This is a genomic window from Methanomassiliicoccales archaeon LGM-DZ1 (genome assembly GCA_030168595.1).
Classification (GTDB): Archaea; Thermoplasmatota; Thermoplasmata; order Methanomassiliicoccales; family Methanomethylophilaceae; genus Methanomethylophilus.
Window position 1 is genome coordinate 346,029 of sequence record CP115556.1, and the last position, 115,343, is coordinate 461,371.

121 protein-coding genes and 3 tRNA genes (2 of these 124 cut by a window edge) are annotated in these 115,343 nt (G+C 57.5%); 73 read left to right on the top strand and 51 right to left on the bottom strand.

Translation table 11 applies throughout. The features are described 5' to 3' along the window. The 4 genes from O8W32_01550 to O8W32_01565 form a co-directional block, all read left to right on the top strand. A protein-coding gene (locus O8W32_01550) for a hypothetical protein (GenBank protein ID WII09529.1) crosses the window boundary here: on the top strand, positions 1-350 show its final stretch. The gene continues 466 nt to the left of window position 1, outside the view; only the last 350 of its 816 coding nucleotides appear in the window; its start codon lies off the left edge, out of view; it ends in the stop codon at positions 348-350. Between the two features lie 240 nt (positions 351-590). Further along, entirely contained in the window at positions 591-815 is a 225-nt protein-coding gene (locus O8W32_01555; protein WII09530.1) for a hypothetical protein, read from the top strand. An 85-nt stretch (positions 816-900) separates the two neighbouring features. Then, positions 901-2,175, top strand: a complete 1,275-nt coding sequence (locus tag O8W32_01560) for a hypothetical protein (protein ID WII09531.1) — start codon at positions 901-903, stop codon at positions 2,173-2,175. Between the two features lie 385 nt (positions 2,176-2,560). Then, positions 2,561-2,917, top strand: coding sequence for a hypothetical protein (locus O8W32_01565; GenBank protein WII09532.1), 357 nt, complete (start codon positions 2,561-2,563; stop codon positions 2,915-2,917). A 15-nt stretch (positions 2,918-2,932) separates the two neighbouring features. Here the strand turns inward: O8W32_01565 and O8W32_01570 are convergent, their stop codons facing one another. Beyond that, positions 2,933-4,816, bottom strand: coding sequence for a DUF262 domain-containing HNH endonuclease family protein (locus tag O8W32_01570; protein WII09533.1), 1,884 nt, complete (start codon positions 4,814-4,816; stop codon positions 2,933-2,935). Between the two features lie 155 nt (positions 4,817-4,971). On the opposite strand from O8W32_01570, the gene O8W32_01575 reads away from it, so the two are divergent. The 29 genes from O8W32_01575 (at position 4,972) to O8W32_01715 (ending at position 28,589) form a co-directional block, all read left to right on the top strand. Next, positions 4,972-6,678, top strand: a complete 1,707-nt coding sequence (locus O8W32_01575; GenBank protein WII09534.1) for an IS1634 family transposase — start codon at positions 4,972-4,974, stop codon at positions 6,676-6,678. 334 nt (positions 6,679-7,012) lie between these two features. After that, on the top strand, positions 7,013-7,759 hold the full coding sequence (locus tag O8W32_01580; GenBank protein WII09535.1) for a transglutaminase-like domain-containing protein: 747 nt from the start codon (positions 7,013-7,015) through the stop codon (positions 7,757-7,759). 20 nt (positions 7,760-7,779) lie between these two features. After that, on the top strand, positions 7,780-9,105 hold the full coding sequence (locus tag O8W32_01585) for a putative Ig domain-containing protein (protein WII09536.1): 1,326 nt from the start codon (positions 7,780-7,782) through the stop codon (positions 9,103-9,105). A 9-nt stretch (positions 9,106-9,114) separates the two neighbouring features. Beyond that, positions 9,115-10,170, top strand: coding sequence for an InlB B-repeat-containing protein (locus O8W32_01590; GenBank protein ID WII09537.1), 1,056 nt, complete (start codon positions 9,115-9,117; stop codon positions 10,168-10,170). Between the two features lie 10 nt (positions 10,171-10,180). Continuing rightward, positions 10,181-11,770, top strand: coding sequence for an InlB B-repeat-containing protein (locus tag O8W32_01595; protein ID WII09538.1), 1,590 nt, complete (start codon positions 10,181-10,183; stop codon positions 11,768-11,770). Positions 11,771-11,772: 2 nt separating this feature from the next. Then, a complete protein-coding gene (locus O8W32_01600) occupies positions 11,773-12,954 on the top strand; it encodes an InlB B-repeat-containing protein (protein ID WII09539.1) in 1,182 nt (393 codons plus the stop codon). A 2-nt stretch (positions 12,955-12,956) separates the two neighbouring features. After that, positions 12,957-15,539 carry an InlB B-repeat-containing protein gene (locus O8W32_01605; GenBank protein WII09540.1) on the top strand — a complete coding sequence of 861 codons (2,583 nt, stop codon included), beginning with the start codon at positions 12,957-12,959 and terminating at the stop codon, positions 15,537-15,539. Next, positions 15,536-17,425 (top strand): hypothetical protein, encoded by a 1,890-nt coding sequence (locus tag O8W32_01610; protein WII09541.1) that lies wholly within the window; start codon positions 15,536-15,538, stop codon positions 17,423-17,425. The genes O8W32_01605 and O8W32_01610 overlap by 4 nt, the downstream gene beginning before the upstream one ends. Then, a complete protein-coding gene (locus O8W32_01615) occupies positions 17,422-17,664 on the top strand; it encodes a hypothetical protein (protein ID WII09542.1) in 243 nt (80 codons plus the stop codon). The genes O8W32_01610 and O8W32_01615 overlap by 4 nt, the downstream gene beginning before the upstream one ends. Continuing rightward, positions 17,661-17,879 (top strand): hypothetical protein, encoded by a 219-nt coding sequence (locus tag O8W32_01620; protein ID WII09543.1) that lies wholly within the window; start codon positions 17,661-17,663, stop codon positions 17,877-17,879. The genes O8W32_01615 and O8W32_01620 overlap by 4 nt, the downstream gene beginning before the upstream one ends. Beyond that, a complete protein-coding gene (locus tag O8W32_01625; protein WII09544.1) occupies positions 17,876-18,100 on the top strand; it encodes a hypothetical protein in 225 nt (74 codons plus the stop codon). Before O8W32_01620 ends, O8W32_01625 begins: the two co-directional genes overlap by 4 nt. Before the next feature lie 43 nt (positions 18,101-18,143). Then, positions 18,144-18,482, top strand: coding sequence for a hypothetical protein (locus O8W32_01630; GenBank protein ID WII09545.1), 339 nt, complete (start codon positions 18,144-18,146; stop codon positions 18,480-18,482). A gap of 9 nt (positions 18,483-18,491) precedes the next feature. Further along, positions 18,492-19,217, top strand: coding sequence for a hypothetical protein (locus O8W32_01635; protein ID WII09546.1), 726 nt, complete (start codon positions 18,492-18,494; stop codon positions 19,215-19,217). Further along, on the top strand, positions 19,214-19,597 hold the full coding sequence (locus O8W32_01640) for a hypothetical protein (protein WII09547.1): 384 nt from the start codon (positions 19,214-19,216) through the stop codon (positions 19,595-19,597). Before O8W32_01635 ends, O8W32_01640 begins: the two co-directional genes overlap by 4 nt. Before the next feature lies 1 nt (position 19,598). Continuing rightward, the gene (locus O8W32_01645) at positions 19,599-19,787 is read left to right on the top strand and encodes a hypothetical protein (protein WII09548.1); all 189 of its coding nucleotides are present in this window, start codon (positions 19,599-19,601) and stop codon (positions 19,785-19,787) included. Continuing rightward, positions 19,787-20,059, top strand: a complete 273-nt coding sequence (locus O8W32_01650) for a YgiT-type zinc finger protein (protein WII09549.1) — start codon at positions 19,787-19,789, stop codon at positions 20,057-20,059. The genes O8W32_01645 and O8W32_01650 overlap by 1 nt, the downstream gene beginning before the upstream one ends. Position 20,060: 1 nt before the next feature. Next, positions 20,061-21,374: a hypothetical protein gene (locus tag O8W32_01655; GenBank protein ID WII09550.1), complete on the top strand. Its 1,314-nt coding sequence runs from the start codon at positions 20,061-20,063 to the stop codon at positions 21,372-21,374. A gap of 26 nt (positions 21,375-21,400) precedes the next feature. Beyond that, a complete protein-coding gene (locus tag O8W32_01660; GenBank protein WII09551.1) occupies positions 21,401-21,712 on the top strand; it encodes a hypothetical protein in 312 nt (103 codons plus the stop codon). Continuing rightward, positions 21,703-22,074 (top strand): DUF2958 domain-containing protein, encoded by a 372-nt coding sequence (locus O8W32_01665; GenBank protein ID WII09552.1) that lies wholly within the window; start codon positions 21,703-21,705, stop codon positions 22,072-22,074. Before O8W32_01660 ends, O8W32_01665 begins: the two co-directional genes overlap by 10 nt. Next, positions 22,075-22,308, top strand: a complete 234-nt coding sequence (locus tag O8W32_01670) for a hypothetical protein (GenBank protein ID WII09553.1) — start codon at positions 22,075-22,077, stop codon at positions 22,306-22,308. After that, positions 22,305-22,898 carry a hypothetical protein gene (locus tag O8W32_01675; protein ID WII09554.1) on the top strand — a complete coding sequence of 198 codons (594 nt, stop codon included), beginning with the start codon at positions 22,305-22,307 and terminating at the stop codon, positions 22,896-22,898. Before O8W32_01670 ends, O8W32_01675 begins: the two co-directional genes overlap by 4 nt. Positions 22,899-23,203: 305 nt before the next feature. After that, the gene (locus tag O8W32_01680) at positions 23,204-23,383 is read left to right on the top strand and encodes a hypothetical protein (GenBank protein ID WII09555.1); all 180 of its coding nucleotides are present in this window, start codon (positions 23,204-23,206) and stop codon (positions 23,381-23,383) included. Between the two features lie 151 nt (positions 23,384-23,534). Further along, positions 23,535-24,014, top strand: coding sequence for a DUF4313 domain-containing protein (locus O8W32_01685; GenBank protein ID WII09556.1), 480 nt, complete (start codon positions 23,535-23,537; stop codon positions 24,012-24,014). Continuing rightward, a complete protein-coding gene (locus tag O8W32_01690; GenBank protein ID WII09557.1) occupies positions 24,014-24,505 on the top strand; it encodes a hypothetical protein in 492 nt (163 codons plus the stop codon). The genes O8W32_01685 and O8W32_01690 overlap by 1 nt, the downstream gene beginning before the upstream one ends. A gap of 275 nt (positions 24,506-24,780) precedes the next feature. After that, positions 24,781-25,461, top strand: a complete 681-nt coding sequence (locus O8W32_01695; GenBank protein ID WII09558.1) for a hypothetical protein — start codon at positions 24,781-24,783, stop codon at positions 25,459-25,461. Continuing rightward, positions 25,458-26,369, top strand: a complete 912-nt coding sequence (locus tag O8W32_01700; GenBank protein WII09559.1) for a hypothetical protein — start codon at positions 25,458-25,460, stop codon at positions 26,367-26,369. Before O8W32_01695 ends, O8W32_01700 begins: the two co-directional genes overlap by 4 nt. Next, positions 26,366-27,211 (top strand): hypothetical protein, encoded by an 846-nt coding sequence (locus O8W32_01705; GenBank protein WII09560.1) that lies wholly within the window; start codon positions 26,366-26,368, stop codon positions 27,209-27,211. The genes O8W32_01700 and O8W32_01705 overlap by 4 nt, the downstream gene beginning before the upstream one ends. Then, on the top strand, positions 27,211-27,561 hold the full coding sequence (locus O8W32_01710) for a hypothetical protein (GenBank protein WII09561.1): 351 nt from the start codon (positions 27,211-27,213) through the stop codon (positions 27,559-27,561). The genes O8W32_01705 and O8W32_01710 overlap by 1 nt, the downstream gene beginning before the upstream one ends. Next, positions 27,558-28,589 (top strand): helix-turn-helix domain containing protein, encoded by a 1,032-nt coding sequence (locus O8W32_01715; GenBank protein WII09562.1) that lies wholly within the window; start codon positions 27,558-27,560, stop codon positions 28,587-28,589. The genes O8W32_01710 and O8W32_01715 overlap by 4 nt, the downstream gene beginning before the upstream one ends. 244 nt (positions 28,590-28,833) lie before the next feature. Here the strand turns inward: O8W32_01715 and O8W32_01720 are convergent, their stop codons facing one another. Continuing rightward, positions 28,834-29,505, bottom strand: coding sequence for a tetratricopeptide repeat protein (locus O8W32_01720; protein ID WII09563.1), 672 nt, complete (start codon positions 29,503-29,505; stop codon positions 28,834-28,836). Between the two features lie 78 nt (positions 29,506-29,583). Between O8W32_01720 and O8W32_01725 the strand changes: the two genes are divergently transcribed. After that, on the top strand, positions 29,584-30,429 hold the full coding sequence (locus O8W32_01725) for a transglutaminase-like domain-containing protein (GenBank protein WII09564.1): 846 nt from the start codon (positions 29,584-29,586) through the stop codon (positions 30,427-30,429). A 24-nt stretch (positions 30,430-30,453) separates the two neighbouring features. Here the strand turns inward: O8W32_01725 and O8W32_01730 are convergent, their stop codons facing one another. The 5 genes from O8W32_01730 to O8W32_01750 all read right to left on the bottom strand — a co-directional run bounded on the left by O8W32_01730 (position 30,454) and on the right by O8W32_01750 (position 38,923). Beyond that, positions 30,454-32,139, bottom strand: coding sequence for a hypothetical protein (locus O8W32_01730; protein WII09565.1), 1,686 nt, complete (start codon positions 32,137-32,139; stop codon positions 30,454-30,456). Next, positions 32,139-34,244 (bottom strand): protein phosphatase 2C domain-containing protein, encoded by a 2,106-nt coding sequence (locus O8W32_01735; GenBank protein WII09566.1) that lies wholly within the window; start codon positions 34,242-34,244, stop codon positions 32,139-32,141. The genes O8W32_01730 and O8W32_01735 overlap by 1 nt, the downstream gene beginning before the upstream one ends. 51 nt (positions 34,245-34,295) lie before the next feature. Beyond that, a complete protein-coding gene (locus O8W32_01740; GenBank protein ID WII09567.1) occupies positions 34,296-35,012 on the bottom strand; it encodes a VWA domain-containing protein in 717 nt (238 codons plus the stop codon). Positions 35,013-35,056: 44 nt separating this feature from the next. Then, positions 35,057-37,159 (bottom strand): hypothetical protein, encoded by a 2,103-nt coding sequence (locus tag O8W32_01745; protein ID WII09568.1) that lies wholly within the window; start codon positions 37,157-37,159, stop codon positions 35,057-35,059. A gap of 192 nt (positions 37,160-37,351) precedes the next feature. Beyond that, positions 37,352-38,923, bottom strand: coding sequence for a transposase (locus tag O8W32_01750; GenBank protein WII09569.1), 1,572 nt, complete (start codon positions 38,921-38,923; stop codon positions 37,352-37,354). Positions 38,924-39,208: 285 nt separating this feature from the next. On the opposite strand from O8W32_01750, the gene O8W32_01755 reads away from it, so the two are divergent. Genes O8W32_01755 through O8W32_01775 form a run of 5 tightly spaced genes read left to right on the top strand, consistent with a single transcriptional unit; the run spans position 39,209 to position 42,945 of the window. Beyond that, entirely contained in the window at positions 39,209-39,937 is a 729-nt protein-coding gene (locus O8W32_01755; GenBank protein WII09570.1) for a hypothetical protein, read from the top strand. Positions 39,938-39,941: 4 nt separating this feature from the next. Further along, on the top strand, positions 39,942-40,802 hold the full coding sequence (locus O8W32_01760) for a hypothetical protein (GenBank protein ID WII09571.1): 861 nt from the start codon (positions 39,942-39,944) through the stop codon (positions 40,800-40,802). Beyond that, on the top strand, positions 40,799-41,083 hold the full coding sequence (locus O8W32_01765) for a hypothetical protein (protein WII09572.1): 285 nt from the start codon (positions 40,799-40,801) through the stop codon (positions 41,081-41,083). The genes O8W32_01760 and O8W32_01765 overlap by 4 nt, the downstream gene beginning before the upstream one ends. 1 nt (position 41,084) lies before the next feature. Beyond that, the gene (locus O8W32_01770; protein ID WII09573.1) at positions 41,085-41,699 is read left to right on the top strand and encodes a hypothetical protein; all 615 of its coding nucleotides are present in this window, start codon (positions 41,085-41,087) and stop codon (positions 41,697-41,699) included. 4 nt (positions 41,700-41,703) lie between these two features. Continuing rightward, complete coding sequence (locus O8W32_01775; protein WII09574.1) at positions 41,704-42,945, top strand: hypothetical protein; 1,242 nt, start codon at positions 41,704-41,706, stop codon at positions 42,943-42,945. Positions 42,946-43,141: 196 nt separating this feature from the next. Here O8W32_01775 and O8W32_01780 read toward each other — a convergent pair whose 3' ends face one another. After that, entirely contained in the window at positions 43,142-43,492 is a 351-nt protein-coding gene (locus O8W32_01780) for a hypothetical protein (protein WII09575.1), read from the bottom strand. Between the two features lie 98 nt (positions 43,493-43,590). Here O8W32_01780 and O8W32_01785 point away from each other — a divergent pair, with 98 nt between their 5' ends. Beyond that, positions 43,591-44,823, top strand: coding sequence for an ISL3 family transposase (locus O8W32_01785; protein ID WII09576.1), 1,233 nt, complete (start codon positions 43,591-43,593; stop codon positions 44,821-44,823). A 56-nt stretch (positions 44,824-44,879) separates the two neighbouring features. On the opposite strand, the gene O8W32_01790 is transcribed toward O8W32_01785, so the two are convergent. Then, entirely contained in the window at positions 44,880-45,437 is a 558-nt protein-coding gene (locus tag O8W32_01790; protein ID WII09577.1) for a hypothetical protein, read from the bottom strand. A 221-nt stretch (positions 45,438-45,658) separates the two neighbouring features. Here O8W32_01790 and O8W32_01795 point away from each other — a divergent pair, with 221 nt between their 5' ends. Next, positions 45,659-45,892, top strand: a complete 234-nt coding sequence (locus O8W32_01795) for a hypothetical protein (GenBank protein ID WII09578.1) — start codon at positions 45,659-45,661, stop codon at positions 45,890-45,892. A gap of 226 nt (positions 45,893-46,118) precedes the next feature. Next, positions 46,119-47,528, top strand: a complete 1,410-nt coding sequence (locus O8W32_01800) for a site-specific integrase (GenBank protein ID WII09579.1) — start codon at positions 46,119-46,121, stop codon at positions 47,526-47,528. 129 nt (positions 47,529-47,657) lie between these two features. On the opposite strand, the gene O8W32_01805 is transcribed toward O8W32_01800, so the two are convergent. Beyond that, entirely contained in the window at positions 47,658-48,254 is a 597-nt protein-coding gene (locus O8W32_01805; protein WII09580.1) for a hypothetical protein, read from the bottom strand. An 80-nt stretch (positions 48,255-48,334) separates the two neighbouring features. Further along, entirely contained in the window at positions 48,335-48,898 is a 564-nt protein-coding gene (locus O8W32_01810) for a hypothetical protein (GenBank protein ID WII09581.1), read from the bottom strand. A gap of 94 nt (positions 48,899-48,992) precedes the next feature. Here O8W32_01810 and O8W32_01815 point away from each other — a divergent pair, with 94 nt between their 5' ends. From O8W32_01815 to O8W32_01830, 4 genes are read left to right on the top strand one after another with little or no spacing between them, the layout of a single operon-like run. Then, the gene (locus O8W32_01815; GenBank protein WII09582.1) at positions 48,993-50,891 is read left to right on the top strand and encodes a U32 family peptidase; all 1,899 of its coding nucleotides are present in this window, start codon (positions 48,993-48,995) and stop codon (positions 50,889-50,891) included. A 56-nt stretch (positions 50,892-50,947) separates the two neighbouring features. Next, positions 50,948-51,328, top strand: a complete 381-nt coding sequence (locus O8W32_01820) for a hypothetical protein (protein ID WII09583.1) — start codon at positions 50,948-50,950, stop codon at positions 51,326-51,328. Continuing rightward, positions 51,319-51,762 carry a hypothetical protein gene (locus O8W32_01825; protein WII09584.1) on the top strand — a complete coding sequence of 148 codons (444 nt, stop codon included), beginning with the start codon at positions 51,319-51,321 and terminating at the stop codon, positions 51,760-51,762. The genes O8W32_01820 and O8W32_01825 overlap by 10 nt, the downstream gene beginning before the upstream one ends. Before the next feature lie 49 nt (positions 51,763-51,811). Beyond that, the gene (locus tag O8W32_01830; protein WII09585.1) at positions 51,812-52,594 is read left to right on the top strand and encodes an alpha/beta fold hydrolase; all 783 of its coding nucleotides are present in this window, start codon (positions 51,812-51,814) and stop codon (positions 52,592-52,594) included. On the opposite strand, the gene O8W32_01835 is transcribed toward O8W32_01830, so the two are convergent. The 3 genes from O8W32_01835 to O8W32_01845 are packed head-to-tail and all read right to left on the bottom strand — an operon-like array spanning position 52,549 to position 54,061. Next, entirely contained in the window at positions 52,549-53,124 is a 576-nt protein-coding gene (locus tag O8W32_01835) for a YkgJ family cysteine cluster protein (protein ID WII09586.1), read from the bottom strand. The two genes, O8W32_01830 and O8W32_01835, sit on opposite strands and share 46 nt — an antisense overlap. A gap of 6 nt (positions 53,125-53,130) precedes the next feature. Further along, positions 53,131-53,421 carry a hypothetical protein gene (locus O8W32_01840; GenBank protein ID WII09587.1) on the bottom strand — a complete coding sequence of 97 codons (291 nt, stop codon included), beginning with the start codon at positions 53,419-53,421 and terminating at the stop codon, positions 53,131-53,133. 37 nt (positions 53,422-53,458) lie between these two features. Further along, a complete protein-coding gene (locus O8W32_01845; GenBank protein ID WII09588.1) occupies positions 53,459-54,061 on the bottom strand; it encodes a class I SAM-dependent methyltransferase in 603 nt (200 codons plus the stop codon). A 57-nt stretch (positions 54,062-54,118) separates the two neighbouring features. On the opposite strand from O8W32_01845, the gene O8W32_01850 reads away from it, so the two are divergent. The 3 genes from O8W32_01850 to O8W32_01860 are packed head-to-tail and all read left to right on the top strand — an operon-like array spanning position 54,119 to position 56,794. Beyond that, entirely contained in the window at positions 54,119-55,417 is a 1,299-nt protein-coding gene (locus tag O8W32_01850) for a phenylacetate--CoA ligase (GenBank protein WII09589.1), read from the top strand. A gap of 1 nt (position 55,418) precedes the next feature. Further along, entirely contained in the window at positions 55,419-55,844 is a 426-nt protein-coding gene (locus O8W32_01855) for an amino acid-binding protein (GenBank protein ID WII09590.1), read from the top strand. Beyond that, positions 55,844-56,794: a translation elongation factor 1 alpha-related protein gene (locus O8W32_01860; protein ID WII09591.1), complete on the top strand. Its 951-nt coding sequence runs from the start codon at positions 55,844-55,846 to the stop codon at positions 56,792-56,794. The genes O8W32_01855 and O8W32_01860 overlap by 1 nt, the downstream gene beginning before the upstream one ends. 167 nt (positions 56,795-56,961) lie before the next feature. On the opposite strand, the gene O8W32_01865 is transcribed toward O8W32_01860, so the two are convergent. After that, entirely contained in the window at positions 56,962-60,324 is a 3,363-nt protein-coding gene (locus tag O8W32_01865) for a hypothetical protein (protein WII09592.1), read from the bottom strand. A gap of 227 nt (positions 60,325-60,551) precedes the next feature. Between O8W32_01865 and O8W32_01870 the strand changes: the two genes are divergently transcribed. Then, positions 60,552-61,853, top strand: a complete 1,302-nt coding sequence (locus O8W32_01870) for a phenylacetate--CoA ligase (GenBank protein ID WII09593.1) — start codon at positions 60,552-60,554, stop codon at positions 61,851-61,853. 121 nt (positions 61,854-61,974) lie between these two features. Here O8W32_01870 and O8W32_01875 read toward each other — a convergent pair whose 3' ends face one another. Beyond that, positions 61,975-62,391, bottom strand: coding sequence for an S-adenosylmethionine decarboxylase (locus tag O8W32_01875; GenBank protein ID WII09594.1), 417 nt, complete (start codon positions 62,389-62,391; stop codon positions 61,975-61,977). A 226-nt stretch (positions 62,392-62,617) separates the two neighbouring features. Between O8W32_01875 and O8W32_01880 the strand changes: the two genes are divergently transcribed. The 4 genes from O8W32_01880 to thpR all read left to right on the top strand — a co-directional run bounded on the left by O8W32_01880 (position 62,618) and on the right by thpR (position 66,116). Further along, the gene (locus O8W32_01880; GenBank protein ID WII09595.1) at positions 62,618-62,932 is read left to right on the top strand and encodes a hypothetical protein; all 315 of its coding nucleotides are present in this window, start codon (positions 62,618-62,620) and stop codon (positions 62,930-62,932) included. Positions 62,933-63,006: 74 nt separating this feature from the next. Further along, positions 63,007-63,477 (top strand): YbhB/YbcL family Raf kinase inhibitor-like protein, encoded by a 471-nt coding sequence (locus tag O8W32_01885; GenBank protein ID WII09596.1) that lies wholly within the window; start codon positions 63,007-63,009, stop codon positions 63,475-63,477. 73 nt (positions 63,478-63,550) lie between these two features. After that, complete coding sequence (locus O8W32_01890; GenBank protein WII09597.1) at positions 63,551-65,320, top strand: tetratricopeptide repeat protein; 1,770 nt, start codon at positions 63,551-63,553, stop codon at positions 65,318-65,320. A gap of 250 nt (positions 65,321-65,570) precedes the next feature. After that, positions 65,571-66,116 carry an RNA 2',3'-cyclic phosphodiesterase gene (gene thpR / locus O8W32_01895; GenBank protein WII09598.1) on the top strand — a complete coding sequence of 182 codons (546 nt, stop codon included), beginning with the start codon at positions 65,571-65,573 and terminating at the stop codon, positions 66,114-66,116. 4 nt (positions 66,117-66,120) lie between these two features. On the opposite strand, the gene O8W32_01900 is transcribed toward thpR, so the two are convergent. Then, positions 66,121-67,083, bottom strand: coding sequence for an NAD(P)-dependent oxidoreductase (locus O8W32_01900; protein ID WII09599.1), 963 nt, complete (start codon positions 67,081-67,083; stop codon positions 66,121-66,123). 117 nt (positions 67,084-67,200) lie between these two features. Between O8W32_01900 and O8W32_01905 the strand changes: the two genes are divergently transcribed. Next, complete coding sequence (locus O8W32_01905) at positions 67,201-67,683, top strand: hypothetical protein (protein WII09600.1); 483 nt, start codon at positions 67,201-67,203, stop codon at positions 67,681-67,683. Between the two features lie 27 nt (positions 67,684-67,710). After that, positions 67,711-68,136, top strand: a complete 426-nt coding sequence (locus O8W32_01910) for a hypothetical protein (protein WII09601.1) — start codon at positions 67,711-67,713, stop codon at positions 68,134-68,136. A gap of 339 nt (positions 68,137-68,475) precedes the next feature. On the opposite strand, the gene O8W32_01915 is transcribed toward O8W32_01910, so the two are convergent. Then, a complete protein-coding gene (locus O8W32_01915; GenBank protein WII09602.1) occupies positions 68,476-69,702 on the bottom strand; it encodes a cysteine desulfurase in 1,227 nt (408 codons plus the stop codon). 82 nt (positions 69,703-69,784) lie between these two features. On the opposite strand from O8W32_01915, the gene O8W32_01920 reads away from it, so the two are divergent. The 3 genes from O8W32_01920 (at position 69,785) to O8W32_01930 (ending at position 71,877) form a co-directional block, all read left to right on the top strand. Further along, on the top strand, positions 69,785-70,690 hold the full coding sequence (locus O8W32_01920) for a dihydroorotate dehydrogenase (GenBank protein WII09603.1): 906 nt from the start codon (positions 69,785-69,787) through the stop codon (positions 70,688-70,690). Further along, positions 70,683-71,447, top strand: coding sequence for a dihydroorotate dehydrogenase electron transfer subunit (locus tag O8W32_01925; GenBank protein ID WII09604.1), 765 nt, complete (start codon positions 70,683-70,685; stop codon positions 71,445-71,447). The genes O8W32_01920 and O8W32_01925 overlap by 8 nt, the downstream gene beginning before the upstream one ends. A gap of 175 nt (positions 71,448-71,622) precedes the next feature. Continuing rightward, a complete protein-coding gene (locus O8W32_01930; protein WII09605.1) occupies positions 71,623-71,877 on the top strand; it encodes a tetratricopeptide repeat protein in 255 nt (84 codons plus the stop codon). Here the strand turns inward: O8W32_01930 and O8W32_01935 are convergent. The 3 genes from O8W32_01935 to O8W32_01945 form a co-directional block, all read right to left on the bottom strand. Continuing rightward, positions 71,840-72,691, bottom strand: coding sequence for a hypothetical protein (locus O8W32_01935; protein WII09606.1), 852 nt, complete (start codon positions 72,689-72,691; stop codon positions 71,840-71,842). The genes O8W32_01930 and O8W32_01935 overlap by 38 nt on opposite strands. Before the next feature lie 329 nt (positions 72,692-73,020). Further along, the gene (locus tag O8W32_01940; GenBank protein ID WII09607.1) at positions 73,021-73,626 is read right to left on the bottom strand and encodes a transposase; all 606 of its coding nucleotides are present in this window, start codon (positions 73,624-73,626) and stop codon (positions 73,021-73,023) included. 24 nt (positions 73,627-73,650) lie between these two features. Further along, a complete protein-coding gene (locus O8W32_01945) occupies positions 73,651-74,223 on the bottom strand; it encodes a hypothetical protein (GenBank protein WII09608.1) in 573 nt (190 codons plus the stop codon). 318 nt (positions 74,224-74,541) lie between these two features. On the opposite strand from O8W32_01945, the gene O8W32_01950 reads away from it, so the two are divergent. The 3 genes from O8W32_01950 to O8W32_01960 all read left to right on the top strand — a co-directional run bounded on the left by O8W32_01950 (position 74,542) and on the right by O8W32_01960 (position 77,284). Beyond that, positions 74,542-74,616: transfer RNA gene (locus tag O8W32_01950), tRNA-Cys, on the top strand. A gap of 187 nt (positions 74,617-74,803) precedes the next feature. Further along, positions 74,804-75,343: a TATA-box-binding protein gene (locus tag O8W32_01955; protein WII09609.1), complete on the top strand. Its 540-nt coding sequence runs from the start codon at positions 74,804-74,806 to the stop codon at positions 75,341-75,343. Between the two features lie 285 nt (positions 75,344-75,628). Further along, a complete protein-coding gene (locus tag O8W32_01960) occupies positions 75,629-77,284 on the top strand; it encodes an Ig-like domain-containing protein (protein WII09610.1) in 1,656 nt (551 codons plus the stop codon). 73 nt (positions 77,285-77,357) lie between these two features. On the opposite strand, the gene O8W32_01965 is transcribed toward O8W32_01960, so the two are convergent. Then, complete coding sequence (locus O8W32_01965; protein WII09611.1) at positions 77,358-77,804, bottom strand: DUF4143 domain-containing protein; 447 nt, start codon at positions 77,802-77,804, stop codon at positions 77,358-77,360. 100 nt (positions 77,805-77,904) lie between these two features. On the opposite strand from O8W32_01965, the gene O8W32_01970 reads away from it, so the two are divergent. Continuing rightward, complete coding sequence (locus O8W32_01970; protein ID WII09612.1) at positions 77,905-78,942, top strand: Fic family protein; 1,038 nt, start codon at positions 77,905-77,907, stop codon at positions 78,940-78,942. Between the two features lie 92 nt (positions 78,943-79,034). On the opposite strand, the gene O8W32_01975 is transcribed toward O8W32_01970, so the two are convergent. The 5 genes from O8W32_01975 to O8W32_01995 form a co-directional block, all read right to left on the bottom strand. Continuing rightward, positions 79,035-80,318: a DUF4143 domain-containing protein gene (locus O8W32_01975; GenBank protein ID WII09613.1), complete on the bottom strand. Its 1,284-nt coding sequence runs from the start codon at positions 80,316-80,318 to the stop codon at positions 79,035-79,037. 359 nt (positions 80,319-80,677) lie between these two features. Next, positions 80,678-82,027: an AAA family ATPase gene (locus tag O8W32_01980; GenBank protein ID WII09614.1), complete on the bottom strand. Its 1,350-nt coding sequence runs from the start codon at positions 82,025-82,027 to the stop codon at positions 80,678-80,680. Between the two features lie 315 nt (positions 82,028-82,342). Next, positions 82,343-82,999, bottom strand: coding sequence for a PHP domain-containing protein (locus O8W32_01985; protein ID WII09615.1), 657 nt, complete (start codon positions 82,997-82,999; stop codon positions 82,343-82,345). Beyond that, positions 82,996-85,323, bottom strand: coding sequence for a methionine--tRNA ligase (gene metG / locus O8W32_01990; GenBank protein WII09616.1), 2,328 nt, complete (start codon positions 85,321-85,323; stop codon positions 82,996-82,998). Before metG ends, O8W32_01985 begins: the two co-directional genes overlap by 4 nt. A gap of 110 nt (positions 85,324-85,433) precedes the next feature. Then, positions 85,434-86,801, bottom strand: a complete 1,368-nt coding sequence (locus O8W32_01995; protein ID WII09617.1) for an MATE family efflux transporter — start codon at positions 86,799-86,801, stop codon at positions 85,434-85,436. Positions 86,802-86,957: 156 nt separating this feature from the next. Between O8W32_01995 and O8W32_02000 the strand changes: the two genes are divergently transcribed. Continuing rightward, complete coding sequence (locus O8W32_02000; protein WII09618.1) at positions 86,958-88,736, top strand: ribosome biogenesis/translation initiation ATPase RLI; 1,779 nt, start codon at positions 86,958-86,960, stop codon at positions 88,734-88,736. 8 nt (positions 88,737-88,744) lie between these two features. On the opposite strand, the gene O8W32_02005 is transcribed toward O8W32_02000, so the two are convergent. Genes O8W32_02005 through O8W32_02015 form a run of 3 tightly spaced genes read right to left on the bottom strand, consistent with a single transcriptional unit; the run spans position 88,745 to position 90,518 of the window. After that, positions 88,745-89,074, bottom strand: coding sequence for a dienelactone hydrolase family protein (locus O8W32_02005; protein ID WII09619.1), 330 nt, complete (start codon positions 89,072-89,074; stop codon positions 88,745-88,747). Continuing rightward, entirely contained in the window at positions 89,041-89,634 is a 594-nt protein-coding gene (locus tag O8W32_02010; protein WII09620.1) for a hypothetical protein, read from the bottom strand. The genes O8W32_02005 and O8W32_02010 overlap by 34 nt, the downstream gene beginning before the upstream one ends. Then, positions 89,631-90,518 carry an aldo/keto reductase gene (locus O8W32_02015; GenBank protein ID WII09621.1) on the bottom strand — a complete coding sequence of 296 codons (888 nt, stop codon included), beginning with the start codon at positions 90,516-90,518 and terminating at the stop codon, positions 89,631-89,633. The genes O8W32_02010 and O8W32_02015 overlap by 4 nt, the downstream gene beginning before the upstream one ends. 245 nt (positions 90,519-90,763) lie before the next feature. Between O8W32_02015 and O8W32_02020 the strand changes: the two genes are divergently transcribed. Genes O8W32_02020 through O8W32_02030 form a run of 3 tightly spaced genes read left to right on the top strand, consistent with a single transcriptional unit; the run spans position 90,764 to position 92,078 of the window. After that, a complete protein-coding gene (locus O8W32_02020) occupies positions 90,764-91,228 on the top strand; it encodes a PHP domain-containing protein (GenBank protein ID WII09622.1) in 465 nt (154 codons plus the stop codon). A gap of 12 nt (positions 91,229-91,240) precedes the next feature. After that, positions 91,241-91,735, top strand: a complete 495-nt coding sequence (locus tag O8W32_02025; GenBank protein WII09623.1) for a hypothetical protein — start codon at positions 91,241-91,243, stop codon at positions 91,733-91,735. After that, positions 91,698-92,078, top strand: coding sequence for a hypothetical protein (locus tag O8W32_02030; GenBank protein WII09624.1), 381 nt, complete (start codon positions 91,698-91,700; stop codon positions 92,076-92,078). The genes O8W32_02025 and O8W32_02030 overlap by 38 nt, the downstream gene beginning before the upstream one ends. On the opposite strand, the gene O8W32_02035 is transcribed toward O8W32_02030, so the two are convergent. From O8W32_02035 to O8W32_02045, 3 genes are all read right to left on the bottom strand, one after another. Further along, a complete protein-coding gene (locus O8W32_02035; GenBank protein WII09625.1) occupies positions 92,053-92,661 on the bottom strand; it encodes a hypothetical protein in 609 nt (202 codons plus the stop codon). The two genes, O8W32_02030 and O8W32_02035, sit on opposite strands and share 26 nt — an antisense overlap. 62 nt (positions 92,662-92,723) lie before the next feature. Continuing rightward, entirely contained in the window at positions 92,724-93,785 is a 1,062-nt protein-coding gene (locus O8W32_02040) for a cation diffusion facilitator family transporter (protein WII09626.1), read from the bottom strand. 63 nt (positions 93,786-93,848) lie between these two features. Beyond that, positions 93,849-95,261, bottom strand: a complete 1,413-nt coding sequence (locus O8W32_02045) for an MFS transporter (GenBank protein ID WII09627.1) — start codon at positions 95,259-95,261, stop codon at positions 93,849-93,851. Positions 95,262-95,422: 161 nt separating this feature from the next. Between O8W32_02045 and cysK the strand changes: the two genes are divergently transcribed. Genes cysK through O8W32_02060 form a run of 3 tightly spaced genes read left to right on the top strand, consistent with a single transcriptional unit; the run spans position 95,423 to position 97,674 of the window. Beyond that, a complete protein-coding gene (cysK, locus tag O8W32_02050; GenBank protein ID WII09628.1) occupies positions 95,423-96,331 on the top strand; it encodes a cysteine synthase A in 909 nt (302 codons plus the stop codon). Between the two features lie 33 nt (positions 96,332-96,364). After that, entirely contained in the window at positions 96,365-97,294 is a 930-nt protein-coding gene (metA, locus tag O8W32_02055) for a homoserine O-succinyltransferase (GenBank protein ID WII09629.1), read from the top strand. Then, complete coding sequence (locus O8W32_02060; protein ID WII09630.1) at positions 97,291-97,674, top strand: Rid family detoxifying hydrolase; 384 nt, start codon at positions 97,291-97,293, stop codon at positions 97,672-97,674. The genes metA and O8W32_02060 overlap by 4 nt, the downstream gene beginning before the upstream one ends. Here O8W32_02060 and O8W32_02065 read toward each other — a convergent pair. After that, positions 97,661-98,818: a radical SAM protein gene (locus O8W32_02065; GenBank protein ID WII09631.1), complete on the bottom strand. Its 1,158-nt coding sequence runs from the start codon at positions 98,816-98,818 to the stop codon at positions 97,661-97,663. The two genes, O8W32_02060 and O8W32_02065, sit on opposite strands and share 14 nt — an antisense overlap. Before the next feature lie 16 nt (positions 98,819-98,834). Beyond that, positions 98,835-99,128 (bottom strand): hypothetical protein, encoded by a 294-nt coding sequence (locus tag O8W32_02070; GenBank protein ID WII09632.1) that lies wholly within the window; start codon positions 99,126-99,128, stop codon positions 98,835-98,837. A gap of 334 nt (positions 99,129-99,462) precedes the next feature. Here O8W32_02070 and O8W32_02075 point away from each other — a divergent pair, with 334 nt between their 5' ends. Further along, a complete protein-coding gene (locus tag O8W32_02075) occupies positions 99,463-100,377 on the top strand; it encodes a DUF5685 family protein (protein WII09633.1) in 915 nt (304 codons plus the stop codon). Here O8W32_02075 and O8W32_02080 read toward each other — a convergent pair. The 6 genes from O8W32_02080 to O8W32_02105 all read right to left on the bottom strand — a co-directional run bounded on the left by O8W32_02080 (position 100,371) and on the right by O8W32_02105 (position 104,236). Next, positions 100,371-100,634: a hypothetical protein gene (locus O8W32_02080; protein WII09634.1), complete on the bottom strand. Its 264-nt coding sequence runs from the start codon at positions 100,632-100,634 to the stop codon at positions 100,371-100,373. The genes O8W32_02075 and O8W32_02080 overlap by 7 nt on opposite strands. Before the next feature lie 61 nt (positions 100,635-100,695). Further along, a complete protein-coding gene (locus O8W32_02085) occupies positions 100,696-102,033 on the bottom strand; it encodes an MFS transporter (GenBank protein ID WII09635.1) in 1,338 nt (445 codons plus the stop codon). A 108-nt stretch (positions 102,034-102,141) separates the two neighbouring features. Beyond that, the gene (locus tag O8W32_02090) at positions 102,142-102,666 is read right to left on the bottom strand and encodes a cysteine hydrolase (protein WII09636.1); all 525 of its coding nucleotides are present in this window, start codon (positions 102,664-102,666) and stop codon (positions 102,142-102,144) included. Positions 102,667-102,698: 32 nt separating this feature from the next. Beyond that, positions 102,699-103,121, bottom strand: coding sequence for a hypothetical protein (locus tag O8W32_02095; protein WII09637.1), 423 nt, complete (start codon positions 103,119-103,121; stop codon positions 102,699-102,701). 243 nt (positions 103,122-103,364) lie between these two features. Continuing rightward, positions 103,365-103,442: transfer RNA gene (locus O8W32_02100), tRNA-Arg, on the bottom strand. A 65-nt stretch (positions 103,443-103,507) separates the two neighbouring features. Then, positions 103,508-104,236, bottom strand: a complete 729-nt coding sequence (locus tag O8W32_02105; GenBank protein ID WII09638.1) for an FKBP-type peptidyl-prolyl cis-trans isomerase — start codon at positions 104,234-104,236, stop codon at positions 103,508-103,510. A 333-nt stretch (positions 104,237-104,569) separates the two neighbouring features. On the opposite strand from O8W32_02105, the gene gdhA reads away from it, so the two are divergent. Together gdhA and O8W32_02115 are read left to right on the top strand one after the other, a co-directional pair. Continuing rightward, positions 104,570-105,940 (top strand): NADP-specific glutamate dehydrogenase, encoded by a 1,371-nt coding sequence (gene gdhA, locus O8W32_02110; protein ID WII09639.1) that lies wholly within the window; start codon positions 104,570-104,572, stop codon positions 105,938-105,940. A 138-nt stretch (positions 105,941-106,078) separates the two neighbouring features. Continuing rightward, positions 106,079-106,151: transfer RNA gene (locus tag O8W32_02115), tRNA-Thr, on the top strand. A gap of 113 nt (positions 106,152-106,264) precedes the next feature. Here O8W32_02115 and O8W32_02120 read toward each other — a convergent pair. The 10 genes from O8W32_02120 to argJ all read right to left on the bottom strand — a co-directional run. Further along, a complete protein-coding gene (locus O8W32_02120) occupies positions 106,265-106,405 on the bottom strand; it encodes a hypothetical protein (protein WII09640.1) in 141 nt (46 codons plus the stop codon). Between the two features lie 36 nt (positions 106,406-106,441). Next, the gene (locus O8W32_02125) at positions 106,442-107,479 is read right to left on the bottom strand and encodes an AAA domain-containing protein (protein ID WII09641.1); all 1,038 of its coding nucleotides are present in this window, start codon (positions 107,477-107,479) and stop codon (positions 106,442-106,444) included. Between the two features lie 18 nt (positions 107,480-107,497). Further along, entirely contained in the window at positions 107,498-108,547 is a 1,050-nt protein-coding gene (locus tag O8W32_02130; GenBank protein ID WII09642.1) for an AAA family ATPase, read from the bottom strand. After that, entirely contained in the window at positions 108,544-109,437 is an 894-nt protein-coding gene (locus tag O8W32_02135) for a hypothetical protein (GenBank protein WII09643.1), read from the bottom strand. The genes O8W32_02130 and O8W32_02135 overlap by 4 nt, the downstream gene beginning before the upstream one ends. Positions 109,438-109,480: 43 nt before the next feature. Continuing rightward, complete coding sequence (locus O8W32_02140) at positions 109,481-110,323, bottom strand: hypothetical protein (GenBank protein WII09644.1); 843 nt, start codon at positions 110,321-110,323, stop codon at positions 109,481-109,483. 175 nt (positions 110,324-110,498) lie between these two features. Next, positions 110,499-112,154: a DEAD/DEAH box helicase gene (locus O8W32_02145; GenBank protein WII09645.1), complete on the bottom strand. Its 1,656-nt coding sequence runs from the start codon at positions 112,152-112,154 to the stop codon at positions 110,499-110,501. Between the two features lie 52 nt (positions 112,155-112,206). After that, on the bottom strand, positions 112,207-112,896 hold the full coding sequence (locus O8W32_02150; protein ID WII09646.1) for an ACT domain-containing protein: 690 nt from the start codon (positions 112,894-112,896) through the stop codon (positions 112,207-112,209). A gap of 129 nt (positions 112,897-113,025) precedes the next feature. Then, a complete protein-coding gene (locus O8W32_02155) occupies positions 113,026-114,219 on the bottom strand; it encodes an aspartate aminotransferase family protein (GenBank protein ID WII09647.1) in 1,194 nt (397 codons plus the stop codon). A 2-nt stretch (positions 114,220-114,221) separates the two neighbouring features. Beyond that, positions 114,222-115,082 (bottom strand): acetylglutamate kinase, encoded by an 861-nt coding sequence (argB, locus tag O8W32_02160; protein ID WII09648.1) that lies wholly within the window; start codon positions 115,080-115,082, stop codon positions 114,222-114,224. A gap of 9 nt (positions 115,083-115,091) precedes the next feature. Further along, positions 115,092-115,343 carry the final stretch of a bifunctional ornithine acetyltransferase/N-acetylglutamate synthase gene (gene argJ, locus O8W32_02165; GenBank protein WII09649.1) on the bottom strand. It continues 975 nt past the right edge of the window, so only the last 252 of its 1,227 coding nucleotides appear in the window; its start codon lies beyond the right edge, outside the window — the gene reads right to left on this strand; the stop codon is at positions 115,092-115,094.

The following is a 115,343-nucleotide window of genomic DNA, read 5'->3' on the forward strand; positions in this document are numbered from 1 at the left end:
CCAGGAAGACGTATCCCCCCAAGGAGATCGCCGGCATCCGTCTGGAACTGCCGGACGAGAGGCGGCTCCGTGCACTCAGATTATACCATTCGATGATGGAGAGCGGTACGGAACCCTATCTCAGCAGGATGGTGCCCGCCCTGAAGGAACAGGGGCTGTGGGAGTACGAACCCGCGAAAGAGGACCTCGGTTCCGATCTTGCCCTGAGGGAGAAGATGTACTACTTCCGCCACTACCGCCAGTACTGGAAGGAGATGGGCTGGATCGAAGAGGAGAAGAGAAGATGCCCCAGGCTGACGGCTTCGGGTATCGCGGCCATCGAGATGTTCTTCACCGAGCCGGACGAGTGATTCTGTTCTGATGGTTTTGGTAAAGGTCGTTTTTGTATGATTCGTAAAAGGTTTTTACGAATTATAATGAAACCTTTTTAAGCCAGAATGTGCATCGGATTATCAAGAGGAAATCAATCTTTCCTTTATGTCCCATAGCAGGACGCTTCCGCAAGTGCATCCCATTCTTTCCCTGGAAGCGTCCTGCGAATCTTTATTTAAGTCAAAAGACTATTTACCAATCGCAGAAGCGGAGGGTCCATGGACAGATTTTCATTCAGGGTCACAGAGGAGAACAGGCGCCGCCTTGAGATTCTGAAGGCCTTTGCCGTTTTGGGAGGGAAGGACCCGACCTACCGCGATCTCGTGAATGAGAGCATCGAGAGGTTCTTCGTGGAAGCATACGACATCTACTGCAAACAGATGCCCGAATCTGATTATCTGAAGGAGATCATGGAGAAAGTGCTGCCGGGGAAGGTCGCGTAATCGCGTTCTCGGTAGTCGAAATAATACTGTGACCGATACATCCATTTCCGTAATTTTGAAATGGCTCTGTGACATTCTTACATTAATGACAATTGTTTCTTTGACCTGTCCCAAGTGTGGAGGTTCCCTGAAATTTGATGATTCTCGTGAATTCGGATTCTGCGAATATTGTGGAAATAAAATAATGATACAACAGGAAATAAATCACATTCACGTCAATCAGAATTTCGACAAACAAGTAGATCGTTTGCTTGTCCAAGCATCTGAGCATATTAAGCTGAAAAAAGCCGATGAAGCGTTAAAACTTTTGAATGATATTAAAAAGATTGACTCTACAAGACCTGAACAATATCTTTTGATGGCCCAAGCCACTGTACTTAAAAAGATTAAAAATGGAAAACTAAGTGGTAAGGTCGAAGATGAAGTCCAAAAATATCTTTCAGACTATGCTGCATATTCGGGAGTCACAATTACCGTCAATGAATTAATGTCTGGACTCGGATTCAGTACAACCTCTTTCAAAAGCAGCTTCAATGCAGCTTTGGAGAAACATGACTACTCTGAATGCGTTCGTCTTCTCAACCAAGAGTCCGGCTCTAAGTTCGATATGAAAGATAGAAATCATTATGCCCCTTATATCTGGGACTTGATGAAGGCTTGTTTGGCGAACAATCATCATTTGGATAAATCTCTTACCGAATTACAGTTTTTCAAAAACCCTTTCAATGAATCTGAGGTTGAGGACCAATTAGAGAACCTTTGCACAGAGGAGTTTTATGAATTCGTAAAAACCCTGAACATTCCTAAAGAGGAAATAGTTTCTATGATTCGTAAATCACTTGATTATGTCTGTACTCATCCAGACATGTTGATTCCCGGTAAGAGTATGCCCAATCTTTCGGATCGTGATTTATGTTTCGGTTTAATTCTCGACCTTTGCCTTGATGTTACGGATTATAAAAACGATAAAACCGTTGTTTATGCAGAACTATATCCCGCGTTTGACAATGTCCACTTCCCTGATTCTTATAACAAAAACCAGGAGGATATGGATTTATTCAAGATTAATCGGGCTCGTACGGCATTCTTCATCAAGCAAGCATTGGATGAAGGAACGAAAGCCGATAAAAATTCGCTAATGCAGGCAGTTAAGAAGAAAATAAAAGAGAATTATGAAAAAACTCATCCCCCTGTTGCAAAAAAGGGTCTTTTCGGTACAAAAATGGTATCACAGCCTGTTCCGCCAGAACAATATTCTGATCTGGAGTTCCATCTAGATGGGTATTTGTCAGAAGAATACGAAATCAGAGATTTCAAACTGAAGGATAATACAAACGTTCTCATGTATCTATTCTATTGAGAGCAAGGGCGGGGTCTCCCCCGCCCCTAAACCTCAATCCTTCACAACCGTGAGCCTCCTCCCCAGGGTATCGACCATGTCGTTCAGGGTCGCCAGCACCTCGTTGATGTACCCCTGTGTGTCAGGCATCATCTACAGGAACAGCATCGCCTGATCCCTCATGTTGTAAAGCTGCTCGTATTCAAGCTCTAGTTTTTCCATGTCGTTTTCGGACATGGTTCACATAAGCGTTTCAGATTCAATATAAAACCTCGCTGAAGAGTAAATCCCTGGGTAACGATAATGACTGTTTCTTTTAAGCTGGATACGTTTTGATATAACACTCCCCGCGACGTGTTAAAAACACCCCGCAACTGATTAAATACGACCAGAAGGAGTATTCCCCATGGATCCGTCCAAACCCAGGAAACACCGTTTCAATCTGCCCCTCAGCGGGTTCTCGGACGAGCAGTTACGCCGTCTCCAGACCATCATCGTATTCGCCGGGTTCGACACAACCCTAATCACCGCAGACGGCAGCAGACTGATGTTCAGCGACGAGTATGCCAGGGACGGTTATCTCAGGAAGGCCGAGGTCAGGTTCCGCGGAGGAAAGCACACCCTCCGCTACGAGATCCCCTACGTCGTCAGGGATCCCAGAGGCGGCGTATACGTCGTGGGGAGGATACACGGACTTGAAGTATTCAGGATCGGGGTAGTGACGCTCTTCTCATCGAGGGTCAGCACCGAATTCCCCAACTGATCTGCCCGATATAGTTCAATTCGCATCCGATGAATCTATACCGTTAATCCTGTGTATTATGGATTTCAAATCCTCGTCAGTAAGAGAAAACTCTTCACTGGCGAATTTGAATTGACTTATCGCTTCTTTTACCAATTTGACGGTTCTGTTTTCGATTGATTCTATAGTCCATTCGTCAACAGAAACTAGATCATCGTTTAACCACAGTCCGTTGTTGTACCCCATTTTTGCTCCATCGACTACATAGTCTCTTTTTTGGACGAATGGGCGGGTTCCGAGACTGCTGTTGTTACCAGACAATGTCAGATTACCGAGTAAATGAAGATGAGTGTCCTGGTATGACTGTGCCAGCTCCGAATCTCCACCGGCAATCATCTTTGTCCATTCGCGGGATATTTTTGGTGTCTGCGGGAAAATATGTTCGATGGTCCAAACCAGTTTTCCATTCACCTTTTCCCAAGGCCCTTTGGTTTCATTCTTGTTTAGATGCTGCGAACAGAGGTAGGATAGGATGAATCTCGTAGCATCGGTATTGTTTTCATATATCTGGCCGCATAGACATTCTATAAGAGGATCCAGTGAAGTCGTTGTCTTCATCAGGGTTTCCTTTATCTTTTCCGTTACCGCACGAGATTTCAAGCCATTGATTTTTGAAATCAAATCGATGAATATGCGTATGAGATCGCGGGTCGGGGGTTCATCTGTTATGTTCCTCCTAAGGAAGAATTTGGTGAGGAACATAACAATCTCAGTAAGATCCTCATCCTTCAATTCATAATCCTCTTTGTGTTTGAACAAATTGAGTAACAAGATATGGGATGGAGCACCGCCCACTTTCCAAAGATTGAAGATTGATTCGTTCAGTTTCTTATCTTCGAATGTTGAATTGGTAATCAATTTGGAATAATCCTTCCCAGAGGCATATAGCTCGCTTAGGAATACATCGGTTTTCCCGGATTTGGTAAGCATCCATTCATAATTGTGATACACATTCGAGGATGTGACAATCGGATCGAACTGATGGTTGAACCGCTGCTTGTATTCGAGTTTGAAAGCGTTCATGTATTGTCTGAAGAATCTGTCAGTAACCTTGTCATCCTCTACACGAATATTGTCGATAAGAGCACTCCATTTCGAGTATGCGTCATCAATGGTGTCCTGTTTTTCTTTCAGCACAATCATTTTGATAAGATCCACCGCAGTCAACGGAACACCGGTATTGTTCAGGGTTCCGAAGATCTCCAGGGCATCGCTCATATTGGATACGGTAACATCGATCAAACACAGGGAACAGATTTTATCATAAAGCTCCAGCAGAGCTTTATTGGCATCTTTATCCGTGTCTGGGTATGTGAGATATTCCTCCAATCTTTTCTGATAGTGTCTGAAGCAACTATAAATCAGGCAGTTACCCGCATTTTTGTATTTTGATTCATTTTCGAATCCGATATCATTGAGCAATTGCTGGTAAATCAGAATATTTTTGCCTTGGGTCTGTAAGACCATGCGGGGTACGAACGGTTCTTTGCTCAATACCACCGCTTTCTTCAACTGGAGATACAGTTGCATCAGTCTTTCATTATCGATGGTAATTGATTTGCTGTCTATCTTTGAATATATGGCACAAAACAGAAGCGATATTGTTACAAGTCTCTGTTGACCGTCAATTACATCGAATTTTTTAGTGGTCGACCCCTTATCGTTGTTCTCTTCATGGGCCATTGTGATTATGGATCCAATAAAGTGTTCATTGGATTCTATAACATCATCGAATAGTGCATCCCAATCTTTTCTGGACCAGGAGTATTCTCTCTGATATTGAGGTATGAAATATTGGTTATCCCCCCTCGCATCGAAAACATTTCCAATTGAACTTTTAGGGCTGCTGATAATTCCCATTATTTCGCCTCAGTGATTGAGAGATTGTAACTGAAATTCTCGGATCTTTGTAGGTACACCTGTAAGGGTACATTTTTCTTTATAAACTGATTTTGTTTCTTTAAATACGCTTTATATATCGATGAGTTTTTATAATATACCTACAATATAGGTATATGCCCGAAATATATTACGTTCAGAGGGGTAACAGGAAATATGCTTACAGAAGCACCTCTGTGTACGAGCCAGGAAGCAAGTATCCGAAGACCGTGAATGAATATATCGGGATTCTTGACGAAGAGAGCGGAAAAATAATTCCCAAGAAAAATCGTGCTCGGACGGATTCTTTCCTGTCGGATGAGGACATAACCGGGAAGAGATTCGGGGGTTCGCATATGCTCAAGAGCATATCTGAACGCATCGGGCTGAGGGAGGATCTCTTCTATTGTTTCGGTCCTGAAGGGGACCGGATACTCGCCTGTGCCGTGGCACAGGCATTATCCGGAGGACCGTTCTCGTCCGTGGAGGATACCGTCGACGGCTGCCTGATCGGGGAGATGCTGGGGCTGGAAGGGAGATTCTCCTCTCCCAGATTGTCGGAATTCACAAAGTTCCTGGGAGAGAGCCTGGGCAGCCTCGAGAACCTGTTCGAAAGGAGACTGGCAAGGGCCGAAGGCACTCTGACATTCGATCTAACATCGGTTTCCAGCCACAGCAGGATGAGGGAATGGGCGGAATGGGGATACAACCGCGATAAAGAGAAGATGAAACAGCTGAACTTCGGACTTGTCACCGACAAGTCCGGCATACCGGTGATGTTCGAACTGTATCCGGGGTCGATTCCCGATCTAAGGACACTGGAAAGGACGGTGGAACGTGTGGGGGAACTGAAGGAAGGCGATTGTTCTCTCATCATGGACAGGGGATTCGGTTCCGCATCCAATCTGAAGTATCTGCTGGAGAAGGAGGTATCCTTCGTGATCCCCGGGAAGAAGGCAACCAGGTGTGTTAAGGCCCTCCTTTCCAGACTCGTGAAGGAGAAGCACCATGCCGATTCGCTGAGGCTGCATGATGAACATACATATTCCGTGCTGGAATCGGAAGTGGCCATAGTCCCCAGAGCGGAACCCGAAACGGAGGATGAGGACTCCAATGATACTGCGGAATACGAACTCATCCTGCCGGAGGATCCGCGTTTCGCGGATGCTCCGGAGAACATGAGGATGAAGGCGTATGCCTGCTACGACAGGCAGAAGGCGGCAGAGGATGCGGATACGGTGTACAAAGCGATCCTGGACATAGAGAAGAGATTGTCCGAGACCAATCCGTACACGGCGGTGAAGGAAGCGAAGAGACTCGCGGGACCGTATGCGAAATACTTCGACCTGAGCGTGGATGGGGAAGGGAAACTCAGGATAGAGCGCAGGAAGAATGCCATGTCGTTCTCCATGAACCGCAACGGCATGTTCGTGATGTTCTGCAAAGGGATAGAGGATTGGGAGGACATGATGTCCTGCTACGACTGCAGGACATATGTGGAACAAGCATTCGATGTGATGAAGAACGAATTGGACGGGAACAGGTTCAGGACTAAGGATCCGCAGACGGCCAAGGGCCGTCTGCTGATCAAGTTCGTTGCTCTGATATTATGGTGCACCATGGCGAAAGAGCTTCGGGACAGCAGGCACGGGGAACCCGTGCGGACCGTCCTCCAGTCCATGGACAACATACTGGCAATCGGAAAGAAGGGGGAATGGAGGGTATTGGAGATCACCAAACGGAACCGCAGGTTCATGGATGATCTCAAGGTGCCGCATCCGCCAAAGACCCTGGTCCTGAAACCGTACACTTACATTCCGGAATCAGCTTTGGCGGATTCCTGATGTACCTACAAATCCGAGAATTTCAGATTGTAAAGAATAGGAGCAATAAATAGTCTTGATTTGGGATTTACACAAAACTCCTTAATCTAGACTGCTGAGTACAAAAAATGAGGTACCCTTCGGTACCCTATGATACCCCCGTGTACGCACGTACCCCCGCGTACCTGAATGCACATTTTCGGAGCTTCATATTCTGACTTTCGATAACATACAGCATGGAACGTCACTGCCGCCACTCCGATTCCGATCTTCGTTACGGTATCCGTTCCAAGGCGGTCCGCCCCTGGATTCCTTCGTTTCTGCACTCGGAGGTAATACCCTGAGAACATTGGGCGTGACCGCCGCGATCTCCCTCCTGGCCCTGGCGAGCTTCGGTGCCGTCCTGGTCATGGAGGTACCCTATACGGCCCACGACGCTTCCTCCGTAGCCTTTGAGAAGGGCACCAGTGACATTTACGCCTGGAAGTGTCCCGACGGGAAAGGCGGGTTCACCGACGAGATCCTTGTCATGAACATCCCGGTCGACTCTTTCCAGCGGTCGATGGAAAGGGACGTCATCAGATCCTCCAACGTGTTCGAGTCCTGCCCCGTTTCGTTCATAGAATCCGACTACTACGTTCAGAAGGTGGCGGAACACATCCTGTCCAAGACGGGGGACTGTTCCGATCTCCTGAAAGCGGAGGCGGTTCTCACATTCGTCCAGAGTTCGATACGTTATTCCTATGACGATCGGACCTACGGGACCAGCGACTTCTGGGCATACCCCATAGAGACGCTGTTCCTTCACAGGGGTGACTGCGAGGACACTTCCGTTCTCTTCTGTTCGATAGCTTCGGAGATGGGTCTGGATTGCGTGCTTCTCGACTACGACGGCCATGTCGCCGCCGGAATTCGGGAGGGGGATTGTTACCTGTTCTGCGAGACCACCTATGATTCTCCGCATCCGATCGGAGGGAATCACCTTGATATTGGCGGGGAGGAACCCGCCGTCTATCACATGGGCGACACCTCCGCACTAATGTTTCTGGATCACGGGGTCGCAGGCTACAGGAATCTCATACAAAGGTTGGCGGGAGCCTGAAACCCCGCAGGAAAGATACCATGAACGCTATCAAAAGCAAGCACATCGGAGTCCTCTCCGTGTTTGCCGTGGCCATGCTGATGGCCGTCTGCGTTTCGCCCATGCTCTTCAACGACGAGAGCGATGCGGCGACAGGGGACGGAACCATCTACCTCAGGCCCGGTGACACGTACACCTGGACACCGACGTTCAACATCGATTCCGGCAGGGTTTCCCTGACCGTGAATGCCAGCACTTCGACCACCGCAGGAACGTTCTCTTCCACTTCTACCGCAGGAGGGGTCACTGCATCCGTTTCCAACAAGGTCGTCTCGATCTCTGTTGCGGATGACACCGCAGCTTCCACCGTCTACGTGAAGGTCAAGGCCACCACCACTTCCGGAGTGAGCCAGACCGCCACCGCCACCATTACCGTGAAGGTCATCGTTCCCACCATCTCACAGGGAACCGTGAACACCTATCAGGGCGGTACCGTGAGCATCCAGCCCACCATAGCCGGTCAGAGCATCGACGGTAAGACCGTCACCTACACCATGACAGGAGCACCTTCCGGACTGAGCATCAACGCCACCAACGGTAAGATCACCGGTACCGTAGCATCCAGCGCACAGGCCAAGACCTACACCGTCAAGGTCACCGGAACCATCGGAACCACCCCTACCCAGACATTCTCCACCACATTCTCTATGGTCGTGGCTGCATCAATGAGCCTCGCCGCCCCCGGAGCGCAGTACACCGCACAGGGAACCGCTAAAGAAATTACTCTCAGCGGAACCAACACCACATCGACCACCACCTGGGCAATCACCTCCCAGGCAGTGAGCGGAATCTCCATGTCCACCGCCACCGGAACCAGCGGTAAGATTACCGTTGCTTCCTCCGTTGCGGCAGGAACCTACGTCATCGATTACAAGGCGACCAACCCCACTTCCGGACAGGTTGTTACCCAGTCCGTGACCGTCACCGTCGGTAACGTCGCCATCAACAGCGTCACCGCCGCCGGCGGAGTCGGAGGCAACGTCTCCGGCGGCAAGATCACCCTGTACGCAGTTCAGGGAACCGCCGCGGAGTTCACCGTTTCCGCAGCTTCCAATCCCAGCGCGGCCAACCTTGCTCTTACCATGACCAAGACCGGAACCAACGCCGACAAGGTCTCCCTGAGCGGACAGAAGGTCACCGTGGCCAACACCGTTGAAGCGGGAACATACAACTTCACCCTGACCGAGACCCAGGCATCCACCGGTGCCACCGCATCCGTCCAGGTCACTCTGATCGTCGACCCCGTCTTCGACTTCAGCAACAGCGTCACTTCCGGATCCCTTTCAGTAAAGGGAGCGGGCAACTGAGGCGGTAACATGAACAGCAACATAACAAAGGGGGTGAGCATCATGACGGCCGTCATCCTGGCGGCCTGCCTTACCCCCATCCTGTTCATGGATTCCTTGGATGCCAATCCAGGAGACACAGAATCCGACCCCCTTGTCTGGTGGAACAACACCATCATCCTCCTGCCCGAAGTCGTGGCAGGCGAGATCACCGACCCCGATTCCGAAGTCCTCGAACCCCCGGAGTCCCTTGTCATCGACTGGGGCGACGGACAGTCCGAGGTGAAGGAAGTGGACGGTTACGTCACGAAGGGAAGCGTGGAGATCGTTCATACCTACGAGAACACCGGTTCCTACCACATCACCTGCACTCCTCAGAAGTCGGGATTCACCTACGAGACCTACGAGCTCTTCATGGAGATCAGCGGAGCCCCCACCGTCTACTTCTATGACGGAGAGGACGAGATCTCCCATGTTGTCGCCGAGAACGGCTACGGAGTCGGAGCATACGAGGACAACTACTTCTCGAAAATCTCCGCACCCGCAGTACCCACCAAAGAGGGAAAGACCTTCGCTGGATGGTTCTACAACGGCGCCGAGTTCGATTTCGACACCGTAATCACATCTCCTACCGTGCTCCAGGCACACTGGACCGATGCGACCTCACCCGACCAGCCTGATACACCTGTCAATCCCGATACTCCCGACACTCCTTCTGAGACCGTCACCGTGACTATTAATGGTAAAGAAGTGACCGTAGCTGCCGGACAGAAGCTCTCCGACATCAAGGTCGAGCCCGGAGAGGGCCAGGAGTTCGTCGGATGGTACGCGGACAAGGATTGCACCGTCGCTCTGGATTCCGATACCGTCCTGACCTCGGGTATGCACGCATACGCCAAGTACGCGCCCGCACAGGAGGACAAGGACGACGGTTCCGATATTCCCGTCGTGGCGATAATCGTCACCGCTTTGGGAGCTGTCATTGCAGTAGTCGGTCTCAGGTACCACCCCGCGATCCTCATCATCGGAGTTCTCGTAGCAGCAGTCGGAGGCCTCGACATCGGGGGCATAATCAGCCTGTTCTGAGGTGATTCCAGTGAATCTTACCAAGAACAGGACGGTCGCCATCGGTGCCGTTCTCGCCATGTGCATGACCGCTTTCGCGGGGATGTGCCTCGTAACGGACGAATCGGATGCGGCGAATGCCACACCAGGTTCCACCGTATCGTTCACATGGTACAATTTCGAGGGCGATGATGTGATTACCGCCACCGAATCGCTGCGTGTGAACACCATATTCGGATGGGAAGTACATCTCAATCCCGTCCACAGCGGTTCTACGACATACTTCACCATTCCGAACTACGTAGCGAACGGTACGTACACCTACGTCCAGAGCCTCTTCAACGAAGAAGCGGGGGAGGAGATGGATTACAAGGCCCAGACCTTAACCGTAACAGGACAGAAGGGAACCTCGGCTTCGAACTACTACCAGGGAAACATCGTTACTTCATCCAGTGTCGGAGCATATCAGAACAAGACCATAGAAGTCTGGGTCAAAGCCGATTGCCACGTCGATTTCGATGTGCTCCAGTGGAATCGCGAGAACAGGGATATCCTCACCGTCACCCCGTACGCCGGTCTCGAGATCAGTACCGTGAACAGCTACACAAAGCAGGTCTCGGGAACCCTGATTGGTGACTGTACGGTCACCGCAATGACGTGGGACAACGGGTCGTACGACACCCTCAAGTACGTTTTCCATGTCGTAGGCGCACACCCCAATGGTACCGCCGAACAGCCCCTCACCTCTCTGAGCAGGGATGCTGACGACATCATCGACAAGACGTACTACGTCGCGGTCGGAAGCTATGTCGAGCTGAGAACGGTTGCCGACGCAGGAGGATTCGACGAATTCTGGTATCAGATTACCGGCGTTACCCCCGGGTTCGGACTGACTTACGATTCAAGTGCCAACCCCAACGGAGGATTCGTCGGGGGAGTGGTGTCGGGAACCATATCCAAGCCCGGAACCATCACGATCAGCGGAGATTATCTGAACGGATCCCTCGAAGGGGACCTGAATTGCAGAATCATCGCGGTCGGCGATCCCGTGACCGTGGACCACACCGTCACCTATGCCGCAAACGGAGGAACAGGCACCACGGCTTCCACCGTTGTCACGGATGAGAACGACGGCAATTCCAACGTCACCCTTGCACAGTGCGGATTCACCAAGACCGGATATTCATTCGTCGGATGGAAGATCGGCAACACCGTCTACCAGCCCGGACAAAAGGTATCGGTCGGAGCTAACGCCACCGTCACCGCGACCGCACAGTGGAGTCAGAACACCCTGTCAGTTTCCGCGAACAACATCTCGGGCGTATCCGGACAAGCTTACAGCAACCAGATCGGAGCCTCCGCCAACAACGGGGGAACCGTCTCGTATGCGGTCAAGTCCTGCACTGGGGGAACCGCCACAGTCAATTCCAACGGATTGGTGACCTACACCGCTCCACACGTGAGTTCGACCACATCGTTCACAGTTACCGTGACTGTAACGGGAACGTTCGCCCAGGGAGGCAATCTGACCCGTGATGTGTCCTTCACCGTGACCGTGGATCCCGTCCTGTCGTTCACCAATGCGGCGACCAGCGGAACGCTTTCCGTCAAGGGGGCCTGAGGATGAGATCCAAATCCTTCGCCCTGGGAGCCGTCCTGCTCATGTGCATGACCGCCCTGGGAGGCCTCACCATAGTCGGTTCGGACCAATCGGATGCGGCAGACGTGAGCTATACCGTCAGGACCGGGGATTGGATGATGACCGAGATGGACGAGTCGGCATTCGACGCGTCCACATCGGCCAGTATCTATCTTTCCGGCCTGTCGTCCCAGTACTACTATGCGGAACTGGATCCCCCGGGAATAAACGCATACTTCTATGCCGACTGCCCCACGGGAACATACTCCGGATCCTGGTTCGCCGTAAACGACGAATCAGGGGAAGAGACGTTCTACGAGAGGATTACGGTAACAGTCGTCGCTGGCGGACCGTACAGGACGGGCATTACGCATCTGGTAATGGGGGCCAGCAACGTTCCCGAAAGCCAGGTCGTACAGAACTACGACACAAGCCCCCAGACGTTCACAATCTCGTCGGCCATCCCCACCAAATCGGGCATGGCTTTCCTGGGGTATTCGACCTCATACAGTTCGAAAGAGGTGGTCTATCAGCCTGGTGACAGCGTAACCGTACGTGCAGGCACAACGGTTTACCTGGTCCCGGTCTTCGGAACCTTGTACAGCCATACCGTCGCGTACGATGCCAATGGAGGGGCAGGATCCACGGAGAGTACCGTCGTTTCCGACTCGAACAACGGGAACACTTCCGTGACTCTCGCATCCTGCGGATTCACCAAGACAGGATACACCTTCGCCGGATGGAAGATCGGCAACACGACCTACCAGCCCGGACAGACGGTTTCCGTGGGAGCGAACGCCACCGTCACGGCTACCGCACAGTGGAGTCAGAACACCCTCAGTGTTTCTGCCAACAACATCTCCGGGGTCTCCAAACTGACCTACTCGAACCAGATCGGAGCCTCTGCGAACAACGGAGCGGACCTGTCCTTTGCGGTTAAGTCCTGCACCGGCGGAACTGCAACGGTCAACTCCAGCGGTCTCGTCACCTACAAGGCACCCACCGTCAGCTCGACCACCTCGTACACCGTGACCGTCACGGCCACCGCTACCTACGGCGACGGCCAGACCATGTCAAGGGACGTCTCGTTCACGGTCTCCGTGGATCCCGTACTGTCCTTCACCAATGCGGCGACCAGCGGAACGCTGTCCGTCAAGGGGGCCTGAGGATGAGGGGAGCGATCCTGTCCGTCGGCCTGCTGGCTGTTCTTTCCGTAATGTTCGGCTTCGCCGTCCTTTCCGAGGATTCGGATGCCTCATACGCATCCACCTTCGGTTCGGATTCCGTCGGGGCGGACAGGATCGTGTTCGATGCCAACGGCGGTTCGGGAGGCTATGCGCAGTATGTCATCAACGGCAACAGCGTGTACTTCCCCACCGAATACAAGGCAACGGGAACATCGAACAGCACCTACCAGCAGATCTCCAGGAACGGCTACGTACTGATGGGATGGAGCGAGAACAGCGGAGCCTCTTCGCCCTCTTACCATCCCGGTCAGGCGTACACCGTCACGGGGAACAAGACGTTCTACGCAGTGTGGAAATCCACCGCTTACGACTTCTCGTACGCTGACGGGCCGTTATCCACCAAGAACGTCTCGGGCAATTCGGTACGCGATCTCGCAGCAATAGGACAATCCTACAGATACAGTTCCGACGGGGACAAGTGCGAACCGCTGACATATCTGGGACTGGACACTCTGAACCACGACGATTACGATGTTGTTCTTACCGGACCCAACGGGTACACGGCATCGTTCAACACCTCCAGCGGATCCTCCTGGCCCTTGGGGTGGCTGACCGTCTCGATGGAAAACTACTGCATGGTACTCTCGGGAACCCCGACCACAGCGGGAACGTACGAGATCCACTTCGAACCCAGAACGTATCCCAACGGAGGTATCAGGCAGGCACACAGTAATGCCGAGGGATTGTTCTTCATCCAGGTCTATGACCCGAACAACGATCCTTCCAACATCATGCACGCGACCTACAACGGGAACGATGTGGGTTACGGGCCTTACCACACCGCCGTGAAGTTACCTGATTCTGTAACCACCAAGCAGAAGGGATGGAACGTCACCGTTGATGGTTCCCCTGCAATCTTCCCCGTCGGAGGCTCCTACACCCTGGTGAAGAAGGAAACCGTCCTCACCGTGAACGAGTACACCTACGACGAGATTGCCGCCACCGGCATTGTCGGAGTGATTGCATACAACGCCAACGGAGGGACCTACAACGGCACCTTCGCCGAGCTTGTTCCCTCGGAGGGCTACACCGGCTTGAAGGACGGTTCCATCGTCACGAAAGCGGGTTACGTGTTCCTCGGATGGAATCCTACGGGGAATCCCTCCGACGTAATCTATCCCGCAGGCCATCTGTACGGCCTTGCTTCGCAGTATACGGAACTCAAGGCGGTATGGGGTACATCGGGTAGCACCGCGAGGATTTACTTCGTCAATCCCGCCGACGGCTCTCAGAACGTATCCTTCAACGGAGCGGTAGGATTCAGGTACGCGGTACCCGAGAACGGCTTCGCCCTTTCGGGTTACGACTTCCTAGGTTGGAGCGAAACGAGATACGATGTAGGCATGGGTGCTCCCGATGTCGGATCTTCAATTACCGTTTCATCAACCAAAACGTACTACGCCGTGTTCAAGCCCAAGGTGTACGAATGCACCATCCGTTACGACGGCAACGGCGGAACGGGAACGATGGGCGTTCAGACGGAAACAGCATCTTCCGTACCCCATTACATGACCGTGGCGGGGTGCGCTTACGCATATCCCGGCTACACATTCGCGGGATGGTCCGAGAACAGATACTCCGAATCCCCGTCCTATGCGGCGGGAAGCTCCTACTGCTTCACCGATTCGGGGGATGTCACCCTGTATGCAATATGGACCGAGAAGGTCGAATCACCGTACAACAGGTTCTACCTAGTATTCAACGGGAACGGGGACTCCGTGACCAATGTACCGCCTCAGGTATATCGGATTACCTCCGAGACCTCCGTAGCATTCTACGTGCCTTCTACGGCCCCTGCGAGGGAAGGATATTCCTTCAGGGGATGGTCCGACACCGCATACGGTTCGGTTCAGTACGATCCCGGGCAGAAGATCGTCCTCTCCCTTGACGAAGGGCAGAAGTCGAAGATACTGACACTGTTCGCCGTTTGGGAACAGAAGGTCATCGGCGGCGACGGTACTTCCGTGACCGTTACCTTCGTGGGCGATTCGGGAACTCTTCGTTCCGTTTCCGTTCCCTCGGGTAATGCGGTGACGCAGATCTCCGCACCGTCCGTCGAGGGAAGGGCGTTCCTCGGCTGGTTTACGACCGACGGGAAATGGGATTTCTCATCCCCCGTAATCTCGGACATGACCCTGACCGCGAAGTATCTGCCCGTGTTCCATCTGGATATCGAGAGTGTTTCCGTGAAGGTGATGCTGGACTGCACCAGCTCGTCCACGAAGGTCTCCTTCTCGGACGGATTCTCAGCAACCTATGATTCCTCCTCGATCCCGGCACATACCGTGGCTAACAGCACCAGCGGTTCTGTCACCGTCACCGTGACAACGGAGGACGGCACTTACACTGCGGTCTGCCATTACACCGTGTCCTATCCCGGAAACGGTAACGGCGAAGACGAGGAAAAGAAGAGGACGTTGCAAATCGACAGCACCGTATTCTACGTCGCCGGAGGCATCGTCGGAATACTGGCCCTGTTCGTCGTGGGGAGGATGTTCCTATGAACGGCAAGACCTTTGCGATTGCCGCAGTTCTGACGATCCTCTGTGCTTCCTGTGCCGGATTCGCCTGCACCGAGAAGCAGGAGGAAGAGGACGGATTCCCTCCGCTCGTTATCGCTCTGATGGTGGCGGGATCCGCTGGAGCCGGAGGCGTGGCGGGATGGTTCCTGAACGACTACTTCGATTCCCCCGAAGCGGATGTACAGTCCCATCTGAGATTAGCGGCTGCGAACAACGTCACCGACGTGATGTCCGTGGCCTCCGTGTTCACCGCCAATGCCAACACCAACTACGCCCAGCTGTGGTCGATGACCAAGGAGCACTGGATAAGGCAGGCGGAACTGGAAGCGTACACCGAATGGTCCTCGGGAAAGAGTTACGACGGTAACTCCGTCCTCCTGGGCGCACGCGCCTACGAGAACAACTCGACCATGACCGCCAATGCGGTAGCCCAGATCGATTCGTTCTTCAACGAGTTATCCGAGAAGATCGCCGACTGGGGTACCAAGGATGCCTACTCCGGCAGTATGTCCGTGGGATTCGTGTTCGACAACACTCCCGTGATGTCCACCGGTTGCTCCTGGAACGCCGATCTAATCTCCGTGGCGGATGCTTCGGGTAAGACCTCCAAGGTCTACATCGGCACCGTGGGGGAGGACTACATCGTGACTTCTGAAAGTTACAAACCCGCCTACGTCTGCAACTTCGGGGGAAGGACCACCATAACCTCCGAGGACGGGACGACCTACACGCTGGAAAGCGGCAAGACATACCTGTCCTCTCTGAAGTCCAACGTGGGCAACAAACCGTTCCAGTCAGGTATCTACACCGTGACGAACTCCATCATCGGCGGCGATTCCCTGTCCTCCGTGATGGGCGAATCCTACGTTCCCCTCAAAGCGGGACTGTCCTTCCAGACCGACGGCCAGAGCAGGTATGCCGTGCTGGATAACGGAAAAATGTTATTCGGCAACGGAACCTACAACGGAGTCTCATTCAAGGTCGTACCTTCCGACATACCTTCGGGAGAGGATGCACCAGAGGCCGTGGATCTCACTCCGATCCTGAAAGCCTACCAGAAGCTCCTCGACAGGATATACTGGACATCCGTTTCGGCGAACAACTCCGCCTCGGCGGTATGGAACATCTACGACCGTGCGGACCAGAAGGACTACGGTGTCACGACGCTCATGGCAAGCAACGTCTACGATTCCGTGGTGCTGTCGGAGGGGATGAACGAAATACTCACCCTCTCGGCCATGCAGCAGCTCGCGACCTACTACGATGCCAACGGGGACGATCTGGACGATCTCCAGATAGGTCTCTACGGAAACGGAATGGACGCTCCTTTCGTCAGAGGATCCATTCTTGACGAGTTTGGCAACAAGGTGTACGACGACGTCATCTTCACTCCGTTCTTCCAGTCCGATTCCGTGACCCTGGAAAGGGGAATGGACCATTCCGTGAAACAGAACACCCTGGTAGCGGTATGGACCGATGGAAAGGATCTGACATCGTGGTATGCGGATGCCATGCAGACCGACGGTTACGAGACGCTGTTCATCGAGGAAGGGTACACGCTCCAGATCTCCCAGTTGGGGGTATGCGACGATGCCGGAATGCACACCGAACCCAAGGTGGAATTCAAGGTAACCAAGGTGGACTACGTCAGCCCCGGTCTAACGAATCTCCATAAGGACCACGATGCCGACGAAGGAACGAAGAACTGGGTTAAGGGGATCTGCATCGTAATCGGTGCCGTCCTCGCCCTGTATGGTCTCCTGACCCGCAGGTACGTCCTCGTCATCGGCAGTGCCGCTCTGATTGTGTTCGGTCTGTTCCTCTCCGATTACGTCGTGAACTGGATTGCAGGGAAGGTGAGACTGTGAAGGAACTCGGCTTCGCTGTCAACCGCCCCCAGGACATCCTCGACGGCATACGGGAACACCCTACGCTGATGACCTGGGAGCTGTGCCCTGTATGCGAGGAGGAGGTCCGGATACGCGCATACGGGAGAAGCATCTGTCCCTCGTGCGGTGCCCCGATCATTCCGTGCTCCATGTGCGGAACTTGCAGGGAACCGTGCGTGTACGATGTCCTTCAGAAGGAATTGGAGGCCGGAAGATGAACCCGTCGGACATCCAATCCCTGGCGGAATACTTCAAGGAATTCTCCGAGAAGGTCTCGCCTTACGTCGAATGGCTTCAGGGCAACTGGTTCCCTCTCGTTCTTTCGGGTGAGATCGTCGGTGCCGTCATAGCCGTGAAACTCGGAAGGTACCGCAGGGGAATAGGATGGCTGGCGGCGGCTCTTGCCACGATCTGGTTGGGAGGCACCGTATGATTATCGAGTTCAGGAACAGGGATGCTCCGAAGAACCCTGGGAGATGGTACACGTTCACCTACGACAACGGTCTGCGTGTGACCTTCGCGGAGTATCAGGGCACTTTGTCCGAGATAGAGGAACTTGGGAGACAGCTCTCAAGGGAGAAGAAGCGGGAGATCAGGATGCGTGTCCATGACATAAACGGATTGGACAGGATCCATGCGATTTTCCGTTACTGAAACGATTTCTAAAAACCCTTTACAAATCAAAAGAGGTAAGAAAATGCTGAGAAAGAAGAAATGCGGAGGCGACTGCGACAGCTGCCGCCGCGGATGCGGGGAGCATTGTTCCCCCAACGTGAAACCCAGGACAGAGTACGGCTCCGACCTTGAGGAGATCAGGAAGCTCGGGAACTACCTTTCCGAGAGGTACACCGCCCGTTCCCTGATAGATGAGATAAGCAGGGTCTACGACCCCAACTACCTGGCGTTCTTCGGTATCTCCGGTGCCACGGAATCCTACCTGACCCACTTCAACGACAGTCTGGGTCTGCACATAGCCAGGGAGGACATCAGGAAGATGGCGGAGAAGATCGTCGAACGCGGAGACATCACATTCTGAGGTGAAGACATGAGCACAAGGAGCAACATCATAGTGGGGAACCAGCAGTTCTATCACCACTGGGACGGTTATCCGGAAGGAGTGGGGGCGGATCTCGCTTATTTCCTCGCCAACATCAACGCGGGCTACCTTCCCGCTTGGAACAAGAGCATCGACAAGCTCGCCGAGTACATGAGATACAACGGCATCCCCGGGAGACTGGCATCCGAAAGGGGAATGGACAAAGCCTACGAATTCGAGGACGAAGGCCTCCACGGGGACATCGAGTTCCTGTATATCGTCCAGGGGAGCCAGGGCAACTACCGTCTGTACTGCGTGGACGTGTGGAAGTACTGCAAATCCACCCCATTCGAGGGCGATATGTGGGACCATCCCTTCTTCGGCATGAAGACGAAGGATCTCATCAAAAAGTTCTGCAAGCCCGAGTATGAAGTGAATCTCCCGCCTGCCGACATCCCTCCCGAACAGAGGATGTACATGAGTACGGGAATCTTCAATCACGCTGAAGCGAAACAATGCGGGATGGAGAAGGACATCGGATACGGGGAACACGACTACAGTTCCGGATTCGTCAGGATAAGGAACGAGAAGAGGCGTATCTGCCCCGTCTGCGGCAACCCCATCATCGGCTACCCCGCTCTCTCCAGAAGGGATGGAAAAACGGAGATCTGTTCCGCCTGCGGAGAGAGGGAAGCGTGGGAGGACTACGCAAGAGCCAGGAGGTTCCGCAGATGAGCGTCTACACCACCCTTGGAGTTACAGTCTCCCCAGAAGCCGGCATTTACTTCCTCAGGTTCCTCAAGACCCTGAGGGACAGGCCCGACAGGGTCACCCAGGACAACGACGGAACCGTTTCCGCCCTGTGGGAGGACAGGAACCACTTCGACGAGTACTCCGACTGCGACTACTCCACGATCCTCGACTTCCTGGACAACCTGGGCGAGGAGAACTACATCTCCGAATCCATCACCGAGGACGGGGAGCCGGAGATCAGGGGAGGCTACTACTTCGGATTCGCCAGGAGGATCACCTACGACCTCTACGGCGACCCCGTGGACCTCAACACTGTTATGTCCGGCAACCGCAAGAGAAGATTCTTCGGAAGGAGGCGGTAAAATGGCCCTTCTGATGAAAGTCACCGACAGCATGGATGACGATGTACCGACCATCTACGACCTGGACGACCCGAAGCAGAACGCGGATTTCAGGCAGTACTGCCATGACGTAGGAAGAATGGCGGAGGGCAGAGATGGATATTATCCCGGCGACAGGGTTACCATCGAGTGCATCAGGAGGGATGACTGATGTCCTGTCCTTATTGCGGTTCCAGGAAGGTGGCGGAGGAGTACACCGTCCAGACCTACGACCTGAAGGAGGACTGGATAGCGATAAACCATGTCCAGTGCGGCAAATGCGGAGCGTACTACTCCAAGACGATCCGTGAGAATCCCCGGACCGGTAAGAGGAAGGTGTTCTGCACCAAGGGTTCCTACCTCACGGGCAATCCCCCTCAGGTATCGGAGAACAGGACCCGTCCCCTGAAGGACAGGCTTATCCGCATATTCAGGAGGCACTGAGATGTACTGTCCTATGTGCGGAGCGCCCGACCACCAGATGTATATCGGGAAACTGGGTCCGGATGCGGTAATCAGATGCGGATTCTGCGGCACCCAATACTACCGCGACATCGACGACGATCCCGTCCTCTCCATGAGCGAATGGGGTTCCTACCGTTATGATGGTGAAACGGACATGAAGGTCCTCAGGAAGAGGGCCGAAGGTGCGGTGAGATACTTCAACAACGGAAGACCCAGGAAGGAGATGGAGACCCACGTGTTCGGCTATCCTTTCTCGATCATCGACAACGGGAAGCTCGCCGATGTGGACCGTGCCTACAAGGGCAACGTCATCATCCGTGCCCTGTCCTACGGCGGCGGAATCTACGAGGGGAAGACCACCCTGTCCTACAACGACGATTACAACGACGGCAGGGGACAGGGAGGGGCAGGATGCGTCCTCATCGGGGATGTGAAGGATGTCCGCATCGAGAACGGGTACCTGGTGATCTCCGGGCTGGACCTGAACAAGCCCATCGAGTACCGCTACCTCATCCAGGAGAGACCTGACGACAAGAAGGTGGTGTTTCCCATCCCCAAGGGCGGGAAGGTGCCTCCGGAGAAGCCGGTTCCCAAGAGACAGCCGACAATCGAGGAGTTCGGCCATACGCCCAAGCCTGCACCGAAATCCGTTCCCAAAGCACCCGTGGCAAGGAAGAACCTCACCGTTGCCGAGATGATTAACGGTTCGGTGATTGAGTTCTGCACTCTTCTTGAGATGCTGGAGAGGGGGATGGAACGTGCCGGTCAGTGGTACTACGAACCCTACGACGGCAGGAAGATCCCAGTGTACACCGCTTCTGAAATGGAGATCATGCTCAGGGACCCGGACAGGGGAAGGGAGCTGATTGACATCTTCAGGGACTGCTACCTCACCCGTTACTCCGAATACTGGAGTTACTGGAAGGATTTCGGCATCACCTATCAGGAGTTCAAACTGGTTCAGAAGAGGCTCCGCGTGATGTCCCAGGGTTACCCCCCGAAACCCAAGACCCAGACTCCTTCCAAGCCTGCGGAGGAACCAGCACCCAAACCCGCTCCGAAGCCCGTTCCCAAACCCGCTCCGAAGAAGGAGGCACCGAAGCCGATCCCGAAGAAACCCGAACCGAAGAAGGCCCCCAAACCAGTCCCGAGGAAGAAGGGCGAACAGGTGTTCGAGGTCAGGGTGGACGGTGCCGTGATGGGGAGCTTCTCGTCCAAGTCCAAGGCGGAATCCCTGAAGAGGCAGCTCAAGGCCGAGGGCAAGAAAGCGAAGATTGTGGGGGTGTTCTGCTGAACGCTGCCGAAAGGAGGGCCATGCAGATGCTCTCCTACAGGATCGCCCGCTTCATGGACGATTACGACCCCTACGGATTCATGGATGCGCTGGAGACCGGGGAGAGCATCAACGACGGCATCGAAAGGGCCGCGAGGGAAGCATATTCCGTGATGCTCGAAGGGGATTTCGGACAGATCAGGGAATGGATCTACGACCCCGACCTTGACGAACCCGCGAAGCTGAAAGCGGAGATGGATTCGATAATGTCGGAACTGAAGAGGCTCGAAGACCTTCACGCACAAACGATTTCTAAAAACCTTTTACAAATCAAAAGGAGGACGAACAGATGCAGCTGATGACCGCAGAGATCGAGAAAGCACTGAAGAAGAACCCGCTCTACTCACAGGACGGGAAGGGCGGGGATTCCAAGATCGTGGTGAAATACTTCGGAGGTTCCGCCGCCACATGGCTCATCACCGAAGGGGAACCAGAACCAGGTGGAGATTGGCTCCTCTACGGATTCGTCACCCTCGGTCTCCCCGATGAATTCGCCCCCGGCAAACTGCTCTGGGAGTGGGGTTACGTAAGACTCAGCGAACTCCAGTCCCTCAGGTTCCCGCCCTTCGGTCTGGGAGTGGAGAGGGACATCCTCGTGGAGCCCGGGAAGTACAAGGTCAAGGACGAGGTGTTCATGTGCCGCCAGTACGGGAGGGATTGAATGGACTCCAAGACCTGGGTGTTCTCCCATACCGCCGACGAGGAATACCCGGTGACCTTCTGCGGATCCGAGGAGGAGATGGACAAGGCCGCTACCTCTCTCATGGAGAGGTACCGCGAGAGGGGGTACAAGCCCCCTCTCACAGTCTGGACAGGTTATTCCTGGATGAAGAAGAAAGGCCCATACTGCCAGTTCGACGAACACGGGAAGCACATTCTGGGGGCTACGGCATGAAGCCCGGCATAATCTCCGAATGGGATTACGAGGAGTACATCGACCGCGCCTACGGAAGAGGTGCTGACCTCAAAGAAACGAAGCTGTGGAAACCCACGTATGAAAGAGGATTCGTCTGCCCCGACGACAACGGCGGATGGCTGGCATTCGCCTACGACGGCAGGAGATACAGATTCCTGGGAACCTACGGATTCGACGATGTATTCGAACCCGAGGAAGAGGATCCCTACGAGAAGAGGGACAGGATGCTGGCCGAGGCTGACAGGGCATCGGGTCCCGACGGCATAGACATCCTGAGGGAACTCTACCTCGATCCCGATTTCAGGCAGGACACCACTCCGATCGGACTGAGGATTGCGGAAGATCCCGATTGCATCCGCTGGATCAAGGACTATTGGGCGTACGTCCAATGGAACGAACACGGCAACGAGGCTTCCCTCTCCGAGATAGAATTCGGCGGGTTCGTGCAGGATATCCTCGATCCTTCCTATGCGACGGAGTATCTGCTGTGCAACTTCCCCTTCTCCACGAAGAGGGAGATGGACCTGGCGGACAGGCTGAAGGTCCTTAGCCGGAGGTATTCGGGGTGAGGTTCCGCGACGTTCCTATATGCGTGTGCGTATGCGCATTGTTCGTGTGTGCCTGTGCATACTGCGTGTACTGGCTGGGGGTCGTGCTGTGAATAACTTGAAAATGTTATTCGACGGCCTGGCTGCGGTCGGTGCGGTGTACTGTCTAGCTGCGCTAATCAGAATGATCGGGGGGATGTGATGCTCCATCCAGCGATTGCCAAGGGAATCCGTTTCCTGCTGATTGTGTCGGGGTGCATCTTCGCTTCCCTGATGGCCATGACGGTTGCCGGTTTGATACTGATAGAACTCAACGGAGGGGTAGTATGAACTGGTATCTGGAACAGGTGCTGGGTCTTGTCCTTCTCGCTTTGATCTTCGCAGCGGTGGTATGGGAGGTGACCCACCTGTTCGAGTGGTCGGAATTCCTTTCGGAGGACCCTGCTAAATATCTGAGGGAACACGCTCGCGCGTACGCGGAATGGATGTTCGGCTGGATTTCGTGATAACTGGTGAACACGAAACAATTTGCAATCAGGAGAATGAGAATATGAATGAGAAGAAAGTGAAACAGGAGAAGGAGGAATCCGAGGATTACGGATTCGACATCACGGATATGGAACTGGACTACGGATTCGACGACAGGGAGGGAAAATGATGTACCCGCTGGAATTCTACGGGGAGATGTATGACCTCTCCCTGTTCGTGACCGAATACACCAACAACGGCAGGCTGGCGATCATACTGATAGACCAGGACGGGGAGGACTTCGCCGACGTAACCGTGAACTTGCCGGGGGAGAGGTGCCCTGAGGGATGTGCCTTCGTGGACACCAACAACTCGCCCTGGCTGGAGGAATTCATCGTGAAGAACGGATTGGGGGAGTTCACGGGTGCCTACGGTTATTCGGGGTTCTGTTCGTACCCTCAGTACAGGTTCTATCCTCAGGTGATCTCCAGATCCCCGAAGAACACCTACAGGGTGGAATACCTCGAAAGGGGGAGATGGAAGAAGCTGGAGGATTTCAGTTCGGAGGACGAGGCTTACGAGTGCATGGAGGACCAGTACTACTTCGACAACAAGAACGGGGAACCGTTCGTGAAGTACAGAGTAAGCGAGATAGGGGGGAAGAAGTAATGTTCAGGCTGTTCAACAAGAAGGAGGATCCCGCGGATTATGTGTTCAGGAGAGGACACATACCCGGAGGAAGCTACCTGTTCGATGACGGAACCTTCGGGTACATCGCGGATCCCGAGTTCGATATCTCCGAGTTCATAGACTTCGAGGACTGGGAGACCCAGGAATTCATCGAGAGCTACTGGTACGGTATGCTGGACGGCGAAGAGAAGGAGGAAGCCGAGAGGTATATCCGCAGCCACTTCGGAGGCAAGCTGCCGATTGGGAACATCTACATTGACAGATGGGGAACCGATGGGGAGTTCCATCAAGGCGGATGTTTCCTATATTTCGAAGGAGAGACCCTTAGAGACTATTGTTACAGGAATGGCGAGCCGTACCCGGTAAGGGAAGTTCCGGACGAGGTAATCGAGGCTTTCGAGGCAGGGGATCGGGAAGCCCTGTGGAAACTAAGGCAGAAAGTACCCGAATTGAAGAATCTCCGTTTTTAAACCACTTACATCCCCTTGTGGGATGATTGCAGTTTTGATTTCACTTATGTGGGCAGGTGGGACGGATTCAACTGAGCATTTACACCCATTCTGTCCACTCCTTTACATTCTGTCATAAGCTACCTTGTAAAGTGTAAACTTCTGACCTCTCCCCTACCATTATAACCACAAAAACCCCATAATCATCCGCAGAAACGAAAGGAATCCGTCTACCCCGCAGAGGAGATAAAGATGGAATCCGCAAACACCCAAATCACGATCCCGGAGGTCATCTCATGACCGTCCTGGACGAATTCTACGCAGGCTACCTTCATTATACCGTGGCCTTCAGATTATGGACCGACACCTGCCGCCAGCTCGCCGACTGCAAAGGCTCCCTCGATGAAAGACAGGCCCTCGTCGATGAGACGCTGCGCCTATCCATGTGCGTGGCCGACAACATCGACGAGGTGGAATCCCTCATAGCTGACACTCTCGAATACATTCAATCCGAAGATACGGGGGATCCCGATCTCCTCGGAGCCATATCCCTGATAACCAACAACCTGAAGGAGGACAGGGCGAGAGCTGATGACTACACCAGGTTCGTTATGCGCAGGAGATCGGGAGGGAAGGAGAAGAGACCAAGACGCCCCCAGATTGCCAATCCATTCGTCTATGTTCCCCAAGAAGATTCTGAGGAAGAACTCGAAGAGAACATCAACGTCGAAGAACCCGATTCCGTAGAGGAATCCCCAGAGGCTGAATCCCAAGCGGAATCCGTAACGGAAGAGGAGGAACAGGGATCTGATGCTGCAGAGGAACCCTCCGAAGAAACCGTTGAGGAACATTCGGACAATCCTCTTGCCGAAGAATCCGAGAGGATAGCTGAGGAACAGAAGAACCAACCTCCTGAAGTTCCCGAGGAACAGGAGGAACCCAAGAAGAAAAGCTTTTTCGGAAGGGGAAGGAAATGATCGAGGCCATCCTCCCCTTCCTCATAGCATTCGTCTCGCTGGGTGCATTCGAACTCGGAAGGAGGGTAAGGGACAGGGTACACGTGGTCATGCCCTACAAGGATCCCGTGACGCTGCTGTTGTTCCTCGCTTCCCTCTCCCCCCTCATATTCTCCCTTGCCGGACACACGATCATCGAACCCACCGACATCTGGTACCTCTCCTTCGTAATCGCATTCCTCGGCTGTTACTCCCTTGCCTACATCAGAGGGGAACTCGACCTTGTGTACGTGAACGTCCACACCCTCATCTCGGAACGTTTCCCCGGCGGTGCCCAGGAGATCAAGCCCGTGGTCTACTATTGGGACAGGGACGGTAACCAGTGTCTTCAGGAACAGTCCTTCAGGGAAATCCTGAAATCCGTTTTCCTCGGAATACGTTCCCCTCTCCGTCTGGATGTGGGATTGGTGAAGAGGACGAGACCCGTCTTCGTTCAGAAGGTACTCTTCCCTATGGTCACCGTTGATGCCATAGATGTTGTCGAAGAGAAGATCGAAGAGACCCAGATCAAGAAGTGGATCTTCGGATTCAGGGTACGTTCCTACTCCTATACCCCCGCACCATCGTGCATAGACACGACACAGCAGTGGTTGGTTTCCGCTTATAACCAAGAACACCTCACCAAGGAACTCACCAGGAAGGAAGCGCAGCTCCTTGAATCGAAGACCTCGGCCATGTCGGCATTCTATGCGAAATCGGCAGACCTTCTTGTGGAGATGATCTCCGACCGCACCCCCGGAGCGGAAATCTATCAGGATGTCACCGACAGATTGGCTCCGAGGGAACCGCAGCGTCCCCCCGTACAGGAGAGGGAAACGCCGCCACCGAAGAAAGGGATCTTCAGGAAGAGGAAGGAGGGGAGCGAATGATGTTCCCATTCCAGAACGAACCTCCTGTGGGGGACTCGGGTTCCCTTCCGGACATAAACACCTCGGAAGCGATACTCTACGGTCCCGCCTACTTCAGGATAAAATCGATGCAGTGGGCCTGGGACGAGATGGAGGACTACCTCATCAGGAAGGCCGACTCCCTGGAGAGCCAGATCATGGACAGGGAGTGGTGCTATTCCGTCATGAGGTACAACCGTTACCTCATCTTCGCCCGTTCACCTCCCGTGAACGATGTATCCAAACTCCAGGACCTTTTCACGCTGCGTTCCCTGTGTAAATGTGTTGCCGGTCTGAAGAAGATCGACGAGTACAGGAAGCAGAACAAGGCCTGGGCGAGGATGAAGGGTACCCAGAACTATGTGGAGAACATGAAGGGAAGGGGAATATCCGAAGCGGAATGGAAAGCTGCCACGGCAAGCTACAACAACGAACCCATCACCTATGATTACGTCCACGGCCTCAGACCTTCGATGATCCCGGGAGAGATATTCGACTGGAATGATGCTATGAGGGACCTCATGGGCGGGAAGGAATTCGATTCCCTCGTCTCCAAGATTTTCGGTGTCGATGTCTCCGACGTTCCTGTGGACGGAGAGGAGAGGGCGGTCACGCCCGAACCTCCCCCGGTACGGGAACAGGGTGACTTCTCCGACCTATCCGAACCTCTGGGTATCATGTTCCCCGATCCTATCGAAGATGCCAAACAATCCCTCGGGGAACTCACCGACGAATGTTCGGCCTGTGCGGATTACTGGGACATGATGGACATTGACCCAGTACGTCTGATAGACACTCTCATAGAATACGCGGAGGCGGTATGATGCAGCGTTTCGTACCCAAGTTCAAGGAAACAATCACGGACATGAACAACGAGTACCGCAACCTCCTGCGGGCGTTCAAGGTCAAGGACACGAGGGTGGAATACCTGAACACCTTCGAACAGGCCCTGGCACTGAACTGCAACTTCCCCCTGTGGGAAAACGAGCGGTACTTCAGGATAACGAACAAGTATCCCCTTCCCGAGGAAGGATACACCTCCCTAAAGAAGTTCAAGCTGTACCTGATGCTGTACTTCTACGTGATGAGGGATGCCGGTCTTCTCAACCGTGAGGCGGAGATGGCCGAACAGGATTGGAACAAGAGAACCGATGCTTTCGGAGGGAGCGCATGAAACTGAACAGCGATTTTATCAATGAATATCTGAAGGGGATCTTCAAGCCCGGTGCGGTATTGGTCTCCTACGGGATGAGGGGAGGGGGCAAGACTCACTGTGCCGTCTCCTACTGCCAGAGACTGATAGAAGGATACTACCCGGACTGTCCGAAGCACGTGGTATTGATTACCAACGTGATCTTCGTGAAGAAGTCGAGGAAGGGATTCGTAACCGAATCCCCGCCGGGCGTGTACACCATCCATTCCATGAAGGAGATATTCCCGATCGTGGTGGAGACCCTGGAGAAATACGGTCGTAAGGACACGATGATCGTCCTGCTTCTGGACGAGGCCCAGAACTTCCTTCTCGGAGATATGAACAACGTCGGCGACATGGCATCCTCGATGAAGAAGTTCTGCGGGATTATCAGGAAATTCAACATGTGCCTGTGGCTTCTTTCCCCGGCCATGAGGAACCTGGGTCCCGCGTTCAGGAACTTCCTGGATGCGGAGAACGATCCGGGTAATGTCAATTGCACCTTCCAGAAGAACAACGCGGATGCCAAGAGGTTCGTGGATTCCAGGCACTACGACATGGACCCCCGTTCGATAGTGTACGTGAAAGCCGGATTCAACGAGCCTACCCAGCTGCTGCCGGTACCGACATCGTCGTGGACGAGGGATCCCGACACGCTGGCCGAAGGGGAATACGCATACGACAACCTGTCCAGTGCCGATTTCGTCGTGGGAGATTTCCCGTTCCACGAGTTCGTCCAGCACATATCGGGTAAGTCGAGTTACGACATGATCTCCGGGATAAAGGAGTTCTACGAAGCTCTTGACAGAGGAGAGATGGAGGACGGCACACCGGTGCAGGATGCGGATAAAATCCGCTACGAGTACGGGAAGATTCTTGCAGTCAGGATGAGGGTGGAGTACGACGTGCCGAGGGAGACTGTAGCCGCTTTGTTTGGTGTATCCGAGAACACGATCACCAATTGGGTGAACGCCTGGAAGAAATCCCATCAACAGGATGAAACGACTTGAACCTGCACGCTGCCCCGTACCCTTCCGTGAAGATCGGACGGGGCGGCGTGTCCTTTTCATCGGGTCAAACGGGTGCGGGGGAGGTCCTGGAAACCCCTCGGAAAGCGGGGGGTGCAAGATAGATATATACGCGCCGCGCGAGGTAGCCGATTTGTTTGTTGTACTTACGTCTGGCCTAATTGAAAAAGAACAACCGCTAATCAAAGTTTGAATATGTGATCTTAACGTATTTTCTTTAGCAGGATTACGTTTGTTCGCCCAATTGCGAATATTCTGTCTTCAATTCGGTAACATCATACCCTTCACATTCGAGATAATCAATCATGGTCTCCGCAACATCTAACGACACTTTCGTTCCGATGCCGCGCATATAGCATCTCGCCAATTCTGCATTGGCTTCCGGCATATCGTATGCTACCGCCCATAGCGCATCCAATGCCTCCTCGGAGAAGTAATCCAGCTTGGTCTCTTCGTACAGTCTCAGACAGTTCTTTCCGTAAAACAGATATGCTTCCTCGATTCCGCCGTCCGCAGCCTTGGAGAACCATTTGGCGGCCTTGAAGTAATTCACCTTCCCAAATGCCCCTGTTTCGTAACATACAGCAAGGTGGAACCGAGCATCGGCACACCCTCTCGATGCAGAAATAAGGATGTGCTCCTCGGCCTTCTCGGATGATCGAGCGACCCCGATTCCGTATTCATAAAGAACTCCGAGCAAGAACTTCGCATCGGGGCTGAAGGCGGATTTTCCTTCTATGGTGTGTGCCAGTTCATCATCGGCGATGGGTATGGTTTCATCATTGATTCTGTTTTCAACCCATGTTTGGAGGTTCTCTACCGATTGTTCAGGGAATGGATCGGTGAATAAATCATCAGGTATATCGGTAGTAGAAACGTCTAGGGTGGTTTGTTTCATCACTATCACATCTATTCGGCATTCGATAGAACTACTACAAGCTATAATATTCTGGCTATATAAATTCAAGAAATCGAAATGGCTCTTAATGATTTTAAAATAGGTGCAAATGATACCTTACGTGTGATTGTTAGAAAGCTTCTAAATGCTTTGGATCCAGACATCGACGATTCGATTATTTCATCATTCATCCGTTCATCCAACGGCGGGGGGTTGTCCAAAGATGCACTTAGGGTTCTCGATGACCTTTGCTCCAATATCAAAAACGGAACTGACCTTGATAAGGAAAAACAAGTCCATGACATAATCATTAAAAATGTCAATTATCGCAATACTGGCAATATGGAAGACCATACTGCCGAAGGATTGTTGAAGAATCATTATGGCGTATGCGATGGGATTTCGAATCTTGCCAACGAGATATTCCGGAGAATCGGCATCAAATCATATCTTGCTACAGGAGATTTATTGAAAAGTGACGGAACTACAGAACCACACGGGTGGAATATAGTGTGTATTTCCGGGATATGGTTCCATTTAGACATAACTTCAGATCTGGGATTAACAAGAAACAAAAACAACCTTCGTTATGATTACTTTAACCTCTCCGATAGTGAAATAGGGGTAGATCACAAGAATATTTCTGCAAACGAAAAATGTCTTTTATCCAACCGCAGTTACTACAGTGGGCCAGAGTATTACTGCCCCACACTCGATGTCTTTGAACAAAGGTGGAAAAAAATAATCGCTTCTGGAAGAAACTCCATTGTTGTAAAATTGCCAGAAACATATGCAAGTGAGGATAAGATTGTAGATGCGATTATTGACCGGGCATTGAAAGTTGCATCTTCTCGCGGAGGATTTTATACTATTCAGTACAGTGTAAATCAGCCTACGGATGTTATAGAAGTTTTTGTCGGATGAATCATCACCCGACAATATGTAGTTTCATATTTTTTCCGGAATCAAAGCCACGATGATTATAGCTACACATGCGCCGATACAACATATATTGCTGACGGTACTGAGTTCACCATACCACAATAATCCCCCACGTAATACGATTCCAGCAATAGCTATGATTGCGGCGATAACCCGTTCATCATCACCAATCAAATAAATTGCCGTCAATCCGGGGCCAAAAATAGCAACAATTATCCAAACTACAAATTCCCATGTGTTGTAATTATGGGCCAAGTATTCCGTGACGGATGCAGCGATCATCAATCCGATTATTGCAATCAATAACCAACCTAAGATTGCACCGTAATCGTGATTCAACGGATTCGGGGGAAGAGAAGTGTTCGTAGGCTGTAAAGGAGTTGGTGGCTGTGGGGCAACATAAGCGTTTCTGAACTGAGCCACGAGTGTTTCATCATTATTGACTGTATGCGTAGCACCCGGTTGTAGTATATTGCCGTTTAAACTCCACCCAGTCAATACCTTCCCCGGCATCGATATTTGAGCATCGGTAGGCAATATGATTGTTCCCCCATGTGCTACCGTCTTACTGGAGAGATTGGTATTACCAAATGTGACTGTATGTCTAACAGTGGTCTTGACAATGGGCGTAGTTTTACTCCTGTATGTTTGTATAGCGGCACAATAAGGGCAGGTGGGCGCACCATTATGTTTCGGCGATCCTTTCCAATATATATGTTCAGGCACTTTTTTACACTGGCATATATCATTGGAATATCTTTCAAGAGCATCAATCCACTCCATCGGGGTGGGCCTATCAGGCTTACCTACGGGTTTGCTGAAAGCACGATCGAATAATTCCATGATGTAGTCAGGGAAATATTTCGGCTCGGGGGTATAGTACTCGTAAGGTTTGCACCCCGGAGAAAACATATACGCATAATTGGTCATGTTGTTCTCGACATCTTCGGGGGGTTTTGATACACCTGCGGGTTTGATCTTATGTCTATCGCTGCTGTAGGGGTGCACGGCATTGAACATCAGCTTGAATATGTGAACCGCCAGTGCGAAATAATCGGTTTGTTTGTCCCACGCAACTTCGAATTGCTTCTGTGCTATGCCTTTAGCTTTATTCGCATTGTATTTTTCTTTTGCCAACTGAAGTTCGGGGGCTACAAATTCAAGAACCCAGACATTGCAGTCGTATTTCTTACCATTTGCACGGAAAACAAATGAATCATTGTCATAGACGCACACACTGCCAGCCTTGGTGCCTGTTTCAAGGAATCCAATGTTTTTAGGATTGAAATCCCCTATGATGTAATTGGCTCTGTGGATATATTCTGTTACGACACACAAATTATATGCAATCTGAAGAAGCATATCCTGTGGGTATGGGTCACCCATCTCGAACCAATATACCTCACCGAATTCAGTATATTTGGGGGACTCTTTCATCACATAGCCCTTGAATACACCGTTTGAGTAGATTACGTCAATTGGCCATGTAAGTTTATCCAGAATCTGCTGAGGTGGATTACTGCACATATACCGCAGTTTCTGTTCCAGTTCCGTACCTTTGGTTTTTAAAACGGAATCGTGATATATCTTGATGGCAAGACCGTTTTGAAGATAGACCGATCCCTCTCCTCCAGTTTTAGGGACTTTTCCATCGGGAACAGTGTATTTACGATTAAGACCGACATACTCCATTAATGGTCGGCCTCCTGCTCTTCGTTACTGTTCGCCATTGGCTTATCCGATTCTTTTTTCGAGTCCTTTTGATTCTTGAATAATGCACCCTTCAATTTACTCAATATTCCTCTTTGTGGAACATCGGATTCACCGTCATCAGAAGAGGTTTTTTCAGAATCCTCCTTGGGTGCAGGATCGTTTTCATCTACTTTATCCTTAGATGGATCGGCATTATCATTTTCCTCAATGCCCGCAGATTTATCGCCCTCGGTTGTACAAGAATCTGTTTTATTCGGCATGAGTGTGGGTTCAGAATTGGAACAATTCGATACGGGTTGGCCGATGTCATCTAAATCACATGTTTCTTTGACCTGTGTTTGAGAGGGTTCAGAACTGTCTTCCGCTTCTCTAGATAAAGATTGCATCTGGGCCTCCGAGGTGTTCTCAACCCACAATTCGTATTTGAATTCGTGATTGGATTGTAATTCATTTGCGGATGTTGAAAATGCCAATGCCATCTGAGACTCCGCCCCATACAGGTTGCTAATCTCATCGATTGCTGTTTGAATTGAATCAATGTGCTTACCGCCGGTCAGACAGTAGTAGATGGTGTCCATCAGTCCATATCCTGTAAGAGCATTTTCTGATACGCTTTCATTGATTAGAGCAGATCTTGTGAATCCCGGAGTTGATTTGAAATTTGAGAGTCCTTGGTAATCAACAATGGTGGATAGGACAGTAGATTCTCCATCCCTTCTAGCAAAAACATGATATTCATCCGTTTGTGGAATCCAACCTACAAAACTCTCGAATCTTGAGCTACCCGAATATTCTCTGCATCTGCTGATCAATGACCGAACTACTGCTACGCGAACATCCAACGTTCTTTTGTATGCAAAGAATTTGGACAATGGGATAGACCCCGTCGGTACTTTGGAAATGAGGGTGAAATAATCGCCATCATCGATTGTGTCAATTATTCTTGAAACCCCATCCTGGATCCAACATTCAATTAAACGTTCTAAATGGAATCCCTGTCTTTCAAGGAGTTCTTTTGGATAAATGGTAGCAACCATATCTCCAGACAATAATTTAATCGAACATCCGTCGGGCAAATCGATTACTTTGTCAACTGCATAGACGTAGTCGGATGATTCAATGAGTTCTTTATCTGGATAGAGTTTAGAATAATTGTAAATCATATTCGCTTTCATTAATTTACGGCGCGGAATCGACTCCGAAAATTGTTCGGATTTCTCCGGAATCGAGTCTTCGAAGAATACAGAAACAACTGTCAGATCATCAACAATCGCACTCCATTCACCACCTACACGTGGGATTTTATCAATTTTTGATGCGATAAATTTCTGCAAGTTCGCGTCAGAGAAAGGGGTTTGAGTCAAATTAGAATTCGAAGAATCGATATCTTCTGCTTTCTCCTCGAAAATACTGTAATCCGAAGAACGCATTTTTTGTCCTATCGTATTGATATCTAGATAATCAGACGCCGTTTCATAATCGAAAGCGGTTACTCTGTTCACAGGATCATAGCGTTCCCAGAATTCCAGATACGAGGGGAATAGGAAATCGTAGAATCCGTCGGTGGCCACTAGTACACTTGAAAAGGTTCCGTTAAACGTTTTGAATTCCCAACGATCGGTACATTTCAACGTATATACTCTGCCTTCGGAATCGTTCTGTTTTCTACTGAGCAGGACATACGTACCATCTGATTTAAGACCGATTGCTCCGCTGTCCCCCGAATTTCCGCAATAGACAGCTTCACGGGTTAAAATCGTGGCACATAGTGTACAATCTTCTGTGGGGATGCCCATCTTCTCGAATTCAATCTTTGTTGCCTCCAGAGCTTCCACAAAAGAATTTTTCAGAAGATCGATTGTGTCGATTTTACCGTAGTTTTCCTTACAATATTCGACACACTTTTCGACAGCGGCCTTTGACGCATGTTCTGAATGTTTCTGCGAACCTACGCCGTCAGCGACGGCCGCTATCGCAACATCATTGGCCAATTGACCATAGTGCGCGCTGTCTTGACAAATCGCTTTATCTCCATCTGCGTCTATGTGATATTGACCGACTTCTGAAATGAGAAAATGCCTCAAAGTAATCCCTCCGTGTTTTACCTGGCCGTTATTTCGGCCAGGTAAATGATTTCAGGTGGAAACGGTAAACATCTTGAATTTCTCTTCGAGCTTCTTTTCGTGATCCATCTGATCTTCGAGCATCTTCTTCGCGTTCTCTGCGGGAAGATTGACTTTTTCATTATCAGTAGGCGTGGACAGGACAGCCATACTTTTTCCCCAGAACTCGAAGAATCTCTCGAAGTTCCAGTCGGGGATGGCCATGGCCATGTCAGTGAATTTCTTGAGTTCGAAATCGTTGTACTGTTCACCCATACCGAGCGCAAGAATGTGGTAGCGACCAGATTCTTCTAGAGCCCTCATTTCCTTAGCAACAGAATCAACAGGTTTGTCATTGTCCGAATACCCGTCGGTCATGAGGATAATCCATGGTTTTTTGGCTCTGATATGGTTGTCATCGTAATGGTGAGAGCGCTCACGAGCCATATCGGAAGCCTTTTTCATAGCATCACGAATGTTTGTGCTACCTCCGACAGCAAGGTTCAAGGGTTCCATCGCACCGATATTGGTCCATGGGACGACGACGTTTACGTTGTGATCGAAAGCAATTACAGCAAGATCCGCGTTCGCAGATACTGCCCTCTTCTCTCTTGCGGCTTCAACGAAATTGTTGAAAGACTCACAGAGAGCCTCGATCTGATTACTCATTGAACCAGAGATATCAAGAACAAATACAGTTCCGAATTTCTGCTGCCCGACAGGGTAGTTCTCTTCTCCTATGTCTGCCATTATTTCACCATCATGTGATTTTAAAGGGTTTGAAAGAGGTTTCCTCAATATGGCCAACAGCCATGCATATGGCTATATGTGTCATAATGATAGTTTAGCGCAGTATTTTCAGAGGAAGTTTGGATCACATTGCTAACTGTTGTACCACCATAGGCAACTGCATCATTCGGAGCGGGGTTTGAACTATCCTCTTCGAATAACCTGTCTTTTACAAAACAGCAGTAAGATACAGAACCCTTGCCAACACTATCATTTCCAATGATGCCGCCAGAATCGCTGTAGCGACCATTACATTTTACATAACATTCGGAACAGCAGTATTGTACAACGAATGTTCCATTTCCGCCTTCAGTCCAGCCAAGAATTCCACCGGCTACAGCACGGTGATTGACAAAGTCGAACCAACCCTCATTACCATACCCGTTGATTGTTCCAGATGCATTACAGTGTGTTACTACCGCAGTTGTTTTTGAACACCCAATGATGCCTCCTACAAAGGTCCACTCCCCATAGACAGCATCGATTGTGTTGTTCCCCTTACAATCTATAATATTGACAGTGTTCTGTGAAACAACTCCAACTATTGATCCTGCACAGGTGCGTATTGAATGCCCTCTTTCATCAGTGGTTTTTATTGTTATGCTGGAGATGCAATTTTGTATAGTGCCCCCGTGTGATATTCCGGCGACCCCTCCCAGACCTAGCCAATAATCGTTGGTGGAGGTGTTAGCTGAAATGTTGATGTTACCGCTGACTCTGATATTATCAATCACGGCTCCGTTTCCGATAACACCGAATAGTCCAACAGCACTTTCTTTATTGATAACAGAAGGAGTGTCAGTGTAAGTGAAAGTTATCTGATTGCCTTCTCCAACCAATGTTCCGATAAATGGGCTATTACTGTTACCAATTGGAACGTAGTTGTACGATAGAGAAATAATCTCAGTGTTTGCTAAAACATACTTTCCTGATAGGTTGTTGTTGATTTTTGTAAAATCAGACGCAGTGTAAATTCTTGTATAACCCGGGTACAGATCCTCGAATACGGGGTAATATTCTGCATCACCTGAAACTAATACAGTTTCGGTCAGAATCTCATTTGAATTCTTCGAGGAAGTCCAACCTTTGAGTTTATATGTAGGGTTATAAATGGAAGTTGGGAAAACAACCGCCCCTCCCTCAGCAAGATTGCTTGTAGAATAAATCTGAGTGCCAGAACTATCTTTGTAGAACTTGATAGTGTGGGTATTGACTGTTGTTTCTTCGTTAAACTTGTTCAGAGCAGCATTAATCTGCTGGTCTGTTAAAATACAGTACTGGCTTTCAGTTGCGTACTTAAAATCGAATGAAGAACCGTAATCAGTTTCAAATACATAATCTCTCAAATTGCTTATATCATATGATATCGCATATTGAACAGGCAGGTCAAGAACATATTTTTGTGTCGACTCGTCATATTTAAAGTTGACAAGTTCAAACACGTATGCTGTGGTGGTGTATGCCCACGCATAATCTTTGCCCCTCTCTGTGGGAATTTTAACAGACTGGCTATATTCAGATGTTTTTGAGAGGTTTTCCGTTATTGACTCTTGATAAGTCGTTGAATCTTCTATAGATTCGATTGCTTTTGTTGTATCCGAATGACTCCATTCGTGGGAATATTGAACACTGATATCAACGAATATTTTGCAAGGAGCACCTGTTCCGATCTCTCCTCCGAGAGAATTAGAATAGCCATCCATATGTTCAGTTTCTGAACCTTTAGTATGCTGGATGGATTTACTAGTGGATGTTTCAAACGAGGACCCTATAGTCTTTGAATCTGAGGCTGTCAATGTTTTTTCGTATCCATCTCCACCAGTGTAGCCAATTACTGCATAGACACAGTTTTTAATTTCAGCTATCTGAAATACCATTGTATTTCCGCTGGTCCCTTTCCAGACAGCGTCAATGTTTGAGTATGTGACAGGGCTTGACGTCGCACTGGAATTGTAATTGGTTAAAATAGCACCAGAGTACGATGCGATATTCGCAGTCTTAGTTGAGTCTGATTCATCAGAATCAATTTGATGATCAAATACGTAATATCCTGCGCTACCGCCTACAACTATCATTACAGCGAGGATGGCTAGTACTTTTGTGTCCATGAGATGCACCTCCTTTTTTTTTCGGAACAGGCGCATCGCATCTCGGTCTTGCGGACGATCGTAATTCACGACCCCCCCCCCCCACATGTTTACGCACGTGAGGGGAGGGCTCGGGTTGAATTACCTGTACAAATCGACGGAAAGGTTTAACGCTATTTTAAACCTCACTTATGCAGATAATTGATAACGAGGTCACAGCAGCGGAAGACCCAGTTTGGATATGAGTTCCCTCTGTTTCCTCGTGACCTCGTTGAGGCGCCACTCGTCGCCCACCAGGGTTATCCTCAGTTTCCTCATGATCTTCATGAACTTGGGGATCCACATCTCGTCCGTTATCCCTGCGGTCTTCATCCTGTCCAGAAGAGTTAGTCTCAGTCTCAGGGAAAGGAAGTTCACCAGGAGCCCTCCTTCGGCGGACTTCTGATCAGATTTCCCTTTGATCCCCATGAACAGGTCCGACTGCAATTGGGAGAAATCGTATTCCACATCGTTCCTCTGCCTGTATTCTATCATGAGTTCCTTCCACGGCAGATCGGATGTCGTAAGAACAGCGAACCTTCCGCATCCGTTCTCCTTGGCCGTTATGGCGTTGCGTTTCCTCCGGATATCGTATCTCCCGTTTGCATCGGATACCTCCAGCAGATTGTATATCTCGATCTGATTCGCAGACAGTTTCTTCGGCAGGAATGCGTCGTACTTCCTATCCGCCAGGAAACTCTCCATCTCGCCGATCCTCCTGTATAAGGTAGAGACCTCCGTCTGCCTGCGGGCGTCGTCCTGGAATACCACGGCCCTTATCGTCCCTTTGTCGGGATCTATGGAGAACTCCCCCTCCTCCAATACAACCCTGGTCTCGTAACCGCGTACAGAACTGCCCGCCAGATAGTCGGTGTTCAGAGGGGATTCGATATCCTTCACACTATCGGATATCAGGAGTTTCAGGATGGAGTTCCTGGCCGGTACGGGGACGGTAAATCCCGCACTGCGTTCCATCATCAGTTCCACGTTGCCCGCGCTGAAGAACCCCCTGTCCATCACCATCTCGAAACCGTCGCAACCCATCCTCTTCAGATCGGCAACGATTATGTCCAGGGTGACCACGTCGGCCACCGAACCGGGATAGGTGCGGTAGCAGAAGGGCAGCCCGTCCTCCATCGAATGCACCATACCGAGATTGAACTGCTTCGAACCTGTGAAACGTGCCTTGCGTCCGGCTTCGGAATACTCCAGACCGTCGGAGTCGGTGCCCATGCACACTATGTCGAAGATCATGCATCCCTTCCCGGGACACAGTTCCGCGAAGAGGTCCTCCCTCCTGCCGGCATCCTCGCCCACGGTCTGCAGGAACCTGCAGACCTCCGACTGTTCGAAGGACCAATCCATGTCCATCAGTTCGCGCAGGTAGGTGTCCTCCACCGTCTCCTCCAGGAGGTCCCCGCTGCCCGGGTCGGTGATTCCCAGTATGGCAAGAGCCAGGAGTCTCTTCGCGTTCCTCGCACCGTAGATCTTGGTCAGCACCTCATCCAGATGCGATTCCCTGGCGAGGTTCCACATGATGTAGTACGGCCCGTAGGACGGACTGCGCACTATGGTCTGCTTCTTCGCGGGCTTCTTCAGCAGATTGCCTTTCTCGTCGCATGGACCGAGATATCTGCGTTTCTGCTTCGAACATTTCTTCACGGGATCCCATTCCGCAGTGACCTCGTAGAGATAGTACCTCGTCCCGGTCTTGGTCTTTTGCTGCTGGATCACGTTGTATGACATCGTTAATAGTGATAACGATGTTTATATAAATACCCTTTGCCGGAATCACATGAGCCAGACAATCAGGATCCTGCCTCGTTATCAAAACTCAGCATAGGTGAGGTTTAAACTGTCTAGAAAATCAATCGTGATACTTTCGGTAATCCGTTATTCTATCCAAAATGTGACAAATACCAGCCAATATGATAACCCACTAAGTTAGCGACCTCTCCCCTACCATTAAATCTCTGATAAGCGCATAATCAATCGCAGAAACGACGGGAATCCTCAAGGAAGTGAAAAACCATGAGGAACAGAACAACCGCCGAAGGTGACGTCTTTATCGCCACCTTCAACGAGAAGAACCGCACCGTATCCGACGACCACCTTACGATGATTTTCTCAGCCGTCGGAGCAAGACACGGCTACGAGGATGTCGGAGCCGAATTTGCAGCCCTCGAAGATTTCAAGGTCAGATGGCAGAGATCCTACGACTGGATCCGCTTCACCGTCTCCGACTACCTCGACAGGGCGCCCGACGACGTACTCGCAAGTCTCGCAGAAGTCCTCTTCACCAAGATCGAGGGCGGGGACAGGGACTACGACGAATGCTTCGTCAAATACATCACATCCCCCGAACTGACGAAAGCCAACAGAAAGGATTTCCTGAAGAGGAAGAGAGATCTCTCCAAGAAGAGCATCGGGACCTACCACGACCTCAACGACTGCGTCAACCGTCTGAGGGACGAAGGTCTCCTCCCCGACGACATGAACTGCGAGCTCCGCTGGCAGGACGGCGGAGGATACAAAGCATCGGGATGTTCCGTCCTCCAGAGGGTGGTCTGGGTCAACAACGTCCTGGACCAGAAGGGCGTACCCGAACACGTTCTCGATTACTCCGTGTACGCCATGATGTGCCATCTGATCGCCGGATTCGACAACCGCGACGAGTTCGAATACCGCAGGCTCCTCTCGTTCTACCCCATGAAGAGGGATGCGGAGGACTGGCTCGAACGCGAGGGGCTGTACATCTGAGACCATGAGACCTATCCGCGGTTCCAACGGGATCCCCGTCGGAAAGGACGGGAAGGTTCCATTCAAAGCAATCGTCAGAAGATTCCATGAGGTTGGCAGCCGCAAGGATGCCGATTCCACGGATTCCGTAGTACTGCCGAGGGAACTCACCCCTTCCCAAATCAGGGAATGGTGGGACGATCCCTCCGTGTGCGACATCGAAGGTGTTGATACCGAGGATTCGGACATCTACTCAGTCCCTATCTCAATCCGCGGGAAGAAAAGAGCGGCACTCTCCAAGATCGCTGTCCTCGCCGACAGGAAGGAGAGCGCACGCATCAAGAAGGTGCTGGCCGACTCCTTCACCGCGGACGAACTGGAACTCATAGCCTCCGGAATCCCTCTGATGGTAACCTCCGAGGAACACCTGAGGGACTGTACCGGATTCTATCTCCGCAGACAGGAAGGGTGCAGCGTCCCCCAGATCGTCCTTGAGAACGGAACCACACCCGACGGCATCGTCCACGAGGCGGTACACCACCTCAGGGCAGTTGACGGGAGGACATCCTTCCCCACCAAGGACGGCGTTCTGGATCCTGAATACCGCAGACTGCCCAAGAGCCGGAAGGACACCATCGTTTCCAAAGAGGAGAAGGAGACCGTCGCCGAGACGGTGGCGAGGACACGCACCGATCCCGTGGAATCCGGATACTACGGCCACGTTCCCGGTTACTCGTCCAGAGGGGCGTATCTGCACGATCAGGATGTGCTGAGTAAATCCAAGGCACTGAAGGGCAAGGCTGCCATCAGAGCCGTGGAGGAGAACTACGAGCGTACCTCGATCTCCAGAGCTATCATCTCCGCCAACAGGAGGAAGAAACGGTGAGGAGAAGGGAACGCATCGAGGAGGACCCGACAGGGATACCTCAGGCCGTACGCGATTTCAACGGTCACGAAGGACCGGCAAGAATCTTCTACAACCGCAATTCCCGGACCTTCTTTGTGCGCACCTATCCCTTCGGCGGGGACAGGTGGTGGGGCGAGATGACGAACGGACTGGATGTCGTGGAGCTCTACCGCAAGACCTCCTGCTACCCCGATGTGAAGGTCACCGCCGAGGAACTGAGGATGATGGAATCGGAGATCGGACCGTATTCGGTGTGGTAACATGGCCTATACCGATGACGAGAAAGAGAAGATGGACTGGGCGGGACTCCTGCTGTCCGGGGCTTCCCTGGCAGTCGGTATCGTCGCTTTATGTCTCAACGAGAAAGGTGAAAACATGACAGAGAAAGAGACGCCGCAGATGCAATACAAGGTTGCGAAGCAGGCGAGGAAGGACGCCTCCAAACAGAGGAAGGCGGCCAAGATGAAGGCTAGAGCCAGCAAGACCCAGAAGCAGACCCAGATAAGGGAGTATGCAGGGGGCATCGGCTACGACGGACCGATCATCCTCCTGAATGAGAGGGAGTACGGGCTCGTACCCCTGGAGAACAGGAAGATCGTGAAGGAGAGGGAGACGCTGCCGCTGCCCTCCAAGTCCCCTCCCGGCACATGGGTGGCCATGGAGATCAATTCCAGGAATGGAAAGGACAGGCAGGCAATAGTCTGCGGAAGCAGGGAAGAGGCGAAAGCGAAAGCCCTGAGGATGAAGAATGCTCACCGCCCCGGTTCCCAGCAGTCGAAGGATTGCAGGCAGGGGTACGCGAGGGTGGACACGTCCCGGTCCATCGACGTGAAGAGCTGGTTCGAAGGAAACGAAGGGACACTGTACAGAGTGTGATAACATGGAGTTTTTCAAACTGATGAAGAAGAGAGAGGTAGTCTCTCAGAACAAGAGCAAAGAGGTCGCGTACGTACGCAGGGGTACCGACTACGTTGAGACGCTGGGGAGCGGTTCCGCCTCCAGGAAGAAGATCGCTACCGTTTGGGTGGCAACGAAAGACGGAAGGAGATACGAGATCCCCGTGGACCCCAAGACCGGAAGGGTCCCCGAGGAGTATCTTTTCTCCAGGTTCCTTTCGGTCCACCAGGGTTCCAGGAACGGAAAGGAGAGGAACGTCCTCATCGACATCGGGAAGGATGCCGAGACCCTTCACGACATCCCCGCAGGAGGTTTCACTCCCCAGCAGCTCATCGAGACCGGATGGTGGCAGGGTGTGAACGAGAGCGATATCGTCGGCATCGACGATACGGGTGCATTGGCATTCGCAAGGGAGCTTGAGGAAGCATCCAAATCCGCACAGGCACAGGGCAGGAAGATGGTCTTCCTCATGCCCGAGGACTCCGCGCAGAGGGCGAGATCGATCCTTGCCAAGGATTTCAACGCCTCCGAACTCAAGAGGGCAGTGAGGAACGGCGGGATCATCATCAAGGAGGGAAACCCCGGAAGAGGAGCCGCCGGATGCTACGTCTCAAGACAGGAGACATCCTCTCTCAAGACCCCCGTCATCATCCTCGGCAAGGACTGGAACGAGGAGACGCTGGTGCATGAATTCACCCACCATCTCAGGCACGTGGACGAGACCAGAGGCGGGCTTACCAGAACGCCCCTGAAGCTCAACGCCGCAGGGGAGAGGGTGAGCATGAGGGATTACAGCCAGAGGGAGTTCAACTCCGCGATCAATCTGGAGGAAGCGGCGACAGTCGCAGAATCCCTCGTCAGGATCCAGGAACCTTCCAGCGGAGCCAACGGTTACTACGCTGCCACCAAGGTCCACGGCGACACCCCCTACGACAGGTACAAACACGACAGGAAGACCCTCGCACCCGAGAAGCCCATGAGAGGCAGGAAAGCGGAAAGGCAGGTCACAGGGAAGTTCGAGGACACCTCGATCTCCCACCTCGGTTACTACAGGCCGGGAAGCAACGCCGCCAACTACTACGCCGAGAGGAAGGCCAAGGGCAATCTCCCCGTCGCGGTCAAACCCGTCAGGAAGAAGAAGGCCGATGCGACGAAGGGGACAGCGACAGGGCCGGTCGGAGCCGAAGCATCCAAGAACAGGAGACTCACCAAGGCCAGGAGGTGATGTCACTTCCTGGAAACTTTTTCTGAAACCGTTTTCCCATCCTCTTCTTTTTCGTCGGAGAGGATGGCTCCGCACATATTGCAGATGGAGAAAGGATTCAGACCGACATCGTTACCGCACTGTGGACACTTCATAGAACGAGAGTAATGCGAAGGGGTATTTCCGTCCTCGTCTCCGTTCGACTATGATTCCTCCGTCACCATATGTACAGGCACAATGCAATGCAACCGACGAGGATGAACACTGCGGATATGACACGCATCAGCAGTATGGAGGTGCGTATGCACACGTACTCGAGCGTATCGGTATTGACGAACGGATACGGGACGAAGATCAATCCGTTTATGAGAAGCATTAATCCAACGCCCAATAGAGGGCCGAATATGATGGAGACAACGGCAAAAACGACCATGGCTGCCATCAATGTGAGTACCAGTGCCGCTTCGTTGACTTTATCGACTCTTTCCTGATACGATTGAGCCTTGGAATCGCATTCGTTACTGCAGAACCGGCCTTCGCATTCCTTCCCGCAGTACAGGCACTTCATGGTTTCGTATCGCAGTGTGTATTTAAAGACCGCGCTATGAAGGTTCTCTTTCATTTTGAGTGGAAACGATTTGGGGAAGGAACGCGGTACAACGTCCGATGGACGTATGCGAAATGATGGGGGAGCACCTGGGACTGGTGCCTCCCTGGAAAGCGACCGAGTTCTGGAGCGAACCGAACGCGAGAGGGGAGCTGGACGACCACCTGCGGGTGGAGGTGCCGCCCGGGAGCTGTATGCCCTGTCCGCAGTGCGGGCGCATGTGCCGGATACACGACCGTACTCCGGAGAGGGCCTGGAGGAGCCTGGACGTCGTGTCCAGGCGCCTGTACATCCATGCGCGGATACCGCGCACGGACTGCCCGGACTGCGGCGTCAGGAGGGCGGACGTCCCGTGGGCCCGCCCCCACTCGCACTTCACCCTCTCCATGGAGTCCATGATCATGGCCATGTGCAGGGAGATGGCGGTATCCGCGGCGGCCGCCCTCATACACGAGGACGCGAACCGCATATGGCGCCTTGTGAGGCACAGTGCCAGGAAGTTGGTGGAAGGCATGGACCTGTCGCACGTGACGGCGGTCGGTGTCGACGAGAAGTGCTTCTCCGGCCACGATGCGTTCGTGACCGTCTTCGCGGACATCGTGCGGCATCGGGTGCTCTTCGTGACCCCCGGCAAAGGCTCCGACGCCGTCGGGGAGTTCAGGGATTTCCTGACGGAGCACGGGGGACGTGCGGCGAACATCGCCGATTTCACCTGCGACTTCGGAGCGGCGTACGTCTCAGGCATCGGGCGCTACTTCAAGAGGGCGCGGATAACCTTCGACAGGTTCCACCTCGTGAAGCTGGCCAACGACGCCATGAACGACGTGAACTTCGGGAAGATGAAGCTGGCGGTCAACCGCATGAAGGTCAAGTACATGATGGTCCGGAACTCCGGCAGCCTGACCGACGGGGAGAAGGAGCTGAGGGACAGGATCTGCGAGGACAACGAGGAACTGGGCCATGCGTACAGGCTCAAGGAGTCGCTGGTGTCGGTGTACTCGATGGGGGATGCCGACATCGCGAGGGACCATCTCCTGGGATGGGTCTCCTGGGCCGGGCGCTCGGGCTTCCGCCCGTTCGCCAGGCTGGCCAAGACCGTGGAGGCGAACATCGAGGGGATACTCCGGTGGTTCTCCACCGGGATGTCCAACGCCCTCCTGGAGGGGACCAACTCGCTGATCTCCCTCATCAAGAGGCGCGCCAGGGGATTCAAGCGGGTCGAGAACCTGATAGCCGTTTGTTATCTCACCGGTGCCAGAGGCAAAGTGGATCTGTACGGGGCTCCGAGGTGAGCGCGTTCCTTCCCCAAATCGTTTCCACTCAAAATGAAAGAGAACCGCTATGAACATCAATTTTTATAGGTTTTCGAATAGACTGTCTGATACACGTCGGCGATCTGCCTTCCGAGGGGCGTAAGAGAGTACCTGATCTCCCATCCTCCCTGACGGTTGTCCTCTCTGAGTACGAGACCGTCCTTCTCCATCACGGAGAGCACCTTGACGACAGTGTCGTAGGAATGAAGCATCCCGATGATGTCCTTCTGAACGACGTATTCCTTCTCGCAGAGCATCCTCAGTATCGGATCGGCGTGCCTGAGATCGATGGATTTCTCCTTCAGTTCCTTCCCGGGTGAAACGGACAGATTCGCCATGGAGAACAGCAAAGCCGCCTCTTTCCCTAAATCTGTGAGGGAAACGGCTACCTTCTTGTGAGTTTCAAGGACAATATCCACATTCACCAACCCTTCGGATTGCATCCTGTCGATTCTGGAACGCAGCGTCTGGGTGTGGTTCATGATAGGAAGAAGATCCTTTAGAATGAGCGGAGCGGGAGCATCCTTCAGGGCGAGGAGCAGAGCAATCGTTCTGCCCTCTCCGATGGATGTGAAGAAATCTCCGTCTCTCATTCTATCGTATGGGAATCGACGGAAAGGTATAAGGGTTTTAGGAAAGCGGTTTTAGGAATCCTTCCTTCGCTGAAAGATAAAGATTATGTTACCTTTATCATAGTAATGAATTAAATAATCAAACGAATATATTAGTAACATCCGAAAGTAACTTACAAACTCCTAACATTTTTATACAAAATATGAATTTGACGGGAGTGCGTAAGTTGGAGGGATAATCCATGAAACGTATAGCTAAGACGATCTTCCCGGGCAAACTCGCCAGGACGGGGAACACGAAGTACATCTCCGTGCCGACGCAGGTAATCGAGCGCATGGGACTGAAGGAAGGCGACTATCTGGATGTCATGATTACCTGGCCCGAGATGCAGGAATACGACGTCGACGAGGTAATGATGCCTGCGGAGACGGATGATAAACCCAAGAGAGGTAGGAAACCGAAGAACGAAGAATGAGAAGATAACGGCCCGCCACCGACTAGCAATCAATTGCGGGCCGAACCACAGAGATGATCTAATGGTTAGAGCAAGAACTACAACAGACTATTTAAAGGACAATCTCGAAATCTACGGGAGTCCTCTGAACAGCTATCTGAACAGACTTTCTGAAGGCGGAAAGGTTCCCAGTGCAGTAAGGGACATAAAAGGACACATCCGCACATTTCTGGCAAGATGCAGACCGATGCCTCCCGAACAGATCACCTTCGAGGTGATGGCCGAGGTCGAGAACGTAATGGTGTGCGACCAGCTTACCCCGAACAAGATCAATGCGGCGATGATAAACACGGCCCGTTTCATCGAATATCTCACCGGTAACAACCCCTGCAAGGACTATTATGTCAACAGTAGCGGAAGATGGTTCGACGGTCACCTGGGGGATTTCAGATTCCAGGACCAGCTGGACCAGTACCAGGAATACCTTGAGAACAAGGGCTACCGTCCCGCCACTATCGTGCAGAAGAACTCCCACATCGTGAACTGCTGCCGGGTACTGACCAAGGAGAAACACATCCTGTTCGTCAGCCAGATCGATACCGAATGCTACGCGCACCTCCAGGGCCTCATGGGTAATCTGAACAGGAAACAGGCCGACAAGATAATCCACGACCTCGACGAGTTCGTGATATTCTGCTGCGGTAAGACCCTTCTCAGGGATTACCGCAAGGGGAGAAGAATCTCTAAAGAGTATGAACGTACCGAGGAGTGGGAGGAATTCGTCGTGGATTTGGAGAGCTTCATTGAGGATTCCGAGGAAAGAGGCCTCCGCCCGCAGACCCTCAAAGGGTACCGCAAGGCATTGAAGGAGGGTTATGCGGCCATCCTCGACAGGATCGGCATGATGCGGTTCCGCGACATAGACTTCCACGTGATGCGCAGGCTGAGGAAGGTCATGACCGAATACAAGCAGAGGACGGTTAGACAGTACCTCACGGTAATCGGCAGGATGGTTGAATTCCTCACAGGGAACAATCCGTACTACCGCGCCGATATGGTGTGGCCAGTGGAACCCGTCGAGAGGACGTGGATCTTCAAGGACGAATGGAAGACCCTCTGGAATTCAGCCGATGTGACCCAGCGCCTGATACTCGCCCTTACGGGCGGGATGGGGCTCCGCAGATTCGAGGTTGCTCAGCCGAACCTCTCCGATATACAGGGGAACATAATGACGATTCGCGGAAAGGGGTGCGGTGCTGACGGTAAATCAGTCCGCAAGCAGATCCCGCCCACGGTGATGAAGTGCATCGAGGAATACAAACAATACCGTTCCGAAATCCTTTCGGAGACCGAGGACCTCTCGGGCGGGAACCTTATCATCCGTCCGAACAGCAGGCTCAAGGGAACGCCCGCGACGAAGAAGTACATCGAGGTCGTTCTAAAAGAGCTGACCGACAAGGAGCGCATACACGCATCCTGCCACACCATGAGAAGGTTCTACTGCACCTCGCTGGTGGATGCCGGACTCGATATGGACACGGTTCGGAGGATGATGCGGCACAACAGTCTCGACACTACTCTGAACATCTACCTCTATGCCGATCCCCGCAAACTCGACAAGGGAACCGCAGGGGTCGAGGACACCATCTTCGGATAAACCTCTTAGGGGGGTAACCCCCACTTTTTACCGTACACTTTATGTAACCCTTATCGCGATTATCGATTCGAGCCGAAACAGGTCTAGGTCCGTCACCGGTCTGCGTCGGCAAAGGGATGATTTGATGGGTTACAATCCTGTGGGATTTATGGCCGTTCCGATGTGCTGGCACATCGCATGAATTCGGTTCTTCTCGCAGGGAGCGTCCACGTAGATGTCCTCGAGCTTCGGGTCCGCGAGCAGGATATCGAACACCCCGAGACCGACCGAATAGCGGTAGACGATGTCGCACATCCTCTCCATCTGGGTCTCCATCGCCTCTATGTTCCCGCCGCATGAGAGGAGGACGTCGCCGGAGAACGGCTCGAGGACGTCCCTCGCGATGCCGGCGATGTACATCCTGTCAGTGCGGCCGCCGCTCTTCCTGAACTCGGCGCGGACCTTGGATATCGCCTCCTCGATCATCCTGTTCGCCGCATCGGTGCTGGCATATTCCGACGGCGTCAGGTTGTACTCCATCTCCCCGTCGGCAGCCGTGCCGACGACGACGTGCCCGCTGGGCGTATCGTACTCGGCAGACCTCTCCAGCTCCCCGATGCTCCCGACGAGCCAGCAGTCGGCGTAGGAGGGCTTGCTGAGGACATTCCCCGAGATTATCCTGCGGTAGTCCTCCATGAAGGTGCTCCTCGATATGACCGATGGGGCGCGGCGGCCGGCCGGCTGCATGGATGGCGCCGCCCTGATGCCCGGCATATCGCTGTCCGGTGCGGAACGCCCCCGGCCCCTGCTGTCCGCGAACCAGGGGATCACAGCGCATCCCTCCTGCGGGACGCTATCCTCGCGGCCTTCTCGCGCACCCTGGCCATGCCGTCGTCGGCCATCATCAAGGCGGCGCGGGTCCTCTGCAGGCACGCGGTGCACTCGGGGGAATCGTCGCGGAGGCTGTACAGCCTGTCGCAGGCCGATGCGAACGACGGATCTGGAAAATCCGCCCATGCGTCGCCGATCACCCTCTCCGGCGAGCGGCCGCAGGAGGAACACCTCCTCCCGTCGGAGGGACGGAGCACCGTCCTTATCTGTGCCAGATCGCAGAGTATCTCGGCCGCCGGCCCGTGGATCTCGGTGTCCTTCCCGCCTTCCAGCCATATCCTCTCGGCCGCCCCCTCCGACGAGATGGCCGCCGTTATGCACCTGATGCATGCCGGCGACCCGGCATCGGGGACCTGGTCGCACCCCCTGCAGTGGACCCTCAGTATCCCGCACGGGTCGTAAGATGCCGTGCCCGCCGTCTGCTCCGCTTTCCTCCCTCTCCCGTAAGGCCGCGCCTTCGCATCGCGTACGGGAGGATGCCGTCCTTTCATCGCGTTCATGGCGGGAACGACAGGGGGCGCGGATATAACAGGGGAACAGGGCAGTCAGCGGGGCACCCGCATTCTTTTATAAACGCCCGCAGTGGGGATGGGCATGGAGATCCTATCGCCCGCAGGTTCGCCCGAGGGGCTCGCCGCCGCTGTCATGGGCGGATGCGACGCCGTCTATCTGGGAGGGAAGTCGTTCGGTGCCCGCGCGTTCTCATCGAACTTCACCGACGGGCAGATCGAGGGAGCGGTCGGCTATTGCCACGACCGCGGGGTGAAGGTCTACGTCACCGTCAACACCCTCATCAAGGACTCGGAGATGGATGATGCGGTCTCTTTCGTGAGATTCCTCGCGGACATCGGCGCAGACGGGGTGCTCCTGCAGGACCTGGGCCTCCTCAGGGCCCTGCATTCCGTGGACATCCCGAAGCATGCCTCGACCCAGATGGGGATCTGCTCCCGCCGGGGCCTGCAGTGGTGCGCCGAGAACGGGCTGTCGAGGGCCGTGCTCAACAGGGAGCTGACCTTCGAGGAGCTCAAGGACATCGTCAGGGACTCGCCGGTGGAGACCGAGGTCTTCGTGCAGGGGGCGCTGTGCTACTGCCTCTCCGGAGGGTGCCTCTTCTCCTCCCTCGTCGGCGGCCGCAGCGGGAACCGGGGCCAGTGCGCCCAGCCCTGCAGGAAGAAGTACGCCATGGACGGGAAGGCCTCCTACCGCCTGAGCAGCGCCGACCTCTACGGCGTTGAATGGCTGAAGAAGCTGGAATCGATAGGGATCACCTCGGCGAAGATCGAGGGGAGGATGAGGAGCCAGGCGTACGCCTACCTCTCCGCCAGGGTCTATTCGTCTGCCAACAGGGGGATCCCGTACGAGGAATGGAAGGAGGACGACGAGCTCCTGAAGACCGTCTTCAACCGCGGGTACTGCGACGGCTACCTCGGAGGGGTCGTCTCGCCCGTGCAGCAGGAGTACGCCGACAACCGCGGGTTCTACCTCGGGAAGGCATCGTTCAAAGGCAGGAAGTTCAGCACGGGCGAGCTCAGGTACCCGGTGAACGTCCGCGACGGCATCTCCATCTACGACGGCGACGAGAAGATCGGCGGGTTCAAGCTTACCTCCGTCGGCCGCGCCGCCTCCCCCTTCGCCCTCCCGGACGGGACATACGACGTCTACAGGACGTACGATCCCAGGATAGATGAAGTGAAGAACATGATAGGGGAGGCGCCGAAGCTCTCGGGGAGCACCGAGAGACGCCGGGCCCATGTCCCCTGCAGGGAGATCGAGAGGGCCAAGAGGGAGCTTCCCGAGATGTCCTTCTACGTCAGCTCCGTGAGGAACCTGAACGCGGTCCTCCCTTACGCGGACAGAATCTACTACGATAATCCTCAGTCCCTCGATGAGGCGAAGGGCATCTGCGCCGGGGAGGGGATCGAGTGCGTCGAGATGGCGCCCAGGTTCGACCCGGCATGGATGCCGCATGATGGCCCCTACATGGCCAACACCCCCGGGCAGGTGTTCGGGACCGAGGACCGCGTGTACGCGAGCTATTTCATGAACGTATTCAACGCGCACGTCAGGATGCCGTTCTGGCAGACCACCCTCTCGACGGAGCTGGCGGACCGCGAGATCGAGGAGATCGCCAAGCACTTCCCGGGAAGGCTCGAGGTCATGGTGTTCGGGAGGACGGAGCTCATGTGCACCCGGGACCCCGGCCTCAGGACCGGCGTCCTGGAGGACGAGAAGGGGTACCGCTTCCCGGTCTACCGCGACCCCTACGGCACCGCCCGCATCCTCAACTCCTCTGACCTCATGCTCCTGCCCTACCTGAGGCAGCTGGGCTCCTTCGGGATCGATTCCGCCGGCATTGACGTGAGGAAGCGCCCCGAGAGGATCGCGGCCGCCGTGGCCAAGGCGTTCGCCGAGGACGACGTCCCCGCCAAGAAGGACCTTGCAGGGATCTGCGGCGGCATCAACTACGGCGCGTACCTCCGCGGCACCGAATGATGTTCCGCTGACTGCCACCCCCTCTCTTAATGCCCCCGGAAAGCGAGGGGGTTCCCATGATAGGCGACAGGAAGGGGGATATCGGGTTCATGGAGGCCGTGGCCTCCGCGGCCGCGGTATGCCTGGTGATGACGGCGTTCGCGGCGTTCTGCGCGGCCGAGATGGACGCCGAGGAGGGGACGGGAGAACGCCCCTCGTTCGATTGGCCCGGGGACGGGCTCAGCCCCGAGATGACGGCGTCGGCGCTCCGCGGATGCGCCGAGACCCAGATGGAGCGCGGCGGATGGAACGGCGTCAGGATCGACGGCCCGGACGGGACCTGCTTCGAGCTCGGGAGGGAGAGCGGGGACGTGAGCGTGAGCAGGGAGGTGCTCAGGGTCTGCCCGTCCGAGAAGGAGATAGTCCCGGCGGTCTACGAGGCATTCATATGGTTCTGAAGGACCGCCGCGGCTTCACGGGCGTGGCGGACGCCATGTTCTTCATCGCCTTCATCGGAATCGCCGCCTCGGCGCTGTCGGGATGCATGTCCCAGGATGAGCCGGCCGGCCCGGGGGACCCGTCCGAGTTCGCGGACACGGTCTTCACCGGAAGAGTACGGGGAACAGATTTCGGGTACATCGACGTCCCCCGGGTGGAGGAGGTCGCCGCCTATACCGCCGCCTCCCTGATCCTGGAGGACGGCACGGCCGAGAAGTACCTGGAAGAGCTGGCCGGGAAGATGTACGGGGACCCAGGGAGGTATCGCCTCACTGTATCCTGTAGGGACGCAGAATCGTCGGTCGGGGGACTCGCAGAGAAGCCGTCGGCATCCTACAGCCATGCATACGGAACCCCGTACGGCGACCTGGAGGTGCTCCTGGAACTGGCATGAAGGCGGCGGCGATGGAAAACGCTTAACCAGGCCGGCCGATACCTGCACCGTGCCTTACGCTGAAAGCAGGAACGCCAGGATCCATTACGAGACCGAGGGGTCGGGCCGGCCCCTGATACTGGTCACCGGCCTGGCCGGGGATACCGGATTCTGGGCCAGGACCGTCCCCCTCCTGAAGGACTCCTTCGAGGTCGTCACCCTCGATAACCGCGGCGCCGGGTCCACCTCCTATTCCGGGAGGTTCTCGGTCGCCGACATGGCGGACGATGTGATCTCCGTTATGGACAGTGCCGGCATAGGCCGCGCCGATATCCTCGGATGGTCGATGGGGTCCCACATTGCGCTGAGGGCGGCCGCCGGGAACCCCTCCCGCTTCTCCACCCTCACCCTGGTCTCATGCTACCTGCACCGCCCCGCCCGCGCGGCCTACATCCTCGATTACCTCGCATCCGGGTATGCGCGCGGGGATGTCGACGCCGCCACCGTCGGCAGGGTGCTGAACGTCCTCCTGCACACGCCCTCCTTCTTCGAGAAGGCCGAGAGGGAGGGCAGGAAGATAAGAGAGATGAAGGCCCCCGACCCGCAGGGATTCATGTACCAGATGCACGCGGTCGACAGCTATGACGCGGAGAAGGACGCCAGGTCGCTGAAGGTCCCGACGCTCTCGGTCCACGGCCTCGAGGACATCATGACCGAGCCCTCCGCAGGCGATGAGATCGCCTCGAAGATAGAGGGCTGCTCGGTGCTCAGGCTCCCGGGCGAGGGGCATATAATACGCCCCGAGAATTACATACCCAGAGTGAAGGATTTCATCCTGTCTCGCCGGCGCTGAGCGATGCGCTCGGCGCGGGCCTTACGGCCTTCGGCGATCTTCCCTTCGATGGTCTCCCTGATATGGCGGGTGCAGGGCCAGGACTCGTCCATGTACTCCGTCATCTGCATTATGTCCGCGTCCTCGTTCGTCAGGGCCAGGTAGACCCTGCTCATGAACATGGAGACGGCATAGGGGAACTCGTCGCAGATCTCCGGGCGGTCCGCCCAGATGGTGCACTTCCTATCTTTCCCGAGGAACCTGCAGGGAGCGTTCCGGCCTTTCTTCATCAAAATGTCCCCGTCCGCGGTCTGATAGACAACCTGGGTCATGAACGTGTACAGGTCTATACCGGACGCCCGGGAGATCCTGTCCACCTCATCAGGGCGGATGATGATGTTGGGCTGGCAGCAGCACTTCCCGCACATCTCGCACGGGAAGCTGTCCCTGTAGGACATGCATATATCGTACGCCTGGTCGAGGTCCTCCTCCATCTCGGGGGAGATGGACGCCAGCCCCCTGAGGTCGTACTTCCCGCGGTACAGGACCATCCGGGATCATCCCACGAGGCCGGCGTAGCCCACCATGAACCCGATGACCGAAAGGACCAGGCCGGCGGCGGCGATGTAGACGAACTTCTTGTCGATCTCCCCGATCTGCACCCGCTTCATGGCGCGCGCCATGGCGAAGCCGCCGAGGAAGAGGCCGAGGGCCCCGAACACGGCCGCCCCCGCATAGCTGAAGACCATGAGGATGACGGAGATGATGCCCAGCGCGAGCGCTCCCCAGATGATGTTCTTCACAGCGGGGCCCGGTCTCCTGGTCGGTGCGTAATTGTCGATATCCATGGGACACCTTCTGCGCACTCGTATCCCGACGGGCTCTTTAATCTATGCGACGGATGACGCACTCTAGGCGCCGGCGGACGCCTCCGAAACGCGTCGGGGAATCGATGCGCTCCGCGGAGACGATCTCCCAGGAATCTGAGGGGAAGGCGCGCTTCACATCGTCAAGCGACCAATAGCGGTACGCGATCCCGTTGCGCATGTCCTCCTTCTTCCCGCCCGAGCGCAGGTCCCCCTCCGCGAAGCAGCGGAGATAGAGCGTACCTCCGGGGGCGAGCACCCTGCGGACCTCGGAGACGGCTTCGGCGAGGCCCTCATCGGACAGGTGCTCCAGGACGTGGAAGGCCGTCGCCTTGGCGAACGAGCCGTCGGGGAACGGGAGCGATCTCACGTCCGCCTCGGCGAAGACGGCGCGGCCCCCCAGAAGCCTCCTGCATTCGGCCACCGCCGACGGGGAGAAGTCCACGCCGGTGACAGCTGCCCCGGCGTCGGCCAGGGCGCGCGCGGTCTTGCCGTTCCCGCATCCCAGCTCCAGGAAGGATTCGCCGGTGGAGACCGATACGAAACCTATGTCAGCCGATCCCCTCCACTGCCTGCCGTTCGAAGCGTACAGCCTCTCCCATGCCTCCCTGCCGCCGTCCATCGCCACGCCATAATATAATTATTAAAAGAGGATTGCGAGGGCAGACAGAGGGAAACGATGTATTGGAACCCCCGCATAGAAACGATGCCGTACGAGGAGCTGCAGAAGCTCCAGTACCGCGAACTGAAGCAGAACGTCTATTTCCATTACACGAACAACAAGTTCTATCACGACAGGATGAAGGAGGCAGGGGTCTCCCCGCTGGACATCAACAGCCTGGAGGACGTCAGGAAGCTCCCCTTCATGTTCAAGCAGGACCTCCGCGACAACTATCCGGACGGCATGTTCTCCGTGCCGAAGAACGACATCGTCAGGTACCACATGTCCTCCGGGACCTCGGGGAAGCCCACCCTCGTCGCCTACACCCGGAACGACCTCGAGTACTGGACGGAAGCGCTCGCCCGCTCGTTCACCTCCTGCGGCATCGGGCCGGACGACATCATGCAAATCTCCTACGGCTACGGCCTGTTCACCGGCGGCCTGGGCGCCCATTACGGAGCGGAGCGCGTCGGCGCCACCGTGCTGCCCGCATCCACCGGGAACACCCAGAGGCAGATCGAGATGATGCAGGACCTGGGCGTCACCGTCATCGCCTGCACCCCGTCCTACCTAACCCACCTCTGCACCACCGCCAGGGCCATGGGCATCGACTGGAGGAGGGACATGAAGCTGAAGAAGGCCGTCCTCGGCGCCGAGCCCTGGTCGGAGAGCATGAGGACCAAGCTCCAGAACGAGATGGGCATCAGATGCTACGACATCTACGGGACCTCCGAGCAGGCCGGCCCCATGTTCACCGAGTGCGAGTACCAGAAGGGCGCGCACATCTGCGGCGACATCATGCTGGTGGAGATCCTCGACCGCGACACCGGGGAGCCCCTGGAGCCCGGCAACGAAGGGGAGATGGCCATCACCATGCTGAAGAAGGAGGCCATGCCCATGATCCGCTACAGGATGAGGGACGTCACCACCCTGAACGTGGAGGAGTGCGAGTGCGGCAGGACCTCCCCCAGGATCGGGAGGATCTGCGGCAGGACCGACGACATGCTTATCGTCCGCGGGATCAATGTCTTCCCATCCCAGGTCGAGTACGCCCTCATGCGCATACCGGAGATCGGCGATCAGTACATGATCGTGGTCACCAGGGAGGGCGACCTCGACCGCATGGTGGTGCAGGTGGAGCTGAAGCCCGAGGCCTTCACCGACAACATGGCGAGGATGAACTCCATCCGCGCCCATGTGGAATCCGAACTGAAGAGGTACCTGAACATCGCCGTCGAAGTGGAGCTTAAGGCCCCGGGGGAGCTCCCCAGGTTCGACGGCAAGGCCAAGAGAGTCATTGACAAGAGGGTGTATTGAGATGAGCGACTACATTATCGAGCAGCTGTCTATATTCGTGAGCAACGAGCCCGGGGCCCTGGCCAAGGTCTCCCGGACCCTCGGCGAGTGCGGCATCAGCATGAAGGCATGCAACCTCGCCGAGTCCAACGAGTTCGGGATCCTCCGCGCCATCGTGGAAGATCCGGACGACGCCATCGCCAAGCTGAAGGCCGCCGGCATCGTGGTGAAGAAGACCCAGATCATCGGCGTCGCCATCAACGACGACCCCGGGTCCATGTACGAGTCCACGAACGCCCTCGGAAAGGCAGGGATCAACATAGAGTACGGGTACGCGTTCGTCGGGAAGCAGGGCCCCGCCCTGCTCATGAAGACCGACGACCCCGTCCGCTCCGCCGAGGTTCTCGGCAGGGCCGGGCTGAAGGTGCTGAGGACCGGGGACCTCTGATGGCCAATCTGAACATCGCCGCCCTGGGGGCGCCCGGCCTGGCCGCGGAGATCGGGAAGAAGGGGACCGTCTCCGACATGACCTTCTACGAGGTCAAGGAAGGAAAGGACTCCATAACCCTCATCGAGCCGACGAAATACCCGGAGAAACTGTCATCGCTGTTCTACGCGACGCAGATCGGGGAGTTCGTCATCCTCACCGTCGACAAAATCGATTCCTTCCTGGGAGAGACCATAGTCATGGCCGACTCCCTCGAGAGGACCCGCGGATGGATCGTCCTCAGGAACTACATCCAGCCGGAGCAGGTGAAGCCGCTCATAGCCGGCACCTCCCTGGAGAGCTACGAGTTCAAGGAGGAGGACCCCACCGCCATGAGACTGGAGCTCATCGCCATGGCCAAGGCGGAGAGCAGGGAGCCCGGGGAGGGCACCTGCGGGTCCTGCCCGGTGGACAGCCACTTCAACGTCAAGGGTGTCGGGACAGTGGTCATAGGAGCAGTCGCCGACGGCTGGTTCCGCGTGCACGACAAGATGACGGTATGGCCTCTGGGGAAGGAGGTCATCCTGAGGTCGATCCAGAAGCACGACATCGACTGCCAGGACGGGGAGAAGGGGGACCATGTCGGGCTGGCGCTCAAGGGCATCGAGAGCGAGGAGCTCGACAGGGGCTTCGTCGTCTCCACCGACCCCTCGATCAAGATGACCCAGGAGCTGAACGCGAAGGTCGCCTACAACAGGTTCTACCGCGGAGACCTGAAGGAGGGGATGATGGTCCACGTGGGCCACTGGATGCAGATGGTCCCCGCCAGGATCGAATCCGCCTCCGGAAGGGACTCCGAGGTGAAGATGGCCTTCGACGGGAAGATCATCCACAAGCCGGGCGACACTGCCGTCGTCATGTACCTCGAGGGCGGGAAGCTCAGGGTCATCGGCACCGTCGTCCTTCCCTGAAAAACCTCTTCTGGGTCATTCCCTCGGGGGCCCCTGCCGGGGCTCCCTTTTTTATCCCGCCGGGAACGATTCCGGCGGCCGGGGACCGTGCTCCGGCATAATAGGGAAACACCCGTCCGGAGACCGGACGGTAAATGGTTTGCCCGCCGTCAGGCGGGACTGGGGTTTCAGGCCGCACCCTTCTTCTTCACGTAGAAGAAGGCGCATCCTCCGGCGGCCACCAGCACGATCGCCGCCGCAGAGACGGCTATGACGGCCGTGCTGATGCCGCTGTCCCCTTCGGAACGGATGAGCGGGTCGTCATCGACGTAGAAGTACGATGCATCATCGGGGCTCACCTTGAGGTAGGTGGATTCGCCGACGGTCTCGAAGGATGAATCGATGATCTGCCCGTAGCCGTATTTGTTCACATGGTAGATCACACTGGAACTGTCGGACGCCGGGACGTACACAGTCACCTCGAGTTTCTCGTCAGCATTGAACCAGAGGTGGAGGGCATCATGTCCATCGTATTGGGTCGGAGAATCCAGCAGCACGACGGTGATCGCGGCGGAACCGTTGTTCTTAACCTCGTAGATCACGCCTTCGGGCATCTTGACGGTCGCCGAACTGCCTGCTCCCAATTCGAAGTAGATGCAGTCGCTTCCTGCTTCGATAGTTTCAGAACTGCCCAATTTTTCCTCGGCAGCATATGTGACGGCCATCTCCGTATCCGCATAAACTTTGAATTCAGCGACGTACGCATCCCCAACCTTGTGAAGCTGCTGGGAATTGCCGTACGGGTCGGTCAGGAGCATCGGCACCGTGCCGTCGTCGGAAGCGTCTATCGATACCTTGACGGAGAATTTATCATCGGACTTGAACTCCTGCCCGTTCACAGTGACGGTGAATGTCTTGTGACTTGGGAATTCGGCCTTGATGACGATCTTATCGGAATTGCCGAGGGTGATGGCATTGTTCTTTTCATCATAGCTGAAATCAGCTGAGCTGAAGGCCTTCGCGCCGTCGGATGTGTGGAACGCATCAGGCACGAGACTGTACGTTATTTCATCGCCGAATGTGACACCGAGATACCCTCCGATGATACCATTAGTGTGAATTTTGTTGCCGGCATGGGCGAAGACCGCCTTCGACTGCACGCAGATGCACCTATCGACAGCAATGCTGCCGGAGACCTTCGCATCCGGCGATACGAAGATATTGTCGGCGACGAACAGCGAACCGTCGTCCGACTCGAAGCTGACATTCGATCCGTCTTCCAAAACCAACAGCTTGGTCGATATGAAGTCGCCCACAGGGATAGGGAGGCAGAGCTCGCTGAGCACGACATTCCCGCCGGAGACCGACACCGTCCTATCGTTCCCCTTGCAGTTCATGGTCAGGGTCCCTCCGCTGACGGTCTTGATGACGGCATCGGTGCTTCCGATGCTGAACGACTTCCCGATGCTGCCTCTGACATCCCTAACGGTCAAGTCCAGGGACGCTGTTGCCGAATCGTCCCTGCTGCCGAAGAAGGAGCCTGAGCATCCGGCCTCATCGATCGAGAACGATCCGTCGGTGGATGCCGCTAATCCTCTGATGTACATGCGGCTGCTGCCGGTGTTCATTTCCATGTTTTTCAGCTCAGCAGAGGCAGATGCCTCCTTGTCGGAGAATGCAGCTCTGATCGAGACGTCCCCCTCGATAGCGGCATATGTGCCATCGATGAACATCCTTGCGTAAATCGAGACGTCCGCGGACACAGTGTAGCTGTAGGACGTCACATTCATTCTTGTTTCGCCGTCCTTGGTGACCTTCTCGAAATCCGCATGTCCGCTGATCTCGGCCGAGAGGCTTGCGCCCGCATCCTTGACGGCGGTCCCGTCGATCATCTTCACATTGCTGGCCCCGCCGATGCTCAGTAATGCGCTGATGTCCGCAGACTTCTCGGATCCGTCGGAACTCATGCTGAGGCGGACATCGTCGATGGAAAAGGACGATGTCGTCTTGGAACTGCGGGTGGTGTTGATCTCCAGCGAATCGAGGCTGGCCGAGATGCTGAGGTCGGTCGCTCCGGCGGCGGCCGCCAGAGCGGTCACTTTAGGCAGGAACTCGTCGAGGATTTCCGGGATCTCGTAGGCAAGGCCCAATGAGGCGTCCACGGCAAAATAGTACGAGGCAGCATCAGCCTCATAATTCTTCAAATACTCCCAGACCTCGCCTGCATCCTCGACGTTCATACCGTGTGAACCGTTGACTCCGTACAGATATTTCTCAAGGCTCTTCGGGCGCAGGTCGCTGTACGAGGGCACGTCCGGCGACTTGATGTCCACCTTGTCCAGGTTGATATCGGCAAGGCTGCCGATATTGGCAGTGAGAGATGCACTGGCACTGAAGCCTGTGAGGCTTACGGTGGTTCCATTCGCGGAAGTGCCGATCGCGATCTCGCATTTGTCGGCGGAGACATCGGCACTGAGCTTGAAATCACCTGAGGAGCTGTTCCCGCTGATGCTCAGATCCAGGGCAAAGCCCGAGACGTCGGCGGTAACCGGATCGTCGAAGAACGGCAGGGAATGGAGGTCGAACTCCCCGTCGGCGGTCATGCTGACAGAGAACGTTCCGGAGCCGTACGCAGCGCCTTCTGCGCCCGCGGTCACGGATATGTCCGATTCGATCCCGATGTGGAACCTGTCGTTCCCTCTGCTGAAGTCGAGGGCGGCATTTCCGCTGACCTTGAACCCCGCTCCTTCGCCGCCGACGCTCATGCTGAAGCCCAGGTCCTCCGCCTCGAAGGAGATGTCGCATACCTCTCCGTCGATATCGATAGCCCCCTTCAGCGAAGCGTCCAGCGAGAGTTTGGTGATGGCCTTCGCAGTGTTCGACAGAGATACGGCCGCCGTCCCGGTTTCGGAGACGGCGAACTCCGGCATGCTGCCGATCTTGACAGACGACCCGTTCGAGATCTCGAAGGCAATGGATGCGGAGCCTGAGAGATCGCCCTGGCTCGCATCTGTCACATTCACAGTGACATTTCCTCCTACGTCGATGGTCTCGGAATCAGCGAAATTAAGGCCGAGAGCAAGGCTGTCGCTGACCTTGTATCCGAGACAGCCTCCTTCCTTGACATTGATGTGCACTGAAGGATTCTTTCCCTCGGAAACAGCAGCGACGGTGAACGCTCCATCGATTACCAGGGCGCCGCCGTTCTCGACGGTGATGCCCACCTCGGACGCCCCGTTCTTGACGCCATATCCGCCGCTCAGCATCTCTGCATCATTCACTGTATAATCCCCGGATATCTCCGTAGAGTCTCCGTTTCCCAGCGCATCCCCGCCGAACCTGGCGGCGCTGCTGATGTCTATCTCTTCGAGTACGAGAACCTCGGAGAGCCCGTGCAGCATGCTTTCGGGAGAGATAAGTTTGATACCCGCGGCCGGCTCCGGCGAACTGCTGTCGGCATCGGTATCGCTGAACGCATCGGAAGCGGATATCGGTACGACCATGCAGACGGCCACGATCGCGACCGCGAGGTACTTCATATAGGCTTTCATGTTTCCTTCTCCTGATCCCAAATCGATGAGGACCTGCAATCGCATCGAATCCTTTGATTAAAAATCTGTATACGTACGATGTATCCATCTGATTGTAATGACGTTGGGTGGAGGGAAATGCACCGCCTGTCCGGACCTGGCCTTCCTGCAATCTCATTTATATAGGAGCTGTCCCCATTCACACCACATCCGTGCTAATTGCTGGCACACAACACACCGGTGAGAGAATGACGTTCTGGAATGAGGAACTTGAGACGATGCCCGCTGACAAACTGAAGGAGATGCAGTTCAGGCTCCTCCAGAACGAGATAAAGACGATGTACGAGAAGTCCGCCTTCTTCAGAAAGAGGATGGATTCCGTCGGCCTCAAACCGGAGGATATCACCGACATGGACCAGTTCCGGAAGATCCCCTGCATGAAGAAGACGGACCTCAGGGACAATTACCCGGACGGGCTGTTCGTCGTCCCCTACGACGACCTCGTGAGGGTCCATGTCTCCTCGGGGACCACCGGGAAACCGACCGTCGTGGGGTACACGCAGAAGGACATCGACAATTGGACCGAGTCCCTGGCCCGCGGGATGACCTCGTTCGGGGCCGGGAAGAAGGATGTCATGCAGAACATGCACGGCTACGGCCTGTTCACCGGCGGGCTGGGCGTGCACTACGCCGGAGAGCGCATCGGGGCCACGGTCATACCGACGGGCGTCGGCAACACCGACCGCCAGATCCAGCTGATGCAGGACCTCCCGGTCACATTCCTCGCCGGGACCCCTTCCTACATGTTCCACATAGCCGATATCTGCGACCAGAAGGGCATCGACATCCGCCGCGACACCAAGGTCAGGAAGGCCCTCTGCGGCGGGGAGCCCTGGTCGGAGAGCATGAGGAAGAAGCTCTACGACAGGACCGGCATCAAGGCCTACTCCTGCTACGGGGCGAGCGAGTTCTACGGGCCCATGTTCCTCGAATGCTCCGAGCAGGCCGGCATGCATGTCTGGGCGGACCTGGCCCTCGTGGAGATCCTCGACAAGGAAGGCAACCCGGTCCCGGACGGGGAGCAGGGGGAAGTGGTCGTCACTATGCTGCAGAAGGAGGCCTTCCCGCTGATCCGCTACAAGATCGGCGACATATCCTCCATCACCTGGGAGAAATGCAAGTGCGGCAGGACCCACCCGAGGCTCGGGCGCATCACCGGCAGGGCGGACGACATGATCGTGGTCCGCGGGATCAACGTCTTCCCCTCGCAGGTCGAGAGCGTCATCGGCGAGATGCCGTTCCTCGCCCCGTTCTACCACATCACCCTCACCAACCCCAACTACATGGACAAGATGGTGGTCGACGTGGAGATCCTGCCCGAGTGCCTGCCCGACATGACGGACCAGCTCGACAGGATGACCCAGCAGGTCGTGGACCGCATGAAGGAGATCCTCAACCTGAAGGTCGTCGTGAAGATCAACCTCCCCAACACCCTTGAGCGCTGCGACGGGAAGTCCAAGCACGTGACCGACAACAGGTCCTGGGACTGAAGGCGCAGCAGCGGAAAGGAAACCGCTGATGATATCAGCGGGAAAACTCAGGGCGCGGGCCCGGTCCTGATGCCGGGGCCCGCGCGGCAGGAAACCCCCTCGCAGGGGACCTTAAGGATTTTCAGATGTTCCTGAAGGAGACGGAGTACTCCATCTTCTTGGCGCCGAAGTACTTCTGAACGTACTCAGCGGTCTTCTTCGGAGGGAACTCCTTGCAGGAGAAGACGTCGATGAACGCCCTGTCGGTGTCCTCGGCGAAGTGGCCGGAGAGGCAGGAGGTCTCGATGAGCTGGACCATGGAGTACCCCTGGACCTTGGGCTCGTCCCCGAAGAACACGACGTAAGGCTCTCCGTACCTCTTCATGTCAATCTCCTTCGCGAGGTCGATGGCGAACTGGGTGATGTACTCCTTCGAGGAGATCTTCTCATGGTCGCACTCGCCCAGATCAATGCTGCAGAGCAGCCCCCACTGCTTCTCTTTGTTGTATTTCTCGATCGCTTCCTCATCGGAGAGGAGCGGCCCGGATTTCGGTCCCATGGAATACATTTGAAACACCTCTTTCCTGCTCTTCTGCGAGCGGCAGATAAAAATCGGCATCGTGTATTTTAAACCGATACCGCCCCTAGTTCCGCAGCAGACTAACGGGGATTCCTGCTGTCGGCACAGAGACATCAGGGGGCCTCCGGCACGCCCGCGGAACGCCTCCGACCGTCGGCCGAATAAATATTTACGCACGCTTCGAATCGCAGCGTCCAGTGAAAGTATGATCGATTCGATATTCGAGGTAATGATGCTGCTGTGCTTCGCAGCCTCATGGCCGTTCAATATCTACCGCTCCTACGTATCCAGAACCGCCAGGGGCAAGAGCATAGTCTTCGAGATAATCGTGGAGATAGGTTACTTCTGCGGGATAATCAACAAGTTCGTCAACGACGACGTCAACTATGTCATCGCCTTCTACCTGCTCGATGTCTGCCTGGTGGCCGTCGATATGGTCCTCTTCTTCAGGAACCGCCGCATCGACGCGCAGCACCCCTATTACCAGCTGGGAGAGGGCGGGTCCGACCCGAAGCCGTGACGGAACGGCAGATTTTACAAATGTTGATATCATAGACCCGACATACTCAATCGAAAATCGGAGGCAATCGCATCATGATAGTCGAAACCACCGGCATAGTTGACGGGAAGATCGATGACAGGTACGGCGCTAAGGGAACGCAGTTCGACGACGGGGTCCCGTCCCGTTCATTCCCTCTGAAGATCTCGGGGGCGCCGGCCGGGACCGCGGCCTTCGCGATCGTCTTCGACGACCCGGACTCGGTGCCCGTATGCGGGAAGGTGTGGACGCACTGGCTCGCCATCATGAACGTCGGCAGGACCGAGCTTCCGGAGAACGCGTCCATGGAGGACGCGGGGCTCATCCAGGGGAGGACCACCGGCGGAGCCGACCATTACGAGGGCCCCAACCCCCCGGACAGGACGCATTCCTACCGCCTCAGGGTGCTGGCCCTCGACTTCGAGCCCGTCCTGAGGAAGGGATTCAAGCTCGAGACCCTGATGAAGCTCTCGGACATGCACATCCTCGCCGAGGCTTCGCTGAGGGGAGAATACTCGCCGGCATGATGCCGGCCGCGATCCCCCTTTCCTCCGCCTTTCCCAATGATATTATTTAGAATGGGAAACCGATTCACCGATAATGACAGGCGGATCGAAGGAAGGCTTCGTCTCGGGAGAAGCAGCTGATATTTTCGGTAAGGCCCAGGAGCTTGCGGAGGCCGGAGATTCATCGGGAGCGTCGGCGCTCTACCGCACCGCCGCCGAGAAAGGGCATCCGGCATCGGCGTTCATGCTCGGGCAGATGATGGCGGCCGGGCTCTGCGGGTCGCCGGAGGAGGGGTTCTTCTGGACCGCCTACTCGGCGTCCGACGGTTACATCAGGGCCCGCAAGATCCTCGAGAAGGCGGACTCATACCCCTCCGACTCCGACATACTGGCACTTTCCGACGGGCTCGCCGAGGCGGGTTCCCCCGCGGCCATGTACGCCTCCGGGATGTGCCGCCTGCTCGGGATCGGCACGAAGATCGATGCCGAAGGCGCATACAAGCTGTTCCGCCGGTCCGGGGAGGCCGGCAACGCCGACGGCGCCTGCGAGGAGGCCCTCTGCCTCATGAGGGGCGCGGGGACCGGCCGCGACCGCCCGGCAGGCATCGCCAAGCTCAAGGCCCTCGCGGACGGCGGATGCCTGCGCGCCGTCCTGAAGTACGCCGGATGCCTGGAGCACGGGTACGGCGTGCGCAGGGACCCGGCGGCCGCCTTCAGGATCTACTCCGGCCTGGCGGACCGCAAGGAGCCCCTGGGCGAATACCACACCGGCCGCTGCTACATGGACGGTATCGGGATAAAGAAAGACCCGTACATGGCCTTCAGCTGGTACCTGGTGGCCCAGACCATGGGGGCCGCCGAAGGGGACTACGGGATGGCCAGGTGCATGATGGGAGGGATCGGCACCGACCGCGAGGGGAAGAAAGGCTTCGAGCTCCTCCTGACCGCGGCCGACAGGGGCTGCAGGGAGGCCATGGTCATGGCCGGCCAGCTCTGCGAGCGCGGGAGGATCACCAAGAAGAGCGCCGGGAAGGCCCTGGAATTCTACCTGAGGGCCGCCGAGACCGGCTCTCCCTATGCCAACCTGGCCGCGGGGGACATCCTGTCGGAGAACGGCAGGGACCTGAAAGGGGCGTTCGCATGCTATCTGCGCGGAGCGCTCCTGGGGAACACCCAATGCATGCACGCGGCGGGAACAGCGCTGCTGTCGGGGCTCGGCGTGAAGAAGGACGATAAAAAAGGGTTCGAGCTCTGCAGGATGGCCGCGGAGGACGGGTTCATGAAGTCCCAGTACACCGTCGCCAACTGCTACGCGCACGGGCGCGGGACGAAACGGAACTTCAAGAAGGCGCTCGAGCTGCATAAGGAGCTGGCCGACAAAGGGTACATCAAGTCCATGCTCTACGTGGGCGAAGCGTACTACAACGGCGACGGCGCCCCCACCGACGCTGCCGAGGGCGTGAAGTACCTCAGGATGGGCGCGGAGAAGGAGGACGCCCTCTGCGAGTACTACATGGGCGACGCCTACACCGCCGGCAGAGGCGTCGAGAAGGACCCGCGCAAGGCCGAGCAGTGGTATAAGAGGGCGGCGTCCCACGGGCATATCCTGTCCAGGAAGATCCTCGATGCCAAAGGCGTCGCGTACGGCGGCTCGGACGCGGAATCCCCGTTCGAGTCATTCCTCCGCAAGGCGAAGTCAGGCGACGCACAGTCCATGTACATCGTCGGCAGGTACTACGAGGACGGCATAGGCATCGACGCCGACATCGATCAGGCCAAGGTCTGGTACGGGAGCGCGGCGAAGAAAGGGAACGAGGCCGCGAAACGCGCCCTGGCCGACATACGTGCCAGAGAACAGAAATGAAGGCGAACAGAAAGATCGCCCCCTCGTCAGAGAGGGGGCGTTTCCCTCCGGCTCACGCGAAGAGCGCGTAAAGGAGAGCCGCGAGGAACACGAGCCCCGCCGAAAGAAGGGGGAGCTGCTTGACGATCCTGGTCTGCAGGCTTTTGTCTTCCCAAGGTTCCATGCTGTCTGATATCGGGAGAATGTATTTTAAATGTAACCTCGCGGGGACCGCGCCACGGTTAAATCCGAGCCAGGCATTCCGGAACCCATGGCAGATATCAGGACCTTCATCTCGGTGCCGGTTCCGAACACTGCGGGGTTCGCCCCCCTTTTCCGCGACCTCGCCGGCATCCGCGGCGTGCGTACATCCCCCGCGGCCCAGATGCACATAACGCTGAAGTTCCTGGGCGATGTCCCGGAGGAGAGCATCCCGGAGGTCTGCAGCATCGTGGATGACTGCACCAGGGGGATCAGGAGCTCGAGAATCACCGTCCGGGGCATCGGGGCGTTCCCGAGCATGAGGAGCCCGCGCACGGTCTGGGCCGGAGTGGAGACCGATATCCCCCTGGAGATGATCTCGGAGAGGATCGCCGGCATGCTGGACACCGCCGGGATCCCTTACGACCCGAAACCGTTCAAGCCCCACATCACCGTCGCCCGGACCGAAGGCAGGGCGGACCTCTCCCGGATCTTCTCCAATTACCGGGACGCCGAGTTCGCGACATTCATCTGCTCCTCGGTCATGGTGATGAAGAGCGAGCTGGGCCCGCACGGAGCATCGCACACGGTGCTCGGCTTCTCCCAGCTCATATGATGGGTCAGACCAGGCGGTGCCTGTCCTTCTGGCCCATCGCGAAGAGCTTCATCGCACGCATGCAGTTGCAGATCATGTCCTCAATGGCCGTCCCGTAATAGAACGCCATATGGTGAGTCAGCAGGACGTTGGGCATGGCGCGGAGGACGTTCAGGCCGCGGTTCTTGATGACCTCCCCGCGCATGTTGTTGTAATAGAGCCCGAACTCGCCCTCGACGACATCGAGAGCGGCGCCGCCGAGATGCCCAGATTCGAGGGCGTCTATCATGGCGGCAGTGTCGATGAGCGGCCCGCGGGCGGTGTTGACTATTATCGCGCCCTTCTTCATCTTCGCGATCCTCTCCGCGTCGAGGAAGTGCCTGGTCTCGTCGTTGAGCTCAAGGTGGATGGTCACGATGTCGCTCTCCTCAAGCAGGGTATCGAGGTCGACCTTCCTGGCGAAGGAGTCCGCCTGCACAGAACCCGTTCTGTCGTAGTAATGGATGTTGCAGCCGAACCCCGACAGGTCCCTGACCACCGCGCTGCCGATCTTCCCGGCGCCGATGACCCCCACGTTCATGTCCCTGAGGACGCCGCCCATCTGCCCCTCGAGCGAGAAGTCGTCGGCCGCGTTGCGGAGCATGATCGTCTTGAGCTTCCTGACGGCCGCCAGGATCATCATGACGGTGTACTCCGCCACGCCCTCCGGGTCGTAGGATATGTTGGCGATTGCCATCCCCTTCTCCTTCGCGTGCGCCAGGTCGATGTGGTCGTAGCCGATGGTGCGGGTCACGATCATCTTCACCCCTCCCTGGGCGAACCTGTCGATCATGGCGGCCGTGACGGGAGTGGTTATGACGCTCACGAAATCGCAGCCGTCGGCAAGGCCGCAGTTGTCGATCGTGGGGGAATCCTCGGTCCAGTCGAAATCTATCCCATATTCCTCGGATGACGCGCGGAAGAAGACGAGCTCGTCGAATCTGCGCATGTTGTAAATGAAAGCCTTCGTGGGCACACACTCCGCTCCCGTCCGGGAGTTATCCCCTGCATCCCGTATGCCTCTTTTAAACCTCAGTCCCGATTGATTGGGAAGCGTGTTGTAATCATGACACGCGGAATTCGGAAATACAGGAGGCGCTCCCTCAGAAGGGACCGCCGCGGAGGCATAGAGGGCCTGCCGCTGGAGATGATGGTGATTCTGGTCGTCGCCGCGCTCGGCACCGCGGTGCTGGTCGGATGGTTCAACGGCCTCGACGACCCGCAGGACGACAAGCCGGCCGCCATCGGAGATGTCAAGCTGAAGTACACCAACGCCATGGCCGCCAAAGGCGCCGCCAACCAGCTCGAGGTCTACGTCTACGACACCAACGGCGACCCTGTGCAGGACGCCTCGGTGCTGGTCACCGGATGCGAGGTCACCCTGGGGCAGAACGGGACCCCCGTCCTGCGCACCAGCGACAGAGGATGGTGCAAGTTCAGCGACCTGCGCTTCACCCTGCCGTCGGGTCAGGACTACGGGTACGCGACCGTCCATGTCTCCTCGTCGGACTGCGGGCAGAAGAGCGTCTCCCTCATGGTGGTGGGATGAACCGCCCCGTCCCGGGATGGTGAGCGGATGGACCGCTCGGGCATCCTGGGCATGCCCTTCAGGCTGGCCGCCGCTGTCCTGATCGTGTCCATGTGCGTCCCGGCCATGGCCGCCGCCCTGGACAGCTTCGGCAGCGGCGTGGACACCGGGGAGGCGGAGGACACCGCCAGGGAGATCGCCGGAACGGCCTCGGAGCTCTACTACGAGGGCGCCGGCAGCTCCGCGACCCTCCGGTATTCCCTGCCCGAAGGTTGCAGGATAGCCGTCGGAGGGGAGGGAGGGGACGCGTTCTCCGTCCGCGTTCTGGACGGCGAGACCGTGAAATGGTCGGAATCCCCCTCCCATCCGTCGGTGCGCTTCATCGGGAGCGTTGTGCTAGCGGACGAGGGCGTGCTGAGGCTGGTCTGCGAGAACGACGGCCTCGGGTGCGGGATAAGGGGCGAGGCCGCATGATGGAGTTCGCCATGTCCCGCTGGGCGCTGTTCCTCTGCGGAGCTATCCTCATCGGGGCGGCGGCCGTCCCGCTGTCCGATGCCCTGCAGGAGGATGCGGAATCGGACACCTCGGGATGCGCCGAGGGAACGGCCTCGCTCCTGGACGGCTTCTGGGACTCCGGCCTCGACGAGCTTTACCTGCGCGGGAGCGAGGTGCTCCCGGGCCCGGGATGGACGATGAGGATCTCCGGCGGCGGGATAACCGTCACCGGCCCCGGCGGGGGCATGTCCTTCGCCGGCCTGGCACATCCGTTCTTGGAGGAACTGGAACTGGGATACGGGAGCGAGGCGGAGGTCTTCAGGGACGGCGGGTGTTTCGGAACCCGCCGAAGGTGTCGGCGACCTTGCGGAGGGCGGCCGCGAAGCGGTCTATGTCCTCTCTGTTGTTGTACAGGTAGACCGACGCGCGCACGCTGCCCTCGATGCCCCGGGAGACGAAGAACGGGTGGGCGCAGTGCATCCCGGAGCGGACCATGATGCCGTCGATGCTGTCCAGCATCATGGCGACATCGTGCGCCCCGAGCCCGGCGATGTTGAAGGACATCACCGAGCTGCGAAGGTCCGGGTCCTCCGGGCCGACGAAGGACAGTCCTTTGATGTCCTTGATCTCCCCGTACATGTACTCCATGAGGGCGCGGTCGTGGGCGGCCACGTTATCCATGCCGATCTTCTCCAGGTATTCCACGGCGGCCTTCGTGCCGAATATGCCGGCATAGTCCTGCAGCCCGGCCTCGAAGCGGTCTGGGGCGGGAGCGAAACTGACATTATCATAGGTGACGAGCCCCACGGTCCCCCCGCCGTACTCCAGGGAAGGCAGGGAGCGGAGGGCCTCGCCGGTGCCGTAGAGCAGGCCCATGCCGGAAGGACCCAGCATCTTGTGGAGCGACAGGGCGTAGAAATCGGCTCCGAGCTTCTTCATATCGATCTTCATATGGGGCGCCGCCTGCGCCCCGTCGACGATGACCTTCGCCCCATAGTCATGGGCGATCTCGGCGACATCCTTCACCGGCACCACGCATCCCGTGACGTTGCTGCAGTGCCCGACGGACACGGCCTTCACGTCGCGCCCCATCGCCTCCTTAAAGGATTCGATGTCGAACACCCCGTCCTTCCCGGACCTGGACATCCTCATGCGGATGCCCTTAGAGTCCCTGAGCATGAGCCAGGGGACATAATTGGAGTTGTGCTCGGTGTCGGTGGTGACGACCGCGTCCCCCCTGCGGAGCCCGAGGCCGCGGGCGACGGTGTTCAGGCCCTCGGTGGTGTTCTTCGTGAATATGAAGCAGTCCGGGGATTCGCCGCCGAAGAAGGAGCATAGCTCCTCCCTCGTCTCGTCGACCCTCACGGACACCTCGTTGGCGAGGTGGTGGACGCTCCTGCCCCCGCACACCGGGCACTTAGTGTAATACTCCGTGACTGCCGCTATGACGCTGTCCGGACGGAGCGACTGGCAGGCGCTGTCCAGATAGACCCCCCTGTCCTCCCTCATGGTGGGGAAATCCATGCGGAGACGTCCGAAATCCATACGGGCCGATTCTATGCGGGATTATTTAAACATAACAGGGCGCGTGCGCATTTTATTAAACGGGACGGCATAGCGGGACCGGATGACAGAACTCAGCACGGATATAGGCGGCCTCGCCCTCGCTCTCCCGGGGATGGTGGCGTCCGGCATCATGGACGAGACAGGGGCATCCATGGTCAGGATGCTCGGGGCCGGCGCAGGAGCCGTCGTGACGAAATCGATCGGGCTGCAGCCCAACGCAGGCCATGAGAACCCGTGCTTCACGGAGGTCAAAGGCGGGTACATCAATGCAATGGGCCTCCCCAACCCCGGGATAGAGGCCTTCGGCCCGGAGATGGCCGAGGCCGTCCCGCACGGGAAGATCATCGGCTCGATCTACGGCGCCAACCCCGATGAGTTCGCGAAGTTGGCCGGGAAGATGGAGGACTACGGGGCCTGCGCGGTCGAGCTCAACCTCTCCTGCCCCCATGCCAAGGGCTACGGCATGGAGGTCGGCACGGACCCGGAGCTCGTGAAGAGCATAGTGTCCGCAGCCAAGGGCGCCGTGAGCATCCCCGTCTGGGCCAAGCTGACCCCCAACACCCACATCCTCAATGAGATCGGCAGGGCCGTGGAGGACGGGGGAGGGGACGCCATCGTGGCCATCAACACCCTCAAGGCCATGGTCATCTCGCCGGAGTTCGCCAGGCCGTTCCTGAGCAACCGTTTCGGAGGGCTCTCCGGCCCCGCCGTGAGGTCGGTGGGCGTGAGGGACATCTACGACCTGTACGACGCCGTCTCCATCCCGCTGGTGGGTGTCGGGGGCATCTCGGACTGGAGAGACGCCGCCCAGTACATCATGGCCGGCGCCAGGGCGTTCCAGGTGGGGAGCGCGGTGGCCAAGGAAGGGCCCGAGGTGTTCGGGAAGATCAACCGGGACCTCCTGGATTTCATGAGGGACCGCGGCTACGGCCGCATATCCGACATGGTGGGGGCGGCTCATGACTGATTTCGTCAAGATACTGGGGATCACCGACGAGGCGTACGACACCAAGACCTTCGAGTTCCAGATGGACGAGAAGGCGTCCCCCGGGCAGTTCGTCATGGTATGGGCGCCCGGGATGCACGAGATCCCGATGTCGCTGTCGAAGACCGGGAGGATCAAGTCGATCACGGTGAAGGCCATCGGCGAGGACACGCGCGCCCTGCACTCGAAGACCGTCGGGGATGTCCTGAGGGTCCGCGGGCCGTACGGGCGCGGATATGTGCTGGAGCCCGACAGGCGCTACCTCATCGTAGGCGGAGGAGTTGGCACGGCCTCGGTCCTGCCCGCAGTGAAGGAGACCGGCGCGGACACCATCATAGCCGCCAGGTCCGACAAGGACATCATCCTCAGGGACAGGGCGATGAAGTACGCGGACAACGTGTGGATCGCCACGGACGACGGCTCGGAGGGGTTCCACGGGAACGCCGTCCAGCTGCTGAGGGAGAAGTGCGCCGAGAAGGAGTACGACTGCGTGCTCGCCTGCGGCCCCGAGGTCATGCTCTACTTCACCCTGAAGGCCTGCCAGGACCTGGGCCTGGACTGCCAGCTCTCGCTGGAGAGGTTCATGAAATGCGGGGCCGGGGCATGCGGGTGCTGCGTCATGGACGGCCAGCGCGTCTGCCGCGACGGGCCGGTCTTCAGCAGGGCCCAGGTCGAGAAGATGAAGGACTTCGGGAACAGCAAGCGCGACGAGTGCGGCCGCGTCGTGAAGTTCAGGTGATCCCATCTCCGCTCCGGACGGCAGCATAACTGTCTACCACGGGAACCTGGAGCTGCACGTCCCCAGGTCCTGCTTCAGCGGCCCGGAAGCCCGCCCCGTCAGGTCCGAGCAGGAGAGGTACGGGAAGCTCATCCGCGAGCGCTATCCCTGGCTGACCCAGAACTCGGTGGAGGTCATGTTCAGGAAGGCCCGCGAGGTAATGAAGGCGACCCTCGACGAGGAGACCGGAGGGATGTCCACCAGCGCGGTCCTGGCGAGGAAGGGCGACCTCGAAGGCGCCGCGGCCGCGCTCAGGAAGCACCTGGAGGACGACCCCGAGGATGCGGACGCCTGGTACCGCCTCGGGGAGGTCCTCTGCAGGGCAGGGCATACGGAAGAGGGCTACGCCGCCTTCAGAGAGGGGCGGAAGCACTTCCGAACAGGGCCTTGATCGCCTCGGCGACCTCAGGCACGGTAGCGCCCCACGGGACCGAGACGGTGCTCCCGTCGATCTCGAAACCGCTCTTGACGCGGCAGCATTTCACAATGGTCGGGACGCCGTCCCCCGGGACCCTGTCCCTGGGGCAGATGTCTATGAATGGAGCATCGAAGCCGTACTCCTCGCGGAATATCCTGCGGGAGAGGTTGCAGCCCACCAGCGTGATGTCCTTCCCGGTTATGTCCGGGACCTGGTCGAGGAAGCAGAACGGCCTGGAGGACGATGCCCCAGACACCTGACAGGGGAACATCACCTCCCGGGTCCCCGCCTGCTCCGAGAGCGCGGACATGTCGATGTCCTCCTCGTAAGGGACCACCGGGAGGTCCACATACCCCGACCTAAGTGCCAGATCTACAAGATAGGACAGTTTGGACGGCCTCGGGGGAACCGCATCGATTATACGGAGGCGGAGGGGCTCCACGCCGGAAACGAAGCCTATGTGGGAGAACAGCCCGCGGACCACGACGGTCTTCCCCGGATGCTCCGACTGTATGCGGGCCATGGCCGGGAGGTTGACGACGTCCGCGTCCGGCCTGTCGACGAAGACGGTGTCCTCCGGCAGGGAGATGATGTCGAAGCCCGTGACCTCCCTGAGAAGAGAGCCCTCCGGGGACTTGCGCAGGCGGACGACAGCCATGTCCTCCCCGTTGCGGAGTACGACGTACTCCGCTCTCTTGTAGGCCCTCCAGTCCTCCATGTTCGCGCGGATGTTCCCGCGGGTCAGCTTCCAGCCGACATCGCGGACGGAAATGTCCTTGCAGTGCACGGCCCCTTAATCCCCCTGCCGGTAATAATCCCTGCCGTCCGGAACTCGGTCTGATACAGCAACGCACCCCATTTTATGTGCATAACACATCTTTCCTATCGGCGGCCGCCGCCCGGCCGCACGCCCCTGCCAATCGCGCGAGGCCGTTGCTGCGGCCGGCGGGGGCGTCACTGTGCATCCGTTCGGCTGATCCCGTTGCATTTCGAATTGATGCTGCCAATCAATGCTGTTCTGAACAGTTCTCCGCCTGTTGTTCAGCTCTCGGCCCCGAAGGATCGGGGAGCGCGGTCCGATGCGACTGTGTTGAATAAGTCTTGACCCCCCATGTCTCAAGCCTTCAGCATAATCTCCCGATGGATGTCGTACAGCGAATACCGGTACTGCATCGTAAGACACATCCTGTCGAAAAGCCTGTTTGCTATGCGGTCGCTGTACAGTTTCTTGAACGCCGAGAAGAACGCTTCCACATGCCAGCGCGAGTTGTAACCGGTGATCCTATGTGCCAGCTTCTTCCCGAAGTGCCTGTCCAAATCCTTAAGCGCCTCGCGTCTGGGGAGCGTGTCGCAATCTTCGAATTTTTCCTTCAGATTGGGGCAGAATGCTATTTCCGCCTCATCCATGAACTCCCAGTTCGCCACGGTATCGTACGCGCTGTCCGCCGACACCCATTTCAGACGCACGCCGGTCCGAAGCGCCCCCGATACCAGGGGGGCCATCATCCGGGCATCGCCGGGTTTCTCCATGGTAGTGGCGAAGGCCACCACCTTTTTGGTGCGGAGGTCGACCATCGCGTGCTGTTTGATGAACCTCCGGTTGTTCGTCAGCCAGATATGTTCCAGATATATCCCGGGACCGGATATTCCTTCCCCGGAACCGTCGACGGCGGCGAAGATGTTCTCTCCGCCGACGGCCGATTTCAGAACCTTGACCTCCATGGATTCCCTTATCTTCTCCGCTTCCTAGTCCCTTTCCGCCTGGATATCGGCTTCGGCCTGCGAGGTCGGTATCATCCGGGGGGCTTTGTACTCCGGAAAGATGCCCGAACATATGATCCTGAGAGGGTCGAATTCTTCCCTGATCCCTCTGCCGGCCAGTATCACCGTCGCTTCGGAGATGACCTTCAGTCCGAATCCGCCCTTTTCGAACTTCAGCTGGGATTTGTGCAGGGTCGCATAGTTCGGTTCGGGGAGGCCCCGGGACTCCAGCAGGACGCTGGTCCTGCTGATGGTACGGCGGTAGCTTCTTTCGCCGTCCTCCTTGAGATATGAGAGATACAGTATCAGCGACGGCGGATATTCGTAAGGACGTCCGATCTTTCCGGGCGGATTCAGTATCTCCAGTTCCGCCGCCACCCGCTCCGGCTTAAGCCAGGTGTCCAAAATGCGGCCTTCCTTCAGGACCGCCTTGTCCAAGGCGGTCCAATGTCCTTTTCTGGTATCGTATTTCACTCCGAGCGCGTCGGCGTTCTTGCTGCGTTCGGGGTTTTTGCCCCCGCTCTTTTTATCCTTCCTCTCCCTTCTGCAACCTGTCATGAAAATGACACCCCTGGGAGGAGTGTCAAGCGTCGAAACTTGAGGCACCCCTCCCTACTTCTTTTCAACAACCTGCTGTCTGGCTATGCTGTTTTAAGCGATTTTCCTTATGCGTTTTATATATAAATATATGCGTAAAAACTAAATATTAAAACAATGAATAAAAACATACATTCAGGCCTAGAACAGACAAAAACCGACTCTCATTCAAAGAAAACGGAAGACGGACGGGCCGGATCTCCTTTGCCCGACTTATTCAACACAGTCGTCCGATGCAACAAGTGTTTTATATGTTACCAAAATATCCTTTGGCCAGAAGTCGGGGTAACACAGCGGCCTATGTGGCGGACTGCAGATCCGCATACGGGAGTTCAACTCTCCCTCCCGACTCCAAATTTCTGATTCTCATCATGCAGCCGTTTCCTCTCCGGACTGCCGTTTCCGTCTGAATTCAGATGTCTGGCACATCAGATTTTCATTATATGGGACTCGTGCCGCGGCGATGCGCCCGAGACCGCGTTTTACATAATCTTTATAAACGGAGTTTAAATAATGCGCCACAGGTGAATATATGGCCAACATGAAGATAGAGAACGTAGTTGCATCCACTTCTCTCGGCCAGGAGATCGATCTGGATAAGATCATGGCATCTCTGGACGGTGCCGAATACAACCCCAAGCAGTTCCCCGGGCTCGTCTACAGGCTTAAGAGCCCCAAGACCGCTACTCTACTCTTCCGCAGCGGAAAGATCGTCTGCACCGGCGGCAAGAGCAAAGATGAGGTCAAACAGGCCATAACGCAGGTCGCCAAGGACCTCGAGAAGGCCGACATCAAGATCACCATCGAGCCCAAGATCGAGGTCCAGAACATCGTCGCCTCCTCCGACCTCGGCCAGGAGATCAACCTGAACACCGTCGCCATCACGCTCGGCCTCGAGAAGGTCGAGTACGAGCCCGAGCAGTTCCCCGGGCTCGTCTACAGGCTGGACGACCCCAAGGTCGTCGTCCTCCTGTTCGGCTCCGGCAAGATGGTCTGCACCGGTGCCAAGATCCCCGAGGATGTCGTCCGCGCGGTCGAGAAGATCGCCGATGAGCTCAGGGACGCAAGCCTGATGTCCTGAAGGCAGGCCTGCAGCGGGGCTCCGCCCCGCATCATCTTTTTCCCATCATCCCCATCTTTTATCCGCTGTCCGCGTTATTATGATACTGAGGCCGCATCGGTGCCCGGCCCGGATGTGCCAGAACCGCGGATGGATTCATGCCGTATCCCTACTGGGAATATTTGTCCCACCGAGGATTTTAATTACATATAACCGTACATGCGGCATTCACTCCCCTGAAAGGATCGATAACTGGAAGGAAGGGGGAACATGAGCCTTAAAAATGAGAGATCCGGTTTCTTTGGATTGGTAAAACTCGCGGTCGCTCTCGCCGCAGTCATCCTGATCGCCGCTGTCGCGGTATCGGTGATGACTTCGGAAGACGATGACGAAGGGCAGTCCAGCACGAATTATGTGACCGCCGACGGCGGAAGCGCCTCATACACTCCTGCCGATACTTCCGATTTCATCACCTCGACCGTGCTGACAATCGGAGTCGGCCAGAGCAAAGTCATCACTCCCGAGTCCTACCTCATGCTCTCGGGGATGAGCTACAAGTCCTCCGATACGGGCGTGGCTACCGTCTCCAACAACGGCGGCTACTGCACCGTCACCGGCGTGGCCGTCGGTTCGGCGACCGTCACCTGCACGTACGGGAGCTACACCTCGACATGCACCGTCACCGTCCAGTCGGACGAGTCGGAGAGCGTCCTCAACGTATACGATGTGAAGGAGGGGTCCAGCGCCTATGCTACCGTTTCGGGCGACGGCTTCGGGAACGGGCTCCTGTCGCTGAGCTTCAACAGTGCCAGCGGGACATATACCTACAGCACCGGGCTGTTCACTGTGAAATCCGTTGAGACCGATTACATAGTCATAAACCTCTGTGGAACCGACAGCGGAAACTGGTTCAGCAGTTATGTGACCATCAAGATGTATGTTGCGACCGGCGACGGAACCATCGTCAGAAAAGCGACATACAGCTCTAGCCCGTTCGTGCCGGGCGCACAGTACAACACAGACGGCGGAGCGGAGATCCTGGTCCCCACCGCACTGCTTAGCGATGGCACGGAGTATTCAGTATACTTCCGCTTCTACACCTCCGATCTTCCCATAGCCGGCTACTCGAAGCAGATCACAGGCAGTTTCACCTACCACTCGAGCAATTCCGGCGGGACCGACATGAACGGGACCTTCGCGCGCGCCTATTCCTGGTCGTACGATGCCGATCACGACGGCACGGTGTCCGATGACGAAGAGTACAGTGCCAGCATCACCGTCCCATACTACATCTACTACATGGAGGCCCGCACCAACTCCTCGTACACGAGTACAGAGAGCTACTCATCGGGCAGCATATTCACCAACAGGGCCGGCGATTCCGAATACACCGACACCCTGGAAAGGGTCGCCATGTCAGACAGCGTGACCAAGTCGCTCTGCGAGGCCGTGGTGAAGGCCTATGAGGACAACGGCGGGACCTGGTCGTCCCTTAGCAGCAGCGACAAGGCCCAATTCATCCTGGCCTTCACGCAGATCAACTTCACGTATGCATACGACAGCTATCAGTACGGGGACGGAAGCACCTCCGCAGAATACTGGGCATACTCCATGGAGACCATCTGGGCAGGCGCAGGGGACTGCGAGGACACCTCCATCCTCACCGCGGTGCTGTTCAAGGCCGCCGGCCTGAAGTCCGGGGTCTACCTGGTCCCCGGCCACGCGATAGCTGCTGTCGCCCTGGAAGATTACGATGCCGCGGCGATAGAGATCGACAGCAACTACTCCGGCTACGGGGTCATGAGCAAGGACGCGGACGGCACCGTTTACTACGGGTGCGAGACCACCGCTGAGCTCTACCTTCCGGTCGGCCGCATAACCCAGAGCGCCACTGTCAGCGGGACCGTCTACAACTTCTGCGACACAAGCGCCAGCTGGTGCGAGCTGGACATAATAAACTGATGGCCGGCGGGGAATATCCCCCGCTCAGGCCTCCCGATGGGGACCGATGGTGCTGTCGGCCCGCATCGCATCCTCAGGACCGCTCCTCTTCCAGAAGCCAATCCAAGAGGTTCGAATGGTGCAGCCCGTCCGGAAGGTCGGTGACGAACGAGTCCATGGACAGCACCGTCTTCGGATAGCTGTCCCTGATCAGGCGGAAGGGAGCGACTTCGTGTTCATACGTATCGTCCGTCATAATGGACATCGTCACCTGGATGTACTGGACCTCGCGGTTCCTGCGTGCAGTGAAATCCACTTCCCTGTCTCCATATTTGCCGACGGCCACTTCGTAACCCCTTCTCAGAAGTTCCAGATATACGATGTTCTCGATCTGCCTGCTTATGTCTTCCCTTGATGAGATTCCAAGGACTGCGTTCCTCATGCCGGTATCGGAGACATAGTATTTCTCCAAAGTATCGAGGAGTCTTTTCCCGCGTATATCGTAACGTTCCGCTTTGTAGATCAGAAAGGCCTTCTGCAATTATTTAGGTATTATTTGGCTATTGATACCTAAATTAAATAAATACAATGTCTTTTTTTCAGTATTTATCATTAAATATTACCTAGATAATTGATCGATGATGCACAGATTCGACTATTCGGAAATACTCGGCGACATACCGCAGGATATAACGAAGATGCTGGCCGAGATTGCCGGGATACGCTCGCTGGAGTGCATACGCCGCGCGAAATACCCGAAGGACTATGCCAAGATGGAAGGCATCGCCAAACTGGCCTCGGTCAAGTACTCCAACGAGATCGAGGGCATAGTAACGTCCGATGAACGTATCAGAGAGATAGTCGTACGCGGAGGGACCCCGAACAATCATTCCGAGGAGGAGATCGCAGGATACAGGGATGCCCTTAACCTGATACATACGGAAATCGACTCCCTGAGATTCAACAGGAACACGATCCTGAACCTGCATTCCATGCTCAGGACGAAAGGTTCCGATGAACATGCCTTCAAGGACAGGGACAATGTGATTATCAGCATCGACCAATCGGGGAGGAGGCGCATCGTGTTCGAACCCGTCCCGGCATCCGAGACCGAAGACTGCATGGAGCAGCTGTGCATAGCGTACCAGGAGCTTTCGACCCAAGGCTATGAACCTCTGCTCTACATACCGTGCATCATCCTGGATTATCTCTGCATCCATCCGTTCCTGGACGGCAACGGCAGGACCTCCAGGCTCCTGACGGTACTTCTTCTGTACAAAGAGGGAATCGACATATGCAGGTACGTTTCTATGGACGAGCATATATCGTTCACGAAATCGGACTACTACGATTCGCTGCAGAGATCTTCGGCCGGGTGGAAGGAGAACAGATGGACCTACTTCCCGTTCATCAGATATTTTCTCAGGACCCTGTTAGAATGCTATACGGACATCGACACCAGGTTCGCCATAGTCGACGGGGAAGGCGTCGACAGGAAGCAGACCGTCGAAAACGTCCTGAAGAAGAGCTCCGCACCGATGTCGCTGAAGCAGATACACATGGTCCTCAGGGACATCAGCATATACACCGTACAGAAGGCAGTGAAGGATCTGATGGCCGAGGGCAAGATCGAGAAGATCGGCAATACCAAAGGCGCGCGCTATATCTACAAACACTGAGGAACGGCCGTTCAGTTCTCCGCACATGACCTGCAGCCAATCAGAATATCGATCGTTGCCGTTGAAACCGGCTGCCAAACCCGTTTCCCTCTTCACGGACCCAGCACTGTCGGCGGGATGACATAAACGCCGTCGTCTCTGCGATATGCCGCATCGGTCATCCCGCAGATGACGCACAGGAACTCCGGCGGCCTCCCGTTCTCCTGATCGCGTATCTTCGTGTCCATCTTCAGAAGGGATCTCGCACCTTCGTCTATCTCATGTGCCCCCGTCTTCATCTCGAAGGCACCCCACCTACCGTCCGGAAATTCCGCAACGGCATCTATCTCGTTCCCGTCCCCGTCACGGTAGTGCATCACTTTGCCGTCGTACATCATGGCGTATGCCTTCAGTTCGTGAACGCACAGGGCCTCGAACAGATATCCGAACGAATTAAGGTCATTGATGTACGATTCCGTGTTCATCCCCATAGCGGCGGCGGTGAGGGAGGGGTCGGCAAGGTGTCTTTTAGGAGTTTTCCCGACCCTTACCGAAGACCTCATATTCGGGTTGAAAGCAGGTTGGAAATCGGTGAAATGAAGGCTTTCCAAAACAGAAAGGTATTCATTCAGCGTATTATCGGATATCTGCGCATCATCCGGATTCTCCGTCATATCTTTCTTGAGAGCCTTCTTGGATGCAGTAGTGCTTTCGTTGCGTGCCAAAGAGCGGATGAGACGGAGCATCTTGGTCGGATCGCGGTTCACCCCGTCGAATGATATGTCATTGTTCACCAGGGTTTCTATGTAACCTCTGGCAACCTCCAACGATGCATCCGCATTCATATCTATGACTCCGGGCCATCCCCCGTGGACGGTGTAATCGACCAGGTCCTTCAGTTCGGCCTCCTGTGTCGCGAAAGAGATCTCGGGACGGCCAAACAGCCCCTTCAGGGATACCCTGCCGTCCGAGATCCCTCTTTCGAACAGCGTCATGGTCATCATGCGGAGTTCCTTTATGCGACCCGTACCCGAATGGACGAATCCTTTCCTGTTGGGCGTTGCGGAGCCGGTAAGCACGTACATCCCCTTCTTCCCGGTATCGTCTATCCGATACCTCACAGCATCCCAGATGCCGGGGACGTCCTGCCATTCGTCGATCAGTTGGGGAAGATCGTCCTTGAATATGAGCGTGGGATCGGTCATCGCCAGCCTGCGGTTCTGATAGTTCCCCTTCGGGTCCGCGATGAGCGTAGCGCTGTTGCAGCAATTGTATGCAGCCCAGGTCTTTCCGCACCATTTAGGCCCGGTGAGGTTCACCGCGCCGAAGAGAGACAGAGATCTCTTCAGTTCGTCATCTATCAGTCTGGGTACGTATCCGTCCCTTCTCAATGTCACAATCCAATATCCCATCATCAGTATATATCATTGATGATTTTTCGGACATTTTATTGATGATTTTTCGGTTAATCTATTAATGATTTTTCGGACATTTTATTGATTATTTTTCGGAAACTGCGATACGATTCTGCAATCGGCCGAGATATGGCCGTCCTCCGGTCACGTTCATATGTTGCAGCACTTGCCCCTACAATATGTGCCAGATGGTGATATTGGACCACAGTTCCATCGTTTCAGAACCCTTCCTGCGACTGCTTCTGATTTCCGGAACCGGTCCAAGCTTCCAAAACAAAACTCGGATTGCCGCACATGCGCGCCTTGATCCTAGGCTCAGAGGGGCCATCGATCCTCTCCGTTCACAGGCATATGGCCATATAAATGGGCAGATACAGCAACTTGCCTTCCTTCCTCAGATCTTTCGTGTGGAGGACGTAGCACTGCCCGAGCTGTTTGCTGTACACATCCATCAGATAATCCAGCGAGGAATGGCCGGTGCTCCTCCCCGTTTTCACCTCGACAGCAGATTTCTTCTTGCCTTCTTTGATGAGGAAATCAACCTCGGACCTGTTCTTGCTGCTGGTCCCGTCTTCATTCTTCTTGTAGAAGGCGTGGAAGAACAGCTTATGCCCGTTGGCCCTCAGAGCCTGAGCCACGACATTTTCCGCAAACATCCCTTCATTGATATGCAGACGGTCCTGGAGAATATCGATGTAGATCTCATTCTCCGTCGACGTTCCGCTGTCGATAGCCATGCTCACCAACAGTCCTGTATCGCCGGAATACAACTTCATTGTCGACAGGTCCGTGTTCAGCCCAAGCGCGATGCTGGGCTCGCTGGAATTGTAGCAGGTGTTCACGATCATGGAATCTTCGAGCCAATAAATCGGATCCTCGTAGTTGGAGAACTTGCCGTTCTTATCTATATCGGAGAGATTGAAGACCTTGTCGTGTTTGGACAGTTCGGCAGGTATCGCCCCGTACAGAGCGGACGTCTTTCTCTTGTTGGCCTTCGCTAACCTGCCAATGTCCTCTCTGTAGAGTTCGATTATCTGCCTCTTGATACGCTCGACCTTGGAGAAGTCCTTCGATGACGCGTACTCCTTCACCGCCATGGGCATGCCGCCGACGATCATGTATCTCCTGAAGGTGTCCAGGAACGAAGAGTGTACGTCGTCACCCAGCGGTTTATGGGATTCGAAATGCTCCCTTATGGTCGGAACGGTGACCACATCTCCCATCGCCCAGCAGAACTCCTCGAAGTCCATGGGATACATCTGTATCTTCTCTTCCTCGGACGGAATGATGATGTTCTTCACGTTCTCGTGGATGGAGATCAGCGAACCTGTTTCGATGTAATCGTATCTGCCGTCCTCCACCAGGAACTTGATGGCCTCTCTGGCCCGCGGCCATTTTTGGATCTCGTCGAATATTATCAGCGTGTTCCTTTCGACGAATCTCGTGGCTGTGAGATTGGACAGCTTCTGAAGAAGCATATGGATGTCGTGGACGTCGTTTATGAAAAGGTTCTTGATCCTCGGAGCGGCGTTGCTGAAGTTGATGAGCACATAGGAAGCATATTCGTTCCTGCCGAATTCCTCCACGATGTAGCTCTTGCCGACACGGCGGGCACCTTCGATGAGCAGTGCGGTCTTTCCGTTGCTCTCTTTCTTCCATTGTACCAGACGGTCGTAGATCTTCCTTTTCACGTATGGATATATTCCTCGAGCCTTAATATTGGTTTGTCCGATTTTTCCTGTTTCCTTAAACAAAGTTATTGAAATTCTTCCTGTTTCCTTAAACAAGACTTCCGAAATTTTTCCTGTTTCCTTAGGATAACGCCCGATTCGAAAAATAATCTGATGATCTCTGCGCAGGGCCGCATCGTTCCCGGGATGATGCTCCGGGAACGATGCTCTGCTTTCCGGCGCTCTGCCGCCCTAAAATCCTCCAAACCTGCCGAACCCGACAGGACAGGCACCGGAACAGCACTCCGTCCGATCGTCTCCGATCGGACGGCCGCATCACATCCTGCGGAACCCGCGCTTGATCCACTGGGTTATCGATTTGAACCCGTAGCGCAGGGTCTCGCCGAAATGCCTGCTGGCGCTCTGGGCGGTGGCCTTGTTGTCCATGATGGCCTGCACGACCTCCTGCCAGGTCTCCAGGCCGTCGGGCAGGGTAACATGCCCCCAGCCGACGCGGTGCGGGGAATGGGCGTCCGAGCCGGCGGTGATCGGCTTCCCGATGCTCTTGGCCAGCTTCATGGACCTCTTGTTGGCGCTCGGGATGGAGCGCGCGTTCATCGCCTCGACCCCGTCGAAGGGGTACTTCAGGGTGTTCTTCTCCCCCAGGCCGGACCACCACCTGTAGGGGTGGGCGGCGAAGGCGTAGCCCCCGGCCTCGTGGATGGCGTCGATGGTCTCCTGGATGGACATACCCTGGGGGATCAGCCTGTCGATGCCCAGGGCGACGATGTGCCCCTCCGCGGAGGACACCTCCTCCGCGGGGATAACGATGACCTTCCCGTTGTCCTTCAGGATGTCGAACGCCTTGAACTCGTTGTGGTCGGTGATGGCGACGCACCCTATGCCCTTCTCGATGCACTGCTCGATCACCTGCTCCGGGGTGGACTTGCCGTCCTTCGAGAAGCAGGTATGGACATGGAGATCCGCCTTCATCTGACACCAGCGCCGTCCAGTATCTCGGAGTCGACAGTCGCCACGCATCCCTTTCCGTCCCCGAGGGGGACGGCCTTCCCGCCGTCGATGACCGCGGCCACCCTGGCCGGGGCGCCTGCGGGAAGCTCTATCGGGAGGTTCCCGGCCAGGAACACGCCGTTCTCCGCCCGGGAGACCTTCATGGTCACCGCAGAGAAGTGCTTCTTGTAATCGATGGTGTCCGAGGTCCCGCCGAGGCCGCAGTCGAACCTGGTCCCCACGGGGATGTCGGGGTCGGACGGCCTCAGGAGGAGGACCGCCTTCCCGCCGAGGTCCTCGTCATCGGCGGCCAGGAGCATACCGCAGGACTCTATCCCCCTGAGGGGCCTGGGCGCGAGGTTGGAGACCACGATCGCCTTCCTCCCGAGCATCTGCTCCTTGGTGTAATATGCCTTGAGGCCGGCGCAGATGGTCCTCGGGGTCCCCTCTCCCAGGTCCACCGTGAGCTTGTACAGCTTGTCGGCGTTCGGGTGGTCCTCGACGGTGAGGACCTTTCCGACCCTGAGGTCCAGGCGCCTGAAGGCGTCGAAAGGCTGCGCGGGAGCGGCGGCGCTCTGCTTCTCCTTCTTCTCCTTCGCATGGTGCTCGGTCTCCGCCTCGGGCTGCTTGAAGATCTCGGGGAAGAGCACCTTGAGGTCGATCTTCCCGTAGACCGGCACCGGCTCCTTCAGGGCGGTCCCGGACGGGAGCGGCGAGAGGACGGCGGCATATCCGGCATCCTCGATGGTGCCGGGGAGCCCCATGTACTCCCAGATCTTCTCGGAGGACCTCGGGAGGTACGGCCAGGCCATGACTGCCAGCGCCTTCACGATCCTCAGGGAGTCGTAGAGGGCGCGGCCGCATTCCGCTTTGTCCTCTTTGACGAGCTTCCAGGGGGTGCGGGAGTTGAAGTACTCGTTCCCGAAGTGGGCGAGGGCCATGACGGCCTGCAGGCCCTTCTTGAAGTCGCAGCGGCCCAGGCAGGCAGAGTACTCGTCGAAGGCTTTCTTTATCTCGTCGGTGACCTTCGCATCGGGCTCCGCGTTCTCCGGGACCGACCCGAAGTTCTTGTAGGTGAAGCTGAGGGTGCGGTGGTAGTAGTTCCCGAGGGCAGCGACCAGTTCGGAGTTGACCTTGCTCTCGAGCTCGTCCCAGGAGAAGTCGGCGTCGTGGGTGTCCGGCATGATGCTCGAGAGGTAGTACCTTATCTCCTCCGGGTCGAACTTCTCCAGCACGGACTTCATGTCCCTGGGTATCTGCGATTCGGCATCCGTGCCCGTGCCCTTCCTGCTCTTGGAGAGCTTGCCGCCGTTGAACATCAGGTACTCGTTCGCCGGGATGTCGTAGGGCAGGTTGAAGCCCTGCTTGGCGCCCATGAGCATCGCCGGCCAGATGATGGAATGGAACGGGATGTTGTCCTTGCCGATGAAGTAGTAATGCCGGCAGTCCGGGTTCTCCCAGAAGGTCTTCCAGTAGTCGGGCTTCCCGATCTCCCTGGCGTGCTGCACGGTCATGCTGAGGTACCCGATGACAGCGTCGAACCAGACGTAGATGACCTTCTTCTTCCACTCCTCGCCTTCGACGGGGATCTCGACGCCCCACTGCATGTCCCTGGTGATGGCGCGGTCCTTCAGGCCGCCCTTCAGGAAGTTCTGCGTGTAGGCGCGGACGTTGGGCCTCCAGTAGGTCTTGTCCTCGAGGTACTTCATCAGGGGCTCCTCGAAGGCCGAGAGCTTCAGGAAGTACTGCTTCGAGGCCTTTACGACGGGTGCGGTGCCGCAGCGGGTGCAGTGCGGGTTGATGATGTCGCCGGGCTCGAAGGTGGAGCCGCAGCTGTCGCACTGGTCGGAGCGGACGTCCTCGGCGCCGCAGACGGGGCACTGGCCCTCCACGTAGCGGTCCGGCAGGAACTTCCCGCATTTGGGGCAGTAGTACTCGTCCTCGTCGCGGGTGTAGATGTACCCGTTGTCAAGCAGCGTCTTGAAAAGCCACTGGGTCACCTCGATGTGGACGGGGGAGTGGGTCTTCCCGTAGAGGGTGTAGCGGATACCCAGGTCCTCGATCGCCTTCTTGTTGATCTCATGGTAGCGGTCGGCCACCTCCTCGGGGGTGACGCCCTCCTTCTCGGCGGTGACGGTGATGGGCGTCCCGTGCTGATCGGAGCCGCCGACGACCCAGACCTCGTTGCCCAGCAGGCTGTTGTAGCGGGCGAAGATGTCCGGCGGGAGGAGGGACCCGGCCACATGCCCCAGGTGGATGGGGCCGTTGGCGTACGGCCACGCGATGTTCACGAGTATCTTAGACATGGGCGGCTCATGGGCCGGGACGTTATTTAAGCCATCGCACGCGCGCGCACATCCGGTAGGAGGTGGTATCGTTGGACGGGCACGGCCGTAACGTCCGCATCAGCAGCCCGTCAAGACGGAGCTGCCTGACAGGAACGGCAGAACCTGCCGATATAGACCGAGGCCAGCTTCCACATCAGCAGCCCGCCCCCGATCTCGGCTATGGCCATGACCGTCCAGATCGCTTCGGTGCTCCCGAACATGGCGGCGGCCGCCAGGTACCCGATGACCATGACGGTGTTCCTCGTGAGCGACGAGAGGAACCCGATCTCCGAATGCTCTATGGACTGCAGGTAGGCGGAGCCGACGAACACCTGGGACATCGACGGCAGCAGCACGGCGAGCATGAGGAGGCAGAACGCCATGTCGCCCCGCAGGGGCTCCAGGTCGGGGGAGACCGTGAAGACCCAGGCGATCGGATAGCACAGCAGGGCCATCGGGACCGCGAGGTACAGGGTCAGCCTCACGGACAGCCGGGTCCCGAATGAGAACGCCTCCTTCAGCAGGTCCGCCCTCCCGGCCGCGAACTCGGCGGAGCACACCGATACGATGCCCCCGGACACTGCCTGCGCCGGGATCAGCACCATGTACGCCACCCTCCAGGCCGAGGTGTACGTCCCGACGACGTCCTCCCCGCCGACGCCGATGATGATGAAGTTCATCGGGATGTTGATCAGCGTCATCACCATGTACTCGGCGGACTCGGGCAGGCCGACGTAGAGGATGTCGCGGCTGACTTTCCTATCGGGCGCGAAGCCGCCGCTGCGGAGGTCGGCGTACATGTCGCGGCCCGAGATGTAGAACGCCAGGCCGGCGGCGAGGGATACCGCCCCGGCGCAGACCGTGGCGATGCCGGCCCCCATCACCCCGAGGCCGAGCCCGTACATCAGGACCGGGTCCAGGACCATGTTGGTCAGCGCTCCGGCCAGCTGCACCGCCATCGAGCGCCTCGACGCGCCCTCTCCCCTGAGCATCCCTGAGACCACCTGCCCGGCGATGACGAAGAAGCTCCCGGCGAAGATCGGCATCCCGTAGTCCAGCGCCTCCGAGGCCGACTCGTCCGCCCCGAACAGTCCCAGCAGGTCCCCGGCGAAGAGGACCAGAGGCACGGAGACAACGATCGAGCACAGGAACGCCAGCGTGAGGGACTGCGCCGCCGTGCGGGAGGCCCCGGCGCGGTCCCCGCGGCCCACCTCCCTGGCGATGGCCGCGGCCGAGCCTATGCCCATCCCGTTGCCGATGCCGGCGATGGCGGCGCAAAGGGGATATGCCAGGCCCAGTCCGGCCACGGCGGATCCCCCCAGCCAGGCCGCCCACGCGGTGTCCGCCATGCTGTTCAGGTTCATGACGAACACCGACACGGCCAGCGGGGCGGCGAGGGCAGGTATGGACTTCCTCGGGTCCCCGAGGACGACCTTCGTGCCTGCGGTTCCCTCCATGGGAGGCTCTAGGCTTACCGCTTTATCCGCGTTTCGGACAGTAATGGAGAAATGGGCGCACCTTTCTCACGCGCGAGACGGCTTATCTTCCTTACCGGGGGAATACGCCCTTCGCGCGCGAACCTCTTATATAACACGGGGGAATCGGAACGAAGCATGAGGATCGCGGCGGTCTTGTTCGACAGATGCCAGAACAAGAAATGCAACAAGGAATGCTACAAGTTCTGCCCCCTGGTGAGGACCGGGGTCAACGTCATCGAGTTCGGGGAGAGGGGCAAGCCCATCATCTCCGAGTCCCTGTGCCAGGGGTGCGGGATCTGCGCCAACAAGTGCATGTTCAAGGCCATCAAGATCATCGGCCTGGCGGACGAGCTCAAGGGCGAGATGGTCCACCAGTACGGCGAGAACACCTTCCGCCTCTACCGCCTCCCCGTCCCCAAGAAGGGCCTCATCACCGGCATCCTCGGCCCTAACGGAATCGGTAAGACCACCGCCATCAACATCCTCTCCGGCATCGTCATCCCCAACCTCGGGAAGTACGACGCCCCTCCCACCAAGGAGGAGGTCCTCCTCCGCTACAAGGGGACGGAGGTGTACGCCTACCTCAGCGAGCTCTACGCCGGGCACATAAAGATGGCCATGAAGCCTCAGTACGTCGACAAGATCCCCAAGGTCGCGAAGGGGGTCGTGAGGGACCTCCTGTCGAAGTGCCAGGAGCGCATGGACATCGACCAGGCCGTGAAGGAGTTCGGCCTGGAGCAGGTCATAGACAGGGACATAACCAAGCTCTCCGGCGGAGAGCTGCAGAGGGTCGCCATGGCCACCACCTGCATGAAGAGTGCAGACATCTACTTCTTCGACGAGCCGACGTCCTACCTGGACATCTACCAGAGGGTGAAGATGGCCAGGATCATCAAGAAACTGGCCACAGAGGACAAGTACGTGGTCGTCATCGAGCACGACCTCGCCATCCTGGACTACCTGGCGGACAACGTCAACCTCGTCTACGGTTCCGAGGGGGCGTACGGTGTCTTCACGATGCCCAGGCAGGTCAGGACCGCCATCAACGTCTACCTCGAGGGCTACCTCCCGGAGGAGAACATCAGGTTCAGGGACAAGCCCATAGAGTTCGCCGTCTCCGCACCTTCGGGCGACTGGAACACACCCACGCTCATCGATTTCGAGAACGTCTCCAAGGACTTCGGGGAATTCAGGCTGGACGTGAACTCCGGAGCGGTGAGGATCGGAGAGTCCGTCGGCGTCGTCGGGCCGAACGCCACCGGAAAGACCACGTTCGTCAAGATGCTGGCCGGGGAGATCAAGCCGGACACCGGCAGCGTCAGCGGGGTCATGAAGGTCTCCTACAAGCCCCAGTATATCTCCCAGGACTATGACGGCACCGTCCAGGACTACCTCTACGCGGTCAACTACGAGCAGGCGTCGAGCGGGTTCTTCGAGACCCAGGTGATCGGCCCGCTGTCCCTGAAGTTCCTCATGGACAAGCCTGTCCGCAACCTTTCCGGCGGAGAGCTGCAGAGGGTCGCCATCGCCGGGTGCCTGGCCCGCGAGGCCGACATCTACCTGCTCGACGAGCCCTCGGCCTACCTGGACTCCAACCAGAGGATGGAGGCCGCCAAATGCATCAGCGGGATGATGGAGAAGACCGGCAGGTCGGCGCTCATCGTCGACCATGACATCTACTTCATCGACATGGTCTCCGACTCCCTGATGGTGTTCGGCGGGGAGCCCGGGAAGCACGGCATCGCCGAGGGGCCGTTCAAGATGAGGGAGGGCATGAACCGCTTCCTGAAATCGGTGGACATCACCTTCAGGAGGGACGCCGACACCCACCGCCCCAGGATCAACAAGGAAGGGTCCAACCTGGACCGCTCGCAGAAATCCGCCGGCGAGTACTACTACGCCGAGCAGAACTGAGATCCCCCTCAGTCTGCCGGCATATGCCTCTCCCAGAAGGAGACGGCCTCCCGGAACCAGCCTTCCGCTTTCGTTCCGACGCCCATGCCGAAGCCGTGCCCCAGGCCCGCGTAGACGTGGACCTCGGAGTCCACGCCCGCCTTCTTCAGGGCTTCGGAGCGGTCCCTCATGACCCTCCAGTCCGCGATCCAGTCCTCGGTGCCCACACAGGCGTAGGCCGGGGCATCATGGCGGGAGACACGCGAATAACCGGTGTACTGCATCACCGCGGCGGAGGCCTGCGGGATGCGGAGGCCGTAAGAAGCTAGGACATCCGAATTGCCGAGCGCGGCTGCCATGCGGGCGCCCGCAGAGCCTCCCCACAGTGAATAACCGTCCTCCGCGACCCCCAGCTTCTCTGCATTGCTCTCGATGACCCAGAGTGCGCGTGCGAGGCGTCGTAAGGGCATTCGGTGCGGTAGATCAGCGTGAATGCGTTGTATCCCAGCTTTGACAGGGCCAAAGCATGCGGGAGCCCGTCGTGGAGGGCCGCCACATAGGCGAACCCTCCTCCGGGGCAGGTCACTGCGAACGGCGCCCCCTGCCTGCCGCTGAAGAAGAACAGCCCGGTATCGGCAGCGGAAGGGTCCCGGGAGATCTCCTCCTCCGAGTAAAGGGGGATGAATATCCTCTTTCCTGCCTCGGCGCGGCGCTTCAATTCCGCGATGATCTCGACGGTCTCCTCCGCCCTTACATCGGTGTACCAGACGAGGGTCCTCGGGGTGCTGATCTCCTTCAGCGCCATCTCCGGGCGGACGCCGCGGCCGATCGGGAAGAGCAGCCTCCCGAAATCCCCGAAAGCAGGATCTGAGATGACCTCCCCGACGGCCGTCCCCGGTCCGATGATATCTCTGCTCACCAGTTCTTCTTCTCCTTCGAGCTGTCGTGCTGGGTCTTCCTCTTCTCGACCGTGTCGGCGAACCATTCTACCATGGCCGGATCGGAATGCGAGAAGAAGGAGCTCTTCCCGGTGTCCATGGCGGCAATCCTCTCCATGTCCCTGTCCGAGAGGGAGAAATCGAAGACATCGAGGTTCTGGACCATCCTGTCGTAATGGGTCGACTTGGGTATGACAACCACTCCGCGCTGAATGTGCCAGCGGAGGATGACCTGCGCAGGGGTCTTCCCGTACGCATCGCCTATCTCCTTCAGAGCGGGGTCCGAGAACAGCCCTCCGCGGCCATCGCCGAACGGGGCCCAGGCCTCGTGCCTGACACCGTATTTCTCCATGATCTCATGGGCCTGCTTCTGCTGGAAGAGAGGGTGGGTCTCCACCTGGTTCACCATCGGCCTCATGCCCGAGAAGAGCGCGAGGTCCACCAGCCGGTCGGGATAGAAGTTGGACACCCCGATGGCGCGGATCTTCCCCTCGTCATAGAGCTCGGTCAGCGCCCTCCATGCCCCGTAGTAGTCGGAGAACGGCTGGTGGAGCAGGCAGAGGTCGAGGTAGTCGGTCTTCAGCCTGCGCATGGATTCCTCGACGGAGGCCTTCGTCTTCTCGTAGCCGTAGTGCTCGATCCAGACCTTGGTGGTCAGGAATATATCATCGCGCGGGACGCCGCTCTTCTCGATCGCGTTCCCTACCTCCTCCTCGTTGAAGTAGCTCTGCGCGGTGTCGATGGACCGGTACCCGGCTCTGAGGGCATCGAGGACGCACCTCTCGCATTCGTCCTTTGTTACCTGGTAGACCCCGTAGCCTACCATCGGCATCTTCACTCCGTTGCTGAGTTCTGCATATTCCATTCATTTCCCTCCGGATATTGCTGACATGATGTACACTAATGCCGCATATAAATGTGCCTTTATCTGACATCATGTAATCAATCACAGGACAGGAGAGTTTTTCGGATTTCAGGTACGCAGCAGATGCCCTTGGATGCAGACAGAAGAAGTGCCAGTCCCGGACCGCAGGCGGATACGCCTGTGCGCATCCCATCTTTTGATGTTATCATTGTATGTTTTATAACATAGTTCGGGATTCTGACGGCATGGAGAAGATGGGGAAGGCGGACACGCATGTGCACACCTTCTACTCTGGCTTCAACACCCTGGGGCTGATGAGCTTCCCGGAATCGGTGATACCTCCGGAGAAGCAGGTGGACGATGCCCGCCGCCGCGGGCTGAACGTCCTGTGCATCACCGACCACAACGAAGTGGCCGGCGGTTTCCGCGCCCAGGAGTATGCGAAGCAGTTCGATGATATCGAGGTCGTCGTGGGTGACGAGGTCATGTGCGACGAAGGCGAGGTGATCGGCCTCTGGCTCACCGAGAAGCCCAAGAAGTACCTATCCCCGGAGGAGGCCGTCGACATCATCCACGAGCAGGGCGGGCTGGCGGTCGCGCCGCACCCGTTCAGCGTCCACGTGGACGGCCTGCAGGAGAGGATCCTTGACCTCCCGCTGGAAGGCATAGAGGTCATGAACGGCGGGCATCCGGACGCCTATTCCAATTAGTTCGCCAAGTGCGTGTCCGGGCTCTTCCCGGGCAGATGGGCGGAGACTTCCGGGTCGGACGCCCACTCCCTCTTCACGGCCGGCTACAACTGGACGGAGTTCCCGGGGAGCACGGCCGAGGACCTCAGGAAGGCCATCCTGCATAAGACGACCGTCGCCGCGGGCGAGCCCGCTCCGGTCCTGGGCCAGGTCCAGTGGAGCATGGAGGTCGTCTGGGGAGGCCAGAAGCTCATGTACAAATCCCTGAGGCACAGGCTGGAGGAGGAAGAGGACAACGCCCTCATCCACAAGATCAACTCGATCACCGACATCAAGAAGGCCACCGGGATCGTCGCGGGCTTCGCCTACGAGTTCCCGCTGACCGTCATGCTCGCCACGCTCCTCAGCACGCAGTTCCTCAAGAGGAAGGCCAAGGCGGCCATGAAGGACATCGGCAGGCGCCTCGATGCCATAAAAGCAAGGGGCTGGGATGATGCAGGAGAATGGAACGGGCAGTCCCGCCGATGAGGTCTTCGGGGTCGGCGTCGACGTCCCGGAAGGGTTCCTGGAGGAGCTCATGGACGCCATAGACGCGGTCATGGATCCCGTCTACCCCGGGTACCGGCGCTCGTTCCGCTATTATCCCGTGACCGGGACCTGGAAGACTATGGAGGGCTCGCACCCGTACATCGGCAGCCCGGGGGAGGTCTCCGCCGAGAAGGAGGTCCGCCTGGAGTTCGTCGTCCTGAAGAAGGACCTGCCGGCGGTCATGGAGGCCATAGACAGGGTCCACCCCTATGAGGAGCCCGCGGTCGATGTTTACCGCGAGGTCCCCTGGAGATCGCTCATTCCTTCTTCTCGGTCACGTTGAAGACGTTGTCGAACGTCCTCTGCATCCTGAAATTGCGGATGCTGTTCTTGCGGTAGACCACGTCCTCGGGCGGGATCAGCCCGTTCTCGCCGTAGAAGTCGAGGAGCTGGTCCGCCGCCTCGTAATTGTAGCGGACTCCCACCAGAACATTGAGCTTGAAGTTCCTGCAGGGGATGTTCTCCGGATAATCGGTCCCGTTCCCGCGGGCAAGCTCCGTCCTCTTCACCTCTTCGTCGCTGAGGAGGAGCCTCATATCCTCGTCGCAGAAGCGTTCGCAGAGGTCGTACTCCTCGGCCATGTAGAGTCCCTCGATGGCGCTCTCCCTCAGGAAGTACAGCTCCGCGCCGGCGATCCCGAGGCCGTCGAAGGTGGGCGCGATCTCGGCCAGGAACCTCCAGTTGTGGTCGTCGGCCGCCAGGCGGCATACGGAGGCCAGGAACGTCCCGGCGGAGCCGGCCTCCGCCCTGTCGATGTACCTCCCCATCCTCACGCGGTTCTGGTCCGAGAGGGAGCCGTACCAGTCCCCGAGGCCCGCCTTGCGGACCTTCTCGGGAACGTCCTTTTTTGAGCCGAATCCGAACATGGCCGCTGTATGGCGGTAGCGGTAATAAAACGCTGGGTCTGCCGGGGTCCCGCACCGCGCGGTCAGTCCCCGTCCTCCCCGCTGTCCCTGCTGCCCTTCTCGCGGGCGATCTTCAGGTAGTGGGTGTCGCACTTGGTGATGTTGTCGGTGACCAGGTACTTCACCGATACGAACGGCGCGGAGCGCCGGGTGCAGTCCGCCTTCTGGCAGCTCTTGCAGAACAGCCGGTCGCAGGGCTCCGTCATGATGGTGATGTCGGTGTCGTCCCCGATCTCCCCCTTGATGTTGCAGCACATGGCATCGATGAGCTTCTGGGACTCCTCCACGGTCATGTCAGCGGGGACGGTCATATGGGCATCGACGTGCATGGTCACGCCGTACTTGGTCACCCTGAGGTGGTGCACCTCGATGACGTCCGGCGTCCTCGTTCTGTTGATGCAGCGGGTCACCCGGCGGAGGGCGTCCTCATCGACGGTGTCCATGATCTCGAACATGGACCTCCTGAGCACGCGCACGCCGGTTATGATGATGAAGGCGCCGAACAGCAGCGCGGTCACGGGATCCAGGATGTACCAGTCGTATCCGAGGCTGTCCCCGATGTAGACCAGAGAGAGGCCGATGAGGATACCGATGGAATCGAAGGTGTCGGTGCAGAGGTGCTTCCCGCTGGCCTCGAGCGCGATGGACCCGCTGCTCCTCCCCATCCTGATCGCCTTGTAGCCCATCAGGAAATTGACCAGGGCGGCGAAGGCGACCAGCACCAGGCCGATGTCCAGGCGGTCGATCTCCTGCGGGGAGATGAAGCGGTTGACGGACTCGACGATGATCAGCGCGCCGGCCAGCAGGATCATGCTGCCCTCCATCGAGGAGGAGATGAGCTCCACCCTCCCGTGCCCGTAGGGGTGGTTGGCGTCCGCAGGCTGCATGGTAAGATAGAGAGCATACACTCCGACGATGCCGGCGATGACGTTGACGATGCTCTCGAGGGCATCGGTGAGGATGGAGACCGAATCGGTGATCACCCAGGCGATGAACTTCATCAGCATCAGGGCGGCCCCGACCCCGGCGATGACCTTCTGGAAACGATAATTCTGCTTCTCGGCTTCCAGTTTCGCCCTGTCCATAGCATGTCCTAGGGAGCACCGTATAAAATGATTGCTTCGGTTTAAGAATCCCTCAAAGCGTTTTTAAGATTCCCTGATATGCCCGGAAGCTTCTTCCGAGCCTTCTTCCCCGCGGCTCCAGGACAGCGCCATTCCCGCCAGGCACATGCCGAGGCAGATGGTGAACGCGGCGTGTATGGTATCGGCGAAGACCCCGTACCTCTCGGGCTCGAGGCCGTCGGCGGACCCCATGATCATCGATATGCAGGCCATGGCGATGCCCATGGACACCATCATGCCGGTCTGGCGCATGACCGCGACGACGCCAGACGCCTCTCCCCTGTACTGCGGGGGCGCGGAGGACATTATGACCGAGGTGTTGGGGGACGAGAACACCCCCATGCCCGTCCCGATGAGGCACATCATGGCGACGACGTACCAGATGTCGAACTCGGTGCCGATGAAGATGAACATCGCGATGCCCGCGCTCATTATCGCCATGCCGGCGGTCGGGAGGAGGCGCTTGTCCTCCATCCTGTCGGAGACGGCGCCCATCTTCGCCGAGAGGGCCACCTGTATCGCCGGCTGCACGAGCAGGAGGAGCCCGGCCTGGGTGGCGGTGAGCGCCCCGATGCTCTGCAGGTACAGGGACAGGAAGAACTGCACGCAGTACGATGCCCCGTAGTTGAGGAACGCGGCGAAGCCGGAGCGGGTGAACGTCTTGATCCGGAACAGGCGCATGTTGAGCACGGGGGACGGCGACCTGGAGAACCGGAGGAGCGTCAGTGCCAGGAGGACCGCTCCGGCCGGCACGGCGGCGGCCGCCCAGGTCTCGGTGATGTTGACGACGCCCGACATGAGCACGAAGATCGATATCCCCCAGAGGACGGAGCCCTTCCAGTCCATGGAGTCGTCCGGGGTGGGCCTGATCTCGTACCTGATCCCCCTGACGAACGTCATGGAGAACGCGCACAGGCAGATGATGAGGGCGAAGCAGCCCCTCCATCCGACGCTGTCCGAGATGACCCCTCCCAGGGTGGGCCCCAGCGTAAGTCCGAGGTACACAGCGGTGACGTTCATCCCCAATGCCCATCCGCGCCTGCTCTCAGGGTACACGTAAGTCAGCATGGCTATCGAGGTGACGTTCATCATCGCCGAGCCGAACCCGATCACGAAACGGCACCCGACCAGGAACCAGAAGCTCGGGCTGATGGCGGCGAGGGACGCCGCGGCCGCGGTGATGGCCAGCCCGGTGACGTAGATGCGCCGCATCCCTGCGATCCCCGACAGGCGTCCCGCAGGGACCATGGCTATGACCGAGCCGAGGAGGAACAGCGTGTTGATGTACCCGAGGTCGTGGGAGCCCCTGCCGAAATCGTCGCCTATGTCCACCAGGGCCAGGTTGAGCATGGTGCTCATCAGGGGGGTGATGATCGCGCCTGCCAGCGTGCAGATCATCAGCTTCCTGCGGTCGGAATCGGAATAGGCGCCTTCCACGCCCTGCCATCCGTGCCTCCGTATAAAAAACGTAAGAAGATACGAAGGAGGGAACGGCAGCCCACCGACCCTTACGAAACGTCTTAATTTATGATGATATGAATAAAAATACCATGCCCAGTATGCATTAAGTTATATACCGAATTGTCAATCGTTTAGGCATGGCAATATACAGCTCCGTAACGGAAGCAATCGGGAACACACCGCTCATCAGGCTCAACAGGATAGCTCCTGCGGGCTCCGAGGTCTATGTGAAGGTCGAGGGCAAGAACCCCGGAGGATCGATCAAGGACCGCGCGGTCCTCTCCATGATCAACGACGCCGAGGCGCGCGGACAGCTCAAGAAGGGCGGGGTCATCATCGAACCGACCTCCGGGAACACCGGCATCGCCATCGCGATGGTCGCCGCCGCCCGCGGGTACAAAGCGATACTTGTCATGCCCGACACCATGTCTAAGGAGAGGCAGGCGTACCTGAAGGCCTACGGGGCGGAGCTCGTGCTGACCCCCGGGAAGCTCGGCATGCAGGGGACTCTCGACAAGACGAAGGAGCTCCTCGCCTCGACGCCCGGCTCGATCTCCCTGGGACAGTTCGACAACCCCGCTAACATCCTCGCCCACAGGGCCTCCACCGGCAGGGAGATCCTTGCCGACCTGCCCGATGTCGACTACGTCGTCGCAGGGTTCGGTACCGGAGGCACCATCTCCGGCATCGCCTGGGCCCTCAGGGACGCCGGCTCGGATGCCAAGACCGTCGCCGTCGAGCCCGCCGAGAGCCCCCTCATCACCGAGGGGCACGCCGGGCCCCACAAGATCCAGGGCATCGGGGCGAACTTCGTCCCCGCCAACCTCGACAGGTCCGTCGTGACCGAGGTCTCCACCGTGAAGGGCCAGGATGCCATCGACACCGCCCGCGCCCTCGCCAGGCAGGAGGGGATCTTCGCCGGCATCTCCTCGGGCGCCAACGTCTTCAAGGCCATCGAGATCACCAAGGCCCATCCCGGGTCCAAGGTCGTGGCCATCCTCCCCGACGGCGGCGACAAGTACGTCAGCACCGGGATCTACGAGTGATATCCTCTGCATGAGCGGAGGAGGCGATAGCGCATGCCGATAAACGTCCCGAACGACCTCCCGGCGGCCTCTGTCCTCGAGAACGAGAACATGTTCGTCATGAGGGAGAACAGAGCGACGACCCAGGACATCCGTCCCCTGGACATCCTGATCCTGAACCTCATGCCGACCAAGGTCGAGACCGAGATCCAGATCATGAGGCTGCTCTCGAACAGCCCCCTGCAGGTCAACATAACCTTCCTGCAGATGTCCACCCACGTGTCGAAGAACACGTCCCAGGTGTACCTCGACAGGTTCTACGACCGCTTCGAGAACGTCAAGAACAGGAAGTGGGACGGCCTGATCATCACCGGCGCCCCGGTGGAGAACATCGATTTCACCGAGGTCGACTACTGGGACGAGCTCTGCGAGGTCATGGAGTGGTCCAAGAAGAACGTGTTCTCCACCCTGCACATCTGCTGGGGGGCGCAGGCCGGCCTGTACTACCACTACGGCATCCCGAAGTACCCCCTGAAGTCGAAGATGTCCGGCGTGTTCGCCCACAAGGCCCTGGCCAAGGACGAGCCGCTCCTGAGGGGGCTGGACGACGTCTTCTGGTTCCCCCACTCGAGGCACACCGAGGTCAGGGCGGAGGACATCCTGAAGAACCCCCACCTGCACATAGTCGCCGTCTCGGACGAGGCGGGAGTGGGCATCGTACTGAGCGAGAAGGCCGGGCAGGTGTTCATCACCGGCCACATGGAGTACGACGCCAAGACGCTCTCCTACGAGTACTACCGCGACCTGGGGAAGGGCATGAACCCCCACATCCCCTCGCATTACTTCCCGAACGACGACCCCTCCAGGGACCCGATAATGAACTGGAGGAGCACAGCGAACCTGGTGTTCACCAACTGGCTCAATTATTACGTGTACCAGAAGACCCCCTACGACATCAACGAGATCGGGGGCGACAGGGAATGAGGACGGAAAGGATCGCAGCGGAAGGGGGCATGCCCCCTCTGGGGCCTTACTCCCCCGGCATCGCGGCCGGGGACCTCGTCTTCGTCTCGGGGCAGACGCCCGCGGACCCGGCCACCGGGAAGGTGCCGGAGGGCATCGAGGCCCAGACCAGGCAGGCCCTGGAGAACGTCTGGGCCGTGCTCTCGGCCGCAGGCGTCTCCAGGAGCTCGGTGGCCAGCGTCACCGTCTACCTCACCGACCTCGGGGACTTCGCCGCGATGAACAGCGTCTACGCGGAGTTCTTCGAAGAGCCGTACCCCTCGCGCGTGTGCGTCGAGGTCTCCAAGCTCCCCAAGGGCGGGAAGATCGAGGTATCGGCGATCGGCGTCAGGCACCGCTGAATCGTTCCTGCGGGCCGCCCGACATCGGATTGACCAGTTTCCGAAGGACGGCCTCGCGGACCATGGGATTGAACGCGGAGAGGTCCTTCTTCTCGGAGATTATCGCGTCCACCTCCTGCTTCACGTGGGTGAACACCGCCTTGTAGATCCTGCAGGAGTCCCCTCCGGGGTTCTCCGCCCCGGACTGATAATAGGCATCGACGGCGCACCCGCCCTGGCAGTAATCGTAGATCTCGCAGTTCCGGCACTTCTCGCGGCGGGCCACTGACGCTTCCAGGATCTTGGAGAACCCAGGCGTCCTGAAGGCCTGCGAGATGCTGCTGATGTCGTTGATGTTGCACATCCGGAACTCAGCGGGGCAGCCTTTCCCGCACGGGTAGAGGTCCCCGTTCGGGTACATGCAGATCCACTTCATGAGGCAGGACGTGTGCGCGCAGTCCGACGGCTGAGGGTCGCCGAGGGCGTTGAGGATGTACAGGAAATGGGGGACCAGGGGGATCTTAGCGTCCGGGTCGTTGAACCACCTGTCGAAGACCTCGATGGACGACCTGATGTAAGCGTCCGGGTCGGGGACCAGCGAGGGGTCCTGCGCCGCGCATCCCGCTCTGATGACAGGTGCCAGGGAAAGGGAGGCGCCCACGTCCTCGAAATGGTCGTAGATCTCTGACTGGCGGTCCTGGCACTCCCTGGAGACGGTCGCGCTCACCGCGAACACCCTCTCCTTCCCGGCGAGCTCCTCGATCTTCTTCTCGACCTTGGCACAGTCATGCCTGAGGATCCCTGCGCAGGGTCCCTCGTGGGAGATGCCGATGTTGATCATCTTCTCCCTGCAGAACTGCACGAACTTCCTGTCGAGCTCCAGGCCGTTGGTCTGTACGGTGTTCCCGACCTTGGAGCGGCCGAAATGCTTCTCCTCCAGCTCGATCGCTTTCTTGAAGAAGGAGAGCGGAAGCGTCAGGGGTTCCCCGCCGTGCCATATGAAAAGGGCGCTGTCATACTCGGAAGCGACCATGGAGAACAGGCGGTCGAGCTTCTCGAACGATATCCTCGCCGGGGTCCTCTCCGATGGGAGATGATAACAGTGCCTGCAACCCATGTTGCAGGCCAGGGTGGGTTTGATGATAACCGAGATGAAACGATTCATCCACAACCGTTCTCGGTCAGAACGGCCACCAGGACCAATAGCCGTTGAAGCCGTCGGTCACGTAGCAGCAGCAGATGCAGCAGATGACGATGCAGCCGATGCAGGCGGCGTGCTGGGCAGGAGTCCTGCAGTAACCCCTCTCGCTGCAGCAGGAATAGTCGCAGGCGGGGTCTCCTCCGTCGATCTCGGCGTTCTTGGGGGTGTTGTAGTCTTTTTTGGTTTCCTCGCCGGTCACAATGGACATCGCAGTGAAAGCGAGCGGGGACTGGCTTGCGTAAGCAGCAATTAGCTCTTCGACAGACTTCGACATTAACTCACCCTGCCAATACTGGCTTAGATATAGCGACAGTAACCCCTCCGCATATTTTAAGCCTATTCCCTCCCCATTTATATAATAAAATAATGGGAGCAAAAAAGGAATAATCCCGGGGAAGGTTATTCCCGACGCATCACTCCGATAGCATCTGGCGTACTGCCGCCGATCGCAGGATCTCTGCAGACCGAGGTGCCGTGACGATGCCTGGACATCGCCGGGGGCAATGCTCCCCCGGCGGCCGGCTGAGGCCCGCTTTTAATCCGGAGAATCAGGAAACGCGGTCCCCGGACGATGAATCTTTTAACCCGCATGCGCCAATCAGGGTCCTATGTTCGGCTACACGGTCCCGCTCTTCTCGCGCATGCCTGCGCCGGAGAGGACGGACTATCAGCGGTACTACTGCGAGACCTGCCATCAGCTGAAGGCAGGATACGGGCTGGTCAGCACCGCGGCCGTGAACTACGACATGACCTTCAACACCATCGTCCTCAACGCCGTGGCCGGCGATGTTCAGGATTTCAGGGGGACCCGCGCAGGGCCTGCCTGCGTGCTGAGGGCACCCGGCGCGGACTCCGACCTGTTCCGCCGGATGGCCGCCTACACCGTGCTCCTGACCAAATGGGAGATCGAGGACGACCGCACCGATGCCCCCTCGCTGAAGACCCAGTTCATCGGCCTGACCCTGGAAAGAGCGATATCTAAGGCGGAGGAGAACGAGCCGGGGTTCGACAGGACCGTGGGCGACGGGTTCCGCCGTCTCCGCAAGCTCGAGATAGGGGAATGCCCCGACGCGGCGGCCATCGGGGAGGAGTTCGGGAGATACCTGGTGAAGCCTCTGGCGGAGATCGCCGGGGATGCGGACTTCCCAGAGCTCGACGAGCTCTTCATCAGGCTGACCCAGGCGATCTACGTCATGGACGCGGTCGACGACCTGGAGGAGGATTACACCGACGGGACGTTCAACCCGTTCCTCGTAGGCTGTCCCAGATTCATCAACAGGGACGTCTATGTGAAGGAGAACCTCTACACCCTCGCATCGACCCTGAACGGCATCATCGGGAAGCTGCAGGCCGCGTACTCGGAGGTCAGGCCCCGCATGAAGAGCATGCGCGGAGCGGCCGACAACATCGTGTACCTGGGGATACCCGAGGCCGCCAAGGATGCGCTTGCCGGAAGGAAGACGGCCAAGCCGAGCGTGAAGAACGCGCTCGACCGCCGGAAGGACAGGACGTCGACTTACTGACCGCTGAGGGCGTTGCGCCCGCAGGGATCGAAATGATTGCAGACACTGAGGATGTCGGTCTCCTCTCCCGTGAGCTTGCAGACCGCTTTCCCGAACGAGATCTCGGCATGGCTGCAGTTCTCGCAGCAGCCGGGGCGGTATCTGGGGCAGGAGCCCTTGGCATGGACCACCTTGTTGTTCACCATGCACGCCCAGTCATCATCAGAATGGACGCAGAACCTGCACACATCGCACTTGCCGTATCTCTCGTCCGACATCGGATTCGGGCTTACCTGGAAGAGGTAGATAAACATGCTGGCTGGCCGGGCCAGGCATGGTTCATCGCTCCTTTCCGGCGCCTGCCTTCCCGAGGGTCAGGCCGACCCCGAACACGGGATCGCCCGCTTTTTTCTCAGCTGATACGATCAGCAGGACGACGGCCGCTGCGGAAGCGATCGCCATCAGCCCCCACATCAGCGAGAACTGGTTGAGGGTGTACGGCCTCTCGATGATGAACCCCGAGACGGTCGTGAAGACGCTGGCACCAAGGAACAGGAAGATGTTGGTGGCGGCCACGGCGGTCCCGGAGACCGCCAGGGGGTACCACTCCTTCACCTGGCTGAACGAGAGGGTCATGAACCCGCCGAAGAACCCGAAGAGCGTGCTGACGGCCATCCAGAACCAGTAGCTGTCTATCTCCCCGGCGAACAGGAACAGAACGACCCAGACCAGGGCGAACGCCGTCCCGCCGAGGATCATGGTCCTCCTCTTGGACTTTATGATCCCATGGGACACGAAGGAGCCCACGGCCACGGTGCTGGCTATTTTGCCGATGCCAAGAGCGGTGATCATCCATGAGGCGGAGAGGGCGAAGTCGTAGACAGTATCGAAATACGTTGCCGCCCAGGTGGCCTGGAACACCATGATGGAGCCGTAGACCATGAAGTAGGCCAGGGCGCAGGGCCAGAACCTCCTGCCGCCGGACGCCACGAGCTTCAGCCCGGCGAGCATGGGCACTTTCGCGGCGGAGGACTCCTCGCGGGGCCTCCCGGTCTCCGCCTCCTCCGATTCCTCGACGGACGGCAGCCCGACGTCCTTCGGATGGTCGCGGATCAGGACCGCGCACGCGACGGCCAGGATGAAGGTCACCGTCCCGAGCACCAGGAAGACATCGCGCCATCCCACGGCATCCGCCAGCATGCGCAGGGGGCCGCCGGCGGCTATGGCGCCGACGTTCCCGACGGCTATGACGATGCCGTTGAGCACGGCGAAATCCCTGCGGGGGAACCACATGGAGACTATCTTCATCAGCGGGATGTAGACGACCGCCATGCCGACGGCGATCATCGCCTTGCCGACCGCTACGGCTGCGAACGAATCCGCGGAGAAGGTCAGCAGGGACCCGACGGATGCGACGGCCAGGAAGACGGACGAAGTCAGGCGCGGGCCGAAACGGTCCGCCATGAGGCCGCAAGGAATCTGCATCAGGGTGTAGGTCCAGAAGTACACGCTGTTGAGGATCCCCTTCGATCCCCCGACATCGTCGATGATATCATCGCCGACGACGCCCACCGCCATGCGGTGGAAGTAAACGAAGAAATATCCGATGGTGAGGACGATGAACATCGTCCATCCGAGACGGCCGACGGCCCTTGTAGCTGAGGGGTCTTCAGTCATAACGACCCACAAAGCGGGCCCTTGTATTTCAATATGGTTTGTACAGAACAGTGCAGAGCAGGGTTTGCGGCCCTTCCGGGGGCCGCATGCGGGCCTGCCCCTGGGTCATCATTCAGACGGCAGGACGTCGATGCAGAAGCCCTTCATCACGTCCAATGCCTCGCGGCCGAGCTTCCCGTCATAGGAGGCGACGAGCGCCGGGTCCACCAGGATGTCGGCGTCGGGCAGGGTGGTCCTGACCAAGGCTGCGTTCACGATGACGCAGATGTTGGTCGCCACCCCGCAGATCTCGACGCGGGAGTATCCCCTGCGCCTCATCATCTCGAAAAGCCTGTCAGATCCGAAAGTGCCTTTCTCGATGACAGTGCACCTCTCCGAGAGAGGCCTCAGCTTCCCGTATATCTCCCAGCCGGGCGTGCCCTTCATGCAGTGCTCCGTCGGTATGTGCCGGCCTTCGTTGGTCTCGCCGTAGCCGGGCCCGTGGGTGTCCTTGGTGAAGATCACGTCCTCGCCCTCGGCCAGGGCCTTCTCCACCCTCTGCGCGAGAGCATCCTCTATGCCGGCGGCGGCCTCCGATCCGAGGGACCCGCTGACGAAATCATTCTGGTAATCCACAACCAAAAGCGCATCCATATGCCGGCGGCATCGCCCTCCGGCATAAAGAATCATATGCGGATGATGGCGCCGGGGAATTTCGCCCTGAGGGCCGCGTAGACGTCGCTGAACGGGATGCCCGTCTCGATCGAGATCTCGGTGCATCCCATGCCGCTCTCGTACAGGCCGGCGACGTCGTCCTTCTCCTTCCTGCTGAGGCTGGTTCCGCCCGATGCATGCGCTTCGGTATCCGGGATGTCCCATCTCACCGAATGGCACCGGGGGCATCTCTTGGGGCGTCCCCTCGCGGTGCCCCACTTGTGGCCGCACCTGAGGCATACGCAGCGGAGATATTCCTTCATCCATACCGTAGAACGGCACTTGGGGCAGCTCTTCGGGATCCCGTCGTCCTTGCGCGATACCCACCTGTGGCCGCACAGGGAGCACGTGTAGAGGGCACCCGATGTGCCCGTGAAATCAGAGGACCGGTCCATAGGATACCACTGGATTCACATCGCGGTCTCGGCTTTATAAGGGATTTGCGAATATTTTCGGAAAACAGGATGAAAACATAATTGGATTGATAAGAACAGACAGATCCACGCCCGTTCCGGGGCGGGAGCGCATGCGGCCCGCAGACCGCATCGGATAAAGGCGCACGGACACCGGAACCTTCGGAAAGAAATCCCGGCCGGACAACGGCTTCGGAGACCGCTTGAACGGAACTAAAAGAAAGGTGGCGGGCAAGAAGGGATTCGAACCCTCAACCTACAGCTTAGGAGGCTGTTGCCATATCCAGGTTAGGCCACTTGCCCAGAGTTAAATCGTTTGCCAGTAAGGCAAAGCAGGAGATTTGCTCCTGCTTTATATCCTTATTGGTTCAGTTCTTGTCTTCAGCCGCAGGAGCGTCGGCCTTGGGGGCCTCGTCCTTCTTGGCCGCCGCCCAGATCTCGACGAACTCGACGGTGTCGACGCCGAACGCCTCGCGGAGGTCGGAGACGATTCTGAACCTGGCGGTGACCCAGGTCTGGTTGAACTTGACGATTTCGGGGAGGGTGACGATGACCTTGTCCCCGGGGAACTCGAACTTGAAGTCGGAGGCGTCGCCGAAGTCGGCCTCGATGATGGCGGCGGCCTTGGCGTTGTTGTCGGTGATCTCCTCAGAGATCTTCATGACGTACTTGAGGTCGTGGCCGGCGAGCTGGTTGTTGAAGTCGACGCGGACGCGTCCGGCTCCGACAGCGGTGACGATGCCGGGCCTGCCGCCGAGGGTGACGGTCATGCCGACCATGGGGTTGATCTGCTCCCTGTAGAACTCTTTGGCGGAGTGGACCTCGATGAGCTTGGGGTTCCTGGCTCCGGCGCCTTCCTCGGCGGGGACCTCGACGGTGAACTCCTCTCCGACCTTGGCGGCCGCGATGGCCTTGTCGAGAGCGGGGAACAGCTTGTTGGATCCGACGATGTACGCCATGGGGGCGTACTTGACCTTGTCGCTGTAGATGTTCGCTTCTTTCGCCGCCGCCTCGTCGGTGGTGTCGTAGAGCCTGTCCTCGTCCGCAAGATACGCCTTGTACTCAAGGCGGATGACCTTCTTCGCATTGTCTGCCATTTTTGAATCACCGTGAAAATATCGGTTGAATGCTCGTCGCGATTACGTCGCCTATATTAAAACTTGCCATGGGCGCGTGTATTGAACGTTATTTTCAGGAGGGGAGGGAAAGGCCCGCGGACGCCTCCGCGGCACGCTCCGGGACCTGCCCGGAGGTGTCTCAAGGGCATATGGATAATTGTCTAGTTTTTACGTATTATAATAGACAAACGGCGAATATGATACGGATTCCGTAGAATTTGAACGATTAACTATCATTTATCGATTTTTTCCGCCATTTAACTGTTAAATACTACAATCGTGATGCGAAAAAGCACCAAAAGAGGCAATCTGATGGCATCAATCAAAAACGAACTGAGCAACAAGTACCTTCAGGGCGTCTACCGCGACCTGAAGAAGCGCTACCCTGAGCAGAAAGAGTTCCTCGAGGCCGTCATGGAGGTCTTCATCTCCCTGCAGCCCGTCGTCGAGGCCCGCCCCGAGATCCAGAAGAACGCCATCATCGAGAGGCTCGTCGAGCCCGAGAGGACCATCATGTTCCGCGTCCCCTGGATGGACGACAAAGGGAAGGTCCACGTCAACCGCGGGTACCGCGTCCAGTTCAACTCGGCCATCGGACCCTACAAGGGCGGGCTCAGGCTCCACCCCTCCGTCAACCTGTCCATCCTGAAGTTCCTCGGCTTCGAGCAGATCTTCAAGAACTCCCTCACCACCCTGCCCATAGGCGGCGGCAAGGGAGGATCCGACTTCGACCCCAAGGGCAAGTCCGACAACGAGATCATGCGCTTCTGCCAGTCCTTCATGACCGAGCTCTACAGGCACATCGGCCCCGACACCGATGTCCCCGCCGGCGACATCGGAACCGGCGGAAGGGAGATCGGCTACATGTACGGCCAGTACAAGAGGCTCAGGAACGAGTTCACCGGAGTCCTCACCGGCAAGGCCATCCCCGCCGGCGGATCCCTCGCCAGGACCGAGGCCACCGGCTTCGGCCTCTGCTACTTCATGCAGGAGTACATGAAAGACTACAAGATGTCCTTCAAGGGGAAGACCGTCGTCATCTCCGGATCCGGGAACGTCGCCATCTACGCCTGCCAGAAGGCCACCGAGCTCGGCGCCAAGGTCGTCGCTGTCTCCGACTCCAACGGGTACATCTACGACCCCGCCGGCATCGACTACCGCAACCTCCAGCTGATCAAGGAGCAGAAGAGGGACAGGATAAAGACCTACCTCAACTACGACTTCGGGAAGAAGGCCCAGTACTTCGAGGGCTGCAAGGGCATCTGGACGATCAAGTGCGACATCGCTCTCCCCTGCGCGACCCAGAACGAGATCGACGGCGAGTCCGCCGAGATCCTCGTGAAGAACGGATGCAAAGCCGTCGGAGAGGGAGCCAACATGCCTTCCACTCCTGAGGCGATCGCCGTCTACAAGGCCAACAAGGTCCTCTTCGGTCCTGCCAAGGCCGCCAACGCCGGAGGTGTCGCCACCTCTGCCCTCGAGATGTGCCAGAACTCCGCAAGGCTCTCCTGGACCTTCGAGGAGGTCGACAAGAAGCTCAACGACATCATGGTCACCATCTACCACAACTCCGCCAACGCGGCCAAGAAGTACGGCTTCGAGGGCGACATCCAGGTGGGCGCCAACATCGCGGGCTTCGAGAAGGTCTGCGACGCCATGCTCTGGGAGGGCATCTCCTACTGAGCCAGGAGGGGCCCGAGCCCCTCCGAAACCCCTTAGGGCGCTTGCCGGTTTTTTATCGCCGGCACACCGCCCGCATATACTGGCCTGTCCGCGACGCGCCGATAAAGTATAATATCCCGGAGCGGATGGAGGCCGTAGGCCACTTTGGCGCAGCTGGTAGCGCACGTGCCTTGTAAGCATGAGGTCGGGGGTTCGAACCCCTCAAGTGGCTCCTTTTGATTTCTGGCACATCCGGCCCTTCATCGGATCCGAATAGTTCGCAAATGCCCCGGGACGTATCAGGCCCCGGAATGGTTTTGAAAAAATCGAAGCAAGGCCCGGGAATCACTTCTTGCCTTTCTTCTTGAGCTCTTTCATGGCCTTGTACTTCTCGACAGGGTCATCCGAGCTCATGGCCTTCTTCTTCTCTTCGGCCTTGGCTTTGTTCGCCTTGTTCCTGGAGAGCTGCTTCTTGCTCTGTGCCATGGAGCGTCCGTACTATCGGATTTTATTTGTATTTTTTCAATCGGACAGCCTGCCGTCAGAATACGATATTACATGCTGGCACACTCTGTCCGATACCAGGGCGCCGATCAGCTCCTCTTCCTTGGGGAGCCAGAAACCGCGGTCGCAGACGATGACCAGCCTCTTCTTGGCACGGGAGACCGCGGTGTTGATGACCTTCATGCCCGTCGCCGTGGATGAGGATGTGAACCTGAGAGGGACGTCGCGGACGCAGTCTTCGCCGTCCTGCACGCTCAGGATGACCGTGTCCCATTCCCTCCCCTGGGATTTGTGCACGGTCAGCAGGGCGTCCCCCTCCGACCACGGCATGGTGTCGCGGAGGACGCGGTACTGGTTCTTGTACGGGGTCAGGATGCAGAAGCTCCCTGCGGGAGGCTCCTCGCGCCGGATCCATTCCGAGATGGCCTCGGCCTCCGGCCTGTTCATGCGCTCTTTCCTCGGGCCGCACCTGACATCAATGCAGATTATCTCCAGCGGATGCTCGGCCAATCCCCTGATGCCGTTGCGGTAGACGAAGCGGTCGAGGACCCCGGCGAGGTTGTCCCCGAAGCGGTGGGAGGCGGTGAGGTCGCGCTTGACCGTGCGGGCGAAAGAGGGCTCCGCCCCTGCGCGGTACATGTCGGCAAGCTCCTGCGGATCCCTGGCGAGGACATCCTCGGTGTAGAGGGCGGACATGTCCCAGAGGAAGGACCAGGCCATCTTGGGGTCCTTCCCCGCCCATCCCTCCATGCTCTCCTTCTCCAGGGTGCACACCGGGGGCAGCTGCTTATGGTCCCCCAGGAACGTCACGGGGATGCCGTTGGCCAGCAGGGCGGTGCTCAGGAGGACCCCGCAGTACCCGGCCTCGTCGATGAATATGTGGTCGGCATCCAGGGCCGGCTTGTCCCCTTCGGCGCCGTTCGGCAGGAAGCGCGACATGCATATCTGCGGGGTGCAGGCGATTATCAGCGCGTCCTTCGGATCGCGGTCGACCGCCGATGCAGTGAGGGCGGCCGCCTGAGACTCCAGCTCCTCGATCCTCGCACCGATCTGCATGTCCGTGCATCCGGCGTACTAAGGGATCGAGCCCGCCGGACGGTCGCGCCCGTACATCACCCTCTGAAGTTCTCCCAGTGCATTGCCGTCGCCTTTTTCCGCACGTGCCAGCAGCGCAGAGGCCTCCCTGTCGCCCTCCAGCCTCCGGGAGAGCGAGGCGATCCTGTCGGAGAAAGGCTTCCCGCGCTCGCCCCTTTTTTGCATGGACATGAGCTCTGCGACCTCGCCGCGGACGGAATCGCGGCGGCGCTCGGCGAGGACCTTCCTGAGAAGGTCCGCATCCTTCCTGCGCTTGTCCGCGATGGCGCGGATGCCCTTCCCCTCGCATATGCCGGGATACTCCGAGGCGAACGGCTCGGTCGCCGTCCCCAGGCGGATGATGGCCTTCGCCGGGTCCAGCCCCGACAGCTCCCTGCTGCGGCCGATGGCGCTTATGAGCCCGCGCAGTACCTGCTCCACGGCGTTGTTGGTCGGAGCGATCACCGCTACCCTCCTCCCCTTTGCAAGATAAGCGGAGACGGAAGCTGCGAGGACCTCCTGGGTCTTCCCGGTGCCGGGAGCTCCCCACACATATGACATGGGGGACGAAAGCACCGCGCGGACCGCCTCCCTCTGCTCCGGGGTAGGGGCGGGGCCGTCGGGCCAAGGCACGGCATCCCCGGCGATGCACGGGGCCGAACGGGGCAGGGACACCGACTCCCCGAAGCGCTCGTAATATTCCTTGAGGTTCCTGACCAGGAAGGACAGGTCCGTCTCTATGCTGAACCTGTGCCCCTCCTCGGAAGCCACGTTGAACACCCAGGCTGGGACCTTCGCCGCCAAGGTGCGGCTGTCCCTGTCGTAGAAGAGGATCTCCGCCTCCGCGGTGACGCAGAGGTCCTCGATCCTGATCCTGAGCCCGTCGGTATCCTCGATGGGGCGGGCGAGCACGAGGATGATGTGCTCCTTCCCGGACGTATGGTACGACTCAACCTCTGCTACAGAGAGATTGGTCCCGTTGGCCCCGGTGAACGACAGCAGGGCCTCCGCCGCGGACGTGCAGACGGAGACCAGTTCGCGGCCCCTCATCCGGCGTTCTTCACTCTCTGCGCCTTAGGCTCCCTGGGGGCCGGAGGCTCCATATCGAAATAACCGTCGACGAAATCGGCGATGTGCCCATGGCAGGAGGCGAGGTGCTTCTTGGCGGTCAGCTTGGTCGACATGGCGTAGCGGCTCATGTCGTCGAGCCCGTCGGCGAGGTACCCGGCCCTGTCGGTGCGGTTGCATTCCCAGTACATCACGGCCTTCTCGATCTCCGGAAGCGACTTCCCATCGATGGAGAGGGTCGCAGCGTCGTTCAGGCTGTTGAAGAACTGCCTGAAGAGCAGGACGGAGCGGTTTGACATCTTCTTGTCCATCTTGAACCTCTTCTTAGAGGGGTTCATGGCGGATATCGTCTCGGCGGCCGTCGCGCCGAGGTCTATGCAGTCCCGGCACTTGATCGGCACGTCGCGGATGTCCGCCGCCCAGCCTATGTACCCCATGTCGAGGTAGCAGCAGTTCATGTACAGGACGACGACGTCCTGCGGGTCCTGCGCACGCGGGACCTCGGAGGCTATGATCCTGAACATCTCGCCGGTGACGGAGCCAGCTTCGATCCCGGGATGCTTGATCTCCATCTCCGTTTCCACCCTGGCCATCGCGGGCACCGGGTACACGGTGCCTGGCTCGACGGCGGCGATGCAGGCGGCCGCCGCCTTGCGGGGTATCTCCCCGTAGGCGCGGACGAAGGCCCTGTCCTCCCCGTCCCAGCGGTCTACGCCGTCCGACCAGAAGTCGGCGGCCTTCGAGAGGTTCCCGTGGGCCAGCATCGATTCCGCTGCTATGAAGCAGGCGTTCCATCCCGCATCGTCCGCTATGACCGGGATGTCGTATGCTGTCTCCTTTTCCTCTTCCTTCTTCCTTCCGAACATCGTCATTACCTTCTAGGCCCGGTCGCCCGGTTAAACATTTGCGCTGCAGTCAGCGGGAACTCCCTTTCCCGAAGTACTCCTCTATGAACGCGGATATCGCGGCGTCCGCCGAACGGCGGTTCGATCTCGTTATGCCTGCGGACGCCCCCCTGCCGACGGCGTTCAGCCCCTCGGCCAGGCGGATGGTCCTGTCGGCAGGAGCGGAGCTCCAGTATGCGACAGCCGATTCTATGTCCTCCAGCGGCCTCGACCTGACCGCCTCCTCGGTGTCCTGCGACAGCTGATCGAAGAAGCCCTTGTAAAGTGCCAGCGTGCGCACGGCCATCTTGACGTTCATGCTCCCCATGTACCCCTCGGAAGCATGCTTTCCGGCGGCGCCCTCGGAGCGTTCCGCCAGGGCGGAAGCGGAACGGCAGAGGAGGGGCACGTCGCGGATGTCCGCCGCCCATCCCATCCTCCCGATCTGGAGGTAGAAGCAGTTCATGCAGAGGAGGACCACATGGTCGTCCGAGTCCATCCTGTCCAGCTTCGAGGAGACCGAGTCGAAGGACTCGCGGCAGACGGATGCCGTCACATCCGGGAACTTCAGGGACATGTAGGATTCCAGCTCGGCGAGCTGATGGCACGGGTGCAGCACACCCTTGGAGATATCCGACACCACCTTCTCAGAGAAACGGCGGGGGATGCCCCGGTAAACGCGCAGGAACCCCTCGTCCTTCCCGTCCCAGCGGTCGGCGGACTGCTTCCACAGGGCCACGGCGCCCCTGAGGTCGCCGGAACGCCACTGCCTGCCGGCGGCGTCCGCGAAGCTGCTCCACGGAGCGTCCGCCGGTATGTCCGGGAGCTCGGGCGCGTCCGCCCCCTTCTTCCCCTTCCTGCCGAACAGTCCCATTCGAATCGTCCTCCCTAACGCCCTTCTATTACTTTAAGGACGACTTCGAGGGCGGAGAAACGGGAAGCACATCACGGACGCAGGACGGAGTACCCGCCCACGAACTTCTCGATCTGATAGTCGGCAACGGCGAAGTTCTTGGGGGCCGAGGACGCGGATGCCTTCTCTATGATGTTCAAGGCCGAGCACGAACGTGTCGGAACGGTCGGACGGCCTGCCTCCGCAGCAAGGCCGCCTTGGCGATGTCGCCCTCAGATGCCCAGGCCTTCCTGGCCGCGGAAGAAGACCCCCGCCATCGCCTCTTCTCCTTCTTCTTCCTGGCCACGCTCTCCTCGAAGCTCTCCTTCTCCGGAGCGTAGTCGCAGGTGACGTCCTTCCCTTCGCAGACGGTGCCGTCCACGCAGTCGATGACCGCGTCAGCGGTCATGGCGTCGACCTCGACGAAAGACGATTCCTCCCCGAGCCCGACCTTACCGACCGCCTCGTCCGGGAGGCCGGCCCTCTTGCGGACCATGTCCGCGATCCGGGTCCTGGTCATCCCGTCCTTCTTACCGAGATTGATGATGAGTGACACCGTGTCCGGCGCCCTGCCCGACGGCTTCTTCTTGGGGGGCTGGTCCGGGCCCTTGTCCGGGCGGGGGCGGGCCCTGCGCTCATGATGGACCACCTCATGCGGCTCGGAGAACTCCTCGAGGTCCTCCGGCTCTATCCTGCGGATGCGCACGTCGGTGGCGTCCTCGAACAGGCGGATGCGGTCCATGTCCCTGCGGGTGGCTATGGTGACAGCGGTGCCCTCCCTGCCGGCCCTCCCGGTCCTGCCGATCCTGTGGATGTAGGATTCCGCCCGGGACGGGGCGTCGAAGTTCACCACCAGGTCGACATCCTCGATGTCCAGGCCCCTGGCGGCGACATCGGTGGCGATGAGCACAAGAGTCCTGTTGTCCCTGAACTTCCTGACCACCCTCTCCCTGAGCTCCTGGGGCATGTCGCCGTGGAGGGTCCCCACCCTGCGGTCGTCCCTCATCTCCTCGTAAAGGGTGTCGACCATGGTCTTGGTGGCGCAGAAGACGATCGCCTTGGGGTTCCCGCGGGCCAGGACGGCGCGCAGGACGTCGCGTTTCTCCTCGCGCCTGCACATGATGACGTACTGCCTGGTGAGACCGGAGAGGACGTTCCCCTCGGTGGCATCTATGGTCACCGGATCATGCAGCAGGCTCTGCTCCAGCCTCTCGACGGAAGGGGTCATGGTGGCCGAGAACATCATGGTGTGGCGGCCCTCCGGAAGATGTGCCAGCACCGCGTTCAGGTCCTCCTCGAACCCCATCTCCATCATGCGGTCGGCCTCGTCGATCACCGCTTCCTCCGCGGAATCGAGCGAGAGGATGCCCCTCTCGCACATGTCCCGGAGGCGCCCGGGGGTGCCGACGATGACGTCCGCCCCCCTGCGGATGGCCTCGGCCTGCTGCCTCATGTCCGCTCCGCCGTACACGGCGAGGCTGTAGTGGCGGGACGTCTTCGAGAGCTTCCTGAACTCCAGCTCCACCTGCAGGGCGAGCTCGCGGGTGGGGACGATGACCAGGACCGAAGGCCGGTGGCGACCCCCCTCGGTGCGGGAGAGGGCGGCCATGGCGTACGCCCCGGTCTTCCCGGTGCCGGTCTGGGCCTTTGCGATGATGTCCCTGCCCGAAAGGGCCGCGGGTATGGCCTCGGCCTGCACGCGTGTGGGCTCCGCCCATCCCAGCGCCTCGGCGGCGCGGGCTATCTCGGGCCTGACGCCCAGTTCTTCGAAGGTGACCGTGTTAACAGCTCCGGCGGGGCGGATGCCCCGCATGTCCCTTCCCTATGGCGAACCCTATAAAAATGGAACCCCTCGCGGAAAGGGCTCAGCTCTTGCCGCCGACGGTGTCCTCGGCGGACTGGATGCACTTGGTCAGCACCGAGTAGGCGCTGATCATGTCCGGCTCGTCGACTATGAAGATGGTGTCGGTGTGGCAGGAGACGGTCTCCTCGATGTTGATGCCGGCATCGGAGAGGTTGGTGATCAGGTAGGCGATGACCCCGGCGGTATCGACGATCTTCTCGGGGGACTTCACCACGATCTCGACGAGGTTCTCCCTCACCTTGATGATGTTGAACCTGCCGACGGTGTCCATGATCCTGTCCCTGAGCATGCGGTCGGCGATAATGGTAACGGCGCTGGCCGACTGCACGCACTGCATGATGGAGTTCTCGTTCCAGAGGTCCTTGAACAGGCTGTCCATCTTGTGGAGGACGGTCCAGTCGTTCTTGGCGGTGACGATGCAGGTCTTCGTCCTCATCTCGAGCCTGCTGTCCTTGAGGACGGTGAGGATGGCAAGCTCATGGTCGGTGGTGACGCTGAGCTTGGTGGCGTAGCGCCTGCAGGCGATCATGACGGCCTCCTCGTTCTCCACGTCCAGGTCCTTCATGATCATCCGGGCCAGGGAGGAGTAGTTGATGAGGCCTTTGGAAACGCAGTCCTTGATGCTCGGGTGCGCATCGATGTATATCCTGGTCCGCTCAGCCAGGCTTTCGCGCGAGGGGGTTTCTGCCATATGCGGGAAGTAACACATTCCGATATTTATGTCCTGTTTCTGACAGGATGTACAATTATGGAGGGTCACTTGAAAGGACCGCGGGAAGGCCTGCGGGCCCCCCGCGGAAGAACATCTGTTAAGGGTTTCTCAGAGCAGGGCGACGGCCTCGGAGAAGACCTTCATGAAGTCGTCCTTCTGCTTCATCGAGAAGATGAGCGGCGGGATGAGCCTGACGGTCTTGCCGTGGGCGAGGTTGACCAGGACCTGGTGGCCGATCATGTAGTCCCTGATGGACGCCGCCTCCTCGGGAGTGGATATCTCCACGCCCTGGATGAAGCCCATTCCGCGGACGTCGACGATCTTGTTCGGGAAGTCGGCCTGGAGGGCCTTGAGGTCCTTGGTCCAGGCCTCGCCGACGGTCCTGACGTTCTCGAGGAGGTGCTCGCGGTTGATGATGTCGATGACGGCGCATCCGCTGGCGGTGACCAGGGGGTTGCCGCCGAAGGTGGTCCCGTGGGTCCCGGGGGTCATGACGGAAGCGATTTCGTCGGTGGACATGACGGCTCCGATGGGCATGCCCGCGGCCAGGCCCTTGGCGGTGGTCATGATGTCCGGGATGACGCCCAGGGCATCGCAGCACCACCACTGGCCTGTCCTTCCCATTCCGGTCTGGACCTCGTCGACGATCATCAGGGTGCCGTTGTCGGTGCAGAGGTCGCGGACGCCTCTGAAGAACTCGCGGGTCGCCGGGTGGACCCCGGACTCCCCCTGGATCCCTTCGACGATGAGCGCAGCGGTGTCCTTGGTCATCTTCGCCTTGACATCCTCGAGGTCGTTGAAGTTGTAGTAGACGTACGCGTCCTTGTTGATGAGCGCCTCGAACGAGTTCTGGATGTTCTTCTGCCCGGTGGCTCCCATGGCGGCCGAGGTCCTTCCGTGGAACCCGTTCAGGGCGGACATGATCTTGGTCCTCCCGGTGTAGCGGACAGCGGTCTTCATGGCGCCCTCGTTGGCCTCTGCGCCGCTGTTGCAGAACAGTGTGCGGGTGATCGGCTCGGGGGTTATGGTGGAGATGCGCTGTGCCAGCTGCGCCTGCTCCTTGATGTAGTAGAGGTTGGAGACGTGCACCAGGTGGGACACCTGGTCGCGCATGGCCTTGACCCATTCCGGGTGCGAGTACCCGAGGGAGCAGACGGCGATGCCCGCCACGGTGTCGAGGTACTGCTTCCCCTCGTCGTCGTACAGGTAGCAGCCCTCTCCCCTCTCGAACGCAAGGTCCAGGCGACCGTAGTTCGGGAACAGGTATCTCTGGCTCAGCTCCTTGACTTTATCGAATTCCATGTTTATCCCTTGAATGATGATTGTTGATCGGTTGATGATGCCCGCTTCGATCGGCCTTTGACGATGAGGGTGCCCACCGGCTCCCCTCTTATCGCGCCGGTTATTATGCTTCCGTCGGTGCGGCCGCTGACCATGCGGACGGATTCCGCCCCTGCCTCGACCGCCTTCCGGCAGGCGATGACCTTGGGAATCATCCCTCCGCTGATAGTGCCGTCCTTCACCATGGCATCGATCTGGGACAGCGTGACGGTGTCGATCTTCGACGACGGGTCCTTCACGTCCCTCAGTATCCCGGGGACATCGGTGACCGCAATCATCTCCTTCACCCCTGCCGCGGCGGCCACGGCCGCGGCCATGGTGTCGGCGTTCACGTTGAGATGCTGGGTCCCGTCCGACCCGACGGGATAGATGACAGGTGCCACGCCGTCGTCGACGAGGTCGTAGATGACCTGCGCGTCCACCTTCACGGGAACCCCGGTGAGACCATAATCCACGAACATCTCCTTCCCCTCGTCGATGACGGTCATGGGCTCGTCCTTCCTGCTCTCGGCCACGAAGTAGCCCGGCATGCCGACGCATCTGACCCCCGCTTTCTCCATGGCGGCCACGATGTCTCCGTTGATGCTGCGGAGGACACTCTCCACCACCTCCATCGTCGGCCCGTCGGTGATGCGCTTGCCGGCGACCTTCTTGGGCACGATGCCGCGCCTCTCGAGCTCGGCATTGATGGCGGGGCCTCCGCCGTGCACGAACACCAGGCTGATCCCCTCCTTCTGGAGCTCGGCGGCCTCAGCGCAGAGCTTCTCCAGGCCCCCCTCGCCGAGGGCGTTCCCGCCGAACTTCACCAGATAGATCTCGCGCATGCCCATCTCTCAGGATGCGTACTCCGCGTTGATGCGGACATAATCGTAGGTGAGGTCGCAGCCCCAGCCGGTGGCCTTCCCGTTGCCCACTCCGAGGTCGAGCTGGAAGATGACCTCCTTGTTGTCCATGGCCATCCTCACGACCTCGACGGACCTCTCCTCCTGGAACACCGGAGCGCCCGAATCGAGGATGGGGACCTCCATGTCGCCGCCTTTGATGGTCAGGTGGACCTCGTCGAGGTTGAAGTTGACCCCGCTGTT

Coding starts and splice junctions, on each gene's coding strand:
- metG (WII09616.1), bottom strand. CDS start 85,323: ATGTCTAAGATACTCGTGAACATCGCGTGGCCGTACGCCAACGGCCCC.
- O8W32_01720 (WII09563.1), bottom strand. CDS start 29,505: ATGAAACAAACCACCCTAGACGTTTCTACTACCGATATACCTGATGAT.
- O8W32_01695 (WII09558.1), top strand. CDS start 24,781: ATGACCGTCCTGGACGAATTCTACGCAGGCTACCTTCATTATACCGTG.
- O8W32_01670 (WII09553.1), top strand. CDS start 22,075: ATGGACTCCAAGACCTGGGTGTTCTCCCATACCGCCGACGAGGAATAC.
- O8W32_01905 (WII09600.1), top strand. CDS start 67,201: ATGACACGCGGAATTCGGAAATACAGGAGGCGCTCCCTCAGAAGGGAC.
- O8W32_01710 (WII09561.1), top strand. CDS start 27,211: ATGCAGCGTTTCGTACCCAAGTTCAAGGAAACAATCACGGACATGAAC.
- O8W32_02130 (WII09642.1), bottom strand. CDS start 108,547: ATGAGGGGCCGCGAACTGGTCTCCGTCTGCACGTCCGCGGCGGAGGCC.
- O8W32_02000 (WII09618.1), top strand. CDS start 86,958: ATGAGGATCGCGGCGGTCTTGTTCGACAGATGCCAGAACAAGAAATGC.
- O8W32_01800 (WII09579.1), top strand. CDS start 46,119: ATGCCTCCCGAACAGATCACCTTCGAGGTGATGGCCGAGGTCGAGAAC.
- O8W32_02060 (WII09630.1), top strand. CDS start 97,291: ATGAGGACGGAAAGGATCGCAGCGGAAGGGGGCATGCCCCCTCTGGGG.
- O8W32_02005 (WII09619.1), bottom strand. CDS start 89,074: ATGGCAGCCGCGCTCGGCAATTCGGATGTCCTAGCTTCTTACGGCCTC.
- O8W32_01700 (WII09559.1), top strand. CDS start 25,458: ATGATCGAGGCCATCCTCCCCTTCCTCATAGCATTCGTCTCGCTGGGT.
- O8W32_02080 (WII09634.1), bottom strand. CDS start 100,634: ATGTCGGACGAGAGATACGGCAAGTGCGATGTGTGCAGGTTCTGCGTC.
- O8W32_02125 (WII09641.1), bottom strand. CDS start 107,479: ATGCAGATCGGTGCGAGGATCGAGGAGCTGGAGTCTCAGGCGGCCGCC.
- O8W32_01600 (WII09539.1), top strand. CDS start 11,773: ATGAGATCCAAATCCTTCGCCCTGGGAGCCGTCCTGCTCATGTGCATG.
- O8W32_02095 (WII09637.1), bottom strand. CDS start 103,121: ATGGACCGGTCCTCTGATTTCACGGGCACATCGGGTGCCCTCTACACG.
- cysK (WII09628.1), top strand. CDS start 95,423: ATGGCAATATACAGCTCCGTAACGGAAGCAATCGGGAACACACCGCTC.
- thpR (WII09598.1), top strand. CDS start 65,571: ATGGCAGATATCAGGACCTTCATCTCGGTGCCGGTTCCGAACACTGCG.
- O8W32_01930 (WII09605.1), top strand. CDS start 71,623: ATGTTCAGGAAGGCCCGCGAGGTAATGAAGGCGACCCTCGACGAGGAG.
- O8W32_01785 (WII09576.1), top strand. CDS start 43,591: ATGGACGTATGCGAAATGATGGGGGAGCACCTGGGACTGGTGCCTCCC.
- O8W32_01760 (WII09571.1), top strand. CDS start 39,942: ATGAGACCTATCCGCGGTTCCAACGGGATCCCCGTCGGAAAGGACGGG.
- O8W32_01910 (WII09601.1), top strand. CDS start 67,711: ATGGACCGCTCGGGCATCCTGGGCATGCCCTTCAGGCTGGCCGCCGCT.
- O8W32_01940 (WII09607.1), bottom strand. CDS start 73,626: ATGGAGGTCAAGGTTCTGAAATCGGCCGTCGGCGGAGAGAACATCTTC.
- O8W32_01780 (WII09575.1), bottom strand. CDS start 43,492: ATGAAGTGCCTGTACTGCGGGAAGGAATGCGAAGGCCGGTTCTGCAGT.
- O8W32_01870 (WII09593.1), top strand. CDS start 60,552: ATGACGTTCTGGAATGAGGAACTTGAGACGATGCCCGCTGACAAACTG.
- O8W32_01805 (WII09580.1), bottom strand. CDS start 48,254: ATGCAGCCGGCCGGCCGCCGCGCCCCATCGGTCATATCGAGGAGCACC.
- O8W32_01655 (WII09550.1), top strand. CDS start 20,061: ATGTACTGTCCTATGTGCGGAGCGCCCGACCACCAGATGTATATCGGG.
- O8W32_01810 (WII09581.1), bottom strand. CDS start 48,898: ATGAACGCGATGAAAGGACGGCATCCTCCCGTACGCGATGCGAAGGCG.
- O8W32_02150 (WII09646.1), bottom strand. CDS start 112,896: ATGGCAGAAACCCCCTCGCGCGAAAGCCTGGCTGAGCGGACCAGGATA.
- O8W32_01900 (WII09599.1), bottom strand. CDS start 67,083: ATGCGCAGATTCGACGAGCTCGTCTTCTTCCGCGCGTCATCCGAGGAA.
- O8W32_01715 (WII09562.1), top strand. CDS start 27,558: ATGAAACTGAACAGCGATTTTATCAATGAATATCTGAAGGGGATCTTC.
- O8W32_01570 (WII09533.1), bottom strand. CDS start 4,816: ATGGGAATTATCAGCAGCCCTAAAAGTTCAATTGGAAATGTTTTCGAT.
- O8W32_02155 (WII09647.1), bottom strand. CDS start 114,219: ATGGAATTCGATAAAGTCAAGGAGCTGAGCCAGAGATACCTGTTCCCG.
- O8W32_01955 (WII09609.1), top strand. CDS start 74,804: ATGAAGATAGAGAACGTAGTTGCATCCACTTCTCTCGGCCAGGAGATC.
- O8W32_02070 (WII09632.1), bottom strand. CDS start 99,128: ATGTCGAAGTCTGTCGAAGAGCTAATTGCTGCTTACGCAAGCCAGTCC.
- O8W32_01920 (WII09603.1), top strand. CDS start 69,785: ATGACAGAACTCAGCACGGATATAGGCGGCCTCGCCCTCGCTCTCCCG.
- O8W32_01585 (WII09536.1), top strand. CDS start 7,780: ATGAACGCTATCAAAAGCAAGCACATCGGAGTCCTCTCCGTGTTTGCC.
- O8W32_01790 (WII09577.1), bottom strand. CDS start 45,437: ATGAGAGACGGAGATTTCTTCACATCCATCGGAGAGGGCAGAACGATT.
- O8W32_01875 (WII09594.1), bottom strand. CDS start 62,391: ATGGGACCGAAATCCGGGCCGCTCCTCTCCGATGAGGAAGCGATCGAG.
- O8W32_01795 (WII09578.1), top strand. CDS start 45,659: ATGAAACGTATAGCTAAGACGATCTTCCCGGGCAAACTCGCCAGGACG.
- O8W32_01705 (WII09560.1), top strand. CDS start 26,366: ATGATGTTCCCATTCCAGAACGAACCTCCTGTGGGGGACTCGGGTTCC.
- O8W32_01815 (WII09582.1), top strand. CDS start 48,993: ATGGAGATCCTATCGCCCGCAGGTTCGCCCGAGGGGCTCGCCGCCGCT.
- O8W32_01660 (WII09551.1), top strand. CDS start 21,401: ATGCTCTCCTACAGGATCGCCCGCTTCATGGACGATTACGACCCCTAC.
- O8W32_01665 (WII09552.1), top strand. CDS start 21,703: ATGCAGCTGATGACCGCAGAGATCGAGAAAGCACTGAAGAAGAACCCG.
- metA (WII09629.1), top strand. CDS start 96,365: ATGCCGATAAACGTCCCGAACGACCTCCCGGCGGCCTCTGTCCTCGAG.
- O8W32_01690 (WII09557.1), top strand. CDS start 24,014: ATGTTCAGGCTGTTCAACAAGAAGGAGGATCCCGCGGATTATGTGTTC.
- O8W32_01590 (WII09537.1), top strand. CDS start 9,115: ATGAACAGCAACATAACAAAGGGGGTGAGCATCATGACGGCCGTCATC.
- O8W32_01645 (WII09548.1), top strand. CDS start 19,599: ATGGCCCTTCTGATGAAAGTCACCGACAGCATGGATGACGATGTACCG.
- O8W32_01555 (WII09530.1), top strand. CDS start 591: ATGGACAGATTTTCATTCAGGGTCACAGAGGAGAACAGGCGCCGCCTT.
- O8W32_02145 (WII09645.1), bottom strand. CDS start 112,154: ATGCGGGGCATCCGCCCCGCCGGAGCTGTTAACACGGTCACCTTCGAA.
- O8W32_01820 (WII09583.1), top strand. CDS start 50,948: ATGATAGGCGACAGGAAGGGGGATATCGGGTTCATGGAGGCCGTGGCC.
- O8W32_02040 (WII09626.1), bottom strand. CDS start 93,785: ATGGACAGGGCGAAACTGGAAGCCGAGAAGCAGAATTATCGTTTCCAG.
- O8W32_01685 (WII09556.1), top strand. CDS start 23,535: ATGTACCCGCTGGAATTCTACGGGGAGATGTATGACCTCTCCCTGTTC.
- O8W32_01650 (WII09549.1), top strand. CDS start 19,787: ATGTCCTGTCCTTATTGCGGTTCCAGGAAGGTGGCGGAGGAGTACACC.
- O8W32_02090 (WII09636.1), bottom strand. CDS start 102,666: ATGGATGCGCTTTTGGTTGTGGATTACCAGAATGATTTCGTCAGCGGG.
- O8W32_02020 (WII09622.1), top strand. CDS start 90,764: ATGGAGAAGATGGGGAAGGCGGACACGCATGTGCACACCTTCTACTCT.
- O8W32_01575 (WII09534.1), top strand. CDS start 4,972: ATGCCCGAAATATATTACGTTCAGAGGGGTAACAGGAAATATGCTTAC.
- O8W32_02135 (WII09643.1), bottom strand. CDS start 109,437: ATGACGATGTTCGGAAGGAAGAAGGAAGAGGAAAAGGAGACAGCATAC.
- O8W32_01890 (WII09597.1), top strand. CDS start 63,551: ATGACAGGCGGATCGAAGGAAGGCTTCGTCTCGGGAGAAGCAGCTGAT.
- O8W32_02105 (WII09638.1), bottom strand. CDS start 104,236: ATGGCAGACAATGCGAAGAAGGTCATCCGCCTTGAGTACAAGGCGTAT.
- O8W32_01880 (WII09595.1), top strand. CDS start 62,618: ATGATCGATTCGATATTCGAGGTAATGATGCTGCTGTGCTTCGCAGCC.
- O8W32_01640 (WII09547.1), top strand. CDS start 19,214: ATGAGCGTCTACACCACCCTTGGAGTTACAGTCTCCCCAGAAGCCGGC.
- O8W32_01775 (WII09574.1), top strand. CDS start 41,704: ATGGAGTTTTTCAAACTGATGAAGAAGAGAGAGGTAGTCTCTCAGAAC.
- O8W32_01610 (WII09541.1), top strand. CDS start 15,536: ATGAACGGCAAGACCTTTGCGATTGCCGCAGTTCTGACGATCCTCTGT.
- gdhA (WII09639.1), top strand. CDS start 104,570: ATGGCATCAATCAAAAACGAACTGAGCAACAAGTACCTTCAGGGCGTC.
- O8W32_01970 (WII09612.1), top strand. CDS start 77,905: ATGCACAGATTCGACTATTCGGAAATACTCGGCGACATACCGCAGGAT.
- O8W32_01840 (WII09587.1), bottom strand. CDS start 53,421: ATGGATATCGACAATTACGCACCGACCAGGAGACCGGGCCCCGCTGTG.
- O8W32_01825 (WII09584.1), top strand. CDS start 51,319: ATGGTTCTGAAGGACCGCCGCGGCTTCACGGGCGTGGCGGACGCCATG.
- O8W32_01885 (WII09596.1), top strand. CDS start 63,007: ATGATAGTCGAAACCACCGGCATAGTTGACGGGAAGATCGATGACAGG.
- O8W32_01755 (WII09570.1), top strand. CDS start 39,209: ATGAGGAACAGAACAACCGCCGAAGGTGACGTCTTTATCGCCACCTTC.
- O8W32_01725 (WII09564.1), top strand. CDS start 29,584: ATGGCTCTTAATGATTTTAAAATAGGTGCAAATGATACCTTACGTGTG.
- O8W32_01625 (WII09544.1), top strand. CDS start 17,876: ATGATTATCGAGTTCAGGAACAGGGATGCTCCGAAGAACCCTGGGAGA.
- O8W32_01945 (WII09608.1), bottom strand. CDS start 74,223: ATGACAGGTTGCAGAAGGGAGAGGAAGGATAAAAAGAGCGGGGGCAAA.
- O8W32_01750 (WII09569.1), bottom strand. CDS start 38,923: ATGTCATACAACGTGATCCAGCAGCAAAAGACCAAGACCGGGACGAGG.
- O8W32_02015 (WII09621.1), bottom strand. CDS start 90,518: ATGGAATATGCAGAACTCAGCAACGGAGTGAAGATGCCGATGGTAGGC.
- O8W32_01985 (WII09615.1), bottom strand. CDS start 82,999: ATGAAGGCGGATCTCCATGTCCATACCTGCTTCTCGAAGGACGGCAAG.
- O8W32_02140 (WII09644.1), bottom strand. CDS start 110,323: ATGGGACTGTTCGGCAGGAAGGGGAAGAAGGGGGCGGACGCGCCCGAG.
- argB (WII09648.1), bottom strand. CDS start 115,082: ATGCGCGAGATCTATCTGGTGAAGTTCGGCGGGAACGCCCTCGGCGAG.
- O8W32_01770 (WII09573.1), top strand. CDS start 41,085: ATGGCCTATACCGATGACGAGAAAGAGAAGATGGACTGGGCGGGACTC.
- O8W32_01740 (WII09567.1), bottom strand. CDS start 35,012: ATGGCAGACATAGGAGAAGAGAACTACCCTGTCGGGCAGCAGAAATTC.
- O8W32_01855 (WII09590.1), top strand. CDS start 55,419: ATGAGCGACTACATTATCGAGCAGCTGTCTATATTCGTGAGCAACGAG.
- O8W32_01915 (WII09602.1), bottom strand. CDS start 69,702: ATGGATTTCGGACGTCTCCGCATGGATTTCCCCACCATGAGGGAGGAC.
- O8W32_01620 (WII09543.1), top strand. CDS start 17,661: ATGAACCCGTCGGACATCCAATCCCTGGCGGAATACTTCAAGGAATTC.
- O8W32_01565 (WII09532.1), top strand. CDS start 2,561: ATGGATCCGTCCAAACCCAGGAAACACCGTTTCAATCTGCCCCTCAGC.
- O8W32_01635 (WII09546.1), top strand. CDS start 18,492: ATGAGCACAAGGAGCAACATCATAGTGGGGAACCAGCAGTTCTATCAC.
- O8W32_02035 (WII09625.1), bottom strand. CDS start 92,661: ATGTTCGGATTCGGCTCAAAAAAGGACGTTCCCGAGAAGGTCCGCAAG.
- O8W32_01835 (WII09586.1), bottom strand. CDS start 53,124: ATGGTCCTGTACCGCGGGAAGTACGACCTCAGGGGGCTGGCGTCCATC.
- O8W32_01675 (WII09554.1), top strand. CDS start 22,305: ATGAAGCCCGGCATAATCTCCGAATGGGATTACGAGGAGTACATCGAC.
- O8W32_01860 (WII09591.1), top strand. CDS start 55,844: ATGGCCAATCTGAACATCGCCGCCCTGGGGGCGCCCGGCCTGGCCGCG.
- O8W32_02085 (WII09635.1), bottom strand. CDS start 102,033: ATGACTGAAGACCCCTCAGCTACAAGGGCCGTCGGCCGTCTCGGATGG.
- O8W32_01925 (WII09604.1), top strand. CDS start 70,683: ATGACTGATTTCGTCAAGATACTGGGGATCACCGACGAGGCGTACGAC.
- O8W32_01995 (WII09617.1), bottom strand. CDS start 86,801: ATGGAGGGAACCGCAGGCACGAAGGTCGTCCTCGGGGACCCGAGGAAG.
- O8W32_01680 (WII09555.1), top strand. CDS start 23,204: ATGAACTGGTATCTGGAACAGGTGCTGGGTCTTGTCCTTCTCGCTTTG.
- O8W32_02065 (WII09631.1), bottom strand. CDS start 98,818: ATGAATCGTTTCATCTCGGTTATCATCAAACCCACCCTGGCCTGCAAC.
- O8W32_02120 (WII09640.1), bottom strand. CDS start 106,405: ATGGCACAGAGCAAGAAGCAGCTCTCCAGGAACAAGGCGAACAAAGCC.
- O8W32_01865 (WII09592.1), bottom strand. CDS start 60,324: ATGAAAGCCTATATGAAGTACCTCGCGGTCGCGATCGTGGCCGTCTGC.
- O8W32_01745 (WII09568.1), bottom strand. CDS start 37,159: ATGGACACAAAAGTACTAGCCATCCTCGCTGTAATGATAGTTGTAGGC.
- O8W32_01845 (WII09588.1), bottom strand. CDS start 54,061: ATGGACGGCGGCAGGGAGGCATGGGAGAGGCTGTACGCTTCGAACGGC.
- O8W32_01730 (WII09565.1), bottom strand. CDS start 32,139: ATGGAGTATGTCGGTCTTAATCGTAAATACACTGTTCCCGATGGAAAA.
- O8W32_02075 (WII09633.1), top strand. CDS start 99,463: ATGTTCGGCTACACGGTCCCGCTCTTCTCGCGCATGCCTGCGCCGGAG.
- O8W32_02030 (WII09624.1), top strand. CDS start 91,698: ATGATGCAGGAGAATGGAACGGGCAGTCCCGCCGATGAGGTCTTCGGG.
- O8W32_01850 (WII09589.1), top strand. CDS start 54,119: ATGTATTGGAACCCCCGCATAGAAACGATGCCGTACGAGGAGCTGCAG.
- O8W32_01605 (WII09540.1), top strand. CDS start 12,957: ATGAGGGGAGCGATCCTGTCCGTCGGCCTGCTGGCTGTTCTTTCCGTA.
- O8W32_01630 (WII09545.1), top strand. CDS start 18,144: ATGCTGAGAAAGAAGAAATGCGGAGGCGACTGCGACAGCTGCCGCCGC.
- O8W32_01560 (WII09531.1), top strand. CDS start 901: ATGACAATTGTTTCTTTGACCTGTCCCAAGTGTGGAGGTTCCCTGAAA.